Below are 112,539 nucleotides of genomic sequence, written 5' to 3'. Positions count from 1 at the left end.
CGGGCGCCCCCCACGGGGACCGCCTCGGGCCTGCCCGCCACCAACGGGCAGTCCGGACGGTGGGCCAGCGTGCCGCGCGGGACCCGCACGGGGGGCGCGTCGGACGACGGGCGGACGGCACCGCCGCCCTCCCCGCCCCCGGCGTCCGGTTCCCGGGCGGCGGGGCCAGGGGCGGCCGGGGTACGGGCCGCCGCGGCGATCCACACCGCGCCGACCACGAGGAGCGCCGCCCCGGGGACCGTGCCGGACGCCAGGTAGGGGAGCTGCCGCTCCGCGGACCGCTCGCCCGACACGCCGTACCAGCCCAGCACGCACAGCACGGCGCCCGCGGCGAGCGCGGCGGGACCGCCCCACCGCAGCGGTCGCCACTCCGGCAGTCGCGGCATCCGCACCCCTTCGCTCCACTCCGATGGCGACACATGGTGATTCCTTGCACTATGCGGTGAACGCCCTTTTCCGCGAAGGAACAGACCCCGGTGGTGACCCAGATGGTCCACGCGACCCCCGGCGGGCTCCGCGCCCGCTCCACAGCGCTGGCGGCCGCCGCCGTCCTCACGCTCGTCCCCCTGGCCACGGCGTGCGGCGGGAGCGAGGACGCCAGCGACGCGGCGCAGTCCCCGGCGATCCAGACCACCGCGCCCGACCCCACCGGGTCGCCCACGGGCGCCACCGACGCGCCCGCCGACGAGGCGGCCGCCAGGAAGGAGGTCGAGAAGAACTGGACGGCGTTCTTCGACCCCGAGACCCCCACCGACGAGAAGGTCCGGCTCCTGGAGAACGGTGAGCAGATGCGCCCCGTCCTCAGCGCCTTCGGCAAGGACGCGAACGCCGCCAAGGCCGCCGCGAAGGTCAAGGAGGTCGACTTCGCGTCGGCGACCCAGGCGAACGTCACCTACGACCTCGTCGTGGGCACGAGTCCCGCCCTCACCGACTCCAAGGGCACCGCCGTCTACCAGGACGGCATCTGGAAGGTCTCCCGCTCCACCCTCTGCGCGCTGGTCAAGATCAGCGGCAATGCGGCCGTCCCGGGCTGCTGACCTCGTCCTCCGGGCGGCGCTCGCGGCGGTCCTCACGCTGAGCGCCGCCTGCGGCAGCCGCCTGCCGGACCGCGACGCCGCCCCCCGGCCGACGGCGGCCCCGCCGGGCGCGCCACCGATCCGCGTGGGCGTCATCGCCAGCGCGACCAGCCCCGTCGGCGGGGACGCGTTCACCGGGCCGCGCGACGGCGCCCTGGCCTACTTCGCCGCCCTCAACGCCCGCGGCGGCCTCGACGGCCGCCGGGTCGAGGCCGTCACCTGCGACGACGGCGGAAGCGGCGTCGGCAACCACACGTGCGTCACCCGGCTGCTCGACGAGCGGAAGGTGTTCGCCCTCGTCGCCACCACCGCCCTCGACTACGCCGGCGCCGCGCGGGTCTCCGCCGCCGGCGTGCCCGACATCGGCGGCCAGCCCATCGGGCCCGCCTACGACACCCACCCCCACCTGTACGGCATCTACGGCAGCTCGGCCCCCCGCACCGGCGACCGGCCCGGCTGGGACGGCGTCCTGTACGGCGGCACCGAGGTCTACCGCTACTTCAAGCGCGCCCACGGCGCGCGCACCGCCGCCGTCGTCTCCTACAACCAGCCCGCCTCCGCCGCCTACGCCCGCCTCCTCACGCGGGGGCTGCGCGCCGAGGGGTACCGCGTCGTCCCCGGGCAGGTCGACTTCGCCCTGCCCAACTTCCGCGCCGTCGCCGCCGACCTGCGCGCCCAGCGCGTCGACCTCGTCCTCGACGCGCTCGACCGCCATGGCAACGCCCGCCTGTGCGAGGCCATGGAAGCCGTCGGCGCCGTCCCCGCGGTCAAGGTCACCAACGTCCAGAACTGGACCTCCGAGGTCGCCGAGGACCACCGCCGCTCCCCGCGCTGCCGCAACGCCCTGTGGGCGACCGGCTCCAGCCGCAACCACGACGACCCGTCCCACCCGGCCGTACGGGAGTTCCGCACCGCCATGGCCACCCACATGAGGGGCACCGGCACCCGCTCCCAGTGGCAGCTGGAGGGCTGGGCGGCCGCCATGTGGTTCACCGACGCCGCCCGCTCCTGCCTCCGCTCCGGCGCCCTCACCCGCGCCTGCGTCGAACGGTTCCTCACCCGCCCCGAGCCGTACACCGCGCGGGGGCTGCTCCTGCCCGTGCGGTTCGAACGCCTCGCCTCGCCGCCGCGCACCCGCCGCACGTGCCTGTCCGTGGCCCGCTGGCGGGACGGCCGGGGCTGGGTCACCCAGGGCGACATGGACCGCACCTGCGCCACCGTCCCCCAGCTTGGCTACCCGCCGTGACGGCCGAGTACAGTCCACTCGACGACGACCTATCGACCTGGGGGACCCGGCGGCGCGATGCACATCTCCTTCCTGCTCCACAACGCCTACGGGATCGGCGGCACCATCCGCACGACCTTCAACCTCGCGGAGGCCCTCGCCGCCCGGCACGACGTGGAGATCGTCTCCGTCTTCCGCCACCGCGACGAGCCGACCCTCGGCGCCCCCGCCGGCGTGACCATGAAGCACCTGGTCGACCTGCGCAAGGGCAGCCCCGGTTATGACGGCGACCACCCCGACCACACCCGGCCCGCCCGGGTCTTCCCGCGCGGCGACGGCCGCTGGAAGCAGTACAGCCGCCTCACCGACGCCCGCATCGCCGCGCACCTGCGGACGGTCGGGGCGGACGTCGTCGTCGGCACCCGCCCCGGCCTCAACATGCACATCGCCCGCCAGACCCGACGCGGCCCGGTCCGGGTCGGCCAGGAGCACCTGACCCTCGACAGCCACGGCTACCGGCTGCGCCGCGAGATCGGCTTCCGCTACCCGCTGCTCGACGCGATCACCACGGTCACCGAGGCGGACGCCCGCTCGTACCGCACCCGGCTCAAGCTGCCCGGGGTCCGCATCGACGCCGTCCCCAACAGCGTCCCCGCCCCGAGCGTCCCCCCGGCCGACTCCACCGCCAAGTGGGTGGTCGCCGCCGGCCGGCTCACCCAGGTCAAGCGGTACGACCTGCTGGTCGAGGCGTTCGCGAAGGTCGTCGCCGCCCGCCCCGACTGGCGGCTGCGGATCTACGGCTCCGGCGACGCCACCGGCAACGAGCGCACCGCCCTGCGCGCCCTGATCGAACGGCACGGGCTGCACAACCACGTCTTCCTGATGGGCCCGGCCAACCCGTTGGAACCGGAGTGGGTGAAGGGGTCCGTCGCGGCCGTCACCTCCCGCCTGGAGTCCTTCGGCATGACCATCGTCGAGGCCATGCGGTGCGGTCTGCCGGTGGTCTCCACCGACTGCCCCCACGGTCCCGGCGAGATCATCGAGGACGGCGTCGACGGGCGGCTCGTCCCCGTCGGTGACGCCGGCGCGGTCGCCGACGCGCTGCTCGGCCTCATCCAGGACGACGACCTGCGCCGCCGCGCCGGGCAGGCGGCCCTCGCCGCGTCCCGCCGCTTCGACCCCGCGCGGATCGCCGAGCGGCACGAGGCGATCTTCACCGAGCTGGTCGCCCGCGGGCCCGGCTCCGGCTCCGCCGGCCGCGGCCGCGCCCGGGACGCGCTCCACCGGGCCCGCGGCGCCGTGCTCGACACCGCGTTCACCGTCCGTTACCAGGCCGCCGACGTACTCCGGAAGGGGAAGCGCGCATGACCGGATCCACGACCGCGCCCCGGGCGCCGCGCGCCGACTGTGTCGCGGACCCGGCGGGCGGCCTCACCTTCCACACCACGGGCCACGACCCGGCCGCGTCCGACCTGGTGCTCCGCCGCACCGGCCCCGGCGCCGCCGACGAGGTCCGGCTGCCGCTCACTCCGGCCGGTGACGGCCGGTCGCGGGCCGTCCTGCCTCCCGGGCTCGACCTCGCCGAGGGCCGCTGGGACGTCCTCCTCGGCGACCGGCCCGTGGAGCCGGGCGTCCGCGACGTGCGCGCCCTCGTCGACCGCAGGCCGGAGCCGTCGGGACCGGTCGCCCCGCGCGTCCCCTTCCCCACGCCCGAGGGCCGCCTCGGCGTACGCGCCTGGCTGCGCCCCAGGCACGCCGAGGCCGGGGACATCACCTTCGGCGACGCCGGCTGCACGGTGACGGGCGTGCTGTACGGCGTCGGGTTCGGCGCCGGCGCGACGGCCGAGGCGCGCTCCGACGACCAGGTCCACGAGGTGCCGGCCGAGGGCGGGAAGGGCACGTTCGCCTTCACCCTTCCCTACGCGCCGCTCGCCCTGCCGCCCCTGGAGGGCCGGCGGATGTGGCGGCTGTGGCTGCGGCCCGCCGCCGGCGCCGACGCGGTGCGGATCGCCCGCGTCCTCGACGACGTGTGGGACCGCAGGAACGTCTTCGTCTACCCGGAGCACCGGGGCGAGGGCTACCGGGCCGCGCCCTGCTACACCGGCGAGAACGAGCTCTGCGTACGCGTCACCCCGTAGGCCCGGCGGCCCCGCCGCCCCGGCCCCGGTTCCGGGCCCCCTGCCCCGTGGCCGGGGCCGCCGGTTCCGGCCGTCGGCCCGGCTGCGGCGGTCGGCCACGCTGCGGCGGTCGGCCCGGTTCCGGCGGTCGACCGGCGCGGTGGCCGTGGGGTCGCGGACCGTACCTGTCCGCGACGATCGGGAGACTCGTCCCCATGGTGGAGACCTCGGCACGACTGCTGCGCCTGCTGTCCCTGCTCCAGGCCCACCGCGACTGGTCCGGCTCCGCCCTCGCCGAACGGCTCGGTGTCACCCCGCGCACGGTCCGCCGCGACGTGGACCGGCTGCGCGAGCTCGGCTACCCGGTGCACGCGACGCCCGGCACCGGCGGCGGCTACCGACTGGGCGCGGGTGCCCAGCTGCCGCCGCTGCTGCTGGACGACGAGGAGGCCGTCGCGGTCGCCGTCGGCCTGCGCACCGCCGCGGGGCGCGGTGTCGAGGGCATCGGCGAGACGTCGCTGCGCGCCCTGGCCAAGCTGGACCAGGTGCTGCCCGGGCGGCTGCGCCGCCGCGTCGGCGCGCTCACCGCGTACACCGTGCCGGCGCTGCGCGCCCCGCAGGAGGGGCAGCAGGTCGACGCGGGCGTCCTCACGGAGCTGGCGGGCGCCTGCCGGGACAGCACCCGGCTGCGGTTCGCCTACCGGGACCACAACGGATCCGCCACGCGCCGCACCGCGGAGCCGCACCGCCTGGTGTGCACGGAGCGCCGCTGGTACCTGGTGGCCTGGGACGTGGACCGCACCGACTGGCGCACCTTCCGCGTGGACCGGATCACCCCCACACCGCCCCACGGGCCGCGGTTCGCCCCCCGTACCCCGCCCGCCGACGACCTGGCCGCCTACGTCGCCCGGGGTGTGTCCACGGCGCCGTACGCGGCCCACGCGGTGGTCCGGCTGCACGCCCCGGCCCACGAGGCCGCGCAGGCGCTCAGCGTGGCCGACGGTGTCCTGGAGGCGGAGGGCGACACCAGCTGTCTGCTGCGTACCGGGGCGGCCGCCTTCGACGTGCTCGTCGTCCACGTCGTGCTGCTGGGATTCGATTTCGAGGTGCTGGAGTCCCGGGAGCTGGACGACCACATCAGGGCCGTCCGGGACCGCCTGGGCCGCGCGCTCGACCGTTCGGCCGCCCGCCGGACATCCGCGGCGGACCTCGCGGAACACCCGGTCGAGTGACGCCCCGGACCTCTCGGTGGGCCGTCCGCCGTAACCGCGGAACGCGTGCGTTCGTCCGCCGGGGAAATGCGGGAAACATGTGGAGAGGCCGTGAATCAAACGTGGCCGACACGGTGGGGTGAAGCGCGGGGAAGGGAATTCGCCCGCCCCTGAATAGGCGGGTGCGAAGTGCGGGGAATTCGCCGGGAAGGCCCCTCACCAGCCCTCCTGGCGCACGGAACGGCGCCCCGCCCGCCCGCCGGGTGGCTGTGACACACATGTGACACACCGCGTACGGGCGGATGGCGGGGGCCGTGTACGCACCCCTACGGTGAGGGCATGGCACCGATACCCGCGTCACCCCCCGCGCACCCCGACGACGACCCCGGCTCCTACGTCGGCCTCGACGACCGCGACGCCGAGCACCGGGCCCGCTCCCGGGGCTGGACGACCGTCCGGGCCGTGCCGCCCGGGTCGATCATCACCCTCGAGTACGTCGCCGGCCGCATCAACTTCGAGGTGCGCGACCACACCGTCATCCGCTGCTGGCTGGGCTGATCCCCCCCGCGGAACCCACACCGAGCGCCCGCCGGGCCCCGTGCGGCCCCCCGGTACGCGCCGAGTGCCGGTGGGGCGAGCGGGGCGGCGCCCCGGTACGCGAAAGGGCCCCGGCGCGTCGGCCGGGGCCCTTCCTTTGTGCGTGTCCGGCGGACCGGCGGTGCGTCAGCCGCCCGTGACCGGCCGGGACCGGGGCGGGCGGCGGCTGCCCGCGGGGGTGACGGGCGTCCGCTCCGAGCGCAGCACCGCGTGGTGGATACGGGGCTGCGACAGCGTCGCGCGGATGCTCCCCGCGTGCAGCCCGGCGGGCTGGGCGCCCACCGGGCCGGGCTGGGCCGGCTCGCGCGCGGGGTCGTCCGCCGGGAACTCCGGCAGCGCCCCCTCCGGGCACTCGGCCGCCGACCGCTGCGGCTGCATGGCGGGCACCGGCCCGCCCGGCGGCAGCACCGGCGTGAGGGGCAGCGCGGGGGCCGTGGGGCGGCGGAGCTCCCGCAGCCGGTCGCGCAGTCGGTCGAACAGCCGGTCCCGGGCGGAGAGGATCATCACCTCGGCGCGGGCGATCAGCGGCTCGCACCAGGGCAGCCCCAGCAGGATCAGCAGCCCCGCCGCCCAGCCCAGCAGGACGTCGCTCAGCCAGTGCGTACCGAGGTAGACGGTCGTCAGGCCGACGCCCAGGGCCACCACGGCGGAGAGGGCGGACAGATGGCGGCGCGCCCGCGGCGTGGTGGCCAGGTAGGACAGGATTCCCCAGGTCACGACGGCGTTGGCGGTGTGGCCCGAAGGGAATATATCGCCGCCCGCGAAGAGCTCGGCCGAGCCGATTTGCGTCGCGTAGTGCGGGCCGAGCCGGCCCAGGCCGATCTTGACGGCGCCGACCGTCACGTTCAGCAGCAGCAGCGCCGTGCCGAGGACGAGCAGCGGGCGCAGCGTGTGCTGGCGCCAGGAACGCCAGCCGAGCCAGGCGGCCACCATCACGGCCGTCGGGCCGCGCTGGCCGAGCACCACGAAGTAGTCGAGCGGCGCGTGCAGCTCCGGCCACTGCTGGTACGGCCGGAACAGCATGACCTTCCAGTCGATGAGCACCAGCCACGTGGACGCCAGCACGGCGATCACGATGGCCAGGTAGAACACGGACGTCCCGCCGAAGAGGGCGAGACGCGTGCGGCTCATCCGCGGGATCTCCATCTTCGGCGGTTCCGGCTCCCGGTCCAGTCGGGCAAAGATGTCGGTACGCACCCAATCGACGTTACAGCGAGTGAGCGTCGGGCCAGGCCGTTCCGGTCTCTTTGTGATGACGATGTGATGTGGAGTGGGTCTCGGCGCCTGTTTATCCGCCGCTTATCCAAAAAACGGCGGTGCGCCCCGTCCTAATGTCGGACCTGGTTCTTCCGTAAGTGTGTTTGTGTGCCGGAGGAAAAGGGGCCGCGCCGGACGGGGCGGCAATTCGTACGCCGTTCGGGGTCGCCGTCGGCGTGTCGCGGAGTGTCGGGGGGCCCGCCGGGACGTCCCCCGGGGGCGCGCCTCCGGGGCGGTCCGCGCGCGCGGCGCACGTGGCGCACGCCACACTCCCCGGCGTGTCCCGGTGAGAGCTGGGCCACGCACCACCCGCCCCACGTCACGTAGGCTGACGTCTCGCTCGCCCTCCCCGACGGGTCGACCGCGCTCGACCGGGGGAATCCCAGGTGCAGGGCAGCCCCGCGGAAGGTCCCCTCCCCGGCCGGCGCCCGCCGAGCGCGAGAGTTCCACGCGGGAGGTACCTACATGTCGGGAACGACCACTGCCGGAGCGCGTCTGCGTGCCGCCGGCGGCGGTACCAACCGCTGGGTCGTCCTGGTCGTCCTCTGTGTGAGCCTGCTGCTGGTCGCGCTCGACGCGACCGTCCTCCACGTCGCCGTCCCGGCGGTCACCGAGGACCTGCGCCCGAGCTCCACCGCCCTGCTCTGGATCGTCGACGCCTACCCCCTCGTCTGCGCCTCGCTGCTGATCCTCTTCGGCACGCTCGGCGACCGGATCGGGCGGCGCCGGGTCCTGCTCGGCGGCTACGCGCTCTTCGGCGTCGCGTCGGCGGTCGCGGCGATGGCCGACACGCCGGCCGTCCTGATCGCCGCCCGGGCCCTGCTCGGTGTCGGCGGCGCGATGATCATGCCCGCCACGCTCTCCATCCTCCGCGCCGTCTTCCCCGACCGGCGCGAGCGCGCCACCGCCATCGGCGTCTGGACGGCCGTCGCCGCGATCGGCGCCGCCACCGGGCCGGTGCTCGGCGGCTTCCTCGTGGAGCACTACTGGTGGGGCTCGGTCTTCCTGATCAACATCCCGCTGATGGCGCTGATCCTGCCCGCCGGCCGCCGGCTGCTGCCCGAGTCCCGCGGCAGCGGCCAGGGGCCGTGGGACGTGCTCGGCGCGCTGATGGCCGCCGCGGGCGTGCTCGGCGCGGTCCTCGGCGTGAAGCGGGCCGGCGCGGGCGACGAGCTCCTCAGCCCGGCGACGCTCGGCCCGCTGCTCCTCGGGGCCGCGCTGCTCGTGCTGTTCGTGCGGCGCCAGCGGCGGCGCGCCCATCCGCTCATCGACATGCGGCTGTTCTCCCGGGCGGCGTTCACCACGTCCGTCGGCTGCATCGTGCTCGCCATGCTGGCGCTGGTGGGGCTGGAGCTCATCGCCGTGCAGTACCTCCAGCTGGTCCTCGGCCTCAGCCCCCTGGAGACCGGGCTGCGGCTGCTGCCGCTGACGTTCGCGGCGATGGCCGCGGGCGCCACCGGCTCGTACACCCTCGCCCGCGTGGGGCCCCGGCGCATGGTCGGCGGCGGGTTCGTGCTCACCGCCGGGTCGGTGCTGCTGCTGGTGCTCATGGGGCAGCACGACCGGCCGTTGCTGCTCACCGTGGGCTTCGTGCTGCTCGGCTTCGGGCTCCAGACCACGCTGTTCGCCGCCTACGAGTCCATGCTCAGCGAGGCCCCCGCCGACAGCGCGGGCGGCGCGGCGGCCATCGGCGAGACGTCCTACCAGCTCGGCGCGGGCATGGGCATCGCCCTCCTCGGCAGCGTCATGAACGCCGCGTACGCCCCCGGGCTCGCCCGGGTGCCCGGCGTGCCCGCCGAAGCTGCGGCCGCCGCGTCCAACTCGCTGGGCGAGGCGTACCAGGTGGCGGCCGGGCTCGGCGGCGCCGCGGGCGAGGCGCTGCACACCGCGGCGCGCCACGCCTTCGTGCACGGCCTGCACGTCACCCTGGCCGTCAGCGCGGCCCTGCTGCTCTCCGGCGCGGCGATGGCGCTGCGCCTGCCGCGCGTGATGGAGGCCCCGGCGGATGAGCCCACCGCCGCCACCGACCACGCCGCCGACCACGCGGACCGCGCCGCCGTCGACCGCGCCGCCCCCGGTGTCCCCGCGTCGCGCGGCGCGTCCGGCGCGCACGGGCCGCACGACCGGCACCAGCCCGGTGACGGGACGCGGGTGCCGGCGCGGCGCGCCCCCGCCGAGACGGCGGGCTCTGGACGCACGGCACACTGAGCCGTAACGTCGCGCGGGCACCGTGATGATCAGCGATGGTTTCCCCGTCGTCCGCTTGGCGAGCCAGCCGCCGGAGGCCCGTATGCCCACACCCTCGAAGCTCCCGCCGTTCGATCCCGCCGACCCGCTCGGCGTCGACGACCTGCTCGGCCCCGAGGACCTCGCCGTCCGCGACACCGTGCGCGCCTGGGCGGCGGACCGGGTGCTGCCGTACGTCGCCGAGTGGTACGAGAAGGGCGAGCTGCCGGTCATCCGCGAGCTCGCGCGCGAGCTGGGCGGGCTCGGCGCGCTCGGCATGTCGCTGGAGGGCTACGGCTGCGCCGGGGCGAGCGCCGTCCAGTACGGGCTGGCCTGCCTGGAGCTGGAGGCCGCCGACTCCGGCATCCGCTCCCTCGTCTCCGTCCAGGGCTCGCTCGCCATGTACGCGATCCACGCGTACGGCTCGGAGGAGCAGAAGCAGCGCTGGCTGCCGTCGATGGCGGCGGGGGAGACGATCGGCTGCTTCGGTCTGACCGAGCCCGACCACGGCTCCGACCCGGCGGGGATGCGGACGTCCGCGAGGAGGGACGGCTCCGACTGGATCCTCGACGGCCGCAAGATGTGGATCACCAACGGATCGGTCGCCGGCGTCGCCGTCGTGTGGGCACGGACGGACGACGGCGTGCGCGGCTTCGCCGTGCCGACGGACACCCCCGGCTTCTCGGCGCCCGAGATCAAGCACAAGTGGTCGCTGCGCGCCAGCGTGACCAGTGAGCTCGTCATGGACGGCGTGCGGCTGCCCGCCGACGCGGTCCTGCCGGGCGTCACCGGCCTCAAGGGCCCGCTGAGCTGTCTCTCGCACGCCCGGTATGGCATCGTGTGGGGCGCCATGGGCGCGGCGCGCGCCTCGTTCGAGGCGGCGCTGGAGTACGCGCGGACGCGCGAGCAGTTCGGACGGCCCATCGGCGGCTTCCAGCTCACCCAGGCGAAGCTCGCCGACATGGCGGTGGAGTTGCACAAGGGCATCCTGCTCGCCCACCACCTGGGGCGCCGGATGGACGCGGGGGTGCTGCGTCCGGAGCAGGTCAGCTTCGGCAAGCTGAACAACGTGCGGGAGGCGATCGCGATCTGCCGCACGGCGCGGACGATCCTCGGGGCCAACGGGATCTCCCTGGAGTACCCCGTCATGCGGCACGCCACGAACCTGGAGTCGGTGCTCACCTACGAGGGCACCAGCGAGATGCACCAGCTGGTGCTGGGCAAGGCGCTCACCGGCCTCGACGCCTTCCGGTGAGCGGTCCCCCCGTCAGCTCTGGTTGAAGAAGCCGTTCTCGGCGCGGCCCCCGGGCTCCCCGGTGACGATCTGCGTGTCCGCGGGCGTCAGCAGGAAGACCCGGGTGGCCACCCGCTCGATGGAGCCGCGCAGGCCGAAGGTCAGACCGGCCGCGAAGTCGACGACGCGCTTGGCGTCGTCGGGCTCCATGGAGGTGAGGTTCATGATGACCGGCACGCCGTCGCGGAACAGCTCGCCGATCGCCCGGGCGTCGCCGAAGCCGTCGGGGGAGACCGTGGCGATCCGGCGGCCCTCCTCCCGGGCGCTCTCGGAGGCGACCCGGACCCTGGGGTCGGTCACCCAGGCGTCGCCGTTCTCGGCCGGCTCGGCGTACTCGTCGTCGTAGTAGCGCTCGTCGTTGTCCTCGACGAGTCCCAGCCAGGCACTCGCCTTGCGCACCGATCCCATGGACGCCTCCTTTCAACGCGGTCACGTGTGGTTCCGCACCCCTATGGTCGTCCATGATGCGGATCGCGCGCCAAGTGGACAGTCGCCGCGCGAGTGTTTCGTGACGGTACTGGTGCAGAAGTTGTGGCGATTCGTCAGGGTTCTTGCTGCGTATCGGGGTTCTCGTACCTCACATATGAAATTCATACCGGTCGGGTGAGTCGGCGGGCGTACGGGTGAACCGCCGACGCCGATACCATGCCCCGCGCACACGAGAACAGACACGGGGGATCGATGTTCGGAATAGTCAGGCCATGTTCGCACCGGCTCACGGAGGGCCTCCGGGCCGAGTGGATGGCCCATCTGTGCGGGCTCTGCCTCGCCCTGCGCGCGGACCACGGACAGTTCGCCCGCGTCGCCACGAACTACGACGGGCTCATCGTCTCCGTGTTGACTGAGGCTCAGACGGAGCGCACGGACGGGGCCCGCCGCACCGCCGGGCCCCGCACGGACGGGGCCCGCCGCACCGCCGGGCCCTGCCCGCTGCGCGCGATGCGCACCGCACCCGTGGCCCGTGGCGAGGGCGCCCGCCTCGCCGCCGCGGTCTCGCTGGTGCTGGCCTCGGCGAAGGTGCGCGACCACGTCACCGACCGGGACGGGCTGCTGGCCCGCCGCCCCGTCGCCGCGGCCGCCCGCCGGGTGGCGCACCGCTGGGACGCGGCGGGCGCCCGGACGGGGCGCGAGCTGGGCTTCGACACGGCGGTCCTGGTCGACGCCGTGGACCGGCAGGCCGGCGTCGAGGCGCTGGCCGGGCCCGGCACCCCCCTCCTGGCCGTGACCGAGCCGACCGAGACGGCCACCGCGGCGGCGTTCGCCCACACCGCCGTCCTGGCCGGCAGGCCGGGCAACGCCGGACCCCTCGCGGAGGCCGGCCGCCTCTTCGGCCGCCTCGCCCACCTGCTGGACGCCGTGGAGGACCGGGAGGCCGACGCCGCGGCGGGCGCCTGGAACCCCCTCACCGCGACCGGCACCTCCCTCGCCGAGGCGCGGCGCCTCGCCGACGACGCGGCGCACGGCGTGCGCCTCGCGCTGCGGGACGCCGAGTTCGTCGACGACCGGCTGCTGCACCGGCTCCTCGCCCACGAGCTGCGCCGCTCGGTGGACCGGGCCTTCGCCACGACGAGCTGCTCGCACCAGGCGTACGGCGCCCCCGGCGCGCCACCGCCCCCGCACGGCCACCCCCAGCCGGGCGGCCACCAGGACCCCCGCGGCCCGGGCGGCCCGTACGGGCAGGGGGGTCCGTACGGGGTCGGAAGTCCGTACGGCTCCGGGAACCCGTACGGCTCCGGGAACCCGTACGGCGGGGGGCAGCCGGGTGGGCACGGTGGTGGTGGCTTCGGCGGGCCGTCGGGTGGCTCGGGTGGCCCGGGCGGCTCGGGCGGGTCCGGGAGCTCCGGCGGTGGCGGGGCGCCGCGGCCCAAGCCGCCGCGCGGCCTGCTGGCGGGCTGCGCCGTCTTCGTCGGCCTCTTCTGCACCTGCCGGATCTGCTGCGCCAAGGAGTACGAGGGTCCGTGGTCCCGCAGGAAGCGCGAGGGCTGCTGCCGCAACTGTGACTGCCCGGACTGCGGCTGCGACTGCTGCTGCCCGTGTGACGGCTGCTGACGCCGTATGACCTCCGCCGGCGCCCGCGCGCCGGCGTCCCGCGGGGCCCCCGTCCGGATCGCCGGGCGGGGGCCCCGCGCGTGTGCGCCCGGGGGCGGACGCTCTGCCGTCCTCACCGCCCGCCACGCCAACTCCACTCGTCGGGCGGTGCCTTGACCGCAACATCTGCGGCGCCCTTCCTCGAAAACCGCGGCTGAAACCCCCGAAGATCAAGACAGGACTAGTCCTCACGTCCTGTCCATCCGGTGGTCGCACGTGGTGTTCGCAATCGGAACCGACCAGTGGTGACCCGGGGTAGCCCGGGGGCTGGGGGGAGTGCTGTGGGGGTCGTGTGCGCGTCCTGAAGTCGACCTTGTGTGCGGGCTGTCGGCCTCGGAATAGTTGGCGGCCCATCCTCCGTGCCAGGCACCCCACGCGCCGGGCACGGCCCCCACAGGAGGTAGATGTTGAAGCACCGACGCATACCCCAGAGGCGTGCGGCCATCGCCGGTGGAGCCGTGGTGGCTCTGCTGGGCGCCGCGGTCACCTTCCAGACTGCGAACGCCAGCGATGATGTACAGCAGTTCGAGGCGAGGGTCCTGTCCGTCCAGGCGGCGGGAAACCTCGCCTCCACCCTCGGTTCGCGGCTCGGCGAGACGGACGCCGCGGGCGCGTACTACGACGCCGACTCCCGCACCCTCGTGGTGAACGTCGTCGACGAGGCCGCGGCCGAGGCCGTCCGCGAGGCGGGCGGCGAGGCGCGGATGGTCGAGCACTCCCTCGCCGAACTCAAGGGCGCCCGGAAGGCCCTGAAGGACCGGGCGACCATCCCCGGCACCTCCTGGACCGTCGACCCGGTGACCAACAAGGTCGTCGTCACCGCCGACCGCACCGTCAAGGGCGCCTCCTGGGAGAAGCTCACCCAGGTCGTGAAGGGGCTCGGCTCCAAGGCGGAGCTGAAGCGGTCGGCCGGCACCTTCACGCCGTTCGTCGCCGGCGGCGACGCCATCCACACCGGCGGCGGCCGCTGCTCCCTTGGCTTCAACGTCGTCAAGGACGGTCAGCCGCACTTCCTCACCGCCGGCCACTGCGGGGACGCCGGTTCCGCGTGGTCCGACCGGCAGGGCGGGAGCGCCGTCGGCACCATGGTCGACTCGCAGTTCCCCGGTGACGACTTCGCGCTGGTCAAGTACGACCGCGAGGTGGAGCACCCGAGCGCCGTCAACCTGTACGACGGCGGCTCCCAGCGGATCGCCCGCGCCGCCGAGGCGACGGTCGGCATGAAGGTGACCCGCAGCGGTTCCACGACCCAGGTGCACGAGGGCGAGGTCACCGGCCTGGACGCCACCGTCAACTACGGCAACGGGCAGGTCGTCGAGGGGCTCATCCAGACCACCGTCTGCGCCGAGCCCGGCGACAGCGGCGGCTCCCTCTTCTCCGGTGACGCGGCGGTCGGCCTGACCTCCGGCGGCAGCGGGGACTGCACGGCCGGCGGGACGACCTTCTTCCAGCCCGTCACCGAGGCGCTCGCCCGGTACGGCGCGCAGATCGGCTGACGCCTCCAGGAAGCGGGGAAGCCCCCCGGCCCGGGACTCCGGGCCGGGGGGCTCGTGTGTGCGGCCCCGGGTCAGGTGCCGACCGGCTCGTCCGGGGTGTCGGCGTCGCGGCGCAGCGACGAGACGACGAGGGTGACCACCGTGCCGAGCACCGCCCAGACCGACAGGACCTGGAGAGCGCCGGAGACGGCGTTGCCCTGGAAGTACGCGATGGACCGCGCCGCCCAGGTGCCCGCGCCCGGCGGCAGGGCGGGGCCGATGGCCCGCCAGAAGTCGGGGAGCATGGGGCTCGGGAAGGCGCCACCCGCGCTGGGGTTGCCGGCGATGACGATCAGCAGGACGGCCAGTCCGATGCCGACGATGCCGGTGAGCGCCTGGAGGGCGAGGGTGAGCGCGCCGACGGCGAAGACGACCAGCGCGCCCAGCCCCCACAGGGCCGCGACGCTGCCGGGCAGCGCGCCGAGGACCGGACCGACGATGATCGCGCCGCCCAGACCGCCGAGGACCGCGGAGAGCGCGAGCACGGCGAGCCGGATGACCGCGCGGAGGGTGTTGGCGGGCCGGGAGCCCGCGCTGATCGCCAGGATCGACGCGAGGAGGTAGCCGCCCACGCACCATCCCACGACGAGGTAGAACGCGGAGAGGCCGTCGAAGTCGTCGGGGGAGGCCGGCGCGACGTCCACCGTGCGGACCGTGCGCTGCTGGGGCCGCTCGACCTCGGTGGCGATCCGCTCCAGGGCGGTGACCAGGACCGTGCCGCCGCCGGAGGCGACGAGCAGGGTGTCGGTGCGGCCCGTCGGGTCGACGACGAGCGCCCCGTCGATCTCCCGCTCCCGGATCTGCCGCCGGGCCTCGGCCTCGTCGGGGAGCACACGCGGGTCGAGCGGGTCACCAGGCAGTCCGCCCAGGCGGTCGGCCGTCCGCTCGGCGGCGGCTCCCGGCGCGACCACCCCGAAGGGGACGTCCGAGGGCTTCGGGTCGTGCAGGGCGCCCACGTAGGAGGCGATGAACAGCAGCTGCAGCGCGAGCACGCCGATGACCAGCAGGGCGGCCCTGGGGGTGACGGCGCTGCGCACCTCGGAGGCGAACGTCATGTGCTCCACGCTCCGCCGCGGCCGGTGTTCCCGCAGGTGGGGCGGGGCTGAATGGCTGAGGGGCGGTCGCCGCGGGCCGTCGGGGAGGGAGGCCGGGCCCCTGAGCAACGGAGTCGTACATTCGTTCGAACGTGGTTTATGGTGGTGCTCAGGGGGGTGGTGAGGTTCGGAACGATCCAGGAGGTGCGGATGTCGCGGTTCACGCACCTGCACACCGTCTCCGGCTTCTCCCTGCGGTACGGGGCCTCCCATCCGGAGCGGCTGGCCGCCCGCGCCGCCGAGCGCGGCATGGACGCCGTCGCCCTCACCGACCGCGACACCGTCGCCGGGACCGTGCGGTTCGCCCGGGCCTGCGCCGAGGAGGGCGTGCGCCCGCTCTTCGGGGTGGACCTCGCCCTCGCCGAGCGCGCCGTCCCGGGGTCGCCCACCGAACGCCGCCGCACCCCCGTGCGCGGGGGCGCCTTCGTCGACGAGTCCGCGCCCCGCGCCCTCTTCCTGGCGCGTTCCCGGCGCGGCTGGGCCGCCCTGTGCCGGCTGGTCACCGCCGCCCACGCGGCGGCCGGGGGCCCGGCCGCCCGGGCGATCGGCACCCCCGTACTGCTGCCCTGGGCCGACAACCACGGCGACGACCTGACCGTCCTGCTTGGCCCCGACTCCGACGTCGGCCGGGCCCTCTGCGCGGGCCGCCCCGACCGGGCCGCCCGGCTCCTCGTCCCCTGGCGCGAGGCGTACGGCGACGCCCTGCGGCTGGAGGTCGTGCACCTCGGCCGCCCCGGCACCGGCCCCGGCTCGCTCCGGCAGGCCGCCCGCACCCTGGGGCTCGCCGCCGAGCAAGGCGTACGGCCCGTGCTCAGCAACGCCGTGCGGTACGCCGACCCCGGGCAGGGCCCCGTCGCCGACGTCCTCGACGCCGCGCGCCGGCTCGTCCCCGTCGACCCGCGCAGGGGCCTGGACGGCGGCGAGCGCTGGCTCAAGGACCCCGCCGCCATGGCCGCCGTCGCCGAACGCGTCGCCGAGGCCGCCGGGCTGCGCCGCGACGCGGCGCACCGGCTGCTCGCCCTGACCGAGGAGACGGCGCAGGAGTGCGTCGTCGACCCGGAGGAGGACCTCGGCATCGGCACCGTCCACTTCCCCGAGCCCCACCTGGTCGGCGCCGCCCACCGCACCGCCGACCGGGTGCTGCGCTCCCGCTGCGCCGCCGGCATGGTGCTGCGCGGCCACGACCGGAAGCGGGAGTACTGGGCCCGCCTGGACGACGAGCTGCGCACCGTCGAACGGCTCGGCTTCGCCACGTACTTCCTCACCGTCGCGCAGGTCGTCGACGACGTGCGGGACATGGGCATCCGGGTCGCCGCGCGCGGCTCCGGCGCCGGGTCCCTCGTCAACCACCTGCTCGGCATCGCCCACGCCGACCCGATCGAGCAGGGCCTGCTGATGGAGCGCTTCCTGTCGGTGCGGCGGCCCGCGCTGCCCGACATCGACGTCGACGTGGAGTCCGCCCGCCGCCTGGAGGTCTACCGGGCGATCCTCGACCGCTTCGGCCCCGAGCGGGTCGCGGCCGTCGCCATGCCCGAGACCTACCGCGTCCGCCACGCCGTGCGGGACGTGGGCGCCGCCCTGTCCATGGACCCGGCCGACATCGACCGGATCGCCAAGTCGTTCCCGCACATCCGCGCCCGCGACGCCCGCACCGCCCTGGACGAACTGCCCGAGCTGCGCCGGCTGGCCGGCGAGCGGGACCGGTACGGGAGGCTGTGGGAGCTGGTCGAGGCGCTGGACGCGCTGCCGCGCGGCGTCGCCATGCACCCGTGCGGGGTACTGCTCTCCGACGCCTCGCTGCTCTCCCGCACCCCGGTCGTGCCGACCAGCGGGGAGGGCTTCCCGATGGCGCAGTTCGACAAGGACGACGTGGAGGAGCTCGGCCTGCTCAAGCTCGACGTGCTCGGCGTGCGGATGCAGTCGGCGATGGCGCACGCGGTCGCCGAGATCGCGCGCACCACCGGCGAGGAGGTGGACCTCGACGACCCGGAGCAGGTGAGGCCGGGCGACCCCGCGACGTACCGGCTCATCCGGTCCGCCGAGACGCTCGGCTGCTTCCAGATCGAGTCGCCGGGGCAGCGCGACCTGATCGGCCGGCTCCAGCCCGCGACCTTCCACGACCTGGTCGTGGACATCTCGCTGTTCCGGCCCGGCCCGGTCGCGGCCGACATGGTCCGCCCCTTCATCGCCGCCCGGCACGGCAGGGCCCCGGCGCGCTACCCGCACCCGGACCTGACGGAGGCGCTGGAGGAGACGTACGGGGTCGTCGTCTTCCACGAGCAGATCATCAAGATCCTCGACATCATGACCGGCTGCGGCCGGGACGAGGCGGACGCGGTGCGCCGCGGCCTCTCCGACCCCGAGTCGCAGACCCGCATCCGGGTCTGGTTCGAGCGCAGGGCGACGGAGCGCGGGTACGGGGCGGACGTCGTCGCGCGCACCTGGGGGATCGTCGAGGCGTTCGGCAGCTACGGCTTCTGCAAGGCGCACGCGGTGGCCTTCGCCGTGCCGACCTACCAGTCGGCGTGGCTCAAGGCCCACCACCCGGCGGCCTTCTACGCCGGGTTGCTCACCCACGACCCGGGGATGTACCCCAAGCGGCTGCTGCTGGCCGACGCGCGGCGGCAGGGGGTGCCGGTCCTGCCGCTGGACGTGAACGTGTCCGGCGTCTCCCACCGTATCGAACTGGTGTCCGGTTCAGTGGCGGGGCACACGTCCGGCATGTCCGGTACGCCCGGTACGTGGGGGGTGCGGCTCGCGCTCCTCGACGTCCACGGCATCAGCGAGGCGGAGGCCACCCGCATCGAGGCCGGTCAGCCGTACGCGTCCCTGCTCGACTTCTGGGAGCGCGCCCGGCCCAGCCGCCCCGTCGCCGAACGGCTCGCCCAGGTCGGCGGGCTCGACGCGTTCGGCGCCAACCGCCGCGACCTGCTGCTGCACCTCGCCGAACTCCACCGCGCCCAGCGGGGCGGCGGCTCGTACGGCGAGCAGCTCCCGCTCGCCGGCGGCCGCAGGTCGGCCCCCGTCGGGCTGCCCGACCTGACCGACGCCGAACGGCTCAGCGCCGAGCTGGGCGTCCTGTCCATGGACGCCTCCCGCAACCTGATGACCGATCACCGGACCTTCCTGGAGGAACTCGGCGTCGTCACCGCCCAGCGGCTGCCCACCGTCCGGCACGGCCGGACCGTCCTGGTCGCCGGGGCCAAGGCGGCCACCCAGACCCCGCCCATCCGCTCCGGCAAGCGGGTCGTCTTCACCACCCTCGACGACGGCACCGGCCTGGTCGACCTGGCCTTCTTCGACGACAGCCACGAGCGGTGCGCCCACACGGTCTTCCACTCCTGGCTGCTGCTCGTCCGCGGCGTCGTCCAGCGCCGCGGCCCGCGCAGTTTCAGCGTGGTCGGCTCGGCCGCCTGGAACCTCGCCGAACTCGTCGAACTGCGCCGCGACGGCGGCCTGGACGCGGTCGCCGCCCGCCTGGCCGAGCCGCCCGCCGGCGACCCGGCCGGTACCGGCCCTGCGAGCGCCGGCCCGGTCGGCGCCGCCCCGGCCACCGCCCCGGCGGACACCGGCCGCCGGATCACGATGGCCAACGGCTACGTCATGAACCCCTGGGCCGACCTGCGCCCCGCGGGCGAGGGCGTGGCGGCGCCCGGCCGCAAGCTGTGGCACCAGAGCCAGGGGAGCGCGGGATGACCGGGACGGTCCTGTGCGTACGGTTCGGGCTCGCGCCGGCGGACGAGGCGCTCCTGCCGGACCTCCTCGCGCTGCTCGGCGGGTTCACCCCCGTCGTCCAGGCCGAACCGCCCGACGCCGCCCTCGCCGACCTGGGCGGCGCCGTACGGTACTTCGGCCGCGGCCCCGCCGAACTCGCCGCCGTCATCCGGGTCCGGGCGCTCGCCCTGTACGGCGTGGACTGCGCCATCGGCGCCGGGCCGGGCCCCCGGACCGCCCGCATGGCCGCGCGCCGGGCCGCGCCCGGCACCACCCTGGTCGTCGACGACCCGGCCGCCTTCCTGCGCGACCTGCCCGCCGCCGCGCTGGACGGGGTCGGCCCGGCGACCGCCCGCACCCTCCGCTCGTACGGGCTCGACACCGCCGGCCGGGTGGCCGACGCCCCGCTCGCCGTGGTCCAGCGGATCGTCGGCGCCCGGGCGGGGCGCGACCTGTGGGAGCGGGCGCGGGGCGTCGACCGCACCCGGGTCGTCCCGAACGCCGCGGCCCGCTCCGTCGCCGCCGAACGCTCCTTCCCGCACGACGAACTCGACCGCGACCGGCACCGCAGGGCCCTGCTCTCCGCCGCCCAGGAACTGGGCGCCCGGATGCGGGCCGACGGCCAGGTGTGCCGCGCGCTCACCCTCACCGTGCGGTACGCCGACCGCTCCACCACCACCCGCGAACGCACCCTGCGCGAGCCGACCGCGCACTCCGCGGAGCTCACCTCCGTCGCGTACGCCCTCCACGACGGGCTGGCCCTGCAACGGGCCAGGGTGCGCGGCGTCACCCTGCGCGCCGAGGGCCTCGCCCCCGCCGAACGGGCCGCGCACCAGCTCTCCCTGGACCCGACCGACGACAAGGCCCGGCGGCTGGAGGCCGTGGCGGACCGCGCCAGGGCCCGGTTCGGTCCGGACGCGATCATCCCCGGCTCGCTCGCGGCCTGAGTCTTCGCGACGGCGGCCGTGCGGTCCGGGTGCCGCCCGCCCGCGACGGCGGCCGCCCTCCCGCCCCCCGTGGCGGCGGCCACTCATGCGGTGCCCCCGCGACGGCGGCCGCCCTCCCGTGCGGGGGCCCTTACCGCGTGGCGGTGGAGTCCCGGGCAGGTTTTACCGACCCATAACTTCCCTCCTGCCGCTACCCGTACGTAACTTGGCCTGAGCGCGGCCCCCACGCCGCGCCATCCCCGCCAGTGGTCCGGGCCGCCGGGGCGTACCGCCACCGCCCTTCACCTCCAGCCGCCAGGAGACCACCCGATGCTGCCCCCGCACGCCCCCGTCCGCCTGCGCCGCGCGCTCAGAGCCCTGACCGCCGCCTTCCTCCTCACCACCGCCGCCGTCCTCGCCCCGGCCGGCGCGGCCCAGGCCGCCACCCCCGCTCCCACCGCCACCGACCGGGGCTGGAACGACTACGCCTGCAAGCCCTCCGCCGCCCATCCGCGCCCCGTCGTCCTCGTCCACGGCACGCTCGGCAACTCCGTCGACAACTGGCTCGGCCTCGCCCCCTACCTGGTACGGCGCGGCTACTGCGTCTTCTCCCTCGACTACGGGCAGCTGCCCGGCGTCCCCTTCTTCCACGGCCTCGGCCCCGTCGCCGAGTCCGCCGGGCAGCTCGACGCCTTCGTCGACGGCGTCCTCGCCGCGACCGGCGCCCCCGAGGTCGACCTGGTCGGCCACTCCCAGGGCGGCATGATGCCCCGCCACTACCTGAAGTTCCTCGGCGGCGCCGCCGAGGTGAACGCCCTGGTCGGCCTCGCCCCCGACAACCACGGCACCACCCTGCTCGGCCTCACCGCGCTCCTGCCGTACTTCCCGGGCGTCGCCCACCTGCTGACCGAGAAGACCCCCGCCCTCGCCGACCAGATCGCCGGCTCCCCGTTCCTGCGCCGGCTCAACGAGGGCGGCGACACCGTCCCGGGGGTCCGCTACACCGTCATCGCCACCCGGTACGACCAGGTCGTCACCCCGTACCGCTCCCAGTTCCTCGACGGGCCCGGTGTCCGCAACGTGCTCCTCCAGGACCTCTGCCCCGTCGACCTCTCCGAGCACCTGGCGATAGGGCTGGTCGACCGGGTCGCGTTCCACGAGGTCGCCAACGCGCTCGACCCGGCCCGCGCGACACCGACCACCTGCGCGTCGGTCCTCGGCTGACCGGCGTACGACCGGAGGAGGGTCCCCCGTGGAGTCCCGCTGTGTCCTGCTGCCCGACCGCCACCGGCCGGGAGGCGGCCGGCGTCGCGGACGCGGACACCCGACCACGGTCGCTCCGCGACCGGATCGTGTCCGCCCGGTCCTGCCGCCCGGCCCCTGACCCCGGCAGTTCCTGAAAAACCATCAGATGGTGCGGCGGCGGGCCGCTCGCAGCAGCAGCGCCGCGCCCGCGCCCAGTGCCACGGCGCCGCCGGCGGCCGGGTACGCGGCCGTACCGTCCTCGCCGGTGGCGGCGAGGCGCGGCCCGCCGGCGGCCGGCGCTGCGGCGGCGGTGGTGGTGGCGGGTGTGGTGGCGGTCGGCACCGGGGAGGCCCCCGTACCGCCGTCCGGGCGCGCACCGCCGTCCGGGCGCGCACCGCCGTCCGGGCGCGCGCGCCGTCGCCGTGGCCGTCCCGGCCGGCATGCCCGTGGCCGCCGTCACCGTCACCGCCGTGGTCGGCGCCACCGTCACCACCGTCACCACCGTGTCCGCCGTGGCTGACGGTCGAGCGGGCCGCGTCGTCCGCGATCCGCCGCTCGCTCGGCGCCGACGCGGTGCGGCCCGTCCCCACGGTGGCGCCGACCACCACGTCGGAGCGGGTGTAGAACGCCTCGGGCGAGTCGGAGCGCTGCGGCCGCGGGCCGGGCGCGGCTCAGCCCACGGGGCGGTAGCGCCGCTCCGGGCGGCCCGTGCCGCCGTAGCGGAGGGCCACCTCGGCGCGGCCCGTCTCCGCGAAGTACTCCAGGTAGCGGCGGGCGCTCACCCGGGACAGGGAGCCCGCCTCCGCGCACTCCGAGGCGGACAACCCGGCCGGGTGCGCCCGCAGGACGCGCTCCACCAGGTCCGCCGTGTGCGCGGCCAGCCCCTTCGGCAGCTCCCGGGCCGCCCGCGGCCGGGTGCCGAAGATCCGGTCGACGTCCTCCTGGCGCGCCTCGTCCAGCGCCGCGAGGCGGGTGCGGACCGACGCGGCGTGCAGCAGCTGCTCGCGCAGCGCCGCCTGGCTGAACGGCTTGATCAGATAGTGCAGCGCGCCCGCCCGCAGGGCCGACCGGACCGTGGCCGCGTCCCGGGCCGCCGTGATGAACAGCGCGTCCGCGTGGGCGGTACCCCGTCCCGCGCGCTCCTCCTCCGCCCGTACGGCCCGCAGCACCTCGATGCCGTCCATGTCGGGCAGGTACACGTCGAGCAGCAGGAGGTCGGGGCGCAGCTCCCGGGCGGCGCGCAGCGCGTCGGCGCCGCTGTGTGCCACCCCGGCGACCTCGAAGCCGTCCACCGCGGACACGTAGCGGCCGTGCAGCTTGGCGACCATGAAGTCGTCGTCCACCACCAGCACCCTCGTCACGGGAGAACGGTAGGCCGCGACCACAAGGACCACAACGTCCGTTGGTTGCGGAACGGAGACATCTCGTTCACGCGTGGGCAACATGTGGCGCACTCCCCGGAAAACCCAGACCGAAAGGCGGCACCCGTGCGACTGCGCACTCCCCTCGCCCTGCTCGGGGCGGCGCTGCTGGTGCTCGTGGGGCCGCCGCTGCTCGAACCCGGCAGCGGCTCCGAGACCGGCACCCACATCCCCGGCCTGCGGCTCATGGTCCCCAACACCCCCGGCGGCGGCTACGACATCACCGCGCGCACCGCGGCCAGGAACGCCGAGGACGCCGGGCTGACCCGCGACATCGAGGTCTTCAACCTGCCCGGCGCCGGCGGCACCGTCGGCCTGGCCCATCTCGTCGGCGAACACGGCAACGGCCGGATCGCCATGTCGATGGGGCTCGGCGTCGTCGGGGCCGTCCACACCAACAAGGCCCCCAGGACCCTCGCCGACACCACGCCCATCGCCCGGCTCACCGAGGAGCAGGACATCGTCGTGGTGTCCAAGGACTCCCCGTACCGGACCCTCCGCGACCTCCTCGCCGCCTGGCGGGCGAACCCCGGCAAGCTGCCCGTCGGCGGCGGCTCGTCGCCCGGCGGCCCCGACCACCTCGCACCGATGCTCATGGCGCAGGCGGCCGGGATCGCCCCCCGGTCGGTCAACTACGTGCCCTTCGACGGCGGCGGCGAGCTCCTCGCCTCGATCCTCGGCGACAAGGTCGCCTTCGGCGTCTCCGGCGTCGGCGAGTACCTCGACCAGATCCAGGCGGGCGAGCTCCGCGTCCTGGCCGTCACCGGCGCCGAGCGGGTCCCCGGCCTCGACGCCCCCACCCTCCGCGAGTCCGGGCTCGACACCGAGTTCACCAACTGGCGCGGCATCGTCGCCCCGCCGGGACTGACCGAAGCCGAACGCGACCGGCTCGTCGCCCTCGTCACCGCCCTGCACGCCTCGCCGCAGTGGCGCCGGTCGCTGGAGGAGAACGGCTGGACGGACGCGTTCCTCGCCGGGGACGCCTTCGGCACGTTCCTGGACCGGCAGGACCAGCGCGTCGCCGACGTACTGAAGGAGCTCGGACTGTGAGCACCCCCACCCCCCAGCCGGGCGGCCCCACCCCGCACGGCACCCCCGGGTCCCCCGGCGGCGCCCCCGCCGTGCGGAGCCGCCGCGCCTGGCTGCGCGACCACTCCGAGCTCGGCGTCGGCGTCCTGCTGCTGCTCCTCGGCGTCCTCGTCCTCACCGACGCCCTCACCATGAGCGTCGACATCGCCCAGCGCGGCCCCGTCGGCCCCCGCACCGTGCCCCTCGTGGTCGGCGCCGGGCTGGTCCTCGTGGCCGTCCTCCTCACCGTGGACGTCCTGCGCGGCGGGCGCGGCGAGGCCGAGGGCGGCGAGGACGTCGACCTGTCCGAACCCGGCGACGCGCGCACGGTGCTGCTGCTCGTCGGCGTGTTCCTCGGCAACGCCGTCCTCATCGAACCGCTCGGCTTCCCGATCTCCGGCGCGCTCCTCTTCTGGGGCTCCGCGTACGCCCTCGGCAGCCGCCGCACCGACCGCGACCCGCTCGTCGCGGCCGTGCTCTCCCTCGTCACCTACGTCGTCTTCGACCACCTGCTCGGCGTCCCGCTCCCCGGCGGCCCCCTCATGGGAGTGATCTGATGGATTCCCTGAACTCCCTCGTCGACGGCTTCGGCACCGCCCTCACCCCCCTCAACCTGCTGTGGGCGGCGGTCGGGGTCCTCCTCGGCACCGCCATCGGCGTCCTGCCCGGCATCGGCCCCGCCATGGCCGTCGCCCTGCTCCTGCCCGTCACCTACGGCCTGGAGCCGACCGGCGCGTTCATCATGTTCGCCGGCATCTACTACGGCGCCATGTTCGGCGGCTCCACCACGTCGATCCTGCTGAACACCCCCGGCGAGAGCGCCGCCGTGGTCGCCGCCATCGAGGGCAACCCCATGGCGAAGTCCGGCCGCGGCGCCCAGGCCCTCGCCGCTGCGGCCGGCGGCCACTTCGCCGGCGGCATGATCGGCACCGTCCTGCTGGTCGCGCTCGCCCCGGCCGTCGCCGCGCTCGCCGTCGACATCGGCGCGCCCGACTACTTCGCGATCATGGTGCTGGCCTTCATCGCCGTCACGTCCGTCCTCGGCTCCTCCCGCATCCGCGGGCTGGCCTCACTGCTGGTCGGGCTCAGCATCGGCCTGGTCGGCCTGGACCGGATGACCGGCCGGCCCCGGCTCACCTTCGGCTCCCTCCAACTCGCCGACGGCATCGACGTCGTCATCGTGGCGGTCGGCCTCTTCGCCATCGGCGAGGCCCTCTGGGTCGCCGCCCACCTGCGCCGCGGCACCGCCGACGCCCTGCCCGTCGGCCGGCCCTGGCTCGCCCGCTCCGACCTGCGCCGCACCTGGAAGCCGTGGCTGCGCGGCCCCCTCATCGGCTTCCCGTTCGGCGCCATACCCGCCGGCGGCGCCGAGATCCCCACCTTCCTGTCGTACGTCACCGAGAAGAGGCTCTCCCGCCACCGCGACGAGTTCGGGCGCGGCGCCATCGAGGGCGTCGCCGGGCCGGAGTCCGCCGCGTCGGCGTCGGCCGCGGGCACCCTGGTCTCGATGCTGACGCTGGGCCTGCCCACCACGGCCGTCGCCGCCGTCATGCTCGCGGCGTTCCAGCAGTACGGCATCCAGCCCGGACCGCTGCTCTTCGAACGCGAACCGCAGCTGGTGTGGGGGCTGATCGCCTCCCTCTTCGTCGGCATGGTGCTCCTGCTCGCGCTGAACCTGCCGCTGGCCCCGCTGTGGGCGAGGCTCCTGCGCATCCCCCGCCCCTACCTGTACGCGGGCATCCTCTTCTTCGCCTCCGTCGGCGCGTACGCGGTCGGCGGGGAGGCCCTCGACCTGGTGGTGCTGCTCGTCATCGGCCTGATCGGCTTCGGCATGCGGCGTTACGGCCTGCCGGTGCTGCCCGCCGTCATCGGTGTCATCCTCGGACCGGCCGCCGAACAGCAGCTGCGCCGCGCCCTCCAGATCAGCGACGGCAGCCTCACCGGCCTCGTCGACACGCCCTTCTCCGTCACCGTCTACTGCGTCGTCGCCCTGCTGCTGGCCTGGCCCCTGATCCGCGGGGCGCTCGCCCGCCGCCGTAACCTGACGTCGTGACCGACGCCGTTCGCCCCGCCGACCCCACCGACGTCCCCGCCGTACGGGACGTCACCGATGCCGCCTACCGCCACTACATCGCCCGGATCGGTGTCGTCCCGGCGCCGATGGAGGCGGACCACGCGGCGGACGTGGCGGCGGGGCGGGTGTTCGTCACCGGCGCACCGGTCCGGGGGCTGGTCGTCGTGCGGACCGAACCCGACCACCTGTACCTCGACAGCGTCGCCGTCCACCCCGACGCCCGGGGCACGGGCCTCGGCCGCCGCCTCCTCGCCTTCGTGGAGGACCGTGCCCGCGCCCTGGGCCGCCCCGAGGTGCGGCTGCTGACGAACGCCATGATGTGGGAGAACCAGGCGATGTACGAGCGGTACGGCTACGAGGTCGTGGAGCGCCGTGTCGACGGCCCCTACGACCGCGTCCACTACCGCAAGGCGCTGCCCTGACGGGCCCGGGCCTCCAGGGCGTCCAGGGCCTCCACCGCGCGGGCCGCGGCGGCGGGGTCGCGGTCGGCGAGGCCGCTCGCGGCGAACTCGTCCTCGTCCAGCCGCAGCACCCGCGTCCGGTCCGCCGACACCCACAGGTCCAGGTCCAGGTCCTCGACGACCACCTCGGCGGCGGTCACCTCGGCGGGCCGGGTGATGTCGCAGTACCAGCCCTTCAGCGTGCCGTCGGCGGCCCGGACCTCCTTGACGGAGTACCACCGGTCCCGCCCGTAGTGCTCCGTGAAGACGTCGCCCGGCTCGAACCGGACGAACCCGAAGTCCCGCACCCCCTCGCCCGCCCACGCGGCGCGCACCGTCAGCAGCGTGCCGTCGTCGGAGAGGACCTCCGCCGGGTAGCGGATCTTCGTGCGGCCCGCCTTGACGAGCACGACGTCAACCGAGCGTGCGGACATGTCCGACCTCCGTGGCGCAGACGCGGTAACCGAGCCGCCGGTTGACGGCCAGCATCGGGGCGTTCGTGGAGTCGTTGCTCGTGTACGCCGACCGGAAGCCGGCGGCGCGCGCCCGGCGCAGCGAGTCCGTCTTGGCGAGCGCGGCGAGGCCGCGGCCGCGGTGGGCGCGGCGTGTGCCGGTCATCCCGGAGACGTAGCGGGTGGCGCCGTCGGTGTGGGCGGCGGTGAACGCCGCCACCTCCCCGTCCACGAGCACCACCGTGCTGAGCCGGTGGTCGAGGAGCGGGTCCCCCCAGGTGTCGCGGAGCCAGTCGGCGTAGTCGTCCAACACCACCGGCACGTCGGTCGGTTCGTCCGCCACCACCTCGGCGTCCGCCTCGAACAGCGGGCGCGGGTCGGCCGCGAAGTCCGCCGCGGTCCGCAGTTCCACCCCCGGCGCGAGGGCCGCGACGGGGTCCGGCAGGGCGGCCGCGGCCAGGTCCAGCAACTGGTAGCGCATGGTGCGGGCGGACAGGTAACCGCGCCGCTCCGCGAACGACCGGCACTCCGGACGGCCCGCCACCCATGTGTGCGCGGCCCGCGCCCCGGCGGCGGCCAGGTGCTCCTCGGCGGCCGCCAGCAGCCGACCCCCCACCCCGCGCCCGCGGTGGTCCGGGTGGACCCCCGCGGAGACGTGCCCCTGCCCGGGCTCCGGGCTCTCGTGGGTGATGCCGGCGCCGGCCCAGCCGACGGCCTCGCCGTCCCGCTCTGCCACCAGCAGGCGGTACCGGCGGGCGGGCGGCGACGCCACGACGTCGAACAGCACCGACGCGGGCGTCGTCACGATGTACGGCGCGCACGCCCGGCGCACCCGTGTGACCCCGGGCGCGTCCTCGGGGCGGAACTCACGCACGATCACGGTCATGCCCGGGACGCTACGCGCGCCCCCGCCCACGCCGCCTCCCTTTTTCCACCGCGCGGGGGGAGGGCCGCCGTGTGGCGGCGACCTTCGTCGTGCGGGTGCCCGCCGTGGAACCTCCGCCGCGTGGGGAGGGGCCGCCGGTGGGGGAGAATCGGGCCCGTGACGCTGAAGCTCGCCCTCGACCAGGACACGGCCACCCCGCCGTATGAACAACTGCGCGCCCAGATCGCGGAGCAGGCCAGGACCGGCCGGCTCGCGGTCGGCTCGAAGCTGCCGACCGTGCGCGGCCTCGCCCAGGAGCTGGGCCTGGCGGCGAACACCGTCGCCAAGGCGTACCGCGTGCTGGAGGCCGACGGGGTGATCGAGACCCGGGGCCGCGCCGGCACGTTCGTCGCCGCCGCCGGCGACGCCGCCGAGCGCCACGCCGCCGCGGCGGCCGCCACGTACGTCCGGGAGGCCCGGCGGCTGGGCCTGTCGCGCGCCGAGGCGCAGGCGGCGGTGGCGGAGGCCCTGCGCGCCGGCTACGGCGGCTGACCCCCACGGCCCCGGGCGCCGGCTACGGCGGCTGACCCCCACGGCCCTGGGGTCCCCGACGCGCACCGCCCCCGACGCGCGCGGGCTGTCGGGCCGCGCGCCGGTCGTACATGCGGGCGGGCGGGCCGTCCGGGCCGCGTGCCGGCCGTCCGCGCCGTGCGGGCCTTTGGGCCAAGCGCCGGCCGTGCGGGCGGTGTGCGTCGGGCGGCGGGCGGTGCGCGCCGGGCGGCGCCTACAGGTACAACCCGGCCTCGCGGGAGCGCGGTTCCGGCAGGGCCGTCGGGGACGTGCCGCGGCGCAGCGCGTACAGCTCGGCGAGGGTGGCCCCGTCCCGGCCGACTCCCTCCTCGGTCCCCAGCCACCCCACGGCCTCGGCCCGGCTCAGCGGGCCGACCTCGATGCGGGCCAGGCACCGTCCGGGCCGGACCACGGCGGGGTGCAGCCGCTCCAGGTCCTCGTTGGTGGTGACGCCGACCAGGACGTTGCGGCCCTGCCCGAGCAGCCCGTCCGTCAGGTTCAGCAGCCGCGACAGGGCCTGACCCGCGGTGTGCTTGGCCTCGCCGCGGATCAACTCGTCGCAGTCCTCCAGCAGGAGCAGCCGCCAGCGACCCTTGCCCGTGCCGTCGTCCTCGCCGATCGCGATGTCCATCAGGTAGCCGGTGTCGCCGAAGAGCCGCTCCGGGTCGAGGACGCAGTCCACCTGGCACCAGTCGCGCCAGGACCGGGCGAGCGTGCGCAGGGCGGAGGTCTTGCCCGTGCCCGGCGGGCCGTGCAGGAGCAGCAGCCGCCCGGTGACGTCGTCGGGCGTGACCTTCATCAGCCGGTCCAGCGCGTCCGCCACCGGGGCGGTGTAGTTGGACCGCACCTCGTCCCACGCGCCCGCGGCGATCTGCCGCGTCGTGCGGTGCGGGCCGCGCCGGGGCGACAGGTACCAAAAGCCCATGGGGACGTCGTCCGGGCGCGGTTCGGGCTCGTCCTGGGCGTCGCGCGTGGCGTCCGTCAGCACCCGCTCGGCGAGCGCCTCGTCGACCGCGGTGACCGTGACGTCCGCACCCCGGTTCCAGCGCGAGACCAGCAGCGTCCATCCGTCGCCCTCGGCGAGGACGGCGCTGCGGTCGTCGGCGCGGGCGGAGCGCAGCACCGTGGCACCCGGCGGCAACAGCGTGGACCCGGACCTGACGCGGTCGAGGCTGCGGCTGCGCGAGTGCGGCTGCTCTCCCGTCGCGAACCGGCCGAGGAACAGCGCGTCCACGACGTCGGACGGGGAGTCGCTGTCGTCGACGGTGAGCCGGATCGGCAGGGCGTCCTGAGGGTTGGCTGACATAGGGCCCATGATCCGACACGCCCGCGCCCTCCGCACCGCCTTTTGGCCGGCGCCGTCCCTCCGGCGGCCGCGTGCCACAGGGGTGTACGGCGCGCGCCGGCGTGGTGACGCGCGCCTCCCCGGGCGGGTGAACTCCCCGGCGTTTTCCGTGTTTTCTCTTGGCATGAACACGGCGTACTGCTACCAAAGTCGAGGCAGAGATCCTGCTGAAGGGGGTTGCATGAAAACGTCCCGCTCCGCCGCCCTGGTCTCCTCGCTCCTCCTCGGCGCCGCCCTGACCCTCACCGGGGCGGGGACCGCGCAGGCCGACTCCTCGGCCGCCGCCGTCGACTACGTGGCCCTCGGCGACTCCTACTCCTCCGGTCTCGGAGCCGGCGCCTACGACGCCGCGAGCGGCTCCTGCAAGCGCACCACGCGGGCCTACCCCGCCCTCTGGGCGGCCGCGAACTCACCCTCGTCGTTCGCCTTCACCGCCTGCTCGGGCGCTCGTACGGGTGATGTGACGGCCAACCAGCTCGGCCCGCTCACGAGCGGGACGGACCTCGTCTCCCTCACGATCGGAGGCAACGACGCCGGCTTCGCCGACGTGATGACCACCTGCGTGCTGCAGTCCGAGGCCACCTGCGTCGCGCGCGTCAACGAGGCGAAGCGCTTCGTCGACACGACCCTGCCCGGACGCCTCGACTCCGTGTACTCCGCCATCCGGGCCAAGGCGCCGTCCGCCCGCGTCGTCGTCCTCGGCTACCCCCGCTTCTACAAGCTCGGCGGGTCCTGCGTGGCGGGGCTCACCGAGAACGAGCGCAGTGCCATCAACGGCGCCGCCGACCACCTCAACACGGCCACCGCGAAGCGCGCCGCCGACCACGGCTTCACCTTCGGCGACGTCGTGCCGACCTTCACCGGCCACGAGATCTGCTCCGGCGCCCCCTGGCTCCACAGCGTCAACTGGGTGAACGTCGGAGAGTCGTACCACCCGACGGCCGGCGGTCAGTCGGGTGGCTACCTGCCGGCCTTCCGCAACGCCGCCTGACCCACCCCGCGCACGGGCCGGGTCCGGACCACCACGTCCGGACCCGGCCCGCGCGCCCGGCCGGACCGGGCAACCCTCCGGCCGCGCGCCCGTCCCCGCCGGTACCGTCCGGCCCGCGCGCCCGCGTCCACTCCCGCGCCGTCCGCCTCGCGCGCCCGGCCGTACCGGCACGGCCCGGCCCGCGCGTCGGCTCCCCGTCCGCCCCGCCCCGAGCCGTCCTTGTCCGTCCGCCCCGCCTCGGCCCGTCCTTGTCCGCCCCGCCCCGCCCCGGCTCCGTCCGGCCCGGCCGCGACCGCCTCCGTCTCCGCCCTACCGCAGGGCGACGTACACCAGCCCGGCCACGACCAGTCCGACGACGGCCACCACCAGCCCCACCGCGCCCACGGCCACCGCGGCCCGACGCCCCGGCGGCTCCGCGCCGCCCCCGCCCCCCGCCGGTCCGCCCGTCGGCCCCGGATCCGGCCCCGGCCCCCGGCCCACGCCCGGCGGCCCCGCCCCGCCCGCCGAGTCGGCCCCGTCGGGCCGTCGCGCGCGTCCGGCCCCCTCCGCCCCACGCCGCTCGGCGGAGTGCCCCGACGCCCGTACGGTACGAGCCGCGCCGCCCGCGCCCGCCGCGCCCAGCAGCCGCGCCGCCTCCTCCGCCGACGGGCGCGCGTCCGGGTCCCGGCGCAGCAACGCCCCGACCACCGGGGCGAGGCCGCCCGCCCCGCGCGGCGGCAGCGGCCCGTCCGCGCCGCCCGCACCCTCCGCGCCGCTCCCGCCCCCCGCACCGGTCGCGCCGCCGCCCGCCGGCGGGCGGCCCTCCACCGCCGCGTACAGCAGGGCCCCCAGCGACCACAGGTCGCCCGCGGGCGTGGCGGGCCGTCCCGGCCCGCACTCGGGCGCCCGGTACCCCGGCGCGCCGCCCGGACCGGCGGCCGGCGCGGTCCCGAAGTCCGTCAGGGCCACCCGGCCGTCGTTGCCCAGCAGTAGGGCTTCCGGCGCCACCGATCCGTGCGGCACGCCCGCCGCGTGCGCCGCGCGCAGCGCCTCCAGCACCTCCGCGCCGACGCGCGCCGCCCGGTGCGGCGGCAACGGCCCCTCCGCCTCCAGCGTCTCGGCCAGCGTCAGCCCCCGCACCAGCTCCGTCACGAGCCAGGGCCGGCCGTCCTCCATCACGACGTCGAACACGGCGACCGCGTTCCGGTGGGCGACCCGGGTCGCCTCCCGCGCCGCCCGCTCCACGCCCTCCGCCGCCCGCCCCCCGTCGGCGTCCCCGGCCCCGCGCGGCAGGCGCACGTCACGCACGGCGACGTCGCGGCCCCGCACCTCGTCGCGGGCCCGCCACACCACGCCCGCGCCGTCCTCGCGCAACGGGTCGGCCAGCCGGTACCGCCCGCCCACCAGCCTTGCCCCGTAGGCTCCTTGACTCATGACGGCCTCCTTCCACGTCGTCGGCGGACACCAGGAGGCTGTCCAACTCACCGTGAAGCCAGACATATTCGGAGCGTGACCGTCAACGCCCGTATCCGAGCCGCGAATCCCCGTACCGGGATACACGACTGCGAGATGGGGACGATAGGGTTAACGTTGGCCCGGGTCGGGTGCCCTTGTACGGGTGGGGAGTGTCATGGATCAGATAACAGTGCGCAGCAGGCCACGCGTGCCTGCCATCACCTGCGGGAGCAGCGCGACGAGTTCGCGCCTCGACCGCCACCTCGCGGTTCTGGGAGGTCCGGCCATCCCGCAGCGCGAGGCCGCCGAGGCCACTTTGCTCATGCGCGAGCTGACGGCGCGTGACGTTGCGCACAGTCACCGCAGCCGCGGCGCCCGGGTCTCGCTCTTCGCGCCGCTGCGCCGGCTGCGCCGCTCCCTCTTCGGCAACCACGGCTGAGACGGGCGGGGGACCGGCACCGGCCCCGCCCGTCGGGCGCCGCGGCGGGGGGCCCGACCCGGCAGCTCCCCCAAAGGCCGTCCCCCGCCCGCCCCGGCCCGCGTCACCGCCGCGTCACGCGACCACGCCGTCCCGGCGCAGCCGCGCACGCTCCGGCTCGTCCAGCCCGAGTTCGCCCAGTACGGCGTCCGTGTGCTCGCCCAGCGCGGGCACCGCTCCCATCAGCGGCTCCGGCCCGCCCGGCAGGGTGATCGGCGGCAGCAGCGCCCGCAGCGGACCCACCGCCGAGTCGACCTCCCGCCACCTGTACCGCGCCGCGAGCTGCGGGTGCGCCACCACGTCGGCCACCGTGTTGAGCCGCGCGCAGGCGATGCCCGCCGCTTCCAGCCGCTCCACCGCCTCCGCCGTGTCCAGCGCGGCCAGGGCCCGGCCCACCGCCGCGTCGGTCCGCTCCCGGTTCGCCACCCGCGCCCCGTTCGTCGCGAACGCCGGGTCGTCGCCCAGCTCCGGGCGGCCCAGCACCTCGCCCGCCAGCCGGCGCCACTCCCGGTCGTTCTGCACCGACAGCAGCACCTGCCCGCCGTCCGCCGTCGGATAGGCGTCGTACGGGGCGATGACGGCGTGCGCGACCCCCGTGCGCGCCGGGGCCTCACCCCCGTGCATCCCGTGGTGCAGCGGATGGCCCATCCACTCGGCCAGCGACTCCAGCATCGAGATCTCCACCGGCCCGCCGAGCCCCGTCGTCGCCCGCCGCAGCAGCGCTGCCAGCACCCCCGAGAACGCGTACATCCCCGCCGCGATGTCGGCCGCGGGGACGCCCGCCTTCACCGGCCGCTCCGGCGTGCCCGTCACCGACACGAGCCCCGCCTCACACTGCACGAGCATGTCGTACGCCCGCTTGTGCGCGTACGGACCGCCCGCGCCGTACCCGGAGACGTCGACCGCCACCAGCCGCGGGTGGGTCGCGCAGAGCGTCGCCGCGTCCAGCCGCAGGCGCGCCGCCGCGCCCTGCGCGAGGTTCTGCACGAACACGTCGGCCCGCGCCACGAGCCGGCGCACGAGGGCGATGCCGCGCGGGTCCTTCAGGTCGACGGCGAGGGACTCCTTGCCCCGGTTGCACCAGACGAAGTGGGAGGCGAGTCCGCGCGCGGCGGTGTCGTAGCCGCGCGCGAAGTCGCCGCCGTCCGGCCGCTCGACCTTGATGACCCGGGCGCCGAGGTCGGCGAGCTGACGGGTGGCGAAGGGCGCCGACACCGCCTGCTCGACGGCGACGACCGTGACGCCGTCGAGCGGCAGGGGGAGCGGCCGGGGCCGCTGGTGGGTGCTCATGACAGCCGTGCCTACCGTGTACGGACCACCTTTGTCACCCCTTCGGGTGGGCGTAGCGGCGTACCGCGAGCGGCGCGCAGACCGCGATGACCAGCAGCGACCAGGCGAGGGCGCCCGCGACGGGGTGGGCGACCGGCCACGCCGCGTCCGCGGGGACGGGCGCGTTGCCGCACAAGTGCCGTACCGCCGTGGCGACCGCCGAGATCGGGTTCCACTCGGCGACCGTGCGCAGCCACCCCGGCATGCCGTCGGTGGGGATGTAGGCGTTCGACAGCAGCGGCAGCATGAAGGTGGCGCCGCCCAGTTGCCCGGCCGGTCGACGCGGTGAGCGGCGAGTACGAGCTGACCGACGCGCCCAGCGGCGACTGGAAGGCCGACATGCTCGGGCTGGGCCGGCAGACCCGGGCCCTCCTGTACCGGCACCCCTGGCTGACCCGCGTGATGTCGACGGTGTACGGCTCCAGCCCCAACGCCCTGCGCTACCTGGAGTTCTGCCTCGACTGCCTGGCCCCGCTCGACGCGCCGGGCGGCACCAAATGGAGCTGATCGCGATGGTCAACGGCACCGCCATGATCACCGTCGCGAACGGGCTCGCCCTGGCCGAGCGCACGCGCGCTCTGCCGTGGTCGGAGGAGCGGGAACAGGCCGCCCGCGCCGCCTACCTCGCCCGGCAGCCGGCGGGCGGGGCGTACCCGCGCCTCGCCGAGCTGCTCGCCGGGGCGCCGGCGCCCGAGGACCCCGACGGCGCCTTCGACCGCGCCCTGCGGCGGCTGCTGGACTCCTTCGGTTAGCTACAGCAGGGCGAGTTGCCCCTCGGGGCCCTCCTCCGTCCGGTCCAGGACCGAGGCCGGGCGGCGGGCCGCGTCCGGGACGGGCAGGACACCGGCCGCGCGGAGGTCGGCTCGGGTCAGCGGCTCCATCCCGGACAGGTCCGGACGCTCCGCCTCCAGCTCCGCCTGGAGGGCCAGCACCGTGATCAGCTCCAGCAGCTCCGACGTCCACTCCGGGGGCCACGCGGCGGGGCCGATCGCCTCCAGCGTGCCGGGCTCGGCGGGAGCGGTACGGTGCGCGAACCACAGCTCCAGCACCCGCGCCCCGCCCACCCGGTACTCCCACGCCCCGGTCGGCACGGGCGCGATCCGGCCCCTGTCGCCGACGAGCAGCGCCTCGCCCTCCGCGTCGTACACGAGCCCCCGCGGCCGATCCGGCAGCGCGGCCCGCACGTAGGGGCGCCGCCCGCCCGGCAGCCGCGGGCGCGCGCCGCCGCGGGCGCCGCGCGACTGCACCTCCGCCATGCGGCGGCCCAGCGCCACACCGGCCGCCCAGACGGCCGCGTCGGCGGGCAGCGGCACGGTGCACCCGCCGGGGGAGGGGCGGGCGGCCGCCAGCGCCCAGGCCGGCAGCTCCTCGGGGGGCACCGCGCGGCCGTACCGCGCGCCCAGCAGCTCCAGCAGCCCGGGCGCGACGTTCGGTTCGCGCCCGCCCGGCCGCCGGTACAGCGGCCTGATGCGGCCCGGACGGCCCGCCGGTGAGCGGCCGTCCGGCAGCGCGGCCGTCACCAGCAGCGCCGGACCCGGCGCCTGCGGCACGTACCCCTGCTCGACGGCGAACAGCTGCCGCCCGTCGGCCACCCGCCACAGCTCCGGACGGGCCGCGTCGAGCAGCCGGTGGTCGGGCAGCAGCCACTGCTCGTCGAACGGCCCGTGCGCGAGCCGTACCGGCTCCGGGCAGGGGCCCGTCTCCCGCGCGAACCGCGCCGTTCCCGTCCGCTGCCCCGGCAGGGCGGCGACCGCACTCGTGAGGGTCCGCGCCCGGCTGGGCCGGAACAGGGCCTCCCGCTCGTCGCCGCCGACCCGGACCAGCGCGTCCCACCGGGCCCGCAGAGTCCGCGCGTCCGGGGCGACGACCCACGGCCGGCCCAGCCGCAGCGGCGCCACCGACCAGGGCATCAGGTCGTCGAGCAGGGGCACGTCATCCGTCACGGGGCGCATGCTAATGACCGCGCCCCGTCGCTTCCACCGCGGCCACCCGCCGACCGCTCGGGGCCGCCGCCACCTCCGGGCACGCCTCCGACGGCCGCTCCGGCCGTCCCGGCCGCTCCGGGCACCGGCCGCCGTCGAGGCACTGCGGATCCCGGGCGCGCCGGACACCGCCGGGACGCCGCCCGTCCCGGGAGCCCCGGCCGCCGCCGGGGCGCTGCGGTGCCCCGGCGCCCCCGGCCGCTTCCACCGCGGCCCTGCCCGGCGGCCACCAGGGCCCCGTTCAGTCCGCCTCCACCGTGACCGTGAAGGAGAACCGGTCGCCCCGGTACCGGATGCGCGCCACGTCCACCACGCGGCCGTCCTCGTCGTACGTCACGCCCGTGTAGTGCAGGATCGGCGACAGCAGCGGCACCTGGAGCAGCTCGGCCGTCGCGGGGTCCGCGAGCCGCGCCTCGACCGTGTCCGTGATCCGGCTGATCCGCACCCCGACCGCGTCCCGCAGCACCTTCGTCATCGGCCACCGCTCCAGGTCGGCCAGGTCGATCGCGGCCGCGATCTGCGGGCGGACCGCGTTCTCCGCCCAGTTCGTCGGCTCGCCCGTCTCCGCGTCCCGGCGCAGCCGCCGGTACGTGACGACCTCCCGCAGCTCCGGGAAGTGCTCGGCCAGCTCGCCGGGGACCGGCTGCGGACCGTGCCCGAGCACCGTCGTCCGCTCACCCGACTGCTGCGCGACGATCGCGTCGATCGAGCCGAGCAGCCGGCGCGGGGCGCTGCGCCGGGCGCCCGGCTCGATGAAGGTGCCGCGCCGCCGGTGCCGGCTGATCAGCCCCTCCTCCTCCAGCTCCTTGAGCGCCTGCCGCATGGTCAGCACGCTCACCCCGTAGTGCGCCGCCAGCCGCTCCTCGGTGGGCAGGCGCAGCGACGCGTCCGGGGAGCGCCCCAGTATCGAGGCGCGCAGGGACTGGGACACCTGGTACCACAGCGGCAGCTTGCGGTTCAGGACCAGGGAGTCGGGGGCGAAGGCGGACACGGCATCTCCGGAGGGCTGCGTGCGGTGTACGACCCACGTGACGTACTACGCGCGGAAGTGGCGCTCCAGACCCTGCCACACGTCGTCGTACCCCCGCTGCAGGTGGTCGGCCCCGGCGGCCTGGGCCGTGGTCGTCAGCGGCCAGCGCGTCTCGAACATGAAGGCCAGGCCGTCGTCGATCCTCTGCGGTGCCAGCTCGGCGGCGCTGGCGCGGTCGAACGTCTCCCGGTCCGGGCCGTGCGCCGACATCATCGTGTGCAGCGAACCGCCGCCCGGCACGAAGCCCTCCGCCTTGGCGTCGTACGCGCCCTCGATCAGGCCCATGTACTCGCTCATGACGTTGCGGTGGAAGTACGGCGGGCGGAAGGTGTCCTCGCCTACCAGCCAGCGTGGCGCGAAGACGACGAAGTCCACCCCGGCCAGGCCGGGGGTGTCGGACGGCGAGGTGAGGACGGTGAAGATCGACGGGTCCGGATGGTCGTAGGAGATCGTCCCGATGACGTTGAAGGCGCGCAGGTCGTAGACGTACGGGACGTGGTTGCCGTGCCAGGCGACGACGTCCAGCGGGGAGTGGTCGTACGTCGCGGCCCAGAGGTTGCCGCAGTACTTGTTCACCACCTCCACCCCGCCCTCGATGTCCTCGTACGCGGCGACCGGGGCGCGGAAGTCGCGCGGATTCGCCAGGCCGTTGGCGCCGATCGGGCCGAGGTCGGGCAGCTGGAAGGGCCGGCCGTAGTTCTCGCAGACGTAGCCGCGGGCGGTGTCGTCGAGCAGCTCCACGCGGAAGCGGACCCCGCGCGGGACGAGGGCCACCTCGCCGGGGCGGGCGGCGAGGACGCCGAACTCGGTGCGCAGCAGCAGGCCGCCGCGCTCGGGCACGATCAGCAGCTCGCCGTCGGCGTCGCTGAACACCCGCTCCATGGAGGTGTCGGCGTGGTAGAGGTGCACGGCCACGCCGGTGCGCTGCGTCACGTCGCCGTTGCCGCCGAGGGTCCACAGGCCCGCCAGCCAGTCCGTGCCGGGCGCGGGCGCGGGGAGGGGGTTCCAGCGCAGCCGGTTCGGGTCCGGGACGGTCTCCGTGAAGGGCGCCGAGCGCAGCGCGCCGTTGTCGACGCGGGTGAAGGGCGGGTGCGCGGCGGACGGCCGGATCCGGTACAGCCACGACCGCCGGTTGTGGGCCCGCGGCTCGGTGAAGGCGCTGCCGCTCAGCTGCTCCGCGTACAGCCCGAGCGGGGCCCGCTGGGGCGAGTTGCGGCCGTGCGGCAGGGCGCCTGGGACCGCCTCCGACTGGTGCTCGTTGCCGAAGCCGGAGAGGTACTCCAGGCCCTCGGCCGTCCTGCGGGCCCGCTCGCGCGCCGGCCGGTCCACCCGCCGGTCCGCCTGCTCGCCCGTCTGCCCGTCCGCCGGTACGGCGCCGCCCATGGTCATCGCCCGCTCCTGCCGCTCAAGGAATCCTCTGTATGACCGTAGGATTCCGCGGCCCCGCCGTCAACGGGGGGCGGGGGTCCGGTGGCCGGGGGAGTGGGACGGCCGGGCGGACCGGACGGTTCCCCGGGGGGCCGCGCCCGTCGCCGTACGGCCGGGCCGCGCGGGCCCCGCCTCGTGGCGCCCGCCCGGCGGCCGGGGCGGCGCGGCCCCGGCCGGCCGCTGCGGGGCGCCCGGGTGGCGGCTGCGCGGCCGCCCGCCGTCCGCCGCCGGCTGCGCCGACCGGGCGAACCGGGTCGGCGCGCCGCCCGACAAGTCCGGTGCGCCCGAGAGGTAACAGATATTCAGATTATCGGTTGATCCGTCCGACTCCCTTACGGAGGAACCCCTCATGACCGCAGCCCGACCACTCCTGCGCACGGCCGTCGCCGGACTCGTCCTCGCCGGCACCGCTCTCGGCGGCGCGCCCGCCGCCGTGGCCGCACCCGGGGACAACGGCGACGTCAAGATCCACAGCAACAGCACCTCGCCGCTCGACCAGCGCAACGAGCCCAAGGTCTGCAGCTTCTACCTCGCCGCGTTCAACTTCGACGGGCTCCAGCAGGTCGGCTACACCATCGCGCCGCAGCCGATGAAGGCCGGCGACCCCAGCGTCCAGGGCGCGATCACCCTCTCCCCGACCGGCACCGGCCACACCGACGAGCTCTCGCTCCCCGACGGCATGTACAAGCTCACCTGGACGTTCGTGGGCGCCACCGGTGCCGGCAAGACGAAGGTCTTCCAGGTCGACTGCCCCGACGGCACCGACTCGACCAGCGAGGAGGAGACCCCGCGCGGCGCCGTCGGCGCGGGCGGCGGCGGCATGGCGGAGGCACCGCCGGAGGAGGGCTCGGCGTTCGGCGTCGGAGCGGCGCTCGCGGCCGGCCTGGCGGGCACCGCCGGGCTGATCCTCGTCCGTCGTCGCCGTCGCGCCGATGGCGCCGCGTAGGCCCGGCCACACACGGTTCACCCGCCGGCAGCGGCGCCTGCTCCGCCTCGCCAGGACGGCGGCGGTGACGGCGGCGCTGGTCGCCGGCGGGGTCTGGTGGGCCCAGGACGACGCGCGGTCCGGGGCCCTCCGGCCCGTGGCGGCCCCACGGCAGCAGGCCGCGACCCCCGCCGCGCCGGCGCCCGGGGCGACGGGCGGGGCCGGACCGCGGGCCGTCCGCCCGCCGCCCGTGCCCACCGCGCGGCCGACGCCCACCGCGAAACCGCCGCCCGCCCCCCTCGGCCCGTCGCCCGCCGCGCGGCTGGCCATCCCGGCCATCACCATCGAGGCCCCCGTCATCGGCCTCGGCCTGGACGCCACCGGCCGGCTGCGCTCCCCGCCGGTCGACGACCCCCGCCTCGTCGGCTGGTACGACGGCGGGCCCACACCCGGCGAGAAGGGCACGGCCGTCGCCGTCGGCCACCGCGACACCCGCACCGGGGCCGCCGTCTTCCTCGACCTCCACTCGCTGAAGCGCGGCAACACCGTCCGGGTCACCCGCCTGGACGGGCTGACGGCCGTCTTCACGGTCGACCGCGTGCGGACGTACGGCAAGGAGAAGTTCCCCGACGAGGAGGTGTACGGGTCCACCGGCCGCCCCGAGCTGCGCCTGCTCACCTGCGGCGGGGCCTTCGACCCCAAGAAGGGGTACGCCGCCAACGTCGTCGTCTTCGCCCACCTCACCGACGTCCTCCCGGCGGGTGCCGACCGGGCGTGAACCGGCGGGCCCGTGCCTCCCCGAGGGGGCGCGCGGGTCCGCCGCGCCGTTCACCGGCGGCCGGTCGGAGGCGCGGACCGCCGGACGCCGGGGCGGGTCCCCTGCCACTGTGGGACCGGCCACGCGCCGGCCCGGCGCCGCCCGTCACCCACCGAGGAGCCCCGCGTGTCCGTACCCGCCCCGCCCTCCGCCGCCGTGCCGCCCTCCGTACCCGCCCCGCCCTCCGCCGCCGCCTCGCCCTCCGCCGCGGCGCCGGCCTCGGCGTCAGCGGCCGGCCCCGTGCCCGTGCCCACCCGCGCCCGCACGCGGGTCGCCCGTGGCGCCGGGGGCCGGGGCCGTACCGCCCTCGCCGCCGCCGCGCTCCTCCTCGCGGTCGGCGCCCCCACCGCGTACGTCGCGCTCGACGACGGCGCGGGCCCCGCCGTGCCCGCCGCCGGTGTGCCGGGGTCCACCGTGCCCGCCGGGGCCCGTGCCCACGCCGAGACCCGCCTGCTGTTCGGCACCGAGCGGCCCGACGGCGGCCCCGCGGTGACCGACCGGCAGTTCACGGAGTTCGTCGACCGCGTGGTCACCCCGCTCTTCCCCGCCGGGCTCACCGTCCAGGAAGGGCGCGGCCAGTGGCGCGACGGCTCCGGCCGGATCCAGCGGGAGCGCTCGTACGAGCTGGTCCTGCTGTACCCGGCCGCCGACGCGGCCGCCGCCCACCCTCGCGTCGAGCGCGTCCGCGACAGCTACCGGCGGGCCTTCGGGCAGGAGTCCGTCGCGCGCGTCGACGACCGGGTGCGGGTCGACTTCTGAGCGGGCGCGGATGGCAGGATCGTGCCCACCCGCCACCGCCACCCTCTGGCGGCGGAAAACTACCGCCGCTAGTTTGGTCGGCGACGGACGACAGGCACAGCGAGCCAGGCCGAAGGAGACAGCGATGAAGGTCCACGACGGGATGTACATCGACGGCGCGTGGCGGCCCGCCGCCGGTGCCGGCACCATCGCCGTGGTGAACCCGGCGACCGAGGAGGTCATCGCCGAGGTGCCGGCGGGTTCGGCGCAGGACGTGGACGCCGCCGTGCGTGCCGCCCGGGCGGCCTTCCCCGCCTGGTCCGCCACCACCCCCGCCGAGCGCGCCGCCCGCCTCGCCGCCCTGCGCGACGCCCTCGCGGCCCGCCAGGACGAGATCGCGGCGACGGTCACCGCGGAGCTCGGCGCCCCGCCCAAGCTCGCCCACGCGGTCCACGCCGGGCTGCCGGTCACCGTCACCGGCTCGTACGCCGACCTCCTCGCCACGTACCCGTTCGAGGAGAAGGTCGGCAACTCGACCGTGCTGTTGGAGGCGGTGGGCGTCGTCGGCGCCATCACCCCCTGGAACTACCCGCTCCACCAGCTCGTCGCCAAGGTCGCCCCGGCCCTCGCGGCCGGCTGCACGGTCGTCGTCAAGCCGGCCGAGGAGACCCCGCTCACCGCCCGGCTCTTCGCCGAGTGCGTCGACACGGCCGGCTTCCCGCCGGGCGTCCTCAACCTCGTCACCGGCCTCGGCCCCGTCGCCGGCCAGGCGCTCGTCGAGCACGAGGGCGTCGACCTCGTCTCCTTCACCGGCTCCACCGCCGTGGGCCGGCGCATCGGGGCCACGGCCGGCGGCGCGGTCAAGCGGGTCGCCCTCGAACTCGGCGGCAAGTCCGCGAGCGTCATCCTGCCCGGTGCCGACCTGGCGAAGGCGGTCACCACCAGCGTCGCCAGCGTCATGTCCAACTCCGGCCAGCGGTGCAACGCCTTCACCCGCGTCCTCGTCCGCGCGGACCGCTACGAGGAGGCCGTGGCGCTCGCCGCCGAGGCCGTCACCGCGTACCGGCCGGGCGAGCGCCTCGGCCCGCTGGTCAGCGCCGCGCAGCGGGACCGGGTCGTCGCGTACGTCGAGAAGGGCGTCGCCGAGGGCGCCCGCCTCGTCGCCGGGGGCCCGCGGCCGCCACTGGACCGGGGCTACTACGTGGCGCCGACCGTCTTCGCCGACGTCACCCCCGACATGACCATCGCCCAGGAGGAGATCTTCGGCCCGGTCGTGGCGTTCCTCCGGTACGAGGACGAGGAGGACGCCCTGCGCATCGCCAACGGCACGGTGTACGGCCTCGCCGGGGCCGTCTGGGGCGAGCCCGGGGCGGCCGTGGCCTTCGCCCGCCGCATGGAGGCGGGTCAGGTCGACATCAACGGCGGCCGCTTCAACCCGCTCGCCCCCTTCGGCGGCTACAAGCAGTCCGGCGTCGGCCGCGAGCTCGGCGCGCACGGCCTCGCCGAGTACCTGCACACCAAGTCCCTCCAGTTCTGATCCCCGAGCCCGAGCCCGGCCCCCGAGCCCCGACCCCGGAGCCTCGGGGCCCGAGTCCCGGGGCTCCGACTCCCGACCCCCGACCCGCCGCGTTCCGGGGCTCCGAACCACCCCCGGGGCTCCGAACCCCGACCCGCCGAGCCCCGGGTCCTGACCCTGCCAAGCCCCCGAGCCGGGAGAAGCCCATCGTGGTCGTCCGCGCCGCCGTCCTGCCCGCCGTCGGGTCTCCGCTGGAGATAACCGGCATCGAACTCCCCGAGCCCGGCCCCGGCGAGGTCCGGGTCCGCCTCGCCGCCGCCGGGGTCTGCCACTCCGACCTGTCCCTGTCGGACGGCACCATGCGGGTGCCCGTACCCGCCGTCCTCGGCCACGAGGGCGCCGGCACCGTCCTCGCCGTCGGGCCGGGCGTCACGCACGTCGCGCCGGGTGACGAGGTCGTCCTCAACTGGGCCCCGTCCTGCGGCTCCTGCCACCACTGCGCGATCGGCGAGGTGTGGCTGTGCGTCGACGCCCTGGCCGGCGTGGGCCGCGTGTACGCCGCCACCGAGGACGGCACCCCGCTCCACCCGGGCCTGAACGTCGCCGCGTTCGCCGAGGAGACGGTCGTCCCCGCCCGGTGCGTCCTGCCCGTCCCCGACGGCGTGCCGCTGACCGACGCCGCCCTGCTCGGCTGCGCCGTGCTCACCGGCTACGGCGCCGTGCACCACTCCGCCCGCGTCCGCGAGGGCGAGTCGGTCGTCGTCGTCGGGGTCGGCGGGGTCGGCCTGGCGGCCCTCCAGGCGGCCCGCATCGCCGGCGCCGGGCCGATCGTCGCGGTGGACGTCTCGCCGGAGAAGGAGGCCCTGGCGAAGGCCGCCGGGGCCACCGACTTCGTCGTCGCCTCGGACGCCACCGCCCGGGAGGTGCGCGGGTTCACCGGCGGCCGGGGCGCCGACGTGGCCGTCGAGTGCGTCGGCCGGGCCGCCACCATCCGGACCGCCTGGGACTCCACCCGGCGTGGCGGCCGCACCACGGTCGTCGGCATCGGAGGCAAGGACCAGCAGGTGACGTTCAACGCCCTGGAGATCTTCCACTGGGGCCGCACGCTGTCCGGCTGCGTCTACGGCAACTGCGACCCCGCCCGCGACCTGCCCGTGCTCGCCGACCACGTCCGCGCCGGCCGCCTCGACCTCGGACTCCTCGTCACCGACCGGATCGGCCTGGCGGACATCCCGGCAGCGTTCGACGCCATGCTGGCGGGGAAGGGCGGGCGCGCCCTGGTCGTCTTCTGACGCACCCGCGAGACACCCCGGCCGCACCGTGCGCGGCCGGGGTGCCCGTGCTGCCCCGGTGGGCCGGGCCGGCGGACGTACCCGCACGTGGGAAGGGGCGCCGGGGGGCCGCGCCGCCGCCGCAGAAGCGTTGCGGTCCAGCCCGTTGACTCCATACCAGCCGGTCGGTACGGTCCCGGCAGTCAGGCGCCGCCCCCCTTCCGTCCCGCACCCACCGGAGCGTGCTCCCATGGACACGGCACCCCCTTCCGCCCCCGCCACCGCCGCCCCCACCGACCGCCACCGGCGCAAGGTGGCCACCGCCGCCGCCCTCGCCTCGGCCGTCGAGTGGTACGACTACTTCGTCTTCGGCATCGCCGCCGCCCTCGTCCTCGGCGACCTCTACTTCCCGGCCGCCAGCCCCTCGGCGGGCGTCCTCGCCGCCTTCGCCACCTTCGCCGTCGGCTTCCTCGCCCGCCCCATCGGCGGCGTCATCGCGGGCCACCTGGGCGACCGGCGCGGCCGCAAGCCGATGCTGGTCCTCGCCCTCACCCTGATGGGCGTCGCCACCGCGGGCATCGGCCTGCTCCCCACGTACGAGACGATCGGCATCGCCGCCCCGGTGCTCCTCGTCCTCCTGCGCGTCCTCCAGGGCCTCGCCGTCGGTGCCCAGTGGGGCGGCGCGATGCTCATGGCCACCGAGTACGCCCCCGAGGGCAGACGGGGCCTGTACGGCAGCCTCGTCCAGCTGGGCGTGCCGATCGGCGTGGTCACCGCGAACACCGTCTTCCTCGCGGCGGGCGCGCTCACCGGTGACGCGGCGTTCGCCGGCTGGGCCTGGCGGGTGCCGTTCCTCGTGGGCTTCCTCGTCCTCGGCCTCGCCTGGTACATCCACACGCGGGTCGAGGAGACGCCGGAGTTCCGGGCGGCCGAACGGGCCCTCGCCGCGCAGGAGAAGGAGCGGCCCCGATCCCCGCTGCGGACGGTCCTGCGCCACCAGCTCGGCACCGTGCTGCTGGCCGGCGGCTCGTTCGCGGTGAACACCGCCACCTTCTACATCGTCGTCACCGGCGTCCTCGACTACGCCACCCGCGAGCTGGCCATGGAGCGCAGCGCCGTGCTGACGGTCTCCCTCTGCGTGAGCCTCACGCAGCTGGCGCTGATCCCCGCGGCGGCGGCCCTGTCGGACCGGGTCGGCCGGCTGCGGGTGTACGCGTTCGGCGCGGCCGGGCTGCTGGTGTGGGCGGTGCCCATGTTCCTGCTCATCGACACGGCCTCGCTGCTCTGGCTGGCGGCGGGCACCTTCGTCGCCAGCTGCTTCCTCAGCATCATGTACGGCCCGCAGGCGGCGCTCTTCGCCGAGCTCTTCTCGGCGGAGACGCGGTACACCGGCGCCTCGCTCGGCTACCAGATCGCCGCCGTGCTCGGCGGCGGCCTCGCCCCGTTCCTGATGGTGCTGCTCCTGGAGGCGACCGGCACCTCGATGTCCGTGGCCGCCTACATCATGGTGCTGGCGGTGGTCGCGCTGCTCTCGATCAAGGTCCTCGCCTCCCGTGCCGCCGGGGCCGGCCGGCGCTGACGCCGCGCCCCGCGACCGGCGTCGACCACGCCCGGTACGACCGGCGTCGACCACGCCCGGTACGACCGGTGCCGACCCCGTCCCCACGCCCCGCGCCGACCCCCGTACGACCGGCGCCCCCGCGTCCCGGCCCGAGCCGGGTCCGCGTCCCCGCCCTGGCCGTGACCGGCCGGTGTCGGGGCGCGGGCGGGGCGCCGGGGGCGGGTCAGGCGCGCGCCAGGGCCGCGTACTGCACGGCGAGTCCGTCGAGCAGCGCCCGCAGGCCCGTCTCGAAGGCGCCCTCGTCGACCTTCTCCCGGTGCTCGGCCAGCAGGTGCGCCCGGCCCAGGTGCGGGTAGTCCGCCGGGTCGTAGGCCGTCTCGTCGTCGACGAACCCGCGCGCGAACGAGCCCAGCGCCGAGCCCGTGATGAAGTACCGCATGAGCGCGCCGATGTGCGTCGCCTGCGCGGGCGGCCAGCCCGCGCGGACCATCGCCCCGAAGACCGCGTCCGCGACGCGCAGCCCGGCGGGCCGCCGCCCGGGGCCGCTGGCGAGCACGGGGACGATGTTCGGGTGGTCGGTGAGGGCGGCCCGGTAGGAGACCGCCCAGTCGTGCAGCGCCGTCCGCCAGTCGCGGTCGTCGCCCTCGTCGAACATCGTCAGGTCGACCTGCGCGCTCACCGCGTCCGCGACCGCCTCGAGGATCTCGTCCTTGGTGCGGAAGTGGTTGTACAGCGACGGTCCGCTGACGCCCAGCTCCGCCGCGAGGCGGCGCGTCGAGACCGCCTCCAGCCCCTCCGCGTCGATCAGGGCGGCCGCCGCGTCGACGATGCGGGCTCGGCTGAGGAGGGGCTTGCGCGGTCTGGCCATGCGGCACATAGTAGGGCTGCCCAAAAAAAACTAGCGCTGGTAATTAAAAGGGGAGTGCGCGTGAACCTGGAGCTCAGCGAGGAGCAGGAGGCCGTCCGCCGGCTCGCCCGGGACTTCGTCCGGCGCGAGGTGGCCCCCCACGCCGCCGCCTGGGACCGGGCCGAGAGCGTCGACCGGGGGATCGTGCGCAAGCTCGGCGCGCTCGGGTTCCTCGGTCTGACCGTCCCCGAGGAGTACGGCGGCTCGGGCGGGGACCACCTCGCGTACTGCCTCGTCACCGAAGAGCTCGGGCGCGGCGACTCCTCCGTGCGCGGCATCGTCTCCGTCTCGCTCGGGCTCGTGGCCAAGACCGTCGCCGCCTGGGGCGACGAGCGGCAGAAGCGCGCCTGGCTGCCCCGGCTCACCTCGGGCGAGGCCCTGGGCTGCTTCGGCCTCACCGAACCGGGCACCGGCTCCGACGCCGCGAACCTCGCCACGCGGGCCGTGCGCGGACCCGGCGGTGACTGGGTGGTCAACGGCTCCAAGATGTTCATCACCAACGGCACCTGGGCCGATGTCGTCCTCCTCTTCGCCCGCACCTCGGACGTGCCCGGCCACCGCGGCGTCTCCGCCTTCCTCGTCCCGGCCGACACGCCCGGCCTCTCCCGCCGCCCCGTCCACGGCAAGCTCGGCCTGCGCGGCCAGTCCACCGCCGAGCTGGTCCTCAAGGACGTCCGGATCCCGGCCGACGCCCTCCTCGGCCCCGAGGGCAAGGGCTTCGCCGTCGCCATGTCCGCCCTCGCCAAGGGCCGGATGTCCGTCGCCGCCGGCTGCGTCGGCATCGCCCAGGCGTCGCTCGACGCCGCCGTCGGCTACGCGGGGGAGCGCGAGCAGTTCGGCAAGCCCATCGCCGCGTACCAGCTGGTGCAGGAACTGATCAGCGACATCGCCGTCGACGTCGAGGCCGCCCGGCTGCTCACCTGGCGAGTCGCGGACCTCGTCGACCGCGGTGAGGAGTTCGCCACCGCCGCGTCGCAGGCAAAGCTCTTCGCCTCGGAGGCCGCCGTGCGCTGTGCCGGCAACGCCCTCCAGGTCTTCGGCGGCTACGGCTACATCGACGAGTACCCCGTCGGCAAGCTCCTCCGGGACGCCCGGGTCATGACGCTCTACGAGGGCACGAGCCAGATACAGAAGCTGATCATCGGCCGCGCCCTCACGGGCGTCTCCGCCTTCTGAGGCGCTGAGTACCGGCCTGAGTACCCGCGCGGATGTGTCCCGGGCCACACGGTGCGCATCCTCGACGGCATGAGTGACACACCGGTCAAGCAGCAGAACACGGCGGCCTACTACGGACAGGCCGTCGCCTCCTTCGCCATCGCCCTCGCGGCCGTCGCGCTCGGCATCGGCAACCTGGAGGCCGACGTGTGGGTGCGGGCCTTCCTCGGCATCGCCGTCCTGTACCTGACGACCTCCGCCTTCACCCTCGCCAAGGTCGTCCGTGACCGTCAGGAGGCGGGGCACATCGTCAGCCGCGTCGACCAGGCGCGCCTGGAGAAGCTCCTCGCCGAGCACGACCCGTTCCAGAAGCTCTGAGCCGTACACCGCGGACGCGCTAAGCGCTTGCTCACCCTCGCGGTATGGTGTTCGTCCTTGAGCGTGGGAAGGGGCGAATGATGAGTACGGCGGAGGAGACGGCCGGCGGTGAGGAGATGCCGTGGGGCGAGGTCACCCCGGACGCGGCCCGGCGGCTGCTCGTCGCCGCCGTCGACGCCTTCGCCGAGCGGGGCTACCACGCGACGACCACCCGGGACATCGCGGGCCGCGCGGGCATGAGCCCCGCCGCGCTCTACATCCACTACCGGACCAAGGAGGAGCTCCTCCACCGGATCAGCCGGATCGGCCACGACAAGGCCCTGGCGATCCTGGAGGCGGCGGCGGACGCCCCCGGCACCGCCGCCGAACGGCTCGCCGGCGCCGTCCGGTCCTTCGTCCGCTGGCACGCCGAGCGGCACACCACCGCGCGCGTCGTCCAGTACGAGCTGGACGCCCTCGGCCCCGAGCACCGCGCCGAGATCGTCGCCCTGCGCCGCCGGACCGACGCCGCGGTGCGCCGCATCATCGGCGACGGCGTCGCGGCGGGCGAGTTCGACGTCCCGGACGTGTCCGGCACCACCCTCGCCGTGCTCTCGCTCTGCATCGACGTGGCGCGCTGGTTCAACGCTCAGGGCAGTCGGACGCCCGACGAGGTCGGCGCGCTCTACGCCGACCTCGTGCTGCGCATGGTGAGCGCTCAGAAGTAGAAGCGGGACACCGACTCCGCGACGCACACCGGCTTGTCGCCGCCCTCGCGCTCCACCGTGACCACGGCGGTCACCTGCACGCCGCCGCCCACGTCCTCGACGTCCTTGACGGACGCGGTCGCCCGCACCCGCGAGCCCGCCGGCACGGGCGCGGGGAAACGCACCTTGTTCGTGCCGTAGTTGACGCCCATCCGCACGCCCTCGACCCGCATCACCTGCGGCACCAGGACGGGCAGCAGCGACAGGGTCAGGTAGCCGTGCGCGATGGTCGTCCCGAACGGCCCGGCCGCCGCGCGCTCCCGGTCCACGTGGATCCACTGGTGGTCCTCGGTGGCGTCGGCGAACAGGTCGATCCGCTTCTGGTCCACCTCCAGCCAGTCGCTGTGCCCCAGCTGCTCGCCGGCCGCGGCGCGCAGCTCGTCGGCGGAGGTGAAGATCCTCGGCTCTGCCATCCCTGCTCCCTGTCCAGGTGCGTCCTGCCCGATCTTTCCAAGCGCTTGCTTAGCATGGTGGGGGCGGTTGCCCTTGTCAACGGACCAGTAGGGTTCGGTGGGTGCCGCAGATTCCAGAGAAGATCCACGAGCTCACCGTCGGCCAACTCTCCGCGCGCAGCGGGGCGGCCGTCTCCGCCCTGCACTTCTACGAGGCCAAGGGCCTGATCAACAGCCGCCGCACCAGCGGCAACCAGCGCCGCTACAGCAGGGACGCACTGCGCCGCGTCGCCTTCGTCCGGGCCGCCCAGCGCGTCGGCATCCCGCTCGCCACCGTGCGGCAGGCCCTCGCGGAACTGCCCGAGGAGCGGACGCCGACGCACGACGACTGGGCGCGGCTCTCCCGGGCCTGGCGGGCCGAACTGGACAACCGCATCCAGCAGCTCGCCCGGTTGCGCGACCACCTCACCGACTGCATCGGCTGCGGCTGCCTGTCCCTCGACACCTGCGTGCTGTCCAACCCCGACGACATCTTCGGCGAGCGGCTCACCGGCTCGCGGCTCCTGCCGGAGCGCCCCCGCCGGGACGCCGACGCGGGCTAGCGGGTGCCGTGCCGATGACGTCCTGCTCACGACGCCCGGCACGCGCCCGCCCTCCGGGCACGGGAGGCGCCCCCACCGCGGCGTCGTCGCCGGTCGCCGTGACTCCGCCGTGGCTCCCTCCTGCGCCGCGCGGCCGCACGCACGGGACACCGCTCCCTGATCCGACCCGACCGGCTGGACACCCCCACCGGGGCGCCCGCGCGCCCCGGCGGTCGGGGCGGGTGCCGCCTCCCGGTGCTACTCGTACTCCGTGCCGCCCTTGCGGGTCAGGTACGCCGGGCTGACCGCCTTCGCGAGGGCGCGCCCGCCCAGCACCGGGCTGTACCGCTCGATGGCCGGCCGCACGACCACGCCCTCCCGCAGGTGCAGCGCCCGCCCCGAGACCGTCTCCCGGCCCGTGGCCAGCTCCAGTACCGTCGCGAGATCGTACGGCCCCGCGTACAGCCGCGGTACCGGCGGCAGTTCGCCGGCCAGCACCTCGTGCAGCTCCCCGGCGTCCAGCCGGCGCACCCGCCCGGCGACCTCGACCGCGACGTCGAAGACGGCGTACCCGAGCCGACCCGCGCGGGCGTCGGCGCCGTACGCCAGGTCCTGCACCCCCGCCCCGTACACCTCGGCGAAGACGCCGACCCGGGTGGCGCCGAAGCGCTCGGCCAGCCGCGCGGCCGCCGCGGGCACGCCGTGGCCGCGCACCGCCCGCCAGTAGACGTTGCGCGGGTCCTCGCGCAGGGCGAGCCCCTTCGCGCCGAAGCCCTTCGACGACACCTGCACCCGTCCGTCCCCGGCGTGGTACGTCGTCAGGCAGGCCGTGCCGTGCACCTTCTCGGTCAGCACGACGGGCTCGCCCGGCACGAAGACGTCCGGGTGGCGCCGGAGGTTCTCCACGTCGCCCCACGGCAGCAGGTCAGGCGCGGCCTCGACGTCGCCGCTCATGCTGGTCGGCACCGGCGGCACCCACTTGGTGATGCCGAGCGCCTCGGCGAAGTCCGTCCGCTCCGCCGCCGCCCGCACCAGGTCGACGCCGGCGAGGGCGCGCGGCCGGCAGACGATGCCCTGCGACAGCTCCCCGCGCAGCCGCACCGCCTTGACCCGGTTCGCCTCCGCGCCGGCCAGCCGCCCCGTCAGCCCCAGCTCCTCGACGAGCGCGGGCGGCAGCACCGCCTGCTCCGGCACGTACACGGCGGCGTCGCCGTCGCGGAAGGCGCCCTTCGCCACCACGGCCCGGAACAGGCCCACCTGGGCGAGTTCCAGGGCGTCGGCGTTCGGGTGCTCGTGGACGGTCAGCAGCTCGGCGGTCACGCGCAGCGTGGACATCGGGGTCCTGCTCCTCGGGTCGGCGTCGGTTCGGTCCGGCCACTGTGGCCGCGCCGAATCCGGTGGCTCACGCCGTTTTCCGCCTGCTACGGTCCCGCCCGATCCCACCGGCCATCCGTCGCCGCGGTCGCCGTCACGCCGCCGTCGCCGGTCGCGCCGGTCGCGTCCACCCGGTGCGGGGCGCGCCGGTCGCCGTCTCGCCGGTCCGGGGCGAGCCGATCACGGCCGCGGCGGCCGGGGGTGCGCCGGAGGCTCCGGCCCCACCCCCGTACCGCTCCGCGGCGGTTCACCCCACGGCGGCGAGCTCCCGTACCGCGCGGGCCCGCAGTCCGTCGGCGCGCGCCGTCCGCCCGCGCGCGGCCCTCAGGGCCCCGTCGGTCAGCACGGGAGCGGGCACCACCACCCCGCACTCCGTGCACACCGGCCCGCACCCCTGCGCGTCGGCCGCGACCGGCCGCCACGCGAACCGGTCCGCGCCGCACACCGGGCAGCTCCCGCCCGGCTGCGCCTCCAGCGCGGAGACCAGCCGGCGCAGCGCCTCGCCGAGCGGCAACCCGGGGTGCACCGCCGGGTCGACGCACCGCACGACCCCGTTGCCGCCCCAGGTGTGCCGGTGCCAGTCGTCGAGGGCGGGGGGCCGCCGCAGTCCCAGGTGCTTCTCGTGCCGGCGGCGTTCCGCGAACCGCCGTTCATAGGCGAGCCACACGGCCCGCGCCTCCTCCAACTCGTCGAGCGCGGCCACCAACCGCGCCGGATCGAGATCCCGGTCCTCGGGCCCGAACCTGTGCCTCCGGCACAGGTGGTCCCAGGTCGCCCGGTGCCCGTACGGAGCGAACCGCTCCAGGCACTTGCGCAGCGAGTAGCGCCGCAGCGCCACGTCGCACCCAGGATCACGAACCTGTCTGGCGAGACTCCGGAAACCTGCCATCGCTCCGCCACCTCCGTCGCTGGTACTTCGGCGTCGTTGAAGAGACGTACGGGTGCCCGTTTCGGCTCCATCGAAAATGCGGATGTCGGCCAACACGGACACGTCCCCCCACTGGTACGCGTGTGCGGGCCGTGCCGTTCGGTGCGCGCGTGGTGGATTGACGGCCCCTCAGCGGCCCGGCCCACCGGGTCAGCGGTACAGCAGGTACTGCCCGCGCATCGTCCGGAAGGCGGCCAGGCCCCGCTGCCACGCCCCGGCCACCTCGCGCGGGTCGGCGCCCGCGTCGACGAGGGTGCGCACCGTCGTCGAGCCCGTGAGCTTGTCGATCCAGTGGTCGGGCCGCCACGCGAACCCGCTCCAGCTCCGCTTCGCCGTCACGAGCAGGGCGACGCCGGTGAGCACGGGATCGAAGGCGGCGGGATCGTGGACGTGCAGCTGCACCCCGCCGACCGTCTTCCCCTGGAACTTGGAGAAGACCGGCGCGAAGTACGCCTCCCTGAACCGCACCCCGGGCAGCTCCAGCGCGTTCGCCGCCTGCGCCCACCGCCGGTCGACGCCCTCGGCGCCGAGCAGTTCGAAGGGCCGGGTCGTGCCCCGGCCCTCCGACAGGTTGGTCCCCTCGAACAGGCAGGTCCCCGGGTAGACGAGCGCGGTCTCCGGCGTCGGCATGTTGGGGCTGGGCGGCACCCACGGCAGCCCCGTCGCGCCGAAGAGGTCCCGACGCCGCCAGCCGGACATCCGGACGGTCTCCAGCGGCACCGGCCGCGTGAGGAACTCCCCGTTGAAGAGGAGCGCCAGCTCCGCCACGGTCATCCCGTGCGCCTGGGCGATCGGCTCGCGCCCCACGAACGTGGCGAACGCCTTGTCCAGCACCGGTCCGAGCGCCGCCCGCGCACCGAGCGGGTTCGGCCGGTCCAGTACGACGAAACGTTTCCCCGCCAGCTCGGCGGCGACCATGCAGTCGTACATGGTCCAGATGTACGTGTAGAACCGGGCGCCCACGTCCTGGATGTCGAACACCACGGTGTCCACGCCGGACGCGGTGAAGACGTCCGCGAGCGCCCGGCCGCTCTTGCCGTACGTGTCGTAGACCGGCAGCCCCGTGGCCGGATCGTCGTGGCGGCCCTCGGAGCCGCCGGCCTGCGCCGTGCCCCGGAACCCGTGCTCCGGACCGAAGACCGCCATCAGGTCCACCCGGTCGTCGGCGTGCATGACGTCCACGATGTGCCGCAGATCCGCCGTCACGCCGGTCGGGTTCGTCACCACGCCGACGCGCCGGCCGGCCAGCAGTGCGTACCCGTCGGCCGCCAGCCGGTCGAAGCCGGTCCGCACCCGCCGTACGCCCCTACCGCCCTCGCCGCCCCGCCCGGCCGCGGCGGGAGCCGCGACCAGCCCCGCCGCGCCGGCGGCGCCCGTGGCGCCCGCGGCGCCCGCCGCACAGCCCGCCGCCGCCAGCAGACCCCGTCTGGACACGCTCATGGGATCACCTCCGTGATCATTCCGTCACGCTCCGACATGACCTCGCAGGCTAGCGCGACGCCCCTTCCGGGCGGACATACCGACCGGTTAGTCTGCTGTCGTCGGTGGCGGTCGGACCGGAAGACGGCCGCGGGCCGGACGCGCGAGTCGGTCGCTGGCGGCTTCCGGCCGACCGCGGGCCGGCCGCAGGCCGCACGCATGCCGCACGTGGGCCGCACACAGGTCGGACGCGCGTCGGACGTACGTCGGACGCAGGGAGAGGGGTCGTCGATGAGCACGTTCCAGGGCGCCGGAGTGGTGGTCACGGGGGCCGGCGGCGGCATCGGCGCCGCCCTCGCGCGCAGGTTCGCCGCCGAGGGAGCCCGCGTCGTCGTCAACGACCTGGACCCCGCCCGCGCCGAGCAGGTCGCCGACGCGATCGGCGGCACCGCCGTGCCCGGCGACGCCTCCGCGGTCGTCGCCGAGGCCCGCGACGCCCTGGGCGGCACCGTCGACGTCTACTGCGCCAACGCGGGTCTCGCCTCGCCCGGTGACGCCTTCGCCGACGAGGCCGTCTGGTCCGCCGCCTGGGACGTCAACGTCATGGCGCACGTGCGCGCCGCCCGGACCCTCCTGCCCGACTGGCTGGAGCGCGGCCAGGGCCGGTTCGTCTCCACCGTCTCGGCCGCCGGCCTCCTCACCATGATCGGGGCCGCCCCCTACAGCGTGTCCAAGCACGGCGCGTACGCCTTCGCCGAATGGCTGTCGCTCACCTACCGTCACCGCGGCCTGAAGGTCCACGCCATCTGCCCGCAGGGTGTCCGCACCGACATGCTCACCACCGCCGGATCGGCCGGCGAGCTGGTCCTCGCCCCCACGGCCATCGAGCCCGACGACGTCGCGGAGGCCCTCTTCTCGGGCATGGCGGAGGACCGGTTCCTGATCCTCCCGCACGCCGAGGTCGCCGAGTACTACCGGGCCCGCGCCGCCGAGCCGGAGCGCTGGCTGGGCGGCATGAACCGCGTACAGCGCACCTGGGAGGGAACCGGGAGGTGAACGGCGCCCCGACTAGTGGGAAGATCGGTCCTCGGCCGGGCGACGACGGCGGCGGCAGCGACGGAGAGAGGTGGCGGCACATGGCCAGGACGACGGACGGGAACGGTGCCACGCCCGTCCCCAGACGGCTGCTGGCCGCCGCCACCCGCCTCTTCGCCGAGCGGGGCTACGACCGCACGTCCGTGCAGGAGATCGTCGAGGCCGCCGGGGTCACCAAGGGCGCCCTCTACCACTACTTCGGCTCCAAGGAGGACCTGCTGCACGAGGTGTACGCGCGCGTGCTGCGCCTCCAGCAGGAGCGGCTCGACGCCCTCGCGGACGCCGACGCGCCGGTCGACCGGCGGCTGCGCGACGCGGCCGCCGACGTCGTCGTCACCACGATCGAGAACCTCGACGACGCGTCGATCTTCTTCCGCTCGATGCACCACCTGAGCCCGGAGAAGAACAAGCAGGTGCGCGCCGAGCGCCGCCGCTACCACGAGCGGTTCCGCGCCCTTGTCGAGGAAGGGCAGCGGACCGGGGTGTTCTCCACGGCCACCCCGGCGGACCTGGTGGTCGACTACCACTTCGGCTCGGTGCACCACCTGTCGACCTGGTACCGGCCCGACGGCCCGCTCACCCCGCAGCAGGTGGCCGACCACCTCGCCGACCTCCTCCTGCGGGCCCTGCGCCCGTAAGGCCCGCGACGGGGGCTCCGGCCGGGTCCCGGCCCGGTCGAACCGACCTACCCGAACGACCTGCTTGGATTCGCCCGGCCCGCCCCGGGCCGGCGCGGCCCCGTCCCGACGCCCGCACGGCCCCGTCCCGACGTGCCCGACGCCCGCCGCGGGCCCGGCTCGACGCCCCGGCGCCCGCGGCGGGCCCGGCTCGGGCGTCCGGCCCGGGCCCGCCCGTGCCCGGTCAGGCGTACCGCTTCAGCTCCCGCCGGGCCAGCGAGCGCTGGTGCACCTCGTCGGGCCCGTCCGCGAGGCGCAGCGTCCGCGCCGACGCCCACAGCTCGGCCAGGGGGAAGTCCTGGCTCACCCCGCCCGCGCCGTGCAGCTGCACCGCCCGGTCGATGACGTCCACGACCGTGCGGGGCGTGGCGATCTTGATGGCCTGGATCTCCGTGTGGGCGCCCTTGTTGCCGACCGTGTCCATCAGCCAGGCGGTCTTCAGCACCAGCAGCCGCAGCTGCTCCACCGCGACCCGGGCGTCCGCGATCCAGGCGTGCACCTGCCCCTGCGCCGCCAGCGGCCGGCCGAACGCCGTGCGGGAGACCGCCCGCCGGCACATCAGCTCGATCGCCCGCTCCGCCATGCCGATCAGCCGCATGCAGTGGTGGATGCGCCCCGGGCCGAGCCGGGCCTGGGCGATGGCGAACCCGCCGCCCTCCTCGCCGATCAGGTGGTCCACCGGCACCCGGGCGCCGTGGAAGACCACCTCGGCGTGCCCGCCGTGGGAGTGGTCCTCGTACCCGTACACCCGCATCGCGCGCCGCACCTCGACGCCGGGGGTGTCGCGCGGCACGAGCAGCATCGACTGCTGGCGGCGGACGTCCTCGCCCTGCGGGTCGGTCTTGCCCATCACGATGAAGATCCGGCAGTCCGGGTTCATCGCTCCGGAGATGTACCACTTGCGGCCCGTGACGACGTACTCGTCGCCGTCCCGCTCGATGCGCGTCTCGATGTTGGTGGCGTCGGACGAGGCGACCTCCGGCTCGGTCATCGCGAACGCCGAGCGGATCTCCCCGGCCAGCAGCGGCTCCAGCCACCGCGCGCGCTGCGCCTCGGTGCCGAACTGGGCGAGGACCTCCATGTTGCCGGTGTCCGGGGCGGCGCAGTTCAGCGCCGTCGGCGCCAGGTGGGGCGAGCGACCGGTGATCTCGGCGAGCGGCGCGTATTGGAGGTTGGTCAGCCCGGCACCGTACTTCGCGTCCGGCAGGAAGAGGTTCCACAGGCCCCGCCGCCGCGCCTCCGCCTTCAGCTCCGCCACGACCGGCGGGGTGTCCCAGGGGGAGGCCAGCGCGGCGCGCTGCTCCTCGGCGACCGGCTCGGCCGGGTACACGTGCTCGGTCATGAAGGCGAGCAGGCGCTCGCGCAGCTCCTCGGTGCGCGCGTCCATCGCGAAGTCCATGGGGTCAGCCCTCCTGCAGGGTGTCGAGGCCGTGCTCGATGAAGACGGGCACCAGCTCGCCGATCCGGTCGAAGCCGGCGCCGACGGTCCGGCCGAGCGTGTAGCGGTAGTGGATGCCCTCGAGGATGACGGCGAGCTTGAACCAGGCGAACGCCGTGTACCAGGCGAGCGACGAGACGTCGCGCCCCGACCTGGCGGCGTACCGCTCGACCAGCTCGCGCGGGGCGGGGTGGCCGGCGGCCGACGCGGTCGTGCTGATCACGGACCCCGGGACGTCCAGCGGCGTGCTGTACATGACGAGCAGCCCGAGGTCGGTGAGCGGGTCGCCGAGGGTGGACATCTCCCAGTCGAGGACCGCGGTGATCCGGTCCTCGTCTCCGATCAGGACGTTGTCCAGGCGGAAGTCGCCGTGGACGACGGTCGGCGCGGGGGAGTCGGGCAGCGACCGGCCCAGGGCGGCGTGCAGCTCGTCCACTCCGGCGAGCTCGCGGCCGCGCGAGGCGGCCAGCTGCTTGCCCCAGCGGCGCAGCTGCCGGTCGAGGAACCCCTCGGGCCGGCCGAAGTCGCCGAGGCCGACCGCGTCCGGGTCCACCGCGTGCAGGTCGACCAGCGTGTCCACCAGGCCCAGCACGGCGCCCCGGGTGCGCCCGGGGCCCAGCGGCGCGAGCTGGTCCGCGGTGCGGTACGGGGTGCCGGGCACGAAGTCCATCACGTAGAACGGCGCTCCGAGCACCGACTCGTCCTCGCACAGCAGCAGCGGCCGGGGCACCGGCACGGCGGTGGGGTGCAGGGCGCTGAGCACCCGGTGCTCCCGGCGCATGTCGTGCGCGGTGGCCAGCACGTGGCCGAGCGGCGGGCGGCGGACCACCCACTGGTGGGCGCCGTCGGAGACCGCGTACGTGAGGTTGGAGCGGCCGCCCTCGATCAGCCGAGCCCGCAGCGGACCGCCGACCAGTCCGGGCCGCTCGCTCTCCAGCAGCGCGCGCAACCGCTCGGGGTCGAGACCTGGCGGCGGGGCAGAGCTCATGGTGCGCACCTCCGGGGGCGGGGGACGGCGACGACGGGTACCCGGGCATCATGACCGACCAGTCGGTATGTCGTCCACCTCGCACCACGGGAAGCCCCCGGCCCGGCACCCCGGTCGGCGGAGGCGGTGGGTGTCCGGCGCCCCGGTCCGGCCCCCGGGCCCGGCCCGGGGCGCGCCCGGCCCGGGCCGGCTCAGGCGTGGCAGGCGACCGCCCGGCCGCCGTTCATCGCGGCCATGTCCCCGAACACCGCCGCCACGTCCAGCGGCGACCCCTCCGGCAGGCCCTCCAGCTCGGCGTACGCGCGGTGGACGTTGGCCACCAGCCGCTCGCTCTCGCGCAGCAGCCCGAACTCGCCCAGGTCGGCCCGGCGCGCGACCTCCAGCGGCGGCAGCCCCCGGGCGTGGCCGTCCCGTGCCAGCTCCGCCACGAACCGCAGGTACGCCTCCGTCGCGTCGTACACCGACGGGTCCGTGAGCGGCCCGTGCCCCGGCACGACCGTCTCGGCGTCCATCGTCCGCAGCACCTCCATGGCCCGCAGCGACCCGCGCAGCGAGCCCGTCGCCAGGAACGGCGTCCCGCCGTTGAAGACGAGGTCGCCGGTGAAGACGACCCCGCGCTCCGGCAGGTGCACGACCGTGTCGCCCGCCGTGTGCGCGATGCCCGGGTGGACGAGCCGTACCTCCGTGCCGCCGACGTGCAGCGTCATGCGGTCCCGGTACGTCACCGTGGGCGCCGTGACGCGGATGTCGCCGAAGTCCGTCTGCGGCCAGAGCAGGTGCAGTTGCCGCCCCGCCGCGAGGACCTCCCGGCGGCAGGCCTCGTGCCCCACGACGGTCGCCTCGGGCAGGAAGACGGAGTTGCCGTACGTGTGGTCGCCGTGGTGGTGGGTGTTGACGACCGTCCGCGGTGGTGCCGCGCCCCGTGCGAGGAGGGCGTCGCGCAGGGCGATGGCGCGCCGCTCGGTCGCGGTGGTGTCGATCAGGACGGTGTCCGTGCCGTCGCTGACGAAGCCGGCGTTGTTCAGGCACCAGCCGCCGTCGGGCTGGACGTAGGCGTGCACATCAGGAGCGAGTCGGACGGTGTACGGGTCGGTTGCGGGCACCGGTGTCCCCCCGGGTCGTGGCCGAACTGGACAGGCAGAGCCTGCCAGTCGGCGCCGCCGGGGCGGACGCCGGGGTGCGTCACCCGCCGGGCGCGGGCCGGGGCGGTCGGGGCGTTCGGACCGGTGTCCGGCCGTCCGCCGCGTCAGTGCCGTCGGGGCGTCAGTGGTCGTCCCAGTGCCCGTCGTGGGCCGCGTGCCGGTGCCCGTCGTGCGCGTAGTCGACGTGGTCGCCGTGGACGACGGCCGGGTGCCCGCACCCCTCGCCGTGCTCGTGGGCGTGACCGCTGTGGGCGACGTGCTCGCCCGGCTCGCACTCGTCCCAGTGCCCGGAGTGCTCGCGGTGCAGGTGCCCGTCGTGGACGTAGTCGACGTGGTCGCCGTGGACGACGGACGCGTGGCCGCAGGCGGGGCCGTGGGCGTGGACGTGCGCCGGGTGTTCCTCGTGCCGGACCGTCATGGCAGTACCTCTGTCCGGAGGGCCGCTGACACTCCCAGGTTATCCCTGTTTGCCCCATTGATCACCTCGGGGGAGGGTCGTCCCATGAAGGCGATCAGCTACCGCCGCTACGGCGGACCCGAGGTCCTGGAGTTCGGCGAGCGCCCGGACCCGAAGGTCGGCCCCGACGACGTGCTGGTGAGGGTGCGGGCGGCGGCCGTCAACCCGGTCGACTGGAAGTGCCAGGCCGGCTACCTGGACCGCGCCCTGGACGCGGTCTTCCCGGTCGTCCCCGGCTGGGACGTGTCCGGCGTGGTCGTGCAGCCCGGTGTCTCCGTCCCGGAGTTCGACGTGGGCGACGAGGTGATGGGCTACGTCCGCGAGGACGTGCTGTGCCACGGCACCTTCGCCGAGTACGTCGCCGCGCCCGTCCGCACCCTCGCCCGCAAGCCGCGCGCCCTCGGCTTCGAGGAGGCGGCGGCGCTGCCGCTGGTGGGCCTCACGGCCTACCAGGCGCTGCGCCGGACGCTGCGGGTCCGTGCCGGTGAGACGGTGCTCGTGCACGCGGCCGGGGGAGGCGTCGGGGCGATGGCCGTGCAGATCGCCCGCCACCTCGGCGCCCGGGTCATCGGCGCGGTCCGCGAGGGCGGCGCCGACGGCGTGCGCGAGCTGGGCGCCGAGCCCGTGGAGTACGGCGACGGCTTCGCCCGCCGGGTCCGCGCGCTCGCCCCGCAGCGGGTGGACGCGGTGCTGGACACGGTCGGCGGCGAGGTGCTGAGGACCTCGCCGAACCTGCTGGCCCCCGAGGGCCGCCTCGCCTCCGTCGCCGACGGCGACGTCGTCACCCTCGGCGGGGCCTACATGTTCGTGCGCCCCGACGCCGCCGACCTCGCCGCCCTCGCGGACCTGGTCGACGAGGGCGCCCTGACGGTGCGCGTGGCCCGCGCGTACCCGTTGGAGGAGGCGGCGCGGGCGCAGCGCGCGGCGATGGCGGGCGGGCTCGGCGGGAAGGTCGTCGTCACCGTCGGCGGGACGGCCTGAACCGCCCGGCCCCGGCCCGCCCCGGCACGGTCCCGCGTCACACCACCACGACGGGGCCCGGCCGCTCCCGCCTCACACCACCACGGCCACGGCGAAGCCCGCCAGCGCGAGGGTGCACCCCACGGCGGCCCAGCCCGCACCGATGCCCAGCGCCCGTGGCCGCCCCCGGTCCAGCTCCCCGATCCGCCGGTGCGCCACCGCCAGGAAGGCGATCCACACCAGGAGCGACAGCCCGGCCCCGAGGACCCCGACGGCCGACGCCTCGCCGCCGTGCAGCGCCTGCCGGGCGGCCAGGACGGCGGCGACCGTGCACGACAGGGTCGTGCGCCGCCACGCCAACCGGGTCCGCTCGGGCTGCAACCCGGGGTCGCGGGGCGCCTGCGTCACCCCGCCCACCCGAAGAGCACGACCAGCACCATGGCGAGCGCCACGACCCCCACCACGAGGCTCAGCACCGTCGGGAAGCGGCTCACCGGCAGGTCGTCGCCGCGCCGCATCGCCCGTTCGCACCGCACCCAGTGGTCGACCGCCCGCAGCGCGCACAGGGCGCCCGCGCCGAGCAGGAGGAGCGCCATCCCGACGCGCGCCCCGCGCGGCAGGTCGGGCAGGAACTGGTCGACGGCGAACCCGCCGCCCACCAGCGCCAGGCCGGTCCGCAGCCAGGCGAGGAACGTCCGCTCGTTGGCGAGCGAGAAGCGGTAGTCGGGCGTCTCGCCCTCCTCCCGCACCCGCTGCGGCGAGAACCACAGCCGCACGCTCCGCCCGAAGTCACCCACGCGATCACCCTAACCGGCCATCCGCGCCCCGGGCGTGTCACCGGGCCGGCCCCGGCGCCGGGCGCGTCACCGGGCCGCCCGGAGCCTCTCCCACGCGGCGAGCCCGTCCGGCACCCACGGCCACTCGGTCAGGCGCTCCGTCAGCTCGGCCTCCGTCAGGAAGGCGTGCCAGGCGACCTCCTCCGGCTGCGGGGAGACCCGGGGCGTGCAGCGCACCTCGTACACCCGTGACCACCACGAGCCGCGGCCGCCGGGACCGTCGTCGTACAGGAAGGTCAGCACGGGCTCCGGGCGGGGCAGGCCCCGCACGCCGAGTTCCTCCTCCGCCTCCCGCAGGGCCGCGGCGTCGTACGACTCGCCCGCGCCGACGACGCCGCCGACGAACATGTCGTACAGCGAGGGGAAGGCGAGCTTGGTCGCCGTGCGGCGGTGCACGAAGATCCGGTCGTCGGGGTCCCGCGCCAGCACGAAGACGCAGCGGTGCCGCAGACCGCGCGCGTACACCTCGCCGCGGGGGAGCCGCCCCACGACCTCGTCGCGCTCGTCCACGACGTCCAGCAGTTCGTCGGCGGGGGATGCGTCCATGTCGGGTCCTTTCCGGTTCTTCCGGGGTCTTCCGAGCTTCTCCGAGTCCTTGCAAGGCGCTCCGAGGCTCGAGGTCCTTCGAGGGGTTCTCCGAGATCCCCCGGGGGTCCTCCGAGGCCCTCGAGGTCCTCCGGGGCCGACGAGGGCCGGGGCCCCGCGGGTTCACGGAGCCTTCGACGATCTTCCCCGCCCGCGAGGGTTGACGGGGCACCACCGCGTACCGAGGATCGGACCACTCCGAGCATCCCCGGAAGGCGGGCCCCATGGCGTACGACGCTGACGTGATCGTGATCGGTGCGGGACTGGCAGGGCTGGTCGCCACCGCCGAGCTCGTCGACGCCGGACGGAGCGTCATCCTGCTGGACCAGGAGCCGGAACGGTCCCTGGGCGGCCAGGCCCACTGGTCCTTCGGCGGACTCTTCCTCGTCGACTCGCCCGAGCAGCGCCGCATGCGCGTCCGCGACAGCCACGACCTGGCCCTCCAGGACTGGCTCGGCACCGCCGGCTTCGACCGGCCCGAGGACCACTGGCCGCGCCGGTGGGCGGAGGCGTACGTCGACTTCGCGGCGGGCGAGAAGCGCGCCTGGCTGCACCGCCAGGGCGTCCGCTTCTTCCCCGTCGTGGGCTGGGCCGAGCGCGGCGGCTACGAGGCCACCGGACACGGCAACTCCGTCCCCCGCTTCCACATCACCTGGGGCACGGGCCCCGGTCTCGTCGCCCCCTTCGCGCGCCGGGTGCGCGCCGGCGTCGCCCGGGGCCTGGTCCAGCTGCGGTTCCGGCACCGCGTCACCGGCCTCGGCGGGACCGGCGGCGCCGTCGACACCGTCAGCGGGGAGGTCCTGGAGCCGTCCGACGCGGTCCGCGGGGCGGCCAGCAGCCGCGAGGTCGCCGGCGCCTTCGAGTACCGCGCCCAGGCCGTCGTCATCGCCTCCGGCGGCATCGGCGGCAACCACGACCTGGTCCGCGCCCAGTGGCCCGAGCGGCTGGGCACCCCGCCCGAGCGGCTGCTCTCCGGCGTCCCCGCGCACGTCGACGGGTTGATGCTCGGCATCGCGGAGTCCGCCGGCGCCCACCTGGTCAACGGGGACCGCATGTGGCACTACACCGAGGGCATCGAGAACTGGAACCCGATCTGGGCCCGCCACGGCATCCGCATCCTCCCCGGCCCGTCCTCCCTCTGGCTGGACGCCCTCGGCCGCCGCCTGCCCGTGCCGCTCTTCCCCGGTTTCGACACCCTCGGCACGCTGGAGCACATCATGCGGACCGGCCACGAGCACACGTGGTTCGTCCTCGACCAGAAGATCATCGGCAGGGAGTTCGCGCTCTCCGGCAGCGAGCAGAACCCCGACCTCACCGGAAAGTCCGTCCGCGGTGTCCTGGAGCGGGCCCGCGCCGACGTGCCCGCCCCGGTCCGGTCCTTCATGGAGCGGGGTGTCGACTTCGTCGTGGAACGCGACCTGTCCGCGCTGGTCCGCGGCATGAACGAGCTCACCGGCGAGCCGCTCGTCGACGAGGCCGCGCTGCGCCGCGAGATCGTCGCCCGCGACCGCGAGATCGCCAACCCCTTCACCAAGGACCTCCAGGTCACCGCCATCCACGGCGCCCGCAGGTACCTCGGCGACCGGCTGATCCGCACGGCCGCCCCGCACCGCATCCTCGACCCGAAGGCCGGTCCGCTCATCGCGGTGCGCCTCGGCATCCTCACCCGCAAGTCGCTCGGCGGGCTGGAGACGGACCTGTCGTCGCGCGTCCTGACCGCCGCGGGCGAGCCTCTGCCGGGCGTGTACGCGGCGGGTGAGGCGGCCGGGTTCGGTGGCGGGGGCGTCCACGGCTACCGCGCCCTGGAGGGCACCTTCCTCGGCGGCTGCCTCTTCTCCGGCCGCGCGGCGGGCCGCGCGGCCGCCCGGGCGGTGGCCTGACCGGGCGCCGCGCCCGTGCCGGCGGCGCCCTGACCGGGCCCCGCGGGCGGGCGGCCGCACGGGCCGTCAGGTGCCGTCAGGCCCCGCAGGCCCCGGCGCCTCAGGCCCGCTCGGCCCGCTCGCCGCGCCGGGGCGAGCCCGTCGACGCCGCGACCAGGCCCGCGGCGCCCAGCACGGCGGCGATCACCGCCGCCGAGCCGCTGGCCGGACCGTGGATGGACCACGCCCACGTCTCCGGCGTGTTGTCCCAGCCGACCCCCAGCAGCAGCGTCGGGCCGAACATCCCCAGCGGCAGCAGCCAGGCCAGCCCGCTGCCGAAGAAGCGGGCGCTGACCATGGCGAGGCCCAGGTACCCGACGACGTTGCGGACGGCCGCGCCCGTCATCCCGGCGGACGCGCCCGCGACCAGCGGGAGTGCCGCCAGCAGCGCCGCGTAGAGCAGCGTGGCGGCCATGTGCGCGGTGCGGAGCAGCCGCATCGGCTGCGCCGCCGTCTCCTCCAGGTCGGCCATCGGGGAGTACAGCGTCGTGGCGAGGACGACCGCGTGCACGACCGGCACCACCGCCGCGAGCGGCACGCTGTAGTCGACGAGGTGGCGCAGGTCGGGGAGCGACACCTGGCTCCCCGCGTACACCGCCGCCACGACGGCCACGCCCAGGCTGACCAGCGCTGCCCGCGGGACGTTGCGGCTGCGGCAGTAGGGCCCCAGCACCGCTCCGGCGGCCGTCACGACGCGGACCCGCGGGCCGCCCCGGCACCGCCCGGGGTGGTCGCCGCGCCCGGCGCCCCGGCCTTCGCCGGCGGGGCGGCGGGCTTCGGCAGCGCGGGCATCGGGCGGCAGGCGCGGACCGCGTCGGCGGCGTCCGCGATCCACCGGTCCTGCGCCGGGCGGGGCGCCGCGGTGAACCCCTGCAGCGCCGCGTCGAACCGCTCGCCCCAGAACGGCGCGGGCGAGCCCGCCCGCCCCCGGACGACCGCCTCCAGGAAGAACGTGCCCGGGTAGCCCCCGGTCTCCGCCATCAGCGGGAGGTCGCATCCCGACGGAGGCTGCGGCAGGGACGCCGACATCATCTGCTCGGTCATGTCCCGCCGCCCCGTCCCGGGTGACATCACGGGCAGCTCCCCGGCCGTCGCCGGGTCGGCGGGCCGCAGTCCGCGCTCGTAGAAGGTGCGGTTGAGGCCCGGTACGGACGCCAGCGCCGCGTCGACCGCCTCCGTCGCGCCGCGGACGGCGGGCAGCAGGTGCCGGTCGTCGGGCCACAGGCACGCCGTGGTCCGGCCCGACGTCGTGCAGGCGGGCCGCTCGGGCTGCGGCGTGTGCACGGCCCAGGCGAGCTCCGGCTGCGCGGGCCGGTACGTGACCAGCGTCCCGGCGGTGACCGCCGCGACGAGCACCGGCGGGAGGAGCGCCACGAGCCGCGGCCGGGTCGACCGGCGGTGCAGCAGGCCGGGCAGCGCCAGGAGGCACAGCGCGGCGGACAGGCACCACGCCGTCGCCGTCAGCAGCCGCCCGGTGCGCGGCTGGAAGGCCATGTCCCAGTGCTCGTCGATGGCGGGGACGAGGGCGGCCGGGAAGCCGGTCCCGTCGGCGCCGGACAGGGCGAGGCCGACCAGGCATCCGTACCAGGCGACGCCGACCAGCGGCGCGACGATCCGGGACGGGACGAGGCCGCCCGCGGCCACCCCGGCGGCGGCCTGCAGCCCGATCACGGCGGCGCCCAGCAGCAGCGGCGACCAGACGGGCGCGGTGACGGCGCTGACCCCGGCGGTCCGGACGTAGGCGACCGCCGCGAAGAGGGCGTACGCGCCCAGTACCCACGCCATGGCCGACGCCCACACCACGACGGCCTGGGTCCAGGCGCCGCGCGCGGTGGTCCCGGCCCAGTCGAGCGTACGGAAGCGGTGCACGCGGCCCGCGGTCCACGCGGCGGCGGCGCTCGTCATGGGACCCATCACCATGACGGCGAAGACCTGCAGCTCGATCGAGGTCTGCGCCCACCAGCCGATCCAGTCGCTGGTCGACGCGTCGTCACCGGCGAAGTGCCACAGGCCGACGGCGGCGATGACGGCGGCGACCCACTTCGCCTCGCCGCGGCGCATCTCGGTCCACAGCAGGCGGATCACAGCGCGGCCCCTTCCGGGCCGACGACGTGGAGGTAGCCGCTCTCCACGGTGCCGCCCTCGCCGGCCAGCGCGCAGAGCTCGTCGACGGTGCCGGTGAACCGGACGTGCCCGTCGAGGAGTACGGCGACGCGGTCGCAGGTGTGGGTCACGTCCTCCGCGAGGTGCGTGCTCATCACCACCGCCGACCGGGTGCCGAGCTCGCGGATCAGCTCGCGGAACCCCACGCGCTGCGCCGGGTCGAGGCCGACCGTCGGTTCGTCGAGCAGGACGAGCGCCGGGCGGTTGACGACGGCCTGGGCGATGCCCACGCGGCGCAGCATGCCGCCCGACAGCTCGCCCATGCGGCGGTCGGCGTACTTGTCCATGCCGACCAGGGCGAGCGCCTCGCGGGCCCGCTCCCGGCGCTCCCGGCCCGGCACCTTGCGCAACCAGGCGGCGTACTCGGTGAACTCCTGGGCGGTGAAGCGGGGGTAGAAGCCGAAGGACTGCGGGAGCACCCCGATGCGTTCCCGCACCCGGCGGACGGTCCGGCGGTCCGCCGCCCGTTCGCCGAGGAGGGTGACGGCGCCCTCCGCGGGCGGCTGGGCGGTGGTGAGGAGGGAGAGCAAGGTGCTCTTCCCGGCGCCGTTCGGCCCGAGGAGGCCCGTCACGCCGGACGGGAAGGTCAACGACACCCCGTCCAGCGCGACGAGCGCCCCGTAGCGGACCGACACGGCCTCGACGGCCGCGACCGGCGGGGAGCCGACCGCGGCGCGTTCGTTGCCAAGGGACACGGTGTTCCTGTCGGTTCTGTCGTGCGTGCTAGTTCTGGGCGTTCACGTACCCGTAGGCGCGGCTGCCGGCGATGCCGGCCCAGGACGCCTTCGTGTAGTACTTCTTGTTCGTGCCGGTGCCCGCGTACGAGCCGCAGCCGTACGCCGAAGAGTAGTTCTTCGACACGGAGGCCTTCTTGCTGTCCGGCGCCCAGGAGACGTCCTCGTAGACGTAGCCGCTGAAGGTCTGGACGTGGCTGGTGGGGACGTCGCCGCAGGCGCGGGCGTGGCCGCTGCCCGGGCCCGCCCAGCGGTCGCCGTCCTCCTTGCTGCCGGCGGTGGCTATCGCGAAGGGCAGCCGGCTGCCGCTGATCTCGCCCGCGACGGCGCTGAACGCCGGGACGACGACGGCGACGGCAGTGGCCGCCGCGACGACCGCGGTCCGGCCCTTGCCGGACATGTGCTTCCACATGTGGAATTCCCCCTGATGGCTGGTTTCCTGACTGGTCGTCACCGAGCCTAGGCAGCCGGTTCGGGTGCGTCTGTGGCGGAGATCACCATCAGCGCGGGTGTGTCGTAAAGGCCGGATCTCGCTCCTCGTCGGCCGGAATCCGCCCTCTTGGCCACCCTTCGCCGGAATCCTTCCGTCCGCCTCGCTCGGGCCCCTACGGTCCCTCCGCCGCCGGGGTCGCCTGATGGTGGTACATGCGCCAGGGCGCCCCCGAGCCGTCCGCCGCGCGCCGCCACAGCGAGCTGCGGTGCGCCCGCCGGCCCTCCACGGCCGTCTCGTACGTCAGGTGCACGACATCGGGCGCGAGCAGGACGCCCGCCATGCCGGAGGGTTCGTACCGCGGCCCCCGCGCGGCGCCGGGCATGTCGGGCAGCGCGGCGAGCAGTTCCTCCCGTGTCCAGCGCCGCCCCGACACGCCGACCTCCGTGAACTCCGGGTCGAGCAGCCGCCCGGCCTCCTGCCGGGAGGCCCGTACGAACGGCTCCAGCAGCCGCAGTTCGCCCGCGACGGCCGCGGCGACGGGGTCGAGCAGCTCCACCACCCGGAACCGCTCCGCGACCACCGGTGTCGTGTCGTCCACGGTGAAGGCCGGATCGCCGAGGAGCTCCCGCAGCGCCTCGCCGTGCCAGAACCCCTCGTGCGCGGCCCGCCACTCGGCGACCGACCGGTGCCCCTCGCCCTCGTCGACGGCGTGCCGGAGGTCGACTCCGCCGAGCGGCAGCACCCGCACCTCCGTCACCTCCACCACCGCGACCGGGCGGCCGTCGGAGTCGATCAGCGCGGACCGCGTCCCGGCGGTGGGCAGCGGCTCGTCCTCGGCCTCGTACACGGCGAGCAGTCCGGTCGTGGCCGTCTTCGCCCCGGTCAGGACGGCGGCGACCAGGCGGTCGCGCAGGGGGCCCGGGAAGGCGAGCAGGTACGGGGGCAGCTGGGTGACGTCGCTCATGGGCCGTAGCGTCACACACGGCCGCGCCGGGGCGCCCCGGGTTTCCCCGGGGTCCCGGCGCGGACGCGCGGCGGGTGCCGACGGCGCTCGGCGGATGCCGGGGCGCCGTCGGTTACAGCACCAGGGACAGCAGCAGCACGCAGACGATCCCGACGACGGAGATGAGGGTCTCCATCACCGACCAGGTCTTCACGGTCTGTCCGACGCTCATCCCGAAGTACTCCTTCACCAGCCAGAACCCGGCGTCGTTGACGTGGCTGAAGAAGAGGGAGCCGGCGCCGATAGCCAGGACGAGCAGCGCCGCGTGCGTGGTCGACATGTCGGCGGCCAGCGGGGCGACCAGGCCGGCGGCCGAGATGGTGGCCACGGTCGCGGAGCCCGTCGCGAGCCGGATGGCCACGGCGATGAGCCAGCCGAGCAGGAGACCGGGGACGGCCCAGTCCTCGGAGAGGTCGAGGATCACCCGGCCCACCCCGATGTCGATCAGCGTGGTCTTGAAGCCGCCGCCCGCGCCGACGATCAGCAGGACGCCCGCGATCGGCGCGAGCGAACGCTCGACGGTCGTGGAGATCCGCTCCTTCGTGAAGCCGGCGGCGCGGCCCAGGGTGAACAGCCCGACGACCACGGCGGCGAGCAGGGCGATCAGCGGCGAGCCGACGACGTCCGTGACCCGCTGGACACCGTCCTTCGGGTCGTCCACGACGATGTCGACGAGCGCCTTCACCATCATCAGGGCGACCGGCAACATGATCGTCGCGACGGTCACGCCGAAGCCGGGCCGCTTCTCCGGCGCGTCGTCCGCGTCCGGCTGCGGCGCCAAGTCCCGCGGTACGGGGACGTCCACCCAGCGGGCGGCGTACCGGGAGAACAGCGGACCGGCGACGATCACCGTGGGTATGGCCACGACCAGACCGAGGGCGAGCGTCACGCCGAGGTCCGCGCCGAGCGCGTCGATGGCGGCGAGCGGCCCGGGGTGCGGGGGGATCAGCCCGTGCATCACGGACAGGCCGGCGAGCGCGGGGACGCCGATCCGCATGAGGGAGTGGTTGCCGCGCCGGGCGACCATCAGCACCACGGGGATCAGCAGCACGATGCCGACCTCGAAGAAGAGCGGCAGCCCGATCACCGACGCGATGAGCACCATCGCCCACGGCATGGCCCGCCCGCTCGCCCTGGCGAGGATCGTGTCGACGATCCGGTCGGCGCCCCCCGAGTCGGCGAGCAGCCTGCCGAGGATCGCGCCGAGCGCCACGAGAACGCCGACCCCGGCGACCGTCGAGCCCAGCCCGCCGGTGAACGACGCGATCGTCGCGTCCAGCGGCGCGCCCGCGAGGACGCCCAGGGCCAGCGACCCGATGGTCAGCGCCAGGAAGGCGTGCAGTTTGACGGTGGTGATGAGGACGACGATCAGGGCGATGCCGGCGAGTACGGCCACGCCCAGCTGCGCGTCGCCCGCCGAGGTGATCGGTTCGGCGGCGTCCGCTGCCAGCATCTCGACGCTGAGTCTGGTCACGGGGATCCCTTCGCGGGGGTCGGTCGGGTCGGTCGGGTCGGTCGGGGGACTGGTGGGGAGGGGGGAAGCGGTGACCTGCGGATCGGAGCAGCGGGGGAACTGCGTGCCGGCGGAGCGGGGCCGTCAGCCGGCCCGGCGGCGCAGCGCGGCCACCGCCCGGTCGGCGATGTCCGCCGGCGTGCCGGCCACGTCGACCGCGACCCCGGCCTCGTCGTCGCCGAGCGGCTGGAGCGTGGCGAACTGCGAGTCGAGCAGGGCCGTCGGCATGAAGTGGCCCCGGCGCGCCGCCATCCGTTCCCCGACGAGGGCCCGGTCCCCGGTCAGGTGCAGGAAGACGACGCCGGGTGCCGCGGCCCGCAGCCGGTCCCGGTAGACGCGCTTCAGCGCCGAGCTGCTCACCACGCCGCCGAGCCCGGCCCGCCCCGCGGCCCACCGGCCGATCGCGTCGAGCCAGGGCCACCGGTCGGCGTCGTCCAGCGGGACGCCGGCCGACATCTTGGCGACGTTCGCCGCGGGGTGGAAGTCGTCCCCCTCCGCGTACGGCACGCCGAGCTGCTCGGCGACCAGCGGTCCGATGGTGGTCTTGCCGGTTCCGGCGACCCCCATCACGACGATGACCGGGGGTTTCTCCATGGGTGGGGCCTCGCTGTCCTGACGTCGGTCGTGGGTGGGCGTCGCGGTCGTGGGTGGCGCCGCGAGCGGCATCGGGACACTGAAACCCATGAGGTACGACGTATTCAAGACCCTGTGATCTAAAAGTCATACGTTTTCTTGGCTGTCTTCACCGGCGCTTAGGCTTGGGCCCATGACGACGCAGGCCCAGGGGCTCCATACGCGCGTGCTGGACGCCCTGGGCCTGGCGATCACCGCCGGGGAGTACCCGCCCGGCAGCGTCCTGCGCACGGACGAGCTGGCCGCCCGCTTCGAGGTCTCCCGCACGGTCGTGCGCGAGGTCGTCCGCGTGCTGGAGTCCATGCACCTCGTGGAGTCCCGCCGCCGCGTCGGCGTGACCGTCCGGGCGGCCGAGCTGTGGAACGTCTACGACCCCCAGGTCATCCGCTGGCGGCTGGCGGGCGCCGACCGTCCGCGCCAGCTGCGCTCGCTCACCGTGCTGCGCTCCGCCGTCGAGCCGGTCGCGGCCGGGCTGGCCGCCCTGCACGCCACGCCGGAGCAGTGCCGCGCCCTCACGGAGGAGGCGCTCGGCATGGTCGCCACCTCGCGGGGCCGCCGGCTGGAGGCGTACCTCGTCCACGACGTGGCGTTCCACCGTGTGGTGCTGAACGCCTCGGGCAACGAGATGTTCGCCCGGCTCGGCGACGTCGTCGCCGAGGTCCTCGCCGGCCGCACCCACCACCATGTGATGTTCGACGACCCCGACCCGGCCGCCGTCACCCTCCATGTGCGCGTCGCCGAGGCGGTGCGGGAGCGGGACGCGGTCCGCGCCGAGGAGCTCACCCGCCAGATCGCCCTGGGCGCCCTGCGCGAGCTGGACGTCCTCGCCCCGTGAGCGCCGGCCCCTTTGGCGCCCGGGTTCCCGGGGTGCGCCGAGGACCCGTGCGTCATGTGACCCTCCGTGACCACCCGTGCGGGCCCCCGGAACGGGAGCGCCCCGCGGCCGGCCCCGGACCCCGGCGTGGCATCGCGCCCCGGCGAGCCGGTATGTTACTGAGCCGTACTTAACCGGCACGTAACCTCAGAAACAGCTCAGATCTGCTTTTACGGGGTCGTGACGTGACATGGACCACAGCCAAAAACGGCTGCGGACTGTGACGATGTGCCACTGGCACCGCCGCGGAGACGACCCCTTCCTCGCGGCCGGCGGGCGCCAGATCCGATCCCCCCTTCACAAAGGCGACTAACCAGATGAGCGACCGCTCGCTGTCCGCGGCCCCTACAGGGAACGCCGGAACCCCGGCCACCCAGGCGTCGCCCCACGTCGACGCCGGAGACACCGGCTACAGCAAGGACCTCAAGTCCCGCCACGTCAACATGATCGCCATCGGCGGCGCGATCGGCACCGGCCTCTTCCTCGGCGCCGGTGGCCGCCTGGCGGGCGCGGGCCCCTCCCTCGCCATCGCGTACGCCGTCTGCGGCGTCTTCGCGTTCTTCGTCGTCCGCGCGCTCGGCGAGCTGGTCCTCTACCGCCCCTCCTCGGGCGCCTTCGTGAGCTACGCCCGTGAGTTCATGGGTGAGAAGGGCGCCTACACGGCCGGCTGGCTGTACTTCCTCAACTGGTCGACCACCGCGGTCGCCGACATCACCGCGGCCGCCACGTACGCCCACTTCTGGGCGATGTTCAGCGACGTCCCGCAGTGGATCCTCGCCCTGATCGCCCTCGCCGTCGTGCTCACCGCGAACCTGATCTCGGTGAAGTACTTCGGCGAGATGGAGTTCTGGTTCGCGATCATCAAGGTCGCGGCCCTCGTGATCTTCATGTGCGTCGGCATCTTCCTGGTCGTCACGCAGCACGAGGTCGGCGGGCACACCCCCGGCCTGGCCACGGTCTCCGACAGCGGCGGCATCTTCCCGCTCGGCATGCTGCCGATGCTGATGGTCGTCCAGGGCGTCGTCTTCGCCTACGCCTCCGTCGAGCTGGTCGGCGTCGCCGCCGGTGAGACCGAGAACCCCGAGAAGATCATGCCGAAGGCGATCAACTCGATCATGTGGCGCGTCGGCCTCTTCTACGTCGGCTCCGTCGTCCTGCTGGCGCTGCTCCTGCCGTACACCGCCTACTCCGGCGACCAGAGCCCGTTCGTCACCGTCTTCGACAAGCTCGGCATCCCGGGCACGGCCGGCATCATGAACCTGGTCGTCCTCACCGCCGCCCTGTCCAGCCTGAACTCCGGCCTGTACTCCACCGGCCGCATCCTGCGCTCGATGGCCATGGCGGGCTCCGCGCCCAAGTTCACCGCCCGCATGAACAAGGGCCAGGTGCCCTACGGCGGCATCCTGCTCACCGCCGCCTTCGGTGTGCTGGGCGTCGGCCTGAACTACGTGGTGCCGGGCGAGGCGTTCGAGATCGTGCTGAACCTCGCCTCCATCGGCATCCTCGGCACCTGGGGCATGATCATGATCTGCTCGCTGCTGTTCTGGTCCCGCTCCACGGAGGGCCGGGTCACCCGGCCGTCCTACCGGCTTCCCTGGGCCCCGTACACGCAGATCGTGACGCTCGTCTTCCTCGCGTCCGTCCTCGTCCTGATGTGGTGGGGCGGTGGCGTCGGCCGGACCACGGTCAACTGCCTGCCCCTCATCGCGGCCCTGCTCGTCGGCGGCTGGTTCGCCGTCCGCAAGCGGGTCGGCGCGCTGGCGGCCTCCCGGTCGCAGGACTGACCCCCGGGGGCCCCGTGCCCCCGCCCCCCGCGCCCCGCGCCCCAGGGCCCCCGCCGGACAGCGTCCGGCGGGGGCCTCGCGCATGCGGCGTGGGCTCGGGCGTGAGCCTCGCGCGTCCGGCGGCCGGGCGGCCGTCGAACGCGCCCCGGCACATCCGGGGCGCCCGTACGGCCGGAAACGACCCCCCGGCACGCCCGCCGACCGCGATAGTGGTGCCGTACACCCGTACCGAGGAAGGGACACGCCGCGATGGCACAGCAGGTCCGAGGGGTCGTGGCCCCGGGGAAGAACGAGCCCGTGCGGGTCGAGACGGTGATCGTCCCGGACCCCGGCCCCGGCGAGGCGGTGGTGCGGGTGCAGGCGTGCGGCGTCTGCCACACGGACCTGCACTACAAGCAGGGCGGCATCAACGACGACTTCCCCTTCCTCCTCGGCCACGAGGCGGCGGGCGTGGTGGAGAGCGTCGGCCCGGACGTCACCGAGGTCACCCCCGGCGACTTCGTGATCCTCAACTGGCGAGCCGTCTGCGGCAGCTGCCGGGCCTGCCGGCGCGGCAGGCCCTGGTACTGCTTCGACACCCACAACGCCACCCGGAAGATGACCCTGGAGGACGGCACCGAGCTGTCCGCCGCGCTGGGCATCGGCGCCTTCGCCGAGAAGACCCTCGTCGCCGCCGGCCAGTGCACCAAGGTCGACCCGTCCGTCGCCCCCGCCGTCGCCGGCCTGCTCGGCTGCGGCGTGATGGCCGGCATCGGCGCGGCCGTCAACACCGGCGCGGTCGGCCGCGGCGACACGGTCGCCGTCATCGGCTGCGGCGGCGTCGGCGACGCCGCGATCGTCGGCTCCCGCCTCGCCGGGGCCGCCCGGATCATCGCCGTCGACATCGACGACCGGAAGCTGGAGACCGCCCGCTCCATGGGCGCCACCCACACCGTGAACAGCAGCACCACCGACCCCGTCGAGGCGGTCCGCGAGCTGACCGGCGGGTTCGGCGCCGACGTCGTCATCGAGGCGGTCGGCCGCCCCGAGACGTACCGGCAGGCGTTCTACGCCCGCGACCTCGCCGGCACGGTCGTCCTCGTCGGCGTCCCCACCCCCGACATGAAGCTGGAGCTCCCGCTGCTCGACGTCTTCGGACGCGGCGGCGCGCTGAAGTCCTCCTGGTACGGCGACTGCCTGCCCTCCCGGGACTTCCCGATGCTCATCGACCTGCACCAGCAGGGCCGCATCGACCTCGGCGCGTTCGTCACCGAGACGATCGGTCTCGGCGACGTCGAGAAGGCGTTCGCGCGGATGCACGAGGGCGACGTCCTGCGCTCGGTGGTGGTCCTCTGATGGCCGCCCGCGTCGAGCACCTCGTCACCTCCGGCACCTTCTCCCTGGACGGGGGCACCTGGGAGGTCGAGAACAACGTCTGGATCGTCGGCGACGGCGCGGAGGCCGTCGTCATCGACGCCGCCCACGACCCCGACGCCATCCTGGCCGCCCTCGACGGCCGGACGCTGCGGGCCGTCGTCTGCACCCACGCCCACGACGACCACATCGGCGCCGCCCCCGCCCTCGCCGCCGCCACCGGCGCCCGGATCCTGCTCCACCCGGACGACCTGCCGCTGTGGAAGCTCACCCACCCCGACCACCACCCGGACGGCGAGCTCGCCGACGGGCAGACCCTCACCATCGCGGGGACCGACCTCACCGTCCTGCACACCCCGGGCCACGCCCCCGGCGCGGTCAGCCTCCACGCGCCCGACCTGGGCACCGTCTTCACCGGCGACACGCTCTTCGCCGGCGGCCCCGGCGCCACCGGCCGGTCCTTCTCCCACTTCCCGACGATCATCGACTCGATCCGCGACCGGCTGCTCACCCTGCCGCCGGAGACGGTCGTCCGCACGGGGCACGGCGAGAGCACCACGATCGGCGCCGAGGCCCCGCACCTGGAGGAGTGGATCAGGCGGGGCCACTGAGCGACAGGCGGCTCACGCACCGCACCGGGTCGCCCGTGACCGGGTCGGTGAACTCCAGCCTCCGCGCCAGCAGCCGCAGCGGACGGGTGAAGTCCTCCGGCCCGTCCTCCCGCACCGCCGGGTACAGCGGGTCGTCCACGATGGGCACCCCCAGCCGGGCCATGTGGACCCGCAGCTGGTGGGTCTGGCCGGTCGCCGGCACCAGCCGGTACCGGCCCAGCCCGTCCCGGTGCGCCAGCAGCTCGATCCGGCTCTCGCTGTTCGGCTCGCCCGGCACCTCCCGCGCCGCGAGCACGCCCCGCTCCTTCACGATCCGGCTGCGCACGGTCACCGGCAGGGCGAGCCCCGGGTCGTACGGGGCCACCGCCTCGTACTCCTTGACCACCCGGCGGTCCCGGAACAGCGTCTGGTAAGCCCCCCGGTGCTCCGGCCGCACGACGAAGAGCACCAGCCCCGCCGTGAGCCGGTCCAGCCGGTGCGCCGGCTGGAGCCCCGGCAGGCCCAGCTCGCGCCGCAGCCGCGCCAGCGCCGTCTCGGTCACGTGCCGGCCGCGCGGTGTCGTCGCCAGGAAGTGCGGCTTGTCGGCCACCACGATCCGCTCGTCGCGGTGGACGATCCCGACCGCGAACGGCACCGGCTCCTCCGGCGGGAACTCCCGGTGGAACCACAGGTACAGCCCCGGCGCGTACGGCTCGCGACCGGTGACCGGCCGGCCGTCCGCCCCGACGAACGCCCCGCCGGTGAGCATGGCGTCCACGCGCCCGGCCCCGATCGCCGCGGCGTAGCGCTCCACCAGGTGGTCCCGCACCGTGCGCCACGCCCCGTCCGGGTCGGCCGGCAGCCGCACCCGCGCGGGGTCCACTCCGTCCCGCTGCCCGAGCGGGGCCACGGGCGCCCTCGTTCCACGTCGTCCCACGCCCCCACCGTAGCCACCGCCCCGCGCGCCCCCGGCACGGGGCGGCCACGCATCCGGCACGACGCGTGCGTGGGCGCCCGGCCTCAGCCGCCCGGCACGACGGGTGCCGGCCGCCCGGCCTCAGCCGCCCGATACGGGGCGGCCACGCTCCCGGCACGGCGCGGCTGCCGCCTCAGCGGCCCGGCGGTACGACGACCTCGCCGACCCCGCCGGCGGACCCCGCGCCCACCACGCGCACCCGGAAGGGCCGGTCCGTGCCGGCCGCCACCACCCGCACCGCGCCACCGTCCCGGACGACCGTGAACCGCGCCGCCTCCGCGCCCGACGGGTCCGGCACCGACACCACCGCGCCGTCCGCGTCCGGCTGGACCAGCAGCGTCAGCCCGTCCAGCCAGTCGCCGTCGGGCCGCTGGTCGTCCGCGCCGAGCGGCAGGACCGCGCCCGGCCGCACGTACAGCGGCAGGCCGTCGAACCCGTACGTGTCACGCCGCCACACCGGGCCGGTCACCCGCTCCCCGGTCAGCAGGTGCGTCCACACCCCCTCCGGCAGGTAGAACTCGACCTCCCCGTCCGCCGAGAACACCGGCGCCACCAGCAGGTCGGGGCCGAGCATGTACTGCCGGTCCAGCGTCCGGCAGCCGGGGTCGCCGGGGAACTCCAGCAGCATCGGCCTCATCAGCGGCACGCCCGTGCGGTGCGCCTCCACCGCCGCCCCGTACAGGTACGGCATCAGCCGGTGCTTCAGTTCCGTGAACTGCCGGGCCACCTCCACCGCCTCCTCGCCGAACTCCCACGGCACGCGGTACGACATGTTCCCGTGCAGCCTGCTGTGCGACGACAGCAGACCGAAGGCGAGCCACCGCTTGAAGACGGCCGGCTCCGGCGTGCCCTCGAACCCGCCGATGTCGTGGCTCCAGAAGCCGAACCCCGACAGTCCCAGCGACAGCCCGCCGCGCAGCGACTCCGCCATCGCCTCGAACGACGCGAAGCAGTCACCGCCCCAGTGGACCGGGTACTTCTGCCCGCCGGCCGTCGCCGAGCGGGCGAACACCACCGCCTCGCCGTGGCCGCGCTCCTTCTCCAGCAGCTCGAAGACGCACTCGTTGTACAGCTGGGCGTAGTAGTTGTGCATCCGCTCCGGGTCGGAGCCGTCGTGCCAGACGACGTCCGTCGGGACGCGCTCGCCGAAGTCCGTCTTGAAGCAGTCGACGCCCTGGTCCAGCAGCACCTTCAGCTTGCCCTGGAACCAGGCCCGCGCCTCCGGGCTCGTGAAGTCCACCAGCGCCATCCCGGCCTGCCACAGGTCCCACTGCCAGACGTCCCCGTCCGGCCGCCGCACCAGGTGGCCGAGGGCGGCGCCCTCGGCGAACAGCGCCGACTTCTGCCCGATGTACGGGTTGATCCACATGCTGACGCGCAGCCCCCGCTCCTTGAGCCGGGCCAGCATGCCCTCCGGGTCGGGGAAGGTCTCCGGGTCCCACTGGAAGTCCGACCACTGGTACTCGCGCATCCAGAAGCAGTCGAAGTGGAAGACCGACAGCGGGATCTCCCGCTCCGCCATCCCGTCGACGAAGGACATGACCGTCTCCTCGTCGTACGAGGTGCAGAACGACGTCGTGAGCCACAGGCCGAACGACCACGCCGGCGGCAGCGCCGGCCGCCCCGTCAGCGCCGTGTACCGGGCGAGCACCTCCTTCGGCGTCGGCCCCGCCACCACGTAGAACTCCAGCGACTGGTCCTCGACGCTGAACTGCACCTGGCCCACCGACTCGGAGCCCACCTCGTACGACACCCGGCCCGGGTGGTTGACGAAGACGCCGTACCCCCGTGACGACAGGTGGAACGGCACGTTCTTGTACGCCTGCTCGCTGCTGGTGCCGCCGTCCGCCTGCCAGATGTCGACGCTCTGGCCGTTGCGGACGAACGGCGTGAAGCGCTCCCCGAGCCCGTACACCTGCTCGCCCACGGCCAGGGCCAGCTGCGCGACCATGTGGTGCGCCCCGTCGGCGGTCTCCACGAAGGCGGTGCCCTTCGACTCCACCGCGGTCAGCCGCCGCCCGTCCGCGTCGAGGAACGTCAGCCCCCACGGCCCGTCGCGGTCCAGCCGCACCGTGAGCGGCCCGCTGGTCAGCTCGGTGACGGAGCCGTCCCGCCGGGTGCGGGCGAAGCCCCCGCCGCCCGCGTCGGCCCCCGGCAGCGCGAACTCGGGCCCGCGGTGCGCCTTCCCCGCGTGGTGGGTGGTGCGGACGCCGATCACCCCCTCGGCGGGGGAGAAGCACTCCACGGTGAGCAGCGGCGAGTTGAGCGTGTGCCCCCGGTGCTCGACCCGCCTGACCGCCGCGTAGGCGGTGACGTGGTCGTCGCTGACGTGCAGGTCGCGCACCTCGGTCGCGTACGAGGCGCGGACGCCGTCCCGCATCAGCCAGAAGCCGTCGGTGAACTTCATCGGTGTCCCTGTGTGGTGAGGAGAGGGGTTGCCCGGTCGAGTACGGAGGCGATCCGGTCCAGCGTGTCACGGTCGGGTGCGACCGGCGGCAGCGTCTCGCCCCCGCCGGTGCCCCACGCCGTCGCGACGGCGACCGGGTCGTCCCCGGTCGCCGCGCCCGCCGCCAGCGCGGCGGCGCCGACGGCGACGAGTTCGGTGGTGCGCGGCAGCACGACGGGGCGCCCCGAGAGCCGCCGTACCGTCTCCACCCAGGCGCGGCCCCGGGCGCCGCCTCCGACGAGCCGCAGCGGCGCGTCCCCGCCGGCGCCCTGCGCGGGAAGCTCCTCCAGGGCGCGCAGCAGGGCGAAGACGGCGCCCTCGTAGGCCGCGCCCAGCAGCTGCCGCGGCGTGGTGGTGTGCCGTACGCCGGTGATCAGTCCGGCGGCGGCGGGCAGGTCGGGGGTGCGCTCGCCGTCCAGGTACGGCAGGACGACGGCTTCGCCGCCCGGCGCCGCGTCCTCGCGGTCCAGGCCCAGCAGCGCGGCCATCCGGTCGACGGCGAGGGTGCAGTTGAGGGTGCAGCCCAGCGGCAGGTGGGTGCCGTGCCCGTCGGCGGCGGCGAAGCCGGCGAGGGCGGCCGTCGCGGGGCGCGTCCGGGTCGCCGCGAAGACGGTGCCGGACGTGCCGAGCGAGACCGCCGGGTGGTCGAGCAGCCCGCGCGTGCCGAGGCCCAGCCCGACGGCGGCGGCCATGTTGTCGCCCGTCCCGGCGGCGACGGGGACGCCGCCGGGCAGCCCGAGCGCCTCGGCGGCGGCCGGGGTGAGCGTGCCGACGCGGGTGCCGGCCGAGGGCGCGATCCGCGGCAGCAGCGCGGGGTCCAGTTCCAGCAGGGCGAGCAGCTCCGGGTCGTAGGCGCCGGTCGCGGTGGAGTACCAGCAGGTCCCGGAGGCGTCGCCGGGGTCGGTGGCGGCCGTCCCGGTCAGCCGTTCGGTGAGGAAGTCGTGCGGGAGGCGCACCGCGGCGGCCGCGTCCGCGGAGCGCGGCTCGTTCTCGCGCAGCCACCGCCACTTGGCGGCCGTCATGGACGCCACCGGGACGGAGCCGGTCCGCTCCAGCCACGCCCCGGAGCCCAGTGCTCCGGTGAGGGCCGCCGCCTGGGGCGCGGAGCGGGTGTCGTTCCACAGCAGGGCGGGGCGCAGCGGGCGTCCGGCGCCGTCGAGGACCACGAGCCCGTGCTGCTGGCCGGCGACGGCGAGGCCCGTCACGGCCCGGGGGTCGGCGCCGGCCTCCGCGAGCGCGGCGGCCACGGCCTCGGCGAGCGCGGCCCACCACCGCTCGGGGTCGCTCTCCCGGGCGCCGCCCTCACCGGTCACGGTGTGCGGGGCACGCCCGACGGCCAGCAGCCGGCCGCTCGCGGCGTCCACGACGGCCGCCTTGGTGGACTGCGTCGAGCTGTCCACGCCGATGACTAGGGGATCCATGTTTTGATCGTACACAGAACAAATTCCCCGTCACCAGGGTTCGCGACAGGCTGGACCGAGCGCGCCCCCTTGGCGGGATGCGGCGCTTGCGCTATTAGTAATCAAAGCAAACAAATAGCCGAGCCGAGGGACCCAGAGCCATGCCGGAACGCTTCGCCCCCACCCCCGACGACCTGTTCACCTTCGGTCTGTGGACCGTCGGCTGGCAGGGCGCCGACCCCTTCGGCGCCGCCACCCGCCCGCCGCTCGACCCGGTCGAGACGGTGGAGCGCCTGGCCGGCCTCGGCGCGTACGGCGTCACCTTCCACGACGACGACCTCATCCCGTTCGGCTCCTCCGACGCCGAGCGCGAGGCCGTCGTCAAGCGCTTCCGCGACGCGCTGGACCGCACCGGCATGAAGGTGCCGATGGCCACCACGAACCTCTTCACCCACCCGGTCTTCAAGGACGGCGCCTTCACCGCCAACGACCGGGACGTCCGCCGCTACGCGCTGCGCAAGACGATCCGCAACATCGACCTGGCCGTCGAGCTCGGGGCGCACACCTACGTCGCCTGGGGCGGCCGGGAGGGCGCGGAGTCGGGCGCCGCCAAGGACGTCCGCGTCGCCCTCGACCGCATGAAGGAGGCGTTCGACCTCCTCGGCCAGTACGTCACCGAGCAGGGCTACGACCTGCGCTTCGCCATCGAGCCCAAGCCCAACGAGCCGCGCGGCGACATCCTCCTGCCCACCGTCGGCCACGCCCTGGCCTTCATCGAGCGCCTGGAGCGCCCCGACCTCGTCGGCGTGAACCCGGAGACGGGCCACGAGCAGATGGCGGGCCTCAACTTCCCCCACGGCATCGCCCAGGCCCTGTGGGCGGGCAAGCTCTTCCACATCGACCTCAACGGCCAGTCCGGCATCAAGTACGACCAGGACCTCCGCTTCGGCGCCGGGGACCTGCGCCAGGCGTTCTGGCTGGTCGACCTGCTGGAGAGCGCCGGCTACGACGGCCCGCGCCACTTCGACTTCAAGCCGGTCCGCACCGACGGCGCCGACGGGGTGTGGGAGTCCGCCGGGAACTGCATGCGCAACTACCTGATCCTCAAGGAACGCGCCGCGGCCTTCCGCGCCGACCCCGAGGTCCGCGAGGCCCTGCGCGCCTCCCGCCTGGACGAGCTCTCCCGCCCGACCGCCGAGGACGGCCTCGCCGCGCTGCTCGCGGACCCGACGGCGTACGAGACCTTCGACGTGGCCGACGCGGCCGGCCGCTCCATGGCCTTCGAACGGCTCGACCAGCTCGCCATGGAGCACCTCCTGGCCGTCCGCTGACCGCGGACGCGGCCCCAGGCCCCGGCGCGCGGCCCCCGGCGGCGCGCGGGGACGGACGGCGGCGTGCGGGGACGGACGGAGACCGGCGCGCGGTGGCGGACGGCGACCGGCGCGCGGCTCTCTCGTGGGGCCGCGCGCCGGGGGCGTACTACCGTGCCCCGTCCCGCTCGGCGTACCCCGCCGGATCGGCGATCACGTCCCGCACCACCAGGGCCGCCGCCCCGCGCGCCGCGTCCCCCGACCACGACGAGCCGCGCAGCCGCCCGCTCCCCGCGGTCCACAGCCCCGACACCACGCGCGCGGTGAGCTCCCCGTCGGCGGCCGGCGCCAGCCAGGGCACCAGGCCCCGGTAGATCCCGCCCAGCACCACGGCCTCGGGGTCCAGCAGGTTCACCACGCCGGACAGCACCAGCCCCAGCATCCGGCCGGCCCGCTCCAGCGCCGCCAGCGCGCGGGCGTCCCCCGCCGCGGCCCTGCGCTCCAGCTCGGCGACCCCCGCGCCGCCCGCGTCCGCGCCGACGCCCGCGTCCCGCAGCAGCGCCGTCTGACCGGCGTACTGCTCCAGACATCCCCGCGACCCGCAGCGGCACCGCGGACCGGCCGCGTCCGCCACCACGTGCCCGACCTCGCCGGCGAACCCGTGCGCCCCGCGCAGCAGCTCCCCGTCGACGACGACGGCGCCGCCCACACCGATCTCCCCGGAGACGTAGAGGAAGTTCCGCGCCCGCGCCCGGTCGGCCGGCCCGTCCCCGAACCACAGCTCCGCCAGCGCGGCGGCGTTCGCCTCGTTCTCGGAGCCGACCGGCAGGGTCCCGGTGTCCGGCCGCACCGCGGCGAGGGCCCGCCCGAACAGCTCCTCCGCCGCGACCCGGCTCCACCCGAGGTTCGGGGCCTGCCGGACGGTGCCGCCGGAGACCAGCCCGGGCAGCGCGAGGCGCGCACCCGCCGGGCGGAGCTGCTGCTCCGCCGCCGAATCCAGCGTCCGCGCCGCGATCCGCGCCGCCCGCCCGAGCACCTCCGCGGGCGGTACGTCCCGATTGTCCAGATGCTCGGTCAGTCGCACCCGATCAGTTCCAGCCAGATCGACGACACAGACGGACACGTAATCGATGTTGATCTCGACACCCAGCCCGGCCGCACCGGTCCGCGCGACCCGCAGCGCCGTCCCCGGCCGCCCCGCCTGGCCGCTGAACGTCTTGCCCGACTCGGTGAGGAAACCGCTGCCCAGCAACTGCTCGACCAGCGAGGACACCGCCGCACGCGTCAGTCCGACGCGCGCCGCCACAGCGGCCCGCGTGGTCTCGCCCTCGTCGTGCACGGCCCGCAGCACCAGGCTGAGGTTGTGCCGCCGCACGGTGGCCTTGTCGGCCTTGGGCTCGAGCGGATCCAGTGTGTTCTTCATCGCCTCTCGCAGCAGCAGCCCGAACAGCAGAAAGACCCCAGGTGAACTGGGGTCTTCGCTGGTGTCCGAGGGGGGACTTGAACCCCCACGCCCGATAAAGGGCACTAGCACCTCAAGCTAGCGCGTCTGCCATTCCGCCACCCGGACAAGGTGTCTGTCTCGCGGCCCTGGGCCGTTCCGACGTGGAAAACCATAGCAAACATTCGGCGTGCTCGATCACGCCCCCGCCCCGCCCGCCGGCCTTGGGCCGGGAGCGTGGTCGGTAGCAGGATGGCGCCGTACCAGCAGCACCGACAGCACCGACGCGGGAGGAACCAGCGTGAGCGAGACCAACCCGGCCAGGACCGGTCCCGGCGCCACCGCCGAGAGCGAGGTCGTCGACCTCTGCAGCGAGCTCATCCGTATCGACACCAGCAACTATGGCGACCACTCCGGCCCGGGCGAGCGGGGCGCCGCCGAGTACATCGCCGAGAAGCTGGCCGAGGTGGGCCTGGAGCCGCGGATCATCGAGGCGCACAAGGGCCGCGCCTCGACCGTGGCCCGGATCGAGGGCGAGGACCCCTCGCGCCCCGCCCTCCTCATCCACGGCCACACCGACGTGGTCCCGGCCAACGCGGCCGACTGGACGTACGACCCGTTCTCCGGCGAGGTCGCCGACGGCTGCGTCTGGGGGCGCGGCGCCGTCGACATGAAGGACATGGACGCCATGACCCTCGCGGTCGTGCGCGAGCGGATGCGCAGCGGCCGCAAGCCGCCCCGCGACATCGTCCTCGCCTTCGTCGCGGACGAGGAGGCGGGCGGCACCTACGGGGCGCGCCACCTGGTCGACCGGCACCCCGACGTCTTCGAGGGCGTCACCGAGGCGATCGGCGAGGTCGGCGGCTTCTCCCTCACCGTCAACGAGGACCTGCGCCTGTACCTGGTGGAGACGGCGCAGAAGGGCATGCACTGGATGCGGCTCACCGTCGAGGGCACGGCCGGGCACGGCTCGATGACCAACGACGACAACGCCATCACCGAGCTGTGCGAGGCCGTGGGCCGCCTCGGCCGGCACACCTGGCCCGTCCGGGTCACCAAGACCGTGCGCTCCTTCCTGGACGAGCTGTCCGACGCGATCGGCACGCCGCTCGACCCGGACGACATGGAGGGCACCCTCCACAAGCTCGGCGGGATCGCCAAGATGGTCGGCGCCACGCTCCGCAACTCCGCCGCCCCGACCATGCTCGGTGCCGGGTACAAGGTGAACGTCATCCCCGGCCAGGCCACCGCCCACGTCGACGGCAGGTTCCTGCCCGGGTACGAGCAGGAGTTCCTGGAGGAGCTCGACCGGCTGCTCGGGCCCCGGGTGAAGCGCGAGGACGTGCACACCGACAAGGCGCTGGAGACGAGCTTCGACGGCGCCCTGGTCGACGCGATGCAGACGGCGCTGCGGGCGGAGGACCCGATCGCGCGCGCCGTGCCGTACATGCTGTCCGGCGGCACCGACGCCAAGTCCTTCGACGACCTCGGCATCCGCTGCTTCGGCTTCTCCCCGCTCCAGCTGCCGCCGGACCTCGACTTCGCCGGGATGTTCCACGGCGTGGACGAGCGGGTTCCGGTGGAGGGCCTGAAGTTCGGCGTCCGCGTCCTGGACCGCTTCCTCGACGCGAGCTGAAAGTCGGCTGAAACGACACTCCAATAATCGACCGCGTGTGCACGTCTGACCGAAAAGGGTGAACGGGGCCGCCGCCTCGTAGCCCACCCTCCTCCGCCTCGTTACAGGTGTTGCGGTCCGCGGCTGGGACCGCATTGCCAACTAGGAGGAATAATGATCAAGAAGGTTGTCGCCACCGCGGCCGCCACCGGCGGTCTGCTGCTGGCCGGTGCGGGCATGGCCGTCGCCGACGCGAGTGCCAACGGCGCGGCCGTCGGTTCCCCGGGCGTGATCTCCGGCAACGTGGTCCAGGTTCCGGTCCACGTTCCGATCAACGTCTGTGGCAACACGATCAACGTCATCGGTCTGCTGAACCCCGCCTTCGGCAACGTCTGCATCAACGACTGACCCAGCGCCAGGCGTTGTGCCCCGACCCATCAGGGTCTGAGCCCGGCCGGCCTCGGAGCGCGCGCCATGCGCTCCGGGGCCGGTGGGCATTCAGCTCCCGCGCGAGGTGTGCGGGGGCCTTCGGAAGCCAAGAAGGCAGGAAACTAGCTATGCGACAGGTCACGCGCAAGGGGCTGACCATTGTGGCGGCGGCGGGCGGAGTGCTCGCCCTCGGCGGTGGGTACGCGCACGCGTCCCACGGTGCGGGAGCGGACGGAGTCGCCGCCAACTCGCCGGGTGTCGCGTCCGGCAACTCGGTCCAGGCGCCGGTCAGCGTGCCGGTGAACGTGTGCGGCAACACCGTGGACGTCGTCGGGGTGCTGAACCCCGCGTTCGGCAACAGGTGCGTCAACAAGGGCAGCGGCGCGCACGCGAAGAGCTCCGCCAGCAACTCGCCGGGCGTGGCGTCCGGCAACAACGTCCAGGCCCCGGTCAGCGTGCCGGTGAACGCCTGCGGCAACAGCGTGAACGTGGTCGGCGGCCTGAACCCGACGTTCGGCAACGGCTGCGCGAACGGCGCGAAGACCCCGAACAAGCCGGGCAACCCCGGAAACCCGGGCAACCCCGGAAACCCGGGCAACCCCGGAAACCCGGGTAACCCCGGTAACCCGGGTAACCCCGGTAACCCGGGTAACCCCGGTAACCCCGGGAACCCCGGTCAGCCGGGTCAGCCGGGTCAGCCGGGTCAGCCGGGTCAGCCGGGTCAGCCGAGCCACCCCGGTGAGCCCGGTGAGCCCGGCTCGCCGATCGAGCCGAACAAGCCGGCCCCCCAGGGCGGCGACGGCAGCACCCCGCCGAAGGGCGACGACGAGCTGGCCCAGACGGGCGCCGGCGCGCTCGGCACGCTCCTCCCGGCCGGAGCGGCCGCGCTGCTCGGCGGCACGGTCCTGTACCGCCGCGCCCGCCGCACCGCGTAAGCACGGCGCACCCTCCCGCGCCCCACGACGGAGCGGGCCCCGCACTCAGCGGAGCCCGCTCCGTCCCGTTGCTCCCGTTCCGTCCCTCACCAGGTGGCGCGCACCTGACGGATGATGCGCCGCCGCAGCCGCACCCGGCGGCTGCCGTCCCGGTGCAGGGTGAGTCGGTCCAACTCCCAGTGCCCGTACTCCGCGTGCTCGGTCAGGAGCCGCGTCGCCTCCTTCCGGGAGACGCCCCGCGGCACGTACACGTCGACAAATTCGTATTCCGGCATCGCATCTATTGTGCGGGCACGGGCCAGGTACGGATAGCGTCTGCTGTATGTCTGATGCTGCGCAGCCCACAGCTGCCGAGGTACGCGCCGCCGCCGAGGCGGTCAAAGCCGCACTGGACCGTCACCTGGCGGCGGTCGAGAACCGCACCGGTGACGACGACCCCGCGGTCTACGCCGCGTTCAACGACCTGGCCGCCGCGGCCGAGGCGTACGACGAGCGGCTCTACGACCGCTACGACGAGGTCACGCCCTTCGAGATCCCCGGCGCCGAGGACTCCCTGCCGCCGTACGCGGGACCGAGCCAGCCGAACGCGCTGAGCGTACTGATCCGCCGCGACTACGCCGTGGCGGAACCCGAGCGGCTGCTCGCCCAGGCGCAGCGCATCGCGGACGCCGAGGGGGACGGCGACGACGGGTCGGCCAGGACCACGGCCGCGGTCGGCGCCAGCGTGCACGCTGCCCTCGGGATGCTGTTCGGCGAGTACGAACCGGACGAGATCGCCTCGCGCCACAAGGAGTTCGGCCTGGAGGAGGGCGACTCGACGCTGTGGGTGGCCGCCGCCGACGAACTGCCCGAGGCGGGGGAGTGGCTCAGCACCCCCTTCGACCAGGCCGACCCCAGCCGGGTCATCTGCCGCTTCGACGTCAGCGCGGTCTTCGACGAGGACGAGCTGTACGAGGAGGACCCGACGGGCCGCTCCCGCGACCTGCCCTGACGCGCCCCGCCGCCACGTGCGGTGCCACCGTGCCCGCGCCCCACCCAGGGCGCGGGCACGGTCGTGACGGGAGCCGGGTGCCGGACGCCGGCAGCCCGGCCCCGGACGCCAGCAGCCGTCAGCCCGGTCCCGGAGGCCGGGAGCCCCGCCCCGGACGCCGGGAGCGGGAGCCGGACGCCCGGAGCCCGGAGCCCGGAGCCCGGAGCCGGACGCCGGCGGCGGCAGCCGGGATCCGGACGCCGGGGGTCGGGCTCCCGGCGTGGTCGCGGCGGCGGCTCCGCCTACTCCGCCGCCGGCGCCGGGACGGCCTCCAGCAACCCCCGCAGCCGTGTGGTCCGCGTCTGCGCGGGGGGCTCGGCCACCGCCCGGGCCAGCGCCTGGTCCACGCCGTGCACGACGGACAGGTGCCGGGCGCCCCGGCCGAACGCCGTGTACACCCACGCCCTGCTCAGTCCGCCGACCGCGTCTCCCGGCAGGACGGCCACGACCGCCGGCCAGCGCATCGCCGCCGCCTGGTGCGCGGTGAGCGCCCACCCGTGCCGTACGACGGCTTCGACCCGGTCCTTGGGCACGACCACCCGCGCGGGCTCGGCCTCGCACTCCAGGTGCAGCCCCTCCGCGTCGGCGGACACCACCCGGCCCTGCACGGTCCGGCCCGGCGCTACCGCGTACGCCACGCGGTCGCCCGGGTCGAAGCCGCCGAAGCGACCCGGTCCGGGGTTGAGCCGCTGCTTCAGCGCCGCGTTCAACGCGCGCGTCCCCGCCGCGCCGCCGTGGCCCACCGTGACCACCTGCGTGTCCTCCACCGGGACGCCGAGCGCCCGCGGCACCGAGTCGGCGACCAGCTGCACCGTCCGGTGCACCGCCTCACCCGCGTCCCGCACGGGCACGATCACGACCTCCTTGCCGGGGGCCTCCACCTGGGACAGCTCGCCCACGCCGATCCCGGACACGAGCTCCCCGATCGGGCCCGGATCCGGCGTGCGGGAGGCGACCTGCGGGCACACCCGGGCGGCCAGCAGGTCGGCGAAGACCCGCCCCGGGCCCGCCGACGGCAGGACGTGCGGGTCGCCGCTCAGTACCAGCCGGCACCCGTCCGGTACGGACTCGACGAGCATCGCCGCGGCCTCCACGTCCAACTGCGGCGCGTCGAGGACGACCAGCAGGTCGAGGGGGAAGGTCCCCTCCTCGTCCCTGCCCGGCCCCGCCGCACCGGACAGCAGCGCCGCGACCGTCACCGCGCCCGTCCCCGGGTCCAGCCTGCGGCGGCCGTTCTCGCTGTGCACCGCCACCGCGGCCCGCAGCCCCAGCCGGCCGGCCGCGGCGGCCAGCGCGACCGGCTCGGCGCGCGCCGCCTCACCGCCCGTGTGCACCACGAGGCCCTCTGTGGCGACCGCCCGGGCCAGCTCGGCGGGCTCCGCCTCCGCCCAGCGGGGATCCGGGCCGGACCGGGCCAGTCGCGCCAGGCCGTCCGCGAGGCTCTCCTCCGCCATGGCGTACCGGTCGAGACCCAGCAGGACCGGCGGAGCCTCCGCGCCCTCCGCGCCCTCCGCGGCCTCCGCGGCCTCCCCGGCCCCTGCGTCGGCGTCGGTCCCCTCCTCGGTGGCGTCGTCGTACCCGGCTTCGGCCTCGTCCTCCGCCCCGTCGTGGAACACCAGCACGGCGCCTTCGGCCACGGCGTGCCGCACCGCTCCGTCCGGGTCCGGTACGGACCGGTCGGCGAGGGCCGCCCGTACGGTGGCCGCGTCGAGGGCGGTGTGCCCCCGCAGCGCGGCCTGCTCCAGCAGCCAGCCGACCAGCGCGTCCGTCCGTCGCGGGTCCCCCGGGCCGCACTCGGCGCCCAGCAGCGCCCGCGCGAACCCGTCGGCCTGCTCCGGCAGGACGCCGGACACCGACAGCAGTCGCCACGGGTCCTCGCGGAGCAGTTCGCCCGCGGCGTCCCCGAGCACGCCCGCGACCCGCACCGCCAGCGCCTCGGGCGCCCCGCCCGCCGTCAGCACGGACCGGACGGCGGCCACGGCCTCCGGTGCCGCGACCCGAGGGGCGGGCGCGGCGGGCGCCGGGGTCCGTGGGCGGGGCGGTGCGGCCGGCGGCGGAGCGACCCGCCGCGGCGGCGCGGCCGGAGTGGGGGAGTCGTCGAAGACGGAGCTCGGCTTCTCGCCGCTCTCCACCGCCCGGACCGCCGCGAGCAGGTCGGCGGCCCGGCCGCTCAGCTTGGTGCCGCTCTCGATCGGCCCACCCCGTTCGGCCTTGCGCCGCTCGATCCGCTCCCGCAGCTCCCGCTGCGCGGCCAGCTCGGCCTCGGCCTCGGAGGGCGCGGCCTGGGACGGCGCGGCCTCGGCCCCGCCGTCACCACCGGCCGGTTCCTCCGCGGCCTCCGCATCACCACCGGCCGGTTCCTCCGCGGCCTCCGCATCACCACCGGCCGGTGCCTCCGCGTCTCCGGCGTCGGCGTTCGGCTGTGCCTCCGCGTCTCCGGCGTCACCGTCCGGCTGTGCCTCCGCGTCTCCGGCGTCGCCGTTCGGCTGTGCCTCCGCGTCTCCGGCGTCAGCCTCCGGCTGAGCCTCCTCGGCGTCGGTACGCCCGTTCCCGCCGGCGCCCGCGGCCCCAGCGTCCCGTGCCGCGTCCGCCTGCCCGTCCCCGCCCGCGGGGTCCTCGCCGTCCGCGACCGCGGGGTCCCCGGCCGCCTCCGTCTCGGCGGCCGCCTCCGCGGCCGCAGTCGCGCCCGCGGCCGGTGGGGCTGCCGAGGTCTCGGTGGGCCGGCTCGCCGTCGGCGTGGCGGTCCGGTCGTCGTCGGCCGGGGAGCCGGGGTTCTCCCCCCGGGGAAGCGCGGTCACAGCGTGCTCCAGTCCTGATCGGGGTAGCGGTGCAGGGGCGCCGACACGTCGTCGAGCGCCCGGCGGATCTCGTCAGGAAGGGTAAGGCCCTCCACTGACAGCGCGGCCGTGAGCTGCCGCGCCGTGCGCGCGCCGACCACCGGGGCCGCCACGCCCGGCCGGTCGCGCACCCAGGCCAGCGCGACCTGCAGCGGGGTCACCGCGAGTCCGTCGGCCGCCGTCGCCACGGCCTCCACGACGCGCTGCGACGCCTCGTCCAGGTACGGCTCCACGAACGCCGACATGTGGCCCGACGCGCCCCGTGAGCCGGCCGGCACGCCCGTGCGGTACTTGCCCGTGAGCACGCCCCGGCCCAGCGGCGACGACGGCAGCAGACCGACGCCCAGGTCCCGTGCGGCCGGCAGCACCTCTCGCTCCACGCCGCGCTGGAGCAGCGAGTACTCCATCTGCGTCGCCGCCAGCCGCGCCCGCGTCCCCGGCGCGGCCAGCTGCCACGTCGCCGCCTTCGCCAGCTGCCAGCCGCAGAAGTTCGCCACGCCCACGTACCGGGCGCGGCCGCTGGTGACGGCTATGTCCAGGGCCTGGAGCGTCTCCTCCAGCGGCGTCCACGGGTCGTACGCGTGGACCTGCCACAGGTCCACGTGGTCGGTGCCCAGCCGGGCCAGCGACGCGTCGAGGGCGGACAGGAGGTGGCCGCGCGAACCGTCGAAGCGCCGCTCCGGATCCGGGTCGGGCACGCTGCCGGCCTTCGTGGCGATCACCAGGTCCCGGCGCGGCACCAGCCGCTCCAGCAGCCGGCCCAGCACGTACTCGGCCTCCCCGCCGCCGTACACGTCCGCCGTGTCGACGAGCGTCCCGCCGGCCTCCCAGAAGACCTTCACCTGCTCGGCCGCCTCGTGCTCGTCCGTGTCGCGCCCCCAGGTGAGGGTGCCCAGGCCGATCCGGGACACGCGCAGGCCGGTGCGGCCGAGATGCCTCTGCTCCATGGCCGCGACATTACTGGCCGGGGCAGGAGGCCGAGGGACCCTGTGGACAACGCGGCCGGCCGGCGCACTGCCGCGCCGGCCGCCCGCGCGCTAGAGTCCGCTCACCACGGACGTTACTGATCGGTAAAAGGGGACCCGCATGCGGCTCGGCATCAACCTCGGCTACTGGGGCGCGGGCATGGACGGCGACAACCTCGCCGTCGCGCAGGAGGCGGACCGCCTCGGCTACGACGTGTGCTGGGCGGCCGAGGCGTACGGGTCGGACGCCCCCACCGTGCTGTCATGGGTGGCCGCGCAGACCGAGAGCATCGACGTCGGCTCCGCGATCATGCAGATCCCGGCGCGGCAGCCCGCCATGACCGCCATGACGGCCGCCACCCTCGACTCGCTCTCCGGCGGCCGCTTCCGCCTGGGCCTCGGTGTCTCGGGCCCGCAGGTCTCCGAGGGCTGGTACGGCGTCACCTTCGACAAACCGCTCGCCCGCACCCGCGAGTACGTCGAGATCGTCCGCCGGGCCATGTCCCGCGAGCGGCTGACCTACGACGGCGAGCACTGGACCCTGCCGCTGCCCGACGGACCCGGCAAGCCGATCAAGCTCACGGTCCACCCGCAGCGCGAGCACATCCCGCTCTACATCGCGGCGATCGGGCCCAAGAACCTGGAGCTGACCGGCGAGATCGCCGACGGAGCCCTGCTGATCTTCCCGTCCGCCGCGCACCTGGAGGAGACCGCCGTCCGGTACCTGCGCGCCGGGCGCGAGAAGGCCGGGCTCACCATGGACGGCTTCGACGTCTGCCCCACCGTCCCCCTCGCCCTCGGCGACGACGTCGCCGCCCTCGCCGACACCTTCCGCCCGTACACCGCCCTCTACGTGGGCGGCATGGGCAGCCGGAAGCAGAACTTCTACAACCGGCTCGCCCAGCGCATGGGGTACGAGAAGGAGGCCGCCGAGATCCAGGACAAGTACCTGTCCGGCGACAAGAACGGCGCCGCCGCCGCCGTGCCGCACCAGCTCATCGACGACACGACCCTGCTCGGCTCCGTGGAGCGGATCGCCGATCGGATGGCGGCCTACGCGGCCGCCGGCGTCACCACCCTGACCCTCGCGCCGGCCGGCTTCACGCTCGACGAGCGGATCGCCGCCCTCCGGGCGGGCACCGAGGCGCTGGAGCGCGCGGGCCTCGTCGACTGAACCGGCCGCCGGCCGGTTCAGTCCGCCGGCCGGCCCCCGGGGAAAGCCCGCGGCCGTGGTGGGGGCTCGGGGTCATCCCCGCCACGGCCGTCACGCAGCACAACGCGCCACCGGCCGCCGGGTTACGGACCGGCCGCGGCGCGCACGGCCCCGTCGCTGCTCCGTTCGATGGAGTGGCGGCGGGGTGTCGTTGCCTCACCCCCTCCCCGGCACTTGACTCGTGCCGACACGTGGAGGTGACAGCGATGCTCTCGGCCCGCAGCCTGTTCCAGGAGATCGTCGACGACGACCGTTCCTACCAGCTGTTCTGTTCCATCGCCGCCAGCGGCGAGACCCAGGGGGGCTGGGAGAACGCCCGGATCGCCGCCCTGGTCCCGCAGTCCCTCGCCGGGCTGGTCCCGAAGATCACCCGGCACGGCGCCGACGAGGACAAGCACGGCCGCATCTTCAACGGGCTGCTGCACAAGCGCGGCCTCGACCCGGTGCCGGTCCCGCCCGAGACCGACTACACGATGCTGCTGGAGCGCGCGGGCATCGGCCTCGCCCACGACAAGCTGCGGCGCGACGAGCCGCTCACCGAATACGACATCCTCGTCTACCTCTCGCACAGCCGCGTCACCGAACAGCGCGCCGCCGACCAGATGAACATGCTCGTGCGGCACTTCGGCGACCACCCCGAGGTCGGCAAGGCCGTCCGCATCATCAGCGCCGACGAGGACAACCACCTCGCCTACTGCCACGAGGAACTGCTCCGCCTCGCCCGCGCCGGCCACGCCCACACCATCCAGCGCACCCTGCGCGAGTGCGCCCTCGCCGAGATCGCCGTCTACCGCGACGTCAGCCTCGCCGTCATGGAGCACATGGGCCGCATCCTGCGGTGGCCGCGCGCCAAGTCGGCCGTCCTCGCCGCCGGCATCCACGCCGTGTACGCGTACGAGCGGGCCGCCGGCCGGCGGCGCATGGTCCGCCTCGCCATGCCCGCGCGGCGCGACGCCATGGGCGGACCGGCCGAGACCGCGCCGGTCCTCTGACCCGCCGGCGGTCCGGGGCGCGGCCGGGGTCAGAGCCAGCCGCGCCGCTTGAACAGCCGGTACAGCCCCGTCACCGCGCCCGCCATCAGGCCCACCACCGCCGGGTACGACCACGCCCAGTCCAGCTCGGGCATGTGCGTGAAGTTCATGCCGTACACACCCGCCACCATGGTCGGGACCGCCGCCATCGCCGCCCAGGCGGAGATCTTGCGCATGTCGTCGTTCTGGCGCACGCCCATCTGCGCGAGGTGCGCCGAGAGGATGTCCGACAGGAGCCGGTCCAGCCCCTCCACCTGCTCGTTCGCGCGGGTCAGGTGGTCGCTGACGTCACGGAAGAACGGCCGGGCCGACTCGACGACGTACGGCACGCCCGGTCCCGCCAGCCGCTCCATGGGGGAGGCCAGCGGGCCCGTCGCCCGGCGGAACTCCAGCACCTGCCGCTTGAACGTGTAGATCCGTGACGCCGTGTTCTTCGCGTCGCCCCCGGACGGGGCGAAGACCTCCGCCTCCAGCTCCTCCAGGTCCACCTGGAGCTCGGCCGCCACGTCGATGTAGTGGTCGACGACGGCGTCGCTCACCGCGTACAGCACGGACGTCGGGCCCTGCCGCAGCACGTCCGGGGCGGACTCCAGCCGCCGGCGCACCTCCGACAGCGGCGCCCCTTCGCCGTGCCGGACCGTCACCACGAACGAGTCGCCCAGGAACAGCATCAGCTCGGACGTGGAGACGGTGTCGTCGGCCGGCTCGTAGTGCACGGGCTTCAGCACCATGAAGAGCGAGTCGTCGTACACCTCCAGCTTGGGCCGCTGGTGGGCCTTCAGGGCGTCCTCGACGGCGAGGGGGTGCAGCCCGAACTCCGTGGACACCCGGTCGAACTCCTCGGCGGTCGGCTCGTGCAGCCCGATCCACAAGAAGCCGTCCACTGAGTCGCGCGCCTCCGTCAGGGCGGCGACGACGTCGGTGGGGCCCCGGAGGCGTCGCCCGGCACGGTAGATGGCGCAGTCAACGATCACGGCGCGTATTCTTCCCTCCGCCCACCGGCGCATGCACGTGCGACGCCCCCCGGCAGGCGTCCCGCCGATCACGTCGGGCCCGCGGCCCGATCGACGCGCCACCGCCTAGGCTGGCCGCCATGGCGACCCTGATCCTCGTCCGGCACGGCCGGTCCACCGCGAACACCGCCGGCCTCCTCGCGGGCCGCACCCCCGGCGTCGGCCTCGACGAGCGCGGCACCGCGCAGGCCGCCGCGCTGCCCGGCCGGCTCGCCGGTGTGGAGCTGGCGCTGGCCGTCAGCAGCCCCCTCCAACGCTGCCACGAGACCCTCGCCCCGCTCCTCGCGGCCCGCCCCGGTCTCGCCCTGCACACCGACGAGCGGATCAACGAGTGCGACTACGGGGACTGGTCCGGCCGCGGGCTGGCGGAACTCGGCGGCGAGCCCCTGATGGAGGTCGTCCAGCACCATCCGTCGGCGGCGGCCTTCCCCGGCGGGGAGTCCATGCGCGGCATGCAGACCCGCGCCGTCGAGGCGATACGCGAGTGGAACGCGCGCGTGGAGGCCGAGCACGGCGAGGGGGCCGCCTACCTGGTGTGCTCGCACGGCGACATCATCAAGTCGCTCGTCGCGGACGCCCTCGGCATGCACCTCGACCTCTTCCAGCGCCTCCACGTCGACCCCTGCTCCGTCACCGCGATCCGCTACACCCGGACGCGGCCCTTCCTCGTCCGCCTCGGCGACACGGGAGACTTCGCCGGCCTCGCCCCGGGCGCCCCCGGCGGCCCGGCTCCGGCGGGCCCCGACGGCGCGGCGCAGGTGGGCGGCGGCGCGGGCGCACCGTGATCGACGCGCACAGTAGGGTTGGATGCGCTGCCGTCACGGCCCCGGCCGGACCCGCGTAAACAAGACCAAGGGAGAGGGAACGTGTCCCGTCAGGTGTTCCTCTATGACCCGCCGGAGCGCTTCGTGGCCGGTACGGTCGGGCTGCCTGGCCGCCGTACGTTCTTCCTGCAGGCGTCCGCCGGAGGGCGGGTCACCAGCGTCGCCCTGGAGAAGACCCAGGTCGCCGCGCTGGCCGAGCGCATGGACGAGCTCCTGGACGAGGTGGTGCGGCGCACCGGGGGCAACGCCCCGGTCCCGGCGGTCGCGCCCGCCGACGTCGCCGACACCGCTCCCCTGGACGCCCCGGTCGAGGAGGAGTTCCGCGTCGGCACCATGGCCCTGGCCTGGGACGGCGAGGAGCAGCGGCTGATCGTCGAGGCGCAGGCGCTCGTCGAGCTCGACGTCGACTCGGAGGAGGACCTCGCCGAGGCGGAGGAACGTCTCCTCCAGGACGAGGAGAACGGCCCGCCCATGCTCCGCGTCCGGCTCACCGGCGCCCAGGCGAGAGCCTTCGCCAAGCGCGCCCTGGACGTCGTGAACGCCGGCCGCCCGCCCTGCCCCCTGTGCAGCCTCCCGCTCGACCCGGAAGGACACGTATGCCCGCGCCAGAACGGATACCGCCGCGGGGCCTGACGGCGGCGAGCGACGTGCTGGAGGTCCTCGCCGAGGGCGAGCTCACCGTGCGCGGCCAGGTCCGTGAGGCGTCCAACGCCGTACTGCTCTGCTCCGCCGTCCTCGCCGGCCGCGCGGTCGACTGCGTGTACAAGCCCGTCGCGGGCGAGCGGCCCCTGTGGGACTTCCCCGACGGGACGCTCGCCGAGCGGGAGGCCGCCGCGTACGCGGTCTCCGAGGCCACGGGGTGGCACCTCGTCCCGCCGACCGTCCTGCGCGAGGGGCCGTACGGGACCGGCTCCGTCCAGCGGTGGATCGACGCCGACCCCGTGGCCCCGCCGCTGCTCTCCCTGGTGGAGGGCGACGAGGCCGGCGACGGCTGGCGGGCGGTGGGCCTCGCGGAGGTGGGTGAGGGGCGCACGGCGCTGCTCGTCCACGCCGACGACCCGCGGTTGCGGCGCCTCGCCGTGCTCGACGCCGTGATCAACAACGGCGACCGCAAGGGCGGCCACCTGCTGCCGGCCGGTGACGGCGCCCTGTACGCCATCGACCACGGCGTGACGTTCCACGTGGACGACAAGCTGCGGACGCTGCTGTGGGGCTGGGCCGGCGAACCGCTGCCCGGCGAGGCCCTGACGGTCCTGGCCCGGCTCGACGCGGAGCTGGCGCCCGGCGCCGCGCTGGCCACCCGTCTGGAGCAGCTGATCACCCCGGCCGAGCTCGACGCGCTGCGCGCCCGGGTCACGGGCCTGCGCACCACCGGCCGGCACCCCGAACCCTCCGGCACCTGGCCGCCCATCCCCTGGCCACCGGTGTGAACCGGGTCTGAGCGGCCCCACAGCACATCGCGCCGCCGAGTGCAAGAGGGCGGAACCGGTCATGGTCCTGCATCCGGTTCGTATCCGGAACACCCGTCCGGTTACGCTCAGGGCATGCATGCCTGGCCCGCTTCTGAGGTCCCCGCCCTGCCCGGCAAGGGCCGCGACCTCCGGATCCACGACACCGCGACCGGCGGACGAGTGACCCTCGACCCCGGCCCCGTCGCCCGCATCTACGTCTGCGGCATCACGCCGTACGACGCGACCCACATCGGTCACGCGGCGACCTACAACGCGTTCGACCTCGTTCAGCGCGTGTGGCTCGACACCAAGCGGCAGGTCCACTACGTGCAGAACGTGACCGATATCGACGACCCGCTCCTGGAGCGGGCCGCGCGCGACGGCGTCGACTGGACCGGTCTCGCCGAGCGGGAGACCTCCCTGTTCCGCGAGGACATGACGGCGCTGCGGATGCTGCCGCCGCAGCAGTACATCGGGGCCGTCGAGGCCATACCCGGCATCGTCCCGATCATCGAGCGGCTGCGCGACATGGGCGCCGCCTACGAGCTGGACGGCGACGTCTACTTCTCCGTCGAGTCCGACCGGCACTTCGGTGAGGTATCCCACTACGACGCCGAGCTCATGCGGGCCCTCTCCGCCGAACGCGGCGGCGACCCCGACCGTCCCGGCAAGAAGAACCCGATCGACCCGCTGCTGTGGCTGGCCGCCCGCGAGGGCGAGCCGAGCTGGGACGGCGGCTCCCTCGGCCGCGGCCGGCCCGGTTGGCACATCGAGTGCGTGGCCATCGCCCTCGACCACCTGGGCATGGGCTTCGACGTACAGGGCGGCGGCTCGGACCTGATCTTCCCGCACCACGAGATGGGCGCCTCCCACGCCCACGCGCTGACCGGGGAGTTCCCCTTCGCCAAGACGTACGTGCACGCCGGCATGGTCGCCCTGCACGGCCAGAAGATGTCGAAGTCCAAGGGCAACCTCGTCTTCGTCTCCGCGCTCCGCCGCGAGGGCGTCGACCCCGCCGCGATCCGCCTCACCCTGCTCGCGCACCACTACCGGGCCGACTGGGAGTGGACCGACCGGATCCTGCGGGACGCCGAGGAGCGTCTGGACCGCTGGCGCGCCGCCGTCTCCCGCCCGGACGGACCGTCCGCCGACCGGCTCGTGGAGGAGGTCCGCGACGCGCTCGCCGACGACCTGGACACGCCGGCCGCGCTCGCCGCGGTCGACCGCTGGGTCGAGCGCCAGCACGCCGAGGGCGGCACGGACGAGAGCGCGCCGGGCCTGGTCTCGCGCACCGTCGACGCGCTGATGGGCGTGGCCCTCTAGGGGGCGTCGTCGAAGAGCGTCCACACCTCGCCCCCACCGTGATGATCGCGGTGGGGGCGGGACTTTTCCCGGACGGGACCCCTCAGCCCCGGCTCCCGCAACCCTCGAACCGGTGGACGTCGACACGGCGGGGCCGTCGGGAACGCGTGCTGCCGGTCGGTGGGCACGCGGCGGACGAACTCGGCGGTCGTCCCGTCGAACCGCGGCCCCGGGAGTCGAGGGCGTCCTCCTCCACGAAGGGGGCCACCTGTCGGGGTCCGGGCCCTCGGCGGGCCGGGAGGTCCCGGTCGGCCCGCTCGGAGACGGCAGGCGGGGAAGCGCACGCGACCGACGTCGGCGCCGGACCTGCGGCGCGGTGGCGCAGCCGCCCGGTCGGCACGCGGGGCGGTACCGCCGTACGGCACCGCCCCGTCGCGAGCCGGGTCCTACTCGGGGCCTACTCCGCGTCCCGCGGACCGTCCGCCGGTGGCGGGCCGTCGTCGGGGCCGCCGGGGCCCGCGGGCCCTTCGGCGTCGCGGCGGCCGTCGGCGGAGGTGCCCCGGGCGCTGTCCGCCGGACCGTCGGCGGAACCCTCCTGGGGGCCGTCCGCCGTCCCCTCGGTACCGCGCCGGGGCGGCTTCGGCGGGCGGGTGCGACCGCCGGAGGTGTCGCGCAGGTACGAGCCGTCGCCGCCGTCGGTGGCGTGCCCGGCGGCGCCGGGCAGCGCGCCGGGGCCACCGGGGCCCGGGCCGCCGTCCCGCCGCCGCAGGTACCGCTCGAACTCGCGGGCGATGGCCTCGCCGGACGCCTCCGGCAGCTCGGCCGTGTCCCGCGCCTCCTCCAGGGTCTGGACGTACTCGGCCACCTCGCTGTCCTCGGAGGCCAGTTGGTCGACGCCGAGCTGCCAGGCGCGGGCGTCCTCGGCCAGTTCGCCGAGCGGGATCCGCAGGTCGATGAGGTCTTCCAGCCGGTTGAGCAGCGCCAGGGTCGCCTTGGGGTTCGGCGGCTGGGACACGTAGTGCGGCACGGCCGCCCACAGGCTCACCGCCGGGACACCCGCGTGCGTGCACGCCTCCTGGAGGATGCCGACGATGCCCGTCGGGCCCTCGTACCGGGTCTCCTCCAGCTCCATCCGCCGCGCCAGGTCCGGGTCGGACGTCACACCGCTGACCGGTACCGGCCGCGTGTGCGGGGTGTCACCGAGCAGCGCGCCCAGGATCACGACCATCTCGACGCCCAGCTCGTGGGCGAAGCCCAGCAGCTCGTTGCAGAACGAGCGCCAGCGCATCGACGGCTCTATCCCGCGGACCAGGACCAGGTCACGGGGCTTGTCGCCGCCGACGCGGACCACGGACAGCCGGGTGGTGGGCCAGGTGATCCTGCGCACCCCGCCGTCCAGCCACACCGTGGGCCGGTTGACCTGGAAGTCGTAGTAGTCCTCGGCGTCCAGCGCCGCGAACACCTCGCCCTTCCACTCCCGTTCCAGGTGCGCGACCGCGGTGGAGGCGGCGTCGCCGGCGTCGTTCCAGCCCTCGAACGCGGCCACCATGACCGGGTCGATCAGCTCGGGAACCCCCTCGAGCTCGATCACCCAGGCCTCCTTCCGAAGTTCCGTGCGTACGGACCAACCTTACGGCGTGCGGGCCCTCCGCCCGCAGCCCCTTGTACACGTCCGGGTGCTGTATCGGCCTGCCACGGCGGGGCCGCATCAAACCTCGCGGCGGCCCCCGGACGCGCCGAAGCGCCAGGGGCGCGACCCCGGCCGGCCCCCGGCCGACCACCCGCCCGGCCCCCGCGACCTCCCTGCCGGCCCCCGGCCCGACCACCCGCCCGCCGAGCCCGGGCGGCCCCCGGCCCGGTCGCCGTCCGCGGAGCCCAAGGCGGCCTCGGGCGCGTGCCGTTCGCCGCCGGCGATCCGGTGCGCCGCGGTGGAGGCCGCCCTCCGGCCCGGCGCGCGGGAGGGCGGCTCCCGGGGGAGCCGCCCTCACACCTCACCGGCCCGGATCCGCCGGGCCCTCGCGGTCAGGCGCCGCGGCGGAGCATCTCCTCGACCCGGCCGCGGACGTCGTCCGTCGCCAGGCCCCGGATCGTCAGGGTCGTACGGCGGCGCAGCACGTCGTCCGCCGTCTCGGCCCACTCGTGGTCGCGGGCGTAGGCGACCTGCGCCCAGATCTCCGGCGCGTCCGGGTGTATGCGCTCGGCCAGCTCCGGGTCCTCGTTCGCCAGGCGCGCGATGTCGAAGGCGAGCGAGCCGTAGTGCGTGGCCAGGTGGCGGGCGGTGTCGGCGGCCATGCGCGGGCCGGGCGTCCCCCCGTCGACGAGCAGCCGGTGGGCGACCGCGTTGGGGTTGGCGATGCCGGGCAGCGGCAGCTTCTTCGGGAGGCTGGCGATCGGCTCCATGTCGTCGGCGAGCGGGCGGCCGGGCAGCGCGGCGAGCTTGTTCATCACCGTGCGGCCGATGTGGCGGAAGGTCGTCCACTTGCCGCCGGCGACCGACAGCATGCCGCCGCGGCCCTCGGTCACGACCGTCTCGCGCTTGGCCTTGGAGGTGTCCCCGGGCCCGCCCGGCAGGACGCGCAGCCCCGCGAACGCGTAGGTGATCAGGTCGCGGGACAGCTGCTGGTCGCGGATGGAGAAGGCGGCTTCGTCCAGGATCTGGGCGGTGTCCTTCTCGTTGACCGCGACGTCGGCCGGGTCGCCCTCGTACTCCTCGTCGGTGGTGCCGAGCAGGAGCATGTCCTCCCAGGGCAGGGCGAAGGTGATGCGGTACTTGTCGATCGGGGTGGCGAGCGCGGCCTTCCACGGCGACGTGCGCTTCAGGACGAGGTGCGCGCCCTTCGACAGGCGGATGGACGGCGCCGCGTTCGGGTTCTCCATCCGGCGCAGGTGGTCGACCCAGGGGCCGGTCGCGTTGAGCACGAGCCGGGCGTCGACGCCGAACTCGGTGCCGTCGAGCCGGTCCCTGAGCTCGGCGCCCGTGACGCGGCCCTGCGTGAACCGCAGCCCGGTGACCTCGGCGTGATTGAGGACCGTGGCGCCCGAATCGACGGCCGCGCGGACCGTCATGAGAGCCATCCTGGCGTCGTTCATCTGGTCGTCGCCGTACACGGCCACGGCCTTCAGGTTGTCGGTGCGCAGCTCCGGCACGTCCTGCGCGGCCTTGGCCGGGCTGAGCAGGTGGCCGACGCCGTCACCGAACGCGGAGAGGGCCGAGTACGCGAAGACGCCCGCGCCGAGCTTGGCGGCACCGTGCGGCCCGCCCTTGTAGACCGGCAGGTAGAAGGTGAGCGGGTTCGCCAGGTGCGGGGCGACCTGGCGGGAGACCGCACGGCGCTCGAAGTGGTTCTCCGCGACCAGCTTCACCGCGCCGGTCTGCAGGTAGCGCAGGCCGCCGTGGAGCAGCTTGGAGGAGGCGGAGGAGGTGGCGCCGGCGAAGTCGCCGGCGTCCACCAGGGCCACCCGCAGCCCGGACTGCGCGGCGTGCCAGGCCGTGGAGATGCCCAGGATGCCGCCGCCGATCACCAGGAGGTCGTAGGTGGCCTTGGAGAGCTGCTCCCGCGTCTCGGCACGGCTCGGCAGGGGACCGGCAGCCGGGTGCGTCCCGAGGGTGGGGACGCTCTGCAGGGTGGTCATGTCGATTTACTCCTCGTCCTCGATCCAGCCCATGGTCCGCTCGACGGCCTTGAGCCAGTTCTTGTACTCGCTGTCACGCTTGTCAGCGTCCATGCGGGGGGTCCACTCGGCGGCCCTGCGCCAGTTGGCGCGCAGCGCGTCGGTGTCGGGCCAGAAGCCGACGGCCAGGCCGGCGGCGTAGGCGGCGCCGAGGCAGGTCGTCTCGGCGACCATGGGGCGCACCACGGGGGCGTCCACGAAGTCCGAGAGCGTCTGCATCAGCAGGTTGTTGGAGGTCATGCCGCCGTCGACCTTGAGCGCGGCCAGCTCGACGCCGGAGTCCTTCGTCATGGCGTCGGTGATCTCGCGGGTCTGCCAGGCGGTGGCCTCGAGCACGGCGCGCGCGATGTGCGCCTTGGTGACGTACCGGGTGAGGCCGGCGATCACACCGCGGGCGTCGGAGCGCCAGTACGGGGCGAACAGGCCGGAGAAGGCGGGTACGAAGTACGCGCCGCCGTTGTCGTCGACCGAGGACGCGAGCGTCTCGATCTCGGCGGCGGAGTTGATCAGGCCCATCTGGTCGCGCATCCACTGCACCAGGGAGCCGGTGACGGCGATGGAGCCTTCCAGGGCGTACACCGGGGCCTGGTCGCCGATCTTGTAACCGACGGTGGTGATCAGGCCCGAGTACGAGTTGATGATCTTCTCGCCGGTGTTCAGCAGCAGGAAGGTGCCCGTGCCGTAGGTCGACTTGGCCTCGCCCTCGGAGAAGCAGGTCTGGCCGAACAGGGCCGCCTGCTGGTCGCCGAGCGCGGAGGCGACCGGGACGCCGTCCAGGACGCCGCCCTTGACGTGGCCGTACACCTCGGCGGAGGACCGGATCTCCGGCAGGACCGTCGTGGGGACGTCCATGGACTGGGCGATCTTGTCGTCCCACTCCATGGTGTGGAGGTTCATCAGCATGGTCCGGGAGGCGTTGGTGACGTCGGTGACGTGGCGACCGCCGTCGACACCGCCCGTGAGGTTCCAGATGACCCAGGAGTCCATGGTGCCGAACAGGATGTCGCCGGCTTCCGCGCGCTCGCGCAGGCCCTCGACGTTGTCGAGCATCCAGCGGATCTTCGGGCCGGCGAAGTACGACGCCAGCGGCAGGCCCGTCTCGCGGCGGAAGCGGTCCTGGCCGACGTTGCGGCCGAGCTCCCGGCAGAGGGCGTCGGTGCGGGTGTCCTGCCAGACGATGGCGTTGTGGACGGGCTCACCGGTGTTCTTGTCCCACAGCAGCGTGGTCTCGCGCTGGTTGGTGATGCCGATCGCCTTGACGTCGGCGGAGGTGATGCCGGCCTTCTCGATCGCGCCGGCGACGACCTCCTGGACGTTGGTCCAGATCTCGGTCGCGTCGTGCTCCACCCAGCCGGGCTTGGGGAAGATCTGCTCGTGCTCCTTCTGGTCGACGGAGACGATGCGCCCGTCGCGGTCGAAGACGATGCAGCGGCTGGAGGTGGTGCCCTGGTCGATGGCCGCGATGAACGGGCCGGCGGTGTGTGCGTCGGTCACGGTTGCTCCCGTAGGTGAGTGAGAAGGACGGCTCAGGCGAACGCGATGTTGTAGATACCCGCGGCGAGGGCTCCGCCGATCAGCGGGCCGACGACGGGGATCCAGGCGTAGCCCCAGTCGGAGCCGCCCTTGTTCGGCAGCGGGAGCAGGGCGTGCACGATGCGCGGTCCGAGGTCACGGGCCGGGTTGATGGCGTAACCGGTCGGGCCGCCGAGCGACAGGCCGATGGAGACCACGACGAGCGAGACCATCAGACCGCCGAGCACGCCCAGGCCCTTGCCGCTGTCGTTGAGGCCCTGTGTGAGGACCGCGAGGACGAGCACCACGGTGCCGAGGACCTCGGTGGCCACGTTCTGCCAGACGTTGCGGATCTCGGGGCCGGTGGAGAAGACACCGAGTACGGGGCCGGCCTTGGCGACGGACTCGTCGTGCGGGCCCTCGACGGCCTTGTCGGCCGGGTCGCCCACGATCGCCCGGTCCGTGAGGTGCGCGTGGAACTGCCCGTAGTAGGCGACCCACACCAGCGCCGCGCCGATCATGGCGCCGAGGAGCTGGCCCGCGAAGTAGACCGGGACGTTGTTCCAGTCCCCGTCCTTGATCGCGATGCCGACCGTGACGGCGGGGTTGAGATGGGCGCCGGAGAGCGAGCCCGTCATGTAGACGGCGGTCAGGACCGCGAAGCCCCACCCGAAGGTGATGGCCGGCCAGCCGGCGTTCTGCGCCTTGGAGCGCTTCAGCGTGACGGCGGCGCACACGCCACCGCCGAGCAGGATGAGTACGGCGGTACCAATGATCTCGCCGATGAAGATGTCGGAGCTGGACACCCGCGACTCCTTTGTCCTTCGTCCAGGGGAAGGCGAACCCCGGGTCCCTCCGGTGGTCCGCGCCCTCGGGTGAGGGCGGTGCCGGCCTCCTGGCGTTGTCACACTCTAGCGCGTCATTCCGGTAGGTGTTCGACAATGCCGACCGATGGACGGCAGTTTTGCCCCCGGGTGAATTCCCCGTCAAGAGTTCGCACCCGAGAGACCCGATCGTTACCGCAGGCCGGGGCGCGCGGCACGGACGCGGCCGGGGTGCGGGGGGCGTGGCGGGCGGACCGGCCCGTGACGGCCGACCGCCGCGGGAGCCCGTAGGAGGGGCCCGGGAGGGCGCCCGCGGCGGCCCGGGTCGGCTCGGGGTGGTCTGGAGGTGCGTAGGGGAGGTCCGCCCGCCCGGCCGCGTGCGTACGGCGGGCCCCGGCCTGCGCCCGTACGGCCGGGCCGGGCGCGCGTCCCCAGGGAGGCGGGACGGCCCGCCGGGTCAGAAGCGGCCGGCGCCCAGGTCGCGCGAGACGGCGCGGGCGCACTCGCGCACCGCCGCCACCAGTTCCGACCGCAGCTCGCCGGCGGCGCACACGCGCTCCACGGCCCCGGTGATCGCCACCGCCCCGACGGGCATCCGCCGCCGGTCGTGGATGGGCGCCGCGACCGAGGCGACGCCCTCCCAGGTCTCCTCCACGTCCGCGGCCCAGCCGCGCGCCCGCGTCAGGTCCAGGAGCTCCTCGAAGTCCTCCAGGCCCGTGACCGTCCGGGGGGTGAACGCCTTGCGCTCCACCTCCATCGCCTCGCTGTGGGCGACGGGGTCGTACGCGGACAGGACCTTGCCGAGCGCTGTGGAGTGCAGCGGCTGCATGGCGCCGACCTCCAGCACCTGCCGGCTGTCGTCGGGGCGGAAGACGTGGTGGATGACGAGCACCCCGTGCTGGTGGAGCACGCCCAGGTGCACGCTCTCCCCGCTGGAGCGGGCCAGGTCGTCCGTCCAGACCAGCGCCCGGGCCCGCAGCTCGTGCACGTCGAGGTAGCTGTTGCCGAGCCGCAGCAGCTCGGCGCCGAGCTGGTACCGACCCGACGCCGCGTCCTGCTCCACGAAGCCCTCCGACTGGAGGGTGCGCAGGATGCCGTGGGCCGTGCCCTTCGCCAGGCCGAGCGACGAGGCGATGTCGGAGAGACCCAGCCGGCGCTCCCCGCCCGCGAGCAGACGCAGCATCGCCGCCGCCCGCTCCAGCGACTGGATGTTCTTCGCCATCCCCGGCCTGCTCCTTCTCTCCATGGTTCGACAATGCTGAACACTATCGGTCGTTGCCGACCTGCGGCCACATCCTGAGACGTCTCCCCGCCCCAACCGGCCGGACCTCGACCCCGCCAAGCATGCCGTCCGCCACGTGGGACGCCGTGTCCGCCCCGGGGGAGGGGCGGTTACGCTGACGACGTGCGCCTCCCCGACGGGGGCGCAAAGCCGACAGCCGTCGCACTCCAGGGAGCACCTCCATGGCCTCGTTGCCGACCCCGTCCCCCTCGTCCGCCGCCGGTGACCGCGCGGCCGCGCTCCGCGAGGCGCTCGCCACCCGCGTGGTCGTCGCCGACGGAGCCATGGGCACGATGCTCCAGGCGCAGGAGCCCACCCTCGACGACTTCGAGAACCTCGAGGGCTGCAACGAGATCCTCAACCTCACCCGGCCCGACATCGTCCGTTCGGTGCACGACGCCTACTTCGCCGTCGGCGTCGACTGCGTCGAGACGAACACCTTCGGCGCCAACCACTCCGCGCTCGGCGAGTACGACATCGCCCACCGCGTGTACGAGCTGTCCGAGGCCGGCGCCCGCATCGCCCGCGAGGTCGCCGACGAGTACACCGCCGCGGGTGGGGGCCAGCGCTGGGTCCTCGGCTCCATGGGCCCGGGCACCAAGCTGCCCACCCTGGGCCACGCCCCGTACACGCTCCTGCGCGACGCCTACCAGAGGAACGCCGAGGGCCTGGTCGCCGGCGGTTCCGACGCCCTGCTCGTGGAGACCACCCAGGACCTCCTCCAGACCAAGGCCGCCGTCCTCGGTGCCCGCCGCGCCCTGGAGGCGCTCGGCGCCGACGTGCCGCTCATCGTCTCCGTCACCGTCGAGACCACCGGCACCATGCTGCTCGGCTCGGAGATCGGCGCCGCGCTCACCGCGCTGGAGCCGCTCGGCATCGACATGATCGGCCTGAACTGCGCCACCGGCCCCGCCGAGATGAGCGAGCACCTGCGCTACCTCGCCCGCCACTCCCGCGTCCCCCTCTCCTGCATGCCCAACGCCGGGCTGCCCGTCCTCGGCAAGGACGGCGCCCACTACCCCCTCACCGCGCCGGAGCTGGCCGACGCCCAGGAGGGCTTCGTCCGCGAGTACGGGCTGTCGCTCGTCGGCGGCTGCTGCGGCACCACCCCCGAGCACCTGCGCCAGGTCGTCGAACGCGTGCGCGACATCACGCCCGCGCCCCGTGACCCGCGCCCCGAGCCCGGCGCTGCCTCCCTCTACCAGACCGTGCCGTTCCGCCAGGACACCTCCTACCTCGCCATCGGTGAGCGGACCAACGCCAACGGCTCCAAGAAGTTCCGCGAGGCCATGCTGGAGGGCCGCTGGGACGACTGCGTCGAGATGGCCCGGGACCAGATCCGCGAGGGCGCCCACATGCTCGACCTGTGCGTCGACTACGTGGGCCGCGACGGCGTCGCCGACATGGAGGAGCTGGCCGGCCGCTTCGCCACCGCCTCCACCCTCCCCGTCGTCCTGGACTCCACCGAGGTGGACGTCCTGCGCGCCGGCCTGGAGAAGCTCGGCGGCCGCGCCGTCATCAACTCCGTCAACTACGAGGACGGCGACGGGCCCGAGTCCCGCTTCGCCCAGGTCACCGCCCTCGCCCGGGAGCACGGCGCCGCGCTCATCGCCCTCACCATCGACGAGGAGGGGCAGGCCCGCACGGTCGAGAAGAAGGTCGAGATCGCCGAGCGGCTCATCGCCGACCTCACCGGCAACTGGGGCATCCACGAGGAGGACATCCTCGTCGACTGCCTCACCTTCACCATCTGCACCGGCCAGGAGGAGTCCCGCAAGGACGGCGTCGCCACCATCGAGGCGATCCGGGAGCTCAAGCGCCGCCGCCCCGCCGTGCAGACCACCCTCGGCCTGTCCAACATCTCCTTCGGCCTCAACCCGGCCGCCCGCATCCTGCTCAACTCCGTCTTCCTCGACGAGTGCGTGAAGGCCGGCCTCGACTCGGCGATCGTGCACGCCAGCAAGATCCTGCCGATCGCCCGCTTCTCCGAGGAGGAGGTCCGCACCGCCCTGGACCTCGTGTACGACCGCCGCGCCGAGGGCTACGACCCGCTCCAGAAGCTCATGCAGCTGTTCGAGGGGGCCACCGCGAAGTCCCTCAAGGCCGGCAGGGCCGAGGAGCTGGCCGCCCTCCCGCTGGACGAACGCCTCAAGCGCCGCATCATCGACGGCGAGAAGAACGGCCTGGAGGCCGACCTCGACGAGGCCCTGACGACCCGCAAGGCCCTCGACATCGTCAACGACACCCTTCTGGACGGCATGAAGGTCGTCGGCGAGCTGTTCGGCTCCGGCCAGATGCAGCTGCCCTTCGTCCTCCAGTCGGCCGAGGTGATGAAGACGGCCGTCGCCTACCTCGAACCGCACATGGAGAAGACGGACGACGACGGCAAGGGCACCATCGTGCTGGCCACCGTCCGGGGCGACGTCCACGACATCGGCAAGAACCTCGTCGACATCATCCTGTCGAACAACGGCTACAACGTCGTCAACCTCGGCATCAAGCAGCCCGTCTCCGCCATCCTCGAAGCGGCCGAGGAGCACCGCGCGGACGTCATCGGGATGTCCGGTCTCCTGGTCAAGTCGACCGTGATCATGAAGGAGAACCTGGAGGAGCTCAACCAGCGCGAGCTCGCCGCCAAGTACCCCGTGATCCTCGGTGGCGCCGCCCTCACCCGCGCCTACGTCGAGCAGGACCTCCACGAGATCTACCAGGGCGAGGTCCGCTACGCGCGGGACGCCTTCGAGGGCCTGCGCCTGATGGACGCCCTCATCGCCGTCAAGCGCGGCGTCCCCGGCGCCGCGCTCCCCGAGCTCCGGCAGCGCCGCGTGCGCCCCGCGGTCACCGTCGAGGAGCGCGAGCCCGAGCCCGGCGTGCGCTCCGACGTCGCCACCGACAACCCGGTCCCCGAGCCGCCCTTCCGGGGCACCCGCGTGATCAAGGGCATCCAGCTGAAGGAGTACGCCGGCTGGCTCGACGAGGGCGCGCTCTTCAAGGGCCAGTGGGGCCTGAAGCAGAACCGCACCGGCGAGGGCCCCTCGTACGAGGAGCTGATGGAGACCGAGGGCAGGCCCCGGCTGCGCGGCTGGCTCGACCAGCTCCACACGCGCAACCTCCTGGAGGCGGCCGTGGTGTACGGCTACTTCCCCTGCGTCTCCAAGGGGGACGACCTGATCGTCCTCGACGAGGCGGGCAACGAGCGCACCCGCTTCACCTTCCCGCGCCAGCGCCGCGGCCGCCGCCTGTGCCTCGCCGACTTCTTCCGGCCGGAGGAGTCCGGCGAGACCGACGTCGTCGGCTTCCAGGTCGTCACCGTCGGCTCCCGCATCGGCGAGGCCACCGCCGAGCTGTTCGCCGCCGACGCCTACCGCGACTACCTGGAGCTGCACGGGCTGTCCGTCCAGCTCGCCGAGGCCCTCGCCGAGTACTGGCACGGCCGGGTCCGCGCGGAGCTCGGCTTCGGCGGCGAGGACCCGGCGGACGTGGAGGACATGTTCGCGCTCAAGTACCGCGGTGCCCGGTTCTCCCTCGGTTACGGCGCCTGCCCCGACCTGGAGGACCGCGCCAAGATCGCCGACCTGCTGCGGCCCGAGCGGATCGGCGTCCACCTCTCCGAGGAGTTCCAGCTGCACCCCGAGCAGTCGACGGACGCCATCGTCCTGCACCACCCGGAGGCGAAGTACTTCAACGCCCGCTGATCCGCCAGGAGCGCGCCGCAGCGTGACGGCGGCGCGCCGGGGCGTCACGACGTACACTGGTCGGTCCAGTGCAGGCCGGTCGCATTTCCACCACCGGGGGTTCCCGGCGGGGAGGCGGCCGGCCTTCTCGTCCCCTTGGAGGTGTGCCGATGACCAGCACGGTCCCCGCGTCCCTGACCCGAACGGCCGACGGCGCCGCCCTGCAGGCGGTCTTCCTGGACATGGACGGCACGCTCGTCGACACCGAGGGCTTCTGGTGGGACGTGGAGGTCGGTGTCTTCGCCGACCTCGGCCACGAGCTGGACGAGTCCTGGCGCGACATCGTCGTCGGCGGCCCCATGTCCCGCAGCGCCGGGTACCTCATCGAGGCCACCGGCGCCGACATCACCCTCCCGGAGCTCACCACGCTCCTCAACGACCGCTTCGAGGAACGCATCGACGGCGGCGTCCCCCTCATGCCGGGCGCCGCGCGGCTGCTGGCCGAGCTCACCGAGCACGCCGTCCCCACCGCCCTGGTCTCCGCCTCCCACCGCCGCATCATCGACCGGGTGCTGCGCACCCTCGGCGCCGAGCACTTCACCCTGACCGTCGCCGGCGACGAGGTGCCCCGGACCAAGCCGCACCCGGACCCGTACCTGCTGGCCGCCCGGCGGGTGGGCGCGGACCCGGCGAGATGCGCCGTCATCGAGGACACCTCCACCGGCGTCGCCGCCGCCGAGGCCGCGGGCTGCCGCGTCGTCGCCGTCCCGTCGCTGGCCCCGATCGCCCCCGCCGACGGGCGCGTCGTCGTCGGCTCCCTCGAAGAAGTCGACCTCCGCTTCCTGCGCGCACTGATCACCGGACGGCACTGACCCGCCCACCGAGCGTGGCTCACCGAATATCGGAAAAACTCTCGGCGTCGGAGCGTGCATTTTCCGTAACGGGGTGGAAAAGCGCCCAACGTGACCTTGGTCACCCAGCGTGCCGCCGTCCCGGTGCCCGCAACGCCGCGCATGCCCGGATCGGGCCGCTTCGAACGTGCCCATGTGTCCGCATTCATGAGTGCCTGTACGAAACATTCCAGCGTTTTCCCGCCCCTCGTATTCGGCTCGAAGATCGAATTCTGATGACGCCTCAACTCCGGCCGGGTCGGGCATTACAGGCGATGCCACTAATCTTTGCGCCGAGCCCTTCGCCGCACCCACCCCGTGCCGCGGCCGCCACCACGCAGCCGTGACCACGGGGTCGATCGTGCGCACACCCGGCCCGATCGCCCCGCCCCACAGGGCGCCCGCGGCAGGGGCTCCGCACCGCATCACCCCCGTGCCGGACCAGGAGTACGTCCCTTCATGAACCGCAAGACCTTGGTGCTGCCGGCCGTCGTCGGCCTGCTGGCCTCCCCCCTCCTCACCGCCTGCGGGAGCGAGACGGCCGGCAACGGCGGAGGCAACGCCATCGTCGTCGGCACCACCGACCAGTTCACCGCCACCGAGGACGCCCCGGCACCCTTCGACCCGGCCTACGCGTACGACACCGGTGTCTGGAACGTGCTCCGCCAGACCGTCCAGACGCTCATGCACATGCCGCGCGGCGGCGGGCGCCCGGTCCCCGAGGCCGCGTCCCAGTGCCAGTTCACCGACAACGCCAGCGAGAGCTACCGCTGCACCCTGCGCGAGGACCTGACCTTCGCCGACGGCGAGCCCGTCACCGCGCAGGACGTGAAGTTCTCCATCGAGCGCGTCCTGGCCATCAAGTCCGACAACGGCGCCGCGGGCCTCCTGTCCAACATCGACACCATCGAGACCAAGGGCTACCGCGAGGTCGTCTTCCACCTGAAGACGCCCGACGCCACCTTCCCGTACAAGCTCTCCACCCCCGTCGCCGGCATCGTTCCCAGCGACAAGTACGAGGCCGGCGCCCTCCGCGAGGGCTTCCAGGTCGACGGCTCCGGGCCGTACACGATGAAGCCCGAGGTCCGCGACGGCCGCCTCGTCGACGTCGTCTTCACCAGGAACCCGCGCTACAAGGGCGACATCAAGCTCCGCAACGACAGCGTCGAGCTGCGCCCCTTCGAGGACGCGGAGGCCATGGGCCGGGCCCTGCGCGCCGGCGACATCGACATGATGGCCCGCACCCTCGAACCCGAGCAGATCAAGAAGCTCGACGAGGAGCCGGAGGAGGGCGTCAAGCTCACCGAGGTGCCCGGCCTGGAGATCCGCTACCTCGCCTTCAACACCCAGGCCCCCGCCGTCAAGGACAAGGCCGTCCGCCAGGCCATGGCCGCCCTCGTCGACCGCAGCCGGATCGCGCAGACCGTCTACGGCCCCACGGCCACGCCGCTCTACTCGCTCATCCCGTCGTCGATCGCCGGCCACTCCAACTCGTTCTTCAACAAGTACGGCGAGCCCAGCCGCGCCAAGGCCGCCGGCCTCCTGCGCGAGGCGGACATCGACACCCCGGTCAAGCTGACCCTGCACTACACCAGCGACCACTACGGGACCGCCACCGCCAAGGAGTTCGCCACCCTGCGCGACCAGCTCAACGCCAGCGGGCTCTTCGACGTGACCGTCGAGGGCGTAGAGTGGTCCACCTTCCGGCCCGCCCAGAAGCGCGGCGACTACGCGGTCTACGGACTCGGCTGGTTCCCCGACTTCCCGGACCCGGACAACTACGTCGCGCCGTTCCTCGACGCCGACAACTTCCTCAACACCCCCTACATCAGCACCGAGGCGCGGGAACGGCTCATCCCCGCCTCCCGCCGCGAAGCGGACCGCGCCGCCGCCGCACCCGCCTTCCAGCGCCTCCAGGACATCGTCGCCGACGACGTCCCGGTCCTCCCGCTCTGGCAGGGCAAGCAGTACGTCGCCTCCCGCGACACCCTCACCGGCGTCGAATGGGCCCTCAACACCTCCTCGGACCTCCAGCTCTGGGAGCTCGGCCGAGGAACCGCCTGACCCCTGCTGTACCGAAGAGATCCAGAGGCAAGGTTCCAGTGAAGGCACACAACAAGTGGCTGACGGCCCCGCTCGCCGCGGGGCTGGCCGCCGCCACGCTCAGCGGCTGCGGCACCGACAAGGACGCCGGTTCCGGTGACGGCGCCGGGTCGATCGTCGTCGGCATGTCCGAGGAGGTCCTGGCGACCGACCCGGCCACCGGCTACGACCCCGGCTCCTGGCTGCTGTTCAACAACGTCTTCCAGTCCCTGCTCAGCTTCCCCAAGGGCGCCACCACGCCCCAGCCGGAGGCCGCCGAGAGCTGCGAGTTCGAGAAGGGCGCCAGCATGGTCTACCGCTGCACCCTGCGCGAGGGCCTGAAGTTCAGCAACGGCAACCCGCTCACCGCCGAGGACGTCAAGTTCTCCTTCGAGCGCGTCCTGAAGATCGGCGACGAGAACGGCCCCGGTCCGCTGCTCTCCACGCTCGACAAGATCGAGACGCCCGACGACCGGACGGTCGTCTTCACGCTGAAGGTGCCCGACGCCACCTTCCCCAGCAAGATCGCTTCCGGTGCCGGCTCCATCGTCGACCACCGGGAGTACCCGGCCGACTCCCTGCGCACGGACGGCAAGGCCGTGGGCTCCGGCCCCTACCGGCTGGACTCCTTCGGCGACACGGAGGCCGCCTTCTCGGTCAACCCGGAGTACAAGGGCACCGCCAAGGTCAAGAACGACGGCGTCAAGCTGAAGTTCTACAAGGGCGACCGCAAGGCCCTCGCCGACGGCCTGATCAAGGGCGACGTCGACGTCGCCTACCGCGGCCTCGCCGCCGCCGACATCAAGGCCCTCAACGGCTCCCCGACGGCCGGCCAGAAGGGCATCCAGGTCATCGAGGGCTCCAGCGCCGAGGTCCAGCACCTGGTCTTCAACATGCAGGACCCGATCGCCGGCAAGCTCGGCGTCCGCAAGGCCATCGCCCACCTCGTCGACCGCGACGCCCTGGTGCAGAACGTGTACGAGTCGACGGCGACGCCGCTCTACTCGATCGTCCCCGCCGGCATCCTCGGCCACAACACCGCCTTCTTCGACCGCTACGGCGACCGCCCGCAGCCCGAGAAGGCGAAGGCGGCGCTGAAGGAGGAGGGCATCAAGGGCAAGGTCAAGATCACCCTGTACTCCACGCCCAGCCGCTACGGCCCGGGCACGGACGAGCAGCTGAAGGCCATCGCGCAGCAGCTCAACGACAGCGGGCTGTTCGAGGCCGAGATGAAGTCCGTCGAGTACGACCAGTACGAGAAGGACATCAAGGCCGGCAAGTACGGCGTCTACATCAAGGGCTGGGTCCCGGACTACCCGGACCCGGACAACTTCACCCAGCCGTTCTTCGGCGAGGGCAACGTCCTCGACAACCACTACGAGAACAACAAGATCACCGGCAAGATCATCCCGGACACCGCCGCGGCCGCCGACCGCAGCGCCGCCCAGGACGACTTCGGCCGGCTGCAGAACCTCGTCGCCGACGACGTCCCGCTCCTCCCGCTGTGGCAGGCCAAGCAGTACGCCGTCGCGCACAACACCATCACCGGCCTGGAGTGGACCCTCGACGCGTCCACCGTCTTCCGCTTCTGGGAGATCAAGAAGGGCTGACCCCGCCCGCCGCGGCCCCGCCCGCAACGCGCCGCTGCCCCCGTGGAGCATCCCCGGGGGCAGCGGCGCGCCCGCGGTCCGTCCCGCGCACGGCGTGCGGCGCACACCCGCCGCGCCGTCGGACCCGCGCGGCGGTCGTACCCCGCGCGGCGATCGGCCGGACCACCTGCGCGGCGGTCGGCCGGCCCTACTGCGCGCCCGGCCGCACCAGGCCGCTCTCGTACGCGTACACCGCCGCCTGCACCCGGTCGCGCAGGCCCAGCTTCGTCAGCACGTGGCCCACGTGGGTCTTCACCGTCGTCTCCGACACGAACAGGTCCGCCGCGATCTCCGCGTTCGACAGGCCGCGCGCGACCAGCTTCAACACCTCGACCTCGC

The 112,539-nt window shown here is 74.8% G+C and carries 100 protein-coding genes, 1 tRNA gene and 3 pseudogenes (2 of these 104 only partly in view); 54 read left to right on the top strand and 50 right to left on the bottom strand.

Annotation, left to right across the window (positions count from 1 at the left end):
• A protein-coding gene (locus tag NRO40_RS05550; RefSeq protein ID WP_058943466.1) for a hypothetical protein crosses the window boundary here: on the bottom strand, nt 1-392 show its 5' portion. 106 nt of this gene lie to the left of the window's left edge; 392 of the gene's 498 nt are visible here — the first part of the coding sequence; it begins with the start codon at nt 390-392; the stop codon falls past the left edge of the window.
• A gap of 96 nt (nt 393-488) precedes the next feature.
• On the opposite strand from NRO40_RS05550, the gene NRO40_RS05545 reads away from it, so the two are divergent.
• The 6 genes from NRO40_RS05545 to NRO40_RS05520 all read left to right on the top strand — a co-directional run bounded on the left by NRO40_RS05545 (nt 489) and on the right by NRO40_RS05520 (nt 6,187).
• A complete protein-coding gene (locus tag NRO40_RS05545; protein ID WP_198549399.1) occupies nt 489-1,037 on the top strand; it encodes a hypothetical protein in 549 nt (182 codons plus the stop codon).
• Nucleotides 1,015-2,322, top strand: coding sequence for an ABC transporter substrate-binding protein (locus tag NRO40_RS05540; protein WP_058943464.1), 1,308 nt, complete (start codon nt 1,015-1,017; stop codon nt 2,320-2,322). Before NRO40_RS05545 ends, NRO40_RS05540 begins: the two co-directional genes overlap by 23 nt.
• Nucleotides 2,323-2,379: 57 nt before the next feature.
• On the top strand, nt 2,380-3,669 hold the full coding sequence (locus NRO40_RS05535) for a glycosyltransferase family 4 protein (protein ID WP_058943463.1): 1,290 nt from the start codon (nt 2,380-2,382) through the stop codon (nt 3,667-3,669).
• A complete protein-coding gene (locus NRO40_RS05530; protein ID WP_058943462.1) occupies nt 3,666-4,439 on the top strand; it encodes a hypothetical protein in 774 nt (257 codons plus the stop codon). The genes NRO40_RS05535 and NRO40_RS05530 overlap by 4 nt, the downstream gene beginning before the upstream one ends.
• Before the next feature lie 194 nt (nt 4,440-4,633).
• A complete protein-coding gene (locus NRO40_RS05525; protein WP_058943461.1) occupies nt 4,634-5,650 on the top strand; it encodes a helix-turn-helix transcriptional regulator in 1,017 nt (338 codons plus the stop codon).
• A gap of 318 nt (nt 5,651-5,968) precedes the next feature.
• A complete protein-coding gene (locus NRO40_RS05520) occupies nt 5,969-6,187 on the top strand; it encodes an I78 family peptidase inhibitor (protein WP_058943460.1) in 219 nt (72 codons plus the stop codon).
• Nucleotides 6,188-6,352: 165 nt separating this feature from the next.
• On the opposite strand, the gene NRO40_RS05515 is transcribed toward NRO40_RS05520, so the two are convergent.
• Nucleotides 6,353-7,423, bottom strand: a complete 1,071-nt coding sequence (locus tag NRO40_RS05515) for a phosphatase PAP2 family protein (protein WP_058943459.1) — start codon at nt 7,421-7,423, stop codon at nt 6,353-6,355.
• Between the two features lie 525 nt (nt 7,424-7,948).
• Between NRO40_RS05515 and NRO40_RS05510 the strand changes: the two genes are divergently transcribed.
• Together NRO40_RS05510 and NRO40_RS05505 are read left to right on the top strand one after the other, a co-directional pair.
• Nucleotides 7,949-9,691 carry an MFS transporter gene (locus tag NRO40_RS05510; RefSeq protein WP_058943458.1) on the top strand — a complete coding sequence of 581 codons (1,743 nt, stop codon included), beginning with the start codon at nt 7,949-7,951 and terminating at the stop codon, nt 9,689-9,691.
• An 82-nt stretch (nt 9,692-9,773) separates the two neighbouring features.
• Nucleotides 9,774-10,964 (top strand): acyl-CoA dehydrogenase family protein, encoded by a 1,191-nt coding sequence (locus tag NRO40_RS05505; RefSeq protein WP_058943457.1) that lies wholly within the window; start codon nt 9,774-9,776, stop codon nt 10,962-10,964.
• A 12-nt stretch (nt 10,965-10,976) separates the two neighbouring features.
• On the opposite strand, the gene NRO40_RS05500 is transcribed toward NRO40_RS05505, so the two are convergent.
• On the bottom strand, nt 10,977-11,411 hold the full coding sequence (locus tag NRO40_RS05500) for a cell division protein SepF (RefSeq protein ID WP_058943456.1): 435 nt from the start codon (nt 11,409-11,411) through the stop codon (nt 10,977-10,979).
• Between the two features lie 273 nt (nt 11,412-11,684).
• Here NRO40_RS05500 and NRO40_RS05495 point away from each other — a divergent pair, with 273 nt between their 5' ends.
• Together NRO40_RS05495 and NRO40_RS05490 are read left to right on the top strand one after the other, a co-directional pair.
• On the top strand, nt 11,685-13,052 hold the full coding sequence (locus tag NRO40_RS05495; protein WP_079047256.1) for a DUF5685 family protein: 1,368 nt from the start codon (nt 11,685-11,687) through the stop codon (nt 13,050-13,052).
• Between the two features lie 446 nt (nt 13,053-13,498).
• The gene (locus NRO40_RS05490; protein WP_058943484.1) at nt 13,499-14,587 is read left to right on the top strand and encodes a S1 family peptidase; all 1,089 of its coding nucleotides are present in this window, start codon (nt 13,499-13,501) and stop codon (nt 14,585-14,587) included.
• 71 nt (nt 14,588-14,658) lie between these two features.
• Here NRO40_RS05490 and NRO40_RS05485 read toward each other — a convergent pair whose 3' ends face one another.
• Nucleotides 14,659-15,681, bottom strand: coding sequence for a YhgE/Pip domain-containing protein (locus tag NRO40_RS05485; RefSeq protein ID WP_058943455.1), 1,023 nt, complete (start codon nt 15,679-15,681; stop codon nt 14,659-14,661).
• Between the two features lie 189 nt (nt 15,682-15,870).
• Here NRO40_RS05485 and NRO40_RS05480 point away from each other — a divergent pair, with 189 nt between their 5' ends.
• The 3 genes from NRO40_RS05480 (at nt 15,871) to NRO40_RS05470 (ending at nt 21,584) form a co-directional block, all read left to right on the top strand.
• Nucleotides 15,871-19,416, top strand: coding sequence for a DNA polymerase III subunit alpha (locus NRO40_RS05480; RefSeq protein WP_058943483.1), 3,546 nt, complete (start codon nt 15,871-15,873; stop codon nt 19,414-19,416).
• Nucleotides 19,413-20,381: a DNA polymerase Y family protein gene (locus NRO40_RS05475; protein ID WP_058943454.1), complete on the top strand. Its 969-nt coding sequence runs from the start codon at nt 19,413-19,415 to the stop codon at nt 20,379-20,381. The genes NRO40_RS05480 and NRO40_RS05475 overlap by 4 nt, the downstream gene beginning before the upstream one ends.
• A gap of 309 nt (nt 20,382-20,690) precedes the next feature.
• Nucleotides 20,691-21,584, top strand: coding sequence for an esterase/lipase family protein (locus NRO40_RS05470; protein ID WP_058943453.1), 894 nt, complete (start codon nt 20,691-20,693; stop codon nt 21,582-21,584).
• 183 nt (nt 21,585-21,767) lie between these two features.
• Here the strand turns inward: NRO40_RS05470 and NRO40_RS05465 are convergent, their stop codons facing one another.
• Nucleotides 21,768-21,947 carry an LPXTG cell wall anchor domain-containing protein gene (locus tag NRO40_RS05465; RefSeq protein ID WP_058943452.1) on the bottom strand — a complete coding sequence of 60 codons (180 nt, stop codon included), beginning with the start codon at nt 21,945-21,947 and terminating at the stop codon, nt 21,768-21,770.
• A 329-nt stretch (nt 21,948-22,276) separates the two neighbouring features.
• Entirely contained in the window at nt 22,277-22,966 is a 690-nt protein-coding gene (locus NRO40_RS05455; RefSeq protein ID WP_198549398.1) for a response regulator, read from the bottom strand.
• A gap of 126 nt (nt 22,967-23,092) precedes the next feature.
• Between NRO40_RS05455 and NRO40_RS05450 the strand changes: the two genes are divergently transcribed.
• From NRO40_RS05450 to NRO40_RS05435, 4 genes are read left to right on the top strand one after another with little or no spacing between them, the layout of a single operon-like run.
• Nucleotides 23,093-24,076 carry a Bug family tripartite tricarboxylate transporter substrate binding protein gene (locus tag NRO40_RS05450; RefSeq protein ID WP_058943451.1) on the top strand — a complete coding sequence of 328 codons (984 nt, stop codon included), beginning with the start codon at nt 23,093-23,095 and terminating at the stop codon, nt 24,074-24,076.
• Nucleotides 24,073-24,651: a tripartite tricarboxylate transporter TctB family protein gene (locus NRO40_RS05445; protein ID WP_079047254.1), complete on the top strand. Its 579-nt coding sequence runs from the start codon at nt 24,073-24,075 to the stop codon at nt 24,649-24,651. Before NRO40_RS05450 ends, NRO40_RS05445 begins: the two co-directional genes overlap by 4 nt.
• Nucleotides 24,651-26,147, top strand: a complete 1,497-nt coding sequence (locus tag NRO40_RS05440; protein WP_058943450.1) for a tripartite tricarboxylate transporter permease — start codon at nt 24,651-24,653, stop codon at nt 26,145-26,147. The genes NRO40_RS05445 and NRO40_RS05440 overlap by 1 nt, the downstream gene beginning before the upstream one ends.
• Nucleotides 26,144-26,590, top strand: a complete 447-nt coding sequence (locus tag NRO40_RS05435; RefSeq protein ID WP_058943449.1) for a GNAT family N-acetyltransferase — start codon at nt 26,144-26,146, stop codon at nt 26,588-26,590. The genes NRO40_RS05440 and NRO40_RS05435 overlap by 4 nt, the downstream gene beginning before the upstream one ends.
• Here the strand turns inward: NRO40_RS05435 and NRO40_RS05430 are convergent.
• Nucleotides 26,569-27,042: a DUF402 domain-containing protein gene (locus NRO40_RS05430; RefSeq protein ID WP_058943448.1), complete on the bottom strand. Its 474-nt coding sequence runs from the start codon at nt 27,040-27,042 to the stop codon at nt 26,569-26,571. The genes NRO40_RS05435 and NRO40_RS05430 overlap by 22 nt on opposite strands.
• Nucleotides 27,023-27,946: a GNAT family N-acetyltransferase gene (locus NRO40_RS05425; protein WP_058943480.1), complete on the bottom strand. Its 924-nt coding sequence runs from the start codon at nt 27,944-27,946 to the stop codon at nt 27,023-27,025. The genes NRO40_RS05430 and NRO40_RS05425 overlap by 20 nt, the downstream gene beginning before the upstream one ends.
• Nucleotides 27,947-28,102: 156 nt before the next feature.
• Between NRO40_RS05425 and NRO40_RS05420 the strand changes: the two genes are divergently transcribed.
• Nucleotides 28,103-28,477, top strand: a complete 375-nt coding sequence (locus NRO40_RS05420) for a GntR family transcriptional regulator (protein WP_058943447.1) — start codon at nt 28,103-28,105, stop codon at nt 28,475-28,477.
• A 232-nt stretch (nt 28,478-28,709) separates the two neighbouring features.
• On the opposite strand, the gene NRO40_RS05415 is transcribed toward NRO40_RS05420, so the two are convergent.
• Nucleotides 28,710-29,801, bottom strand: a complete 1,092-nt coding sequence (locus NRO40_RS05415; RefSeq protein WP_058943446.1) for a DUF5925 domain-containing protein — start codon at nt 29,799-29,801, stop codon at nt 28,710-28,712.
• Nucleotides 29,802-30,021: 220 nt separating this feature from the next.
• Between NRO40_RS05415 and NRO40_RS05410 the strand changes: the two genes are divergently transcribed.
• The gene (locus tag NRO40_RS05410) at nt 30,022-30,831 is read left to right on the top strand and encodes an SGNH/GDSL hydrolase family protein (RefSeq protein WP_058943445.1); all 810 of its coding nucleotides are present in this window, start codon (nt 30,022-30,024) and stop codon (nt 30,829-30,831) included.
• Between the two features lie 309 nt (nt 30,832-31,140).
• Here the strand turns inward: NRO40_RS05410 and NRO40_RS05405 are convergent, their stop codons facing one another.
• A complete protein-coding gene (locus tag NRO40_RS05405; protein WP_257375340.1) occupies nt 31,141-32,244 on the bottom strand; it encodes a serine/threonine-protein kinase in 1,104 nt (367 codons plus the stop codon).
• 196 nt (nt 32,245-32,440) lie between these two features.
• On the opposite strand from NRO40_RS05405, the gene NRO40_RS05400 reads away from it, so the two are divergent.
• Nucleotides 32,441-32,704 carry a hypothetical protein gene (locus NRO40_RS05400; RefSeq protein ID WP_079047556.1) on the top strand — a complete coding sequence of 88 codons (264 nt, stop codon included), beginning with the start codon at nt 32,441-32,443 and terminating at the stop codon, nt 32,702-32,704.
• A 114-nt stretch (nt 32,705-32,818) separates the two neighbouring features.
• Here NRO40_RS05400 and NRO40_RS05395 read toward each other — a convergent pair whose 3' ends face one another.
• Both NRO40_RS05395 and NRO40_RS05390 read right to left on the bottom strand, forming a co-directional pair.
• Nucleotides 32,819-34,033 carry a CaiB/BaiF CoA transferase family protein gene (locus NRO40_RS05395; RefSeq protein WP_058945436.1) on the bottom strand — a complete coding sequence of 405 codons (1,215 nt, stop codon included), beginning with the start codon at nt 34,031-34,033 and terminating at the stop codon, nt 32,819-32,821.
• 34 nt (nt 34,034-34,067) lie between these two features.
• A pseudogene (locus NRO40_RS05390) lies at nt 34,068-34,346 on the bottom strand (ABC transporter permease); the annotation flags it as partial.
• 2 nt (nt 34,347-34,348) lie between these two features.
• Between NRO40_RS05390 and NRO40_RS05385 the strand changes: the two are divergent.
• Nucleotides 34,349-34,824: pseudogene (locus NRO40_RS05385) on the top strand (TetR/AcrR family transcriptional regulator C-terminal domain-containing protein); the annotation flags it as partial.
• Here the strand turns inward: NRO40_RS05385 and NRO40_RS05380 are convergent.
• The 3 genes from NRO40_RS05380 to hmgA all read right to left on the bottom strand — a co-directional run bounded on the left by NRO40_RS05380 (nt 34,825) and on the right by hmgA (nt 38,473).
• Nucleotides 34,825-36,024, bottom strand: a complete 1,200-nt coding sequence (locus NRO40_RS05380) for a type ISP restriction/modification enzyme (RefSeq protein ID WP_058945434.1) — start codon at nt 36,022-36,024, stop codon at nt 34,825-34,827. It lies immediately after the preceding pseudogene.
• Nucleotides 36,025-36,295: 271 nt separating this feature from the next.
• Complete coding sequence (locus NRO40_RS05375) at nt 36,296-37,045, bottom strand: GntR family transcriptional regulator (RefSeq protein ID WP_058945433.1); 750 nt, start codon at nt 37,043-37,045, stop codon at nt 36,296-36,298.
• 45 nt (nt 37,046-37,090) lie between these two features.
• Nucleotides 37,091-38,473: a homogentisate 1,2-dioxygenase gene (hmgA, locus tag NRO40_RS05370; protein WP_232791298.1), complete on the bottom strand. Its 1,383-nt coding sequence runs from the start codon at nt 38,471-38,473 to the stop codon at nt 37,091-37,093.
• A gap of 388 nt (nt 38,474-38,861) precedes the next feature.
• Between hmgA and NRO40_RS05365 the strand changes: the two genes are divergently transcribed.
• From NRO40_RS05365 to NRO40_RS05340, 6 genes are all read left to right on the top strand, one after another.
• A complete protein-coding gene (locus NRO40_RS05365) occupies nt 38,862-39,458 on the top strand; it encodes a hypothetical protein (protein ID WP_257375339.1) in 597 nt (198 codons plus the stop codon).
• Entirely contained in the window at nt 39,445-40,215 is a 771-nt protein-coding gene (locus NRO40_RS05360) for a class F sortase (protein ID WP_257375338.1), read from the top strand. The genes NRO40_RS05365 and NRO40_RS05360 overlap by 14 nt, the downstream gene beginning before the upstream one ends.
• 285 nt (nt 40,216-40,500) lie before the next feature.
• The gene (locus tag NRO40_RS05355) at nt 40,501-41,013 is read left to right on the top strand and encodes a DUF3574 domain-containing protein (RefSeq protein ID WP_058944697.1); all 513 of its coding nucleotides are present in this window, start codon (nt 40,501-40,503) and stop codon (nt 41,011-41,013) included.
• A 124-nt stretch (nt 41,014-41,137) separates the two neighbouring features.
• Nucleotides 41,138-42,529 carry an aldehyde dehydrogenase family protein gene (locus NRO40_RS05350; protein WP_058944693.1) on the top strand — a complete coding sequence of 464 codons (1,392 nt, stop codon included), beginning with the start codon at nt 41,138-41,140 and terminating at the stop codon, nt 42,527-42,529.
• 188 nt (nt 42,530-42,717) lie between these two features.
• The gene (locus NRO40_RS05345) at nt 42,718-43,800 is read left to right on the top strand and encodes a Zn-dependent alcohol dehydrogenase (RefSeq protein ID WP_058944692.1); all 1,083 of its coding nucleotides are present in this window, start codon (nt 42,718-42,720) and stop codon (nt 43,798-43,800) included.
• Between the two features lie 229 nt (nt 43,801-44,029).
• Nucleotides 44,030-45,358, top strand: a complete 1,329-nt coding sequence (locus tag NRO40_RS05340; protein ID WP_058944691.1) for an MFS transporter — start codon at nt 44,030-44,032, stop codon at nt 45,356-45,358.
• Between the two features lie 205 nt (nt 45,359-45,563).
• On the opposite strand, the gene NRO40_RS05335 is transcribed toward NRO40_RS05340, so the two are convergent.
• Nucleotides 45,564-46,208: a TetR/AcrR family transcriptional regulator gene (locus tag NRO40_RS05335; protein WP_058944690.1), complete on the bottom strand. Its 645-nt coding sequence runs from the start codon at nt 46,206-46,208 to the stop codon at nt 45,564-45,566.
• Nucleotides 46,209-46,268: 60 nt separating this feature from the next.
• On the opposite strand from NRO40_RS05335, the gene NRO40_RS05330 reads away from it, so the two are divergent.
• The 3 genes from NRO40_RS05330 (at nt 46,269) to NRO40_RS05320 (ending at nt 48,487) form a co-directional block, all read left to right on the top strand.
• A complete protein-coding gene (locus NRO40_RS05330; protein ID WP_058944689.1) occupies nt 46,269-47,423 on the top strand; it encodes an acyl-CoA dehydrogenase family protein in 1,155 nt (384 codons plus the stop codon).
• 69 nt (nt 47,424-47,492) lie between these two features.
• A complete protein-coding gene (locus NRO40_RS05325) occupies nt 47,493-47,780 on the top strand; it encodes a YiaA/YiaB family inner membrane protein (RefSeq protein ID WP_058944696.1) in 288 nt (95 codons plus the stop codon).
• Nucleotides 47,781-47,860: 80 nt separating this feature from the next.
• Entirely contained in the window at nt 47,861-48,487 is a 627-nt protein-coding gene (locus NRO40_RS05320; protein ID WP_058944695.1) for a TetR/AcrR family transcriptional regulator, read from the top strand.
• Here the strand turns inward: NRO40_RS05320 and NRO40_RS05315 are convergent.
• The gene (locus NRO40_RS05315; RefSeq protein ID WP_058944688.1) at nt 48,478-48,939 is read right to left on the bottom strand and encodes a MaoC family dehydratase; all 462 of its coding nucleotides are present in this window, start codon (nt 48,937-48,939) and stop codon (nt 48,478-48,480) included. The genes NRO40_RS05320 and NRO40_RS05315 overlap by 10 nt on opposite strands.
• Before the next feature lie 101 nt (nt 48,940-49,040).
• Between NRO40_RS05315 and soxR the strand changes: the two genes are divergently transcribed.
• Nucleotides 49,041-49,520, top strand: coding sequence for a redox-sensitive transcriptional activator SoxR (gene soxR, locus NRO40_RS05310; RefSeq protein WP_058944687.1), 480 nt, complete (start codon nt 49,041-49,043; stop codon nt 49,518-49,520).
• Nucleotides 49,521-49,757: 237 nt separating this feature from the next.
• Here soxR and NRO40_RS05305 read toward each other — a convergent pair whose 3' ends face one another.
• The 3 genes from NRO40_RS05305 to NRO40_RS05295 all read right to left on the bottom strand — a co-directional run bounded on the left by NRO40_RS05305 (nt 49,758) and on the right by NRO40_RS05295 (nt 53,241).
• Complete coding sequence (locus tag NRO40_RS05305; protein WP_058944686.1) at nt 49,758-50,834, bottom strand: RNA ligase (ATP); 1,077 nt, start codon at nt 50,832-50,834, stop codon at nt 49,758-49,760.
• A 286-nt stretch (nt 50,835-51,120) separates the two neighbouring features.
• Nucleotides 51,121-51,762, bottom strand: coding sequence for a hypothetical protein (locus NRO40_RS05300; protein WP_058944685.1), 642 nt, complete (start codon nt 51,760-51,762; stop codon nt 51,121-51,123).
• Nucleotides 51,763-51,951: 189 nt separating this feature from the next.
• Nucleotides 51,952-53,241: an exo-beta-N-acetylmuramidase NamZ family protein gene (locus tag NRO40_RS05295; RefSeq protein ID WP_058944684.1), complete on the bottom strand. Its 1,290-nt coding sequence runs from the start codon at nt 53,239-53,241 to the stop codon at nt 51,952-51,954.
• Between the two features lie 270 nt (nt 53,242-53,511).
• Here NRO40_RS05295 and NRO40_RS05290 point away from each other — a divergent pair, with 270 nt between their 5' ends.
• Together NRO40_RS05290 and NRO40_RS05285 are read left to right on the top strand one after the other, a co-directional pair.
• Complete coding sequence (locus NRO40_RS05290; RefSeq protein ID WP_058944683.1) at nt 53,512-54,276, top strand: SDR family oxidoreductase; 765 nt, start codon at nt 53,512-53,514, stop codon at nt 54,274-54,276.
• A gap of 80 nt (nt 54,277-54,356) precedes the next feature.
• On the top strand, nt 54,357-54,953 hold the full coding sequence (locus tag NRO40_RS05285; RefSeq protein ID WP_058944682.1) for a TetR/AcrR family transcriptional regulator: 597 nt from the start codon (nt 54,357-54,359) through the stop codon (nt 54,951-54,953).
• A 223-nt stretch (nt 54,954-55,176) separates the two neighbouring features.
• On the opposite strand, the gene NRO40_RS05280 is transcribed toward NRO40_RS05285, so the two are convergent.
• From NRO40_RS05280 to NRO40_RS05265, 4 genes are all read right to left on the bottom strand, one after another.
• On the bottom strand, nt 55,177-56,391 hold the full coding sequence (locus NRO40_RS05280; protein WP_058944681.1) for an acyl-CoA dehydrogenase family protein: 1,215 nt from the start codon (nt 56,389-56,391) through the stop codon (nt 55,177-55,179).
• Between the two features lie 4 nt (nt 56,392-56,395).
• Nucleotides 56,396-57,418, bottom strand: coding sequence for a phosphotransferase family protein (locus NRO40_RS05275; protein WP_058944680.1), 1,023 nt, complete (start codon nt 57,416-57,418; stop codon nt 56,396-56,398).
• 191 nt (nt 57,419-57,609) lie between these two features.
• Nucleotides 57,610-58,521 (bottom strand): MBL fold metallo-hydrolase, encoded by a 912-nt coding sequence (locus tag NRO40_RS05270; RefSeq protein WP_058944679.1) that lies wholly within the window; start codon nt 58,519-58,521, stop codon nt 57,610-57,612.
• Between the two features lie 160 nt (nt 58,522-58,681).
• A complete protein-coding gene (locus NRO40_RS05265) occupies nt 58,682-58,978 on the bottom strand; it encodes a hypothetical protein (protein ID WP_058944678.1) in 297 nt (98 codons plus the stop codon).
• An 84-nt stretch (nt 58,979-59,062) separates the two neighbouring features.
• On the opposite strand from NRO40_RS05265, the gene NRO40_RS05260 reads away from it, so the two are divergent.
• The gene (locus NRO40_RS05260; protein WP_058944677.1) at nt 59,063-59,998 is read left to right on the top strand and encodes an NADP-dependent oxidoreductase; all 936 of its coding nucleotides are present in this window, start codon (nt 59,063-59,065) and stop codon (nt 59,996-59,998) included.
• Between the two features lie 72 nt (nt 59,999-60,070).
• Here the strand turns inward: NRO40_RS05260 and NRO40_RS05255 are convergent, their stop codons facing one another.
• From NRO40_RS05255 to NRO40_RS05245, 3 genes are all read right to left on the bottom strand, one after another.
• A complete protein-coding gene (locus tag NRO40_RS05255) occupies nt 60,071-60,385 on the bottom strand; it encodes a DUF202 domain-containing protein (RefSeq protein WP_058944694.1) in 315 nt (104 codons plus the stop codon).
• Nucleotides 60,382-60,774, bottom strand: coding sequence for a YidH family protein (locus NRO40_RS05250; protein ID WP_058944676.1), 393 nt, complete (start codon nt 60,772-60,774; stop codon nt 60,382-60,384). Before NRO40_RS05250 ends, NRO40_RS05255 begins: the two co-directional genes overlap by 4 nt.
• 66 nt (nt 60,775-60,840) lie before the next feature.
• Nucleotides 60,841-61,359, bottom strand: coding sequence for an NUDIX domain-containing protein (locus NRO40_RS05245; RefSeq protein WP_058944675.1), 519 nt, complete (start codon nt 61,357-61,359; stop codon nt 60,841-60,843).
• Between the two features lie 263 nt (nt 61,360-61,622).
• Here NRO40_RS05245 and NRO40_RS05240 point away from each other — a divergent pair, with 263 nt between their 5' ends.
• Nucleotides 61,623-63,278 carry an FAD-binding dehydrogenase gene (locus tag NRO40_RS05240; protein WP_257375337.1) on the top strand — a complete coding sequence of 552 codons (1,656 nt, stop codon included), beginning with the start codon at nt 61,623-61,625 and terminating at the stop codon, nt 63,276-63,278.
• Between the two features lie 100 nt (nt 63,279-63,378).
• Here NRO40_RS05240 and NRO40_RS05235 read toward each other — a convergent pair whose 3' ends face one another.
• The 8 genes and pseudogenes from NRO40_RS05235 to NRO40_RS05200 all read right to left on the bottom strand — a co-directional run bounded on the left by NRO40_RS05235 (nt 63,379) and on the right by NRO40_RS05200 (nt 69,757).
• A complete protein-coding gene (locus tag NRO40_RS05235; protein WP_157901814.1) occupies nt 63,379-64,008 on the bottom strand; it encodes a hypothetical protein in 630 nt (209 codons plus the stop codon).
• Entirely contained in the window at nt 64,005-65,402 is a 1,398-nt protein-coding gene (locus NRO40_RS05230; protein WP_058941615.1) for a hypothetical protein, read from the bottom strand. The genes NRO40_RS05235 and NRO40_RS05230 overlap by 4 nt, the downstream gene beginning before the upstream one ends.
• Nucleotides 65,399-66,175, bottom strand: coding sequence for an ATP-binding cassette domain-containing protein (locus tag NRO40_RS05225; RefSeq protein ID WP_058941616.1), 777 nt, complete (start codon nt 66,173-66,175; stop codon nt 65,399-65,401). The genes NRO40_RS05230 and NRO40_RS05225 overlap by 4 nt, the downstream gene beginning before the upstream one ends.
• Nucleotides 66,176-66,203: 28 nt before the next feature.
• Complete coding sequence (locus tag NRO40_RS05220) at nt 66,204-66,626, bottom strand: hypothetical protein (protein WP_058941617.1); 423 nt, start codon at nt 66,624-66,626, stop codon at nt 66,204-66,206.
• Between the two features lie 193 nt (nt 66,627-66,819).
• Nucleotides 66,820-67,206: a nuclear transport factor 2 family protein gene (locus NRO40_RS05215; protein ID WP_232791021.1), complete on the bottom strand. Its 387-nt coding sequence runs from the start codon at nt 67,204-67,206 to the stop codon at nt 66,820-66,822.
• Nucleotides 67,192-67,611 (bottom strand): annotated as a pseudogene (locus tag NRO40_RS05210) (ASCH domain-containing protein); the annotation flags it as partial. The pseudogene NRO40_RS05210 and the gene NRO40_RS05215, both read right to left, overlap by 15 nt.
• Before the next feature lie 112 nt (nt 67,612-67,723).
• Nucleotides 67,724-69,124, bottom strand: coding sequence for a GntP family permease (locus tag NRO40_RS05205; protein ID WP_058941618.1), 1,401 nt, complete (start codon nt 69,122-69,124; stop codon nt 67,724-67,726).
• A gap of 123 nt (nt 69,125-69,247) precedes the next feature.
• Nucleotides 69,248-69,757 carry a gluconokinase gene (locus NRO40_RS05200; RefSeq protein WP_058941619.1) on the bottom strand — a complete coding sequence of 170 codons (510 nt, stop codon included), beginning with the start codon at nt 69,755-69,757 and terminating at the stop codon, nt 69,248-69,250.
• Between the two features lie 172 nt (nt 69,758-69,929).
• Between NRO40_RS05200 and NRO40_RS05195 the strand changes: the two genes are divergently transcribed.
• The 4 genes from NRO40_RS05195 to NRO40_RS05180 all read left to right on the top strand — a co-directional run bounded on the left by NRO40_RS05195 (nt 69,930) and on the right by NRO40_RS05180 (nt 74,418).
• Complete coding sequence (locus tag NRO40_RS05195) at nt 69,930-70,631, top strand: FadR/GntR family transcriptional regulator (protein WP_058941620.1); 702 nt, start codon at nt 69,930-69,932, stop codon at nt 70,629-70,631.
• A 356-nt stretch (nt 70,632-70,987) separates the two neighbouring features.
• Nucleotides 70,988-72,454, top strand: coding sequence for an amino acid permease (locus tag NRO40_RS05190; RefSeq protein ID WP_058941621.1), 1,467 nt, complete (start codon nt 70,988-70,990; stop codon nt 72,452-72,454).
• A 249-nt stretch (nt 72,455-72,703) separates the two neighbouring features.
• Complete coding sequence (locus NRO40_RS05185) at nt 72,704-73,789, top strand: S-(hydroxymethyl)mycothiol dehydrogenase (RefSeq protein ID WP_058941622.1); 1,086 nt, start codon at nt 72,704-72,706, stop codon at nt 73,787-73,789.
• Complete coding sequence (locus tag NRO40_RS05180) at nt 73,789-74,418, top strand: MBL fold metallo-hydrolase (RefSeq protein WP_058941623.1); 630 nt, start codon at nt 73,789-73,791, stop codon at nt 74,416-74,418. The genes NRO40_RS05185 and NRO40_RS05180 overlap by 1 nt, the downstream gene beginning before the upstream one ends.
• Here the strand turns inward: NRO40_RS05180 and NRO40_RS05175 are convergent.
• From NRO40_RS05175 to xylB, 3 genes are all read right to left on the bottom strand, one after another.
• A complete protein-coding gene (locus tag NRO40_RS05175; RefSeq protein ID WP_058941624.1) occupies nt 74,402-75,334 on the bottom strand; it encodes a pseudouridine synthase in 933 nt (310 codons plus the stop codon). The two genes, NRO40_RS05180 and NRO40_RS05175, sit on opposite strands and share 17 nt — an antisense overlap.
• A 172-nt stretch (nt 75,335-75,506) precedes the next feature.
• Nucleotides 75,507-77,780 (bottom strand): alpha-xylosidase, encoded by a 2,274-nt coding sequence (gene yicI / locus NRO40_RS05170; RefSeq protein ID WP_058941625.1) that lies wholly within the window; start codon nt 77,778-77,780, stop codon nt 75,507-75,509.
• Nucleotides 77,777-79,240, bottom strand: a complete 1,464-nt coding sequence (gene xylB, locus NRO40_RS05165; RefSeq protein ID WP_058941626.1) for a xylulokinase — start codon at nt 79,238-79,240, stop codon at nt 77,777-77,779. Before xylB ends, yicI begins: the two co-directional genes overlap by 4 nt.
• 140 nt (nt 79,241-79,380) lie before the next feature.
• Here xylB and xylA point away from each other — a divergent pair, with 140 nt between their 5' ends.
• A complete protein-coding gene (gene xylA, locus NRO40_RS05160; RefSeq protein WP_058941627.1) occupies nt 79,381-80,550 on the top strand; it encodes a xylose isomerase in 1,170 nt (389 codons plus the stop codon).
• A gap of 148 nt (nt 80,551-80,698) precedes the next feature.
• Here the strand turns inward: xylA and NRO40_RS05155 are convergent, their stop codons facing one another.
• Nucleotides 80,699-81,952, bottom strand: coding sequence for an ROK family protein (locus tag NRO40_RS05155; RefSeq protein ID WP_058941628.1), 1,254 nt, complete (start codon nt 81,950-81,952; stop codon nt 80,699-80,701).
• Nucleotides 81,953-82,011: 59 nt separating this feature from the next.
• A tRNA-Leu gene (locus tag NRO40_RS05150) sits at nt 82,012-82,099 on the bottom strand.
• A gap of 172 nt (nt 82,100-82,271) precedes the next feature.
• Between NRO40_RS05150 and NRO40_RS05145 the strand changes: the two genes are divergently transcribed.
• The 3 genes from NRO40_RS05145 to NRO40_RS05130 all read left to right on the top strand — a co-directional run bounded on the left by NRO40_RS05145 (nt 82,272) and on the right by NRO40_RS05130 (nt 84,949).
• Nucleotides 82,272-83,606 (top strand): M20/M25/M40 family metallo-hydrolase, encoded by a 1,335-nt coding sequence (locus NRO40_RS05145; RefSeq protein WP_058941629.1) that lies wholly within the window; start codon nt 82,272-82,274, stop codon nt 83,604-83,606.
• 153 nt (nt 83,607-83,759) lie between these two features.
• Nucleotides 83,760-83,993, top strand: a complete 234-nt coding sequence (gene chpH, locus NRO40_RS05140; protein WP_058941630.1) for a chaplin ChpH — start codon at nt 83,760-83,762, stop codon at nt 83,991-83,993.
• A 149-nt stretch (nt 83,994-84,142) separates the two neighbouring features.
• Nucleotides 84,143-84,949 (top strand): chaplin, encoded by an 807-nt coding sequence (locus NRO40_RS05130; RefSeq protein ID WP_058941631.1) that lies wholly within the window; start codon nt 84,143-84,145, stop codon nt 84,947-84,949.
• An 86-nt stretch (nt 84,950-85,035) separates the two neighbouring features.
• On the opposite strand, the gene NRO40_RS05125 is transcribed toward NRO40_RS05130, so the two are convergent.
• Nucleotides 85,036-85,224 carry a DUF5703 family protein gene (locus NRO40_RS05125; RefSeq protein ID WP_058941632.1) on the bottom strand — a complete coding sequence of 63 codons (189 nt, stop codon included), beginning with the start codon at nt 85,222-85,224 and terminating at the stop codon, nt 85,036-85,038.
• A 47-nt stretch (nt 85,225-85,271) separates the two neighbouring features.
• Here NRO40_RS05125 and NRO40_RS05120 point away from each other — a divergent pair, with 47 nt between their 5' ends.
• Entirely contained in the window at nt 85,272-85,940 is a 669-nt protein-coding gene (locus NRO40_RS05120) for a hypothetical protein (RefSeq protein WP_058941633.1), read from the top strand.
• A 281-nt stretch (nt 85,941-86,221) separates the two neighbouring features.
• Here the strand turns inward: NRO40_RS05120 and NRO40_RS05115 are convergent, their stop codons facing one another.
• Entirely contained in the window at nt 86,222-88,777 is a 2,556-nt protein-coding gene (locus NRO40_RS05115) for a helix-hairpin-helix domain-containing protein (protein ID WP_058941634.1), read from the bottom strand.
• Nucleotides 88,774-89,763, bottom strand: coding sequence for an aldo/keto reductase (locus NRO40_RS05110; RefSeq protein WP_058941635.1), 990 nt, complete (start codon nt 89,761-89,763; stop codon nt 88,774-88,776). Before NRO40_RS05110 ends, NRO40_RS05115 begins: the two co-directional genes overlap by 4 nt.
• 139 nt (nt 89,764-89,902) lie before the next feature.
• On the opposite strand from NRO40_RS05110, the gene NRO40_RS05105 reads away from it, so the two are divergent.
• Together NRO40_RS05105 and NRO40_RS05100 are read left to right on the top strand one after the other, a co-directional pair.
• Complete coding sequence (locus NRO40_RS05105) at nt 89,903-90,955, top strand: LLM class F420-dependent oxidoreductase (RefSeq protein WP_058941636.1); 1,053 nt, start codon at nt 89,903-89,905, stop codon at nt 90,953-90,955.
• A gap of 245 nt (nt 90,956-91,200) precedes the next feature.
• The gene (locus tag NRO40_RS05100) at nt 91,201-91,986 is read left to right on the top strand and encodes a hypothetical protein (RefSeq protein ID WP_058941637.1); all 786 of its coding nucleotides are present in this window, start codon (nt 91,201-91,203) and stop codon (nt 91,984-91,986) included.
• A gap of 29 nt (nt 91,987-92,015) precedes the next feature.
• Here the strand turns inward: NRO40_RS05100 and corA are convergent, their stop codons facing one another.
• A complete protein-coding gene (corA, locus tag NRO40_RS05095) occupies nt 92,016-93,008 on the bottom strand; it encodes a magnesium/cobalt transporter CorA (protein ID WP_058941684.1) in 993 nt (330 codons plus the stop codon).
• Nucleotides 93,009-93,118: 110 nt separating this feature from the next.
• On the opposite strand from corA, the gene NRO40_RS05090 reads away from it, so the two are divergent.
• The 4 genes from NRO40_RS05090 (at nt 93,119) to mshC (ending at nt 96,636) form a co-directional block, all read left to right on the top strand.
• Nucleotides 93,119-93,823: a histidine phosphatase family protein gene (locus NRO40_RS05090; protein ID WP_058941638.1), complete on the top strand. Its 705-nt coding sequence runs from the start codon at nt 93,119-93,121 to the stop codon at nt 93,821-93,823.
• A gap of 81 nt (nt 93,824-93,904) precedes the next feature.
• Nucleotides 93,905-94,495, top strand: coding sequence for a DUF3090 domain-containing protein (locus tag NRO40_RS05085; RefSeq protein ID WP_058941639.1), 591 nt, complete (start codon nt 93,905-93,907; stop codon nt 94,493-94,495).
• Nucleotides 94,459-95,292 carry an SCO1664 family protein gene (locus tag NRO40_RS05080; protein ID WP_058941640.1) on the top strand — a complete coding sequence of 278 codons (834 nt, stop codon included), beginning with the start codon at nt 94,459-94,461 and terminating at the stop codon, nt 95,290-95,292. The genes NRO40_RS05085 and NRO40_RS05080 overlap by 37 nt, the downstream gene beginning before the upstream one ends.
• 114 nt (nt 95,293-95,406) lie before the next feature.
• On the top strand, nt 95,407-96,636 hold the full coding sequence (mshC, locus tag NRO40_RS05075; protein WP_058941641.1) for a cysteine--1-D-myo-inosityl 2-amino-2-deoxy-alpha-D-glucopyranoside ligase: 1,230 nt from the start codon (nt 95,407-95,409) through the stop codon (nt 96,634-96,636).
• Between the two features lie 436 nt (nt 96,637-97,072).
• Here mshC and NRO40_RS05070 read toward each other — a convergent pair whose 3' ends face one another.
• From NRO40_RS05070 to NRO40_RS05050, 5 genes are all read right to left on the bottom strand, one after another.
• Nucleotides 97,073-98,206 carry a PAC2 family protein gene (locus NRO40_RS05070; protein WP_079046967.1) on the bottom strand — a complete coding sequence of 378 codons (1,134 nt, stop codon included), beginning with the start codon at nt 98,204-98,206 and terminating at the stop codon, nt 97,073-97,075.
• A 431-nt stretch (nt 98,207-98,637) separates the two neighbouring features.
• Nucleotides 98,638-100,248: a glycerol-3-phosphate dehydrogenase/oxidase gene (locus NRO40_RS05065; RefSeq protein ID WP_058941642.1), complete on the bottom strand. Its 1,611-nt coding sequence runs from the start codon at nt 100,246-100,248 to the stop codon at nt 98,638-98,640.
• Between the two features lie 6 nt (nt 100,249-100,254).
• The gene (gene glpK / locus NRO40_RS05060) at nt 100,255-101,781 is read right to left on the bottom strand and encodes a glycerol kinase GlpK (protein ID WP_058941643.1); all 1,527 of its coding nucleotides are present in this window, start codon (nt 101,779-101,781) and stop codon (nt 100,255-100,257) included.
• Between the two features lie 32 nt (nt 101,782-101,813).
• The gene (locus tag NRO40_RS05055) at nt 101,814-102,605 is read right to left on the bottom strand and encodes an MIP/aquaporin family protein (RefSeq protein ID WP_058941644.1); all 792 of its coding nucleotides are present in this window, start codon (nt 102,603-102,605) and stop codon (nt 101,814-101,816) included.
• 475 nt (nt 102,606-103,080) lie between these two features.
• Nucleotides 103,081-103,845: an IclR family transcriptional regulator gene (locus tag NRO40_RS05050; RefSeq protein ID WP_058941645.1), complete on the bottom strand. Its 765-nt coding sequence runs from the start codon at nt 103,843-103,845 to the stop codon at nt 103,081-103,083.
• 242 nt (nt 103,846-104,087) lie between these two features.
• On the opposite strand from NRO40_RS05050, the gene metH reads away from it, so the two are divergent.
• The 4 genes from metH to NRO40_RS05030 all read left to right on the top strand — a co-directional run bounded on the left by metH (nt 104,088) and on the right by NRO40_RS05030 (nt 112,161).
• Nucleotides 104,088-107,600, top strand: a complete 3,513-nt coding sequence (gene metH / locus NRO40_RS05045) for a methionine synthase (RefSeq protein WP_058941646.1) — start codon at nt 104,088-104,090, stop codon at nt 107,598-107,600.
• Between the two features lie 149 nt (nt 107,601-107,749).
• Nucleotides 107,750-108,451 (top strand): HAD family hydrolase, encoded by a 702-nt coding sequence (locus NRO40_RS05040; RefSeq protein WP_058941647.1) that lies wholly within the window; start codon nt 107,750-107,752, stop codon nt 108,449-108,451.
• A gap of 477 nt (nt 108,452-108,928) precedes the next feature.
• Nucleotides 108,929-110,533 carry an ABC transporter substrate-binding protein gene (locus NRO40_RS05035; protein WP_058941648.1) on the top strand — a complete coding sequence of 535 codons (1,605 nt, stop codon included), beginning with the start codon at nt 108,929-108,931 and terminating at the stop codon, nt 110,531-110,533.
• A gap of 38 nt (nt 110,534-110,571) precedes the next feature.
• Complete coding sequence (locus NRO40_RS05030; protein WP_058941649.1) at nt 110,572-112,161, top strand: ABC transporter substrate-binding protein; 1,590 nt, start codon at nt 110,572-110,574, stop codon at nt 112,159-112,161.
• Between the two features lie 187 nt (nt 112,162-112,348).
• Here the strand turns inward: NRO40_RS05030 and NRO40_RS05025 are convergent, their stop codons facing one another.
• Nucleotides 112,349-112,539 carry the 3' end of a response regulator gene (locus NRO40_RS05025; protein ID WP_058941650.1) on the bottom strand. 481 nt of this gene lie beyond the right edge of the window, so 191 of the gene's 672 nt are visible here — the last part of the coding sequence; the start codon falls outside the window, past its right edge; its stop codon occupies nt 112,349-112,351.

It is taken from the genome of Streptomyces changanensis, from assembly GCF_024600715.1.
Taxonomy (GTDB): Bacteria; Actinomycetota; Actinomycetes; order Streptomycetales; family Streptomycetaceae; genus Streptomyces; species Streptomyces changanensis.
Note: the sequence above shows the minus strand (reverse complement) of the source record. Positions and strands in the feature narration are given on the sequence as shown.

What these genes read in the sequence shown, in the direction of transcription:
- NRO40_RS05110 (WP_058941635.1), bottom strand. Translation starts at nt 89,763, where the DNA reads ATGGAGCAGAGGCATCTCGGCCGCACCGGCCTGCGCGTGTCCCGGATC.
- NRO40_RS05340 (WP_058944691.1), top strand. Translation starts at nt 44,030, where the DNA reads ATGGACACGGCACCCCCTTCCGCCCCCGCCACCGCCGCCCCCACCGAC.
- NRO40_RS05305 (WP_058944686.1), bottom strand. Translation starts at nt 50,834, where the DNA reads ATGTCCACGCTGCGCGTGACCGCCGAGCTGCTGACCGTCCACGAGCAC.
- NRO40_RS05365 (WP_257375339.1), top strand. Translation starts at nt 38,862, where the DNA reads ATGACCGCAGCCCGACCACTCCTGCGCACGGCCGTCGCCGGACTCGTC.
- NRO40_RS05430 (WP_058943448.1), bottom strand. Translation starts at nt 27,042, where the DNA reads ATGTCCGCACGCTCGGTTGACGTCGTGCTCGTCAAGGCGGGCCGCACG.
- NRO40_RS05540 (WP_058943464.1), top strand. Translation starts at nt 1,015, where the DNA reads ATGCGGCCGTCCCGGGCTGCTGACCTCGTCCTCCGGGCGGCGCTCGCG.
- NRO40_RS05395 (WP_058945436.1), bottom strand. Translation starts at nt 34,033, where the DNA reads ATGAGCACCCACCAGCGGCCCCGGCCGCTCCCCCTGCCGCTCGACGGC.
- NRO40_RS05425 (WP_058943480.1), bottom strand. Translation starts at nt 27,946, where the DNA reads ATGACCGTGATCGTGCGTGAGTTCCGCCCCGAGGACGCGCCCGGGGTC.
- NRO40_RS05440 (WP_058943450.1), top strand. Translation starts at nt 24,651, where the DNA reads ATGGATTCCCTGAACTCCCTCGTCGACGGCTTCGGCACCGCCCTCACC.
- NRO40_RS05105 (WP_058941636.1), top strand. Translation starts at nt 89,903, where the DNA reads ATGCGGCTCGGCATCAACCTCGGCTACTGGGGCGCGGGCATGGACGGC.
- NRO40_RS05285 (WP_058944682.1), top strand. Translation starts at nt 54,357, where the DNA reads ATGGCCAGGACGACGGACGGGAACGGTGCCACGCCCGTCCCCAGACGG.
- NRO40_RS05510 (WP_058943458.1), top strand. Translation starts at nt 7,949, where the DNA reads ATGTCGGGAACGACCACTGCCGGAGCGCGTCTGCGTGCCGCCGGCGGC.
- NRO40_RS05090 (WP_058941638.1), top strand. Translation starts at nt 93,119, where the DNA reads ATGGCGACCCTGATCCTCGTCCGGCACGGCCGGTCCACCGCGAACACC.
- xylA (WP_058941627.1), top strand. Translation starts at nt 79,381, where the DNA reads ATGCCGGAACGCTTCGCCCCCACCCCCGACGACCTGTTCACCTTCGGT.
- NRO40_RS05475 (WP_058943454.1), top strand. Translation starts at nt 19,413, where the DNA reads ATGACCGGGACGGTCCTGTGCGTACGGTTCGGGCTCGCGCCGGCGGAC.
- NRO40_RS05280 (WP_058944681.1), bottom strand. Translation starts at nt 56,391, where the DNA reads ATGGACTTCGCGATGGACGCGCGCACCGAGGAGCTGCGCGAGCGCCTG.
- NRO40_RS05530 (WP_058943462.1), top strand. Translation starts at nt 3,666, where the DNA reads ATGACCGGATCCACGACCGCGCCCCGGGCGCCGCGCGCCGACTGTGTC.
- NRO40_RS05485 (WP_058943455.1), bottom strand. Translation starts at nt 15,681, where the DNA reads ATGACGTTCGCCTCCGAGGTGCGCAGCGCCGTCACCCCCAGGGCCGCC.
- NRO40_RS05520 (WP_058943460.1), top strand. Translation starts at nt 5,969, where the DNA reads ATGGCACCGATACCCGCGTCACCCCCCGCGCACCCCGACGACGACCCC.
- xylB (WP_058941626.1), bottom strand. Translation starts at nt 79,240, where the DNA reads ATGGATCCCCTAGTCATCGGCGTGGACAGCTCGACGCAGTCCACCAAG.
- NRO40_RS05315 (WP_058944688.1), bottom strand. Translation starts at nt 48,939, where the DNA reads ATGGCAGAGCCGAGGATCTTCACCTCCGCCGACGAGCTGCGCGCCGCG.
- NRO40_RS05320 (WP_058944695.1), top strand. Translation starts at nt 47,861, where the DNA reads ATGAGTACGGCGGAGGAGACGGCCGGCGGTGAGGAGATGCCGTGGGGC.
- NRO40_RS05405 (WP_257375340.1), bottom strand. Translation starts at nt 32,244, where the DNA reads ATGAGTCAAGGAGCCTACGGGGCAAGGCTGGTGGGCGGGCGGTACCGG.
- NRO40_RS05350 (WP_058944693.1), top strand. Translation starts at nt 41,138, where the DNA reads ATGAAGGTCCACGACGGGATGTACATCGACGGCGCGTGGCGGCCCGCC.
- NRO40_RS05525 (WP_058943461.1), top strand. Translation starts at nt 4,634, where the DNA reads ATGGTGGAGACCTCGGCACGACTGCTGCGCCTGCTGTCCCTGCTCCAG.
- metH (WP_058941646.1), top strand. Translation starts at nt 104,088, where the DNA reads ATGGCCTCGTTGCCGACCCCGTCCCCCTCGTCCGCCGCCGGTGACCGC.
- NRO40_RS05300 (WP_058944685.1), bottom strand. Translation starts at nt 51,762, where the DNA reads ATGGCAGGTTTCCGGAGTCTCGCCAGACAGGTTCGTGATCCTGGGTGC.
- NRO40_RS05130 (WP_058941631.1), top strand. Translation starts at nt 84,143, where the DNA reads ATGCGACAGGTCACGCGCAAGGGGCTGACCATTGTGGCGGCGGCGGGC.
- NRO40_RS05185 (WP_058941622.1), top strand. Translation starts at nt 72,704, where the DNA reads ATGGCACAGCAGGTCCGAGGGGTCGTGGCCCCGGGGAAGAACGAGCCC.
- NRO40_RS05065 (WP_058941642.1), bottom strand. Translation starts at nt 100,248, where the DNA reads ATGACCACCCTGCAGAGCGTCCCCACCCTCGGGACGCACCCGGCTGCC.
- NRO40_RS05245 (WP_058944675.1), bottom strand. Translation starts at nt 61,359, where the DNA reads ATGGACGCATCCCCCGCCGACGAACTGCTGGACGTCGTGGACGAGCGC.
- NRO40_RS05195 (WP_058941620.1), top strand. Translation starts at nt 69,930, where the DNA reads ATGACGACGCAGGCCCAGGGGCTCCATACGCGCGTGCTGGACGCCCTG.
- NRO40_RS05080 (WP_058941640.1), top strand. Translation starts at nt 94,459, where the DNA reads ATGCCCGCGCCAGAACGGATACCGCCGCGGGGCCTGACGGCGGCGAGC.
- NRO40_RS05260 (WP_058944677.1), top strand. Translation starts at nt 59,063, where the DNA reads ATGAAGGCGATCAGCTACCGCCGCTACGGCGGACCCGAGGTCCTGGAG.
- NRO40_RS05295 (WP_058944684.1), bottom strand. Translation starts at nt 53,241, where the DNA reads ATGAGCGTGTCCAGACGGGGTCTGCTGGCGGCGGCGGGCTGTGCGGCG.
- NRO40_RS05035 (WP_058941648.1), top strand. Translation starts at nt 108,929, where the DNA reads ATGAACCGCAAGACCTTGGTGCTGCCGGCCGTCGTCGGCCTGCTGGCC.
- NRO40_RS05275 (WP_058944680.1), bottom strand. Translation starts at nt 57,418, where the DNA reads ATGAGCTCTGCCCCGCCGCCAGGTCTCGACCCCGAGCGGTTGCGCGCG.
- NRO40_RS05290 (WP_058944683.1), top strand. Translation starts at nt 53,512, where the DNA reads ATGAGCACGTTCCAGGGCGCCGGAGTGGTGGTCACGGGGGCCGGCGGC.
- NRO40_RS05190 (WP_058941621.1), top strand. Translation starts at nt 70,988, where the DNA reads ATGAGCGACCGCTCGCTGTCCGCGGCCCCTACAGGGAACGCCGGAACC.
- NRO40_RS05120 (WP_058941633.1), top strand. Translation starts at nt 85,272, where the DNA reads ATGTCTGATGCTGCGCAGCCCACAGCTGCCGAGGTACGCGCCGCCGCC.
- NRO40_RS05360 (WP_257375338.1), top strand. Translation starts at nt 39,445, where the DNA reads ATGGCGCCGCGTAGGCCCGGCCACACACGGTTCACCCGCCGGCAGCGG.
- hmgA (WP_232791298.1), bottom strand. Translation starts at nt 38,473, where the DNA reads ATGACCATGGGCGGCGCCGTACCGGCGGACGGGCAGACGGGCGAGCAG.
- NRO40_RS05470 (WP_058943453.1), top strand. Translation starts at nt 20,691, where the DNA reads ATGCTGCCCCCGCACGCCCCCGTCCGCCTGCGCCGCGCGCTCAGAGCC.
- NRO40_RS05410 (WP_058943445.1), top strand. Translation starts at nt 30,022, where the DNA reads ATGAAAACGTCCCGCTCCGCCGCCCTGGTCTCCTCGCTCCTCCTCGGC.
- NRO40_RS05325 (WP_058944696.1), top strand. Translation starts at nt 47,493, where the DNA reads ATGAGTGACACACCGGTCAAGCAGCAGAACACGGCGGCCTACTACGGA.
- NRO40_RS05380 (WP_058945434.1), bottom strand. Translation starts at nt 36,024, where the DNA reads ATGCGCCCCGTGACGGATGACGTGCCCCTGCTCGACGACCTGATGCCC.
- NRO40_RS05220 (WP_058941617.1), bottom strand. Translation starts at nt 66,626, where the DNA reads ATGTGGAAGCACATGTCCGGCAAGGGCCGGACCGCGGTCGTCGCGGCG.
- NRO40_RS05505 (WP_058943457.1), top strand. Translation starts at nt 9,774, where the DNA reads ATGCCCACACCCTCGAAGCTCCCGCCGTTCGATCCCGCCGACCCGCTC.
- yicI (WP_058941625.1), bottom strand. Translation starts at nt 77,780, where the DNA reads ATGAAGTTCACCGACGGCTTCTGGCTGATGCGGGACGGCGTCCGCGCC.
- NRO40_RS05040 (WP_058941647.1), top strand. Translation starts at nt 107,750, where the DNA reads ATGACCAGCACGGTCCCCGCGTCCCTGACCCGAACGGCCGACGGCGCC.
- NRO40_RS05265 (WP_058944678.1), bottom strand. Translation starts at nt 58,978, where the DNA reads ATGACGGTCCGGCACGAGGAACACCCGGCGCACGTCCACGCCCACGGC.
- NRO40_RS05495 (WP_079047256.1), top strand. Translation starts at nt 11,685, where the DNA reads ATGTTCGGAATAGTCAGGCCATGTTCGCACCGGCTCACGGAGGGCCTC.
- chpH (WP_058941630.1), top strand. Translation starts at nt 83,760, where the DNA reads ATGATCAAGAAGGTTGTCGCCACCGCGGCCGCCACCGGCGGTCTGCTG.
- NRO40_RS05100 (WP_058941637.1), top strand. Translation starts at nt 91,201, where the DNA reads ATGCTCTCGGCCCGCAGCCTGTTCCAGGAGATCGTCGACGACGACCGT.
- NRO40_RS05500 (WP_058943456.1), bottom strand. Translation starts at nt 11,411, where the DNA reads ATGGGATCGGTGCGCAAGGCGAGTGCCTGGCTGGGACTCGTCGAGGAC.
- mshC (WP_058941641.1), top strand. Translation starts at nt 95,407, where the DNA reads ATGCATGCCTGGCCCGCTTCTGAGGTCCCCGCCCTGCCCGGCAAGGGC.
- NRO40_RS05335 (WP_058944690.1), bottom strand. Translation starts at nt 46,208, where the DNA reads ATGGCCAGACCGCGCAAGCCCCTCCTCAGCCGAGCCCGCATCGTCGAC.
- NRO40_RS05545 (WP_198549399.1), top strand. Translation starts at nt 489, where the DNA reads ATGGTCCACGCGACCCCCGGCGGGCTCCGCGCCCGCTCCACAGCGCTG.
- NRO40_RS05180 (WP_058941623.1), top strand. Translation starts at nt 73,789, where the DNA reads ATGGCCGCCCGCGTCGAGCACCTCGTCACCTCCGGCACCTTCTCCCTG.
- NRO40_RS05200 (WP_058941619.1), bottom strand. Translation starts at nt 69,757, where the DNA reads ATGGAGAAACCCCCGGTCATCGTCGTGATGGGGGTCGCCGGAACCGGC.
- NRO40_RS05125 (WP_058941632.1), bottom strand. Translation starts at nt 85,224, where the DNA reads ATGCCGGAATACGAATTTGTCGACGTGTACGTGCCGCGGGGCGTCTCC.
- NRO40_RS05400 (WP_079047556.1), top strand. Translation starts at nt 32,441, where the DNA reads ATGGATCAGATAACAGTGCGCAGCAGGCCACGCGTGCCTGCCATCACC.
- NRO40_RS05415 (WP_058943446.1), bottom strand. Translation starts at nt 29,801, where the DNA reads ATGTCAGCCAACCCTCAGGACGCCCTGCCGATCCGGCTCACCGTCGAC.
- NRO40_RS05535 (WP_058943463.1), top strand. Translation starts at nt 2,380, where the DNA reads ATGCACATCTCCTTCCTGCTCCACAACGCCTACGGGATCGGCGGCACC.
- NRO40_RS05155 (WP_058941628.1), bottom strand. Translation starts at nt 81,952, where the DNA reads ATGAAGAACACACTGGATCCGCTCGAGCCCAAGGCCGACAAGGCCACC.
- NRO40_RS05240 (WP_257375337.1), top strand. Translation starts at nt 61,623, where the DNA reads ATGGCGTACGACGCTGACGTGATCGTGATCGGTGCGGGACTGGCAGGG.
- NRO40_RS05480 (WP_058943483.1), top strand. Translation starts at nt 15,871, where the DNA reads ATGTCGCGGTTCACGCACCTGCACACCGTCTCCGGCTTCTCCCTGCGG.
- NRO40_RS05050 (WP_058941645.1), bottom strand. Translation starts at nt 103,845, where the DNA reads ATGGCGAAGAACATCCAGTCGCTGGAGCGGGCGGCGGCGATGCTGCGT.